The organism is Rhodococcus sovatensis, assembly GCF_037327425.1.
GTDB lineage: Bacteria > Actinomycetota > Actinomycetes > Mycobacteriales > Mycobacteriaceae > Rhodococcoides > Rhodococcoides sovatense.
Genome location: NZ_CP147846.1, coordinates 5,748,832 through 5,864,174, shown reverse-complemented (window position 1 = coordinate 5,864,174; position 115,343 = coordinate 5,748,832). Strand labels below are relative to the sequence as shown.

Here is a 115,343-nt window from a genome sequence, read left to right as displayed (position 1 = left end):
ATCGTTGTATGTCCAGTGCGTCGTGTGGCAGTGCTTCAGGTTTTTCAAGAACGGAAGAGTCGCATTCTCAATGCGGACTGGGCCGCCATCGCCGCCCTTTGTGAGACTCTGGCTCATTTCCCCGAACGGTGTCTTGAAGCTAACCGCGCCGTCGGTCTCCGATACCTCTATGGGTACGTACTTGACTCCGAAACTCTTCCCCACGAGAAGACCTCCGATACTTTTCAGAACAAGAGTGTCGAGCACCTTCCGCTGGGCATCTGTAGCATTGTCGCTCACATAAACTCCAGCTTCTGATCCATTTTGCATGAATTCGGCAAAAGTGGAGTACCCGATATCACCGTTGTAAACCACGGTAATTCCGGACATGTCAACGCCATTGACGGCGCCTTCTTCGAGACGGAAGACCATGTAGTATCTACATCCGCCCTCGACGCCTCTGCCGAAGTAGAGTGGGCAATGCCCTTCAGCGGCGCATGCCTCGTTGTATGTCCCCGTTACGGTCCATCCAGCATTTAGTTCTTGCATGGCAATTTCTTCCTTATCGTAGTAGCGAAGCGAGCTGTCACAGTCTTCAGCTCTCGGCGGTAGCGAGGCTAGTTGCAGCGGTGCCGTTGGTATGTGCCGTGCGATCATGATTGCGGGCGGACTGGCACAGATCCGCGTAATTCACGACGAGCTGATCGGATACCTCGATCTCAATTCTCACTCGACTTGATTTGATTGCACGTTCTTACTAAATGCCTGAGTTCGCCAATTACTTTTTGATCCGGGTCAGTATTCAACGCCCAGGGATTGTCAGACAGTGGCGATCTGTTCGTTGTTGAGGAAGGCCTTTCCTTGAATGTTGACGGGCCGCCGGAGTGTGTCCATCGTCGGGCAGTTTGCCTCGACGGTGTGGACGAGCGCTTCGATCGCCTTAGCATCTGCCTGGCTCTCGATACGGGTTTCGAAGGTGATCTGCTGATAGCCGGGCGGAATCCCTTCTTCTCCCATGAACCCGCGGAGGTCGAGATTTCCCTTGAGGTAGACGGTGACGGAATCCAGCTCAATCCCCATCATGCTCGCGGTGATTTGGTACAAGATTTCCTGGCAGGCGCCCAACGACACCAGTAGGTACTCCACCGGGCTGGGTCCGGCATCGTTGCCGCCGAGGCTCGCCGGCTCGTCGACAATGATCGCGGGATGCTTGCGCACGAATGCGGAGCATTGCAATCCTTTGTCCTGCATAACTTTTGCCTTGAAGGTCGCCATTGCGGCAGATGGATTCTCCTTGACGTGATCGACGGCCGCCTGAATTGATGTAGCGAGTGCAGCATTTGCGGTCATGTGCGTCCTGTTCGTGGATTGAATGAGCCTCTCCACCTTCGCTGTGTCAGAGCTTCTTCGAGTGCAGTAAGCACGAAAGGGAGGTGAAGGCCGGTTCCGGCAATTCGATGATGCCCCACAATGTTAGGCAGACCGGTCTGTCTGTGTCAACCATCACTTTTTGGTCTACTTGTGAGTGCAGTCACCACATGCACCGAGTGCCAATTACACCTTTGTCAGAGTCGTACGGCGATCGGCGATCGAATTGTGACTGCACCCGACCCCGTCTTGCTGTCGACGCATCCGGCAGAAACCAACGCCATGTGAATCTCGCTTGCCAGAAGGGCTGCACTCAACAGTTGGAGGCCGGACTCCTTTGCCAGCGAGTCCGCTGAAAGCTGAACTACGCGGCCCTCCGGATGAAAGGGCCACCTACCTCGCACTTGCCGATCGCATCGGAGCGATCGCTCTCCCTCTTCGCGCCGCCTTCGATTGCCACAACCGCAGGTCGGACGGCGGCACTCGACCTCGCCGTATTGCCTCTTGCGATCGCCTACGGTCGAAGATAATGTACGGACACGGAGTTCCGCAATGACCGTACATTTAACGTCGACGGAGAGGACTGGGCAGCTTCTTATGGCCTCGAGTACCGCACACCATGGAATCGTCATCTTGGGCGGCGGCAGCGCCGGGATCAGTGTCGCGTCCCGGCTACGCCGGAAGGGCATCGAGGATGTGTGCCTCGTCGACCCGGCCGTCACGCACTACTACCAACCGCTGTGGACCCTCGTAGGCGGCGGTCGCGCCAGCATGGACGAAAGTGGCCGGCCGCAGGCGTCGGTAGTGCCCAAGGGGGTGACGTGGGTTCGGAGCGCGGCTGAAGAAATCGATCCCGTGCAGAGACAGATCACCGTGGATGGCGGCACAACCATCGGCTACGGCCGGCTGGTGGTCTGTCCAGGAATCCAGACTGACTGGGACGCGATTCCTGGCGTTGCTGATGCGGTTTCAACACCGTTCGCTTCGAGTAACTACTCCCGCGAACTCGCTCCGAAGACCTGGGAACTAATTCGGAACTTTCGCTCTGGCACTGCAGTATTTACGATGCCGTCCGGGCCGATGAAATGCGCCGGCGCACCGCAGAAGATCGCCTACCTTGCAGCCGACTACTGGCGCAAGCAGGGACTACTCGACGACATCCGCATCGTACTCGTCCTTCCGACTCCGGCCATGTTCGGTATCGCAGCTTTTTCCGAAGAACTGGACCGCGTCGCGAAGGACTACGGAATCGAAGTTCGCCTGAGCAGCGAGCTTGCCGAAGTGGACCCTGACGGACGCGAGGTGTCCATCATAGACACCACTACCAAGACCACCGACACGATCAAGTACGACCTACTCCACGTCGTCGCGCCCCAATCCGCTCCCGATTTCATCAAGAAGTCTCCACTCGCTCTGACCGACAATCCTGCCGGATGGGTGGACGTCGACAAGCACACCCTTCAGCACAATCGTTTCCCCGACATCTTCGCTCTCGGTGACGCGGGGTCCACACCGAACTCCAAAACCGGTGCAGCTGTTCGTCAACAAGCACCCGTGGTCGTCGACAATCTCCTAGCGACAGTCAGCGGCCGGCCCCTCACTGCGGCGTACGACGGATACGGTTCATGCCCCCTGACCACATCTCGAAACAAGATGCTACTGGCCGAGTTTGACTACTCTGGCCAGCACAAGCCCTCTTTCCCCCTCATCGACACCACAAAATCACGCCGTGACATGTGGTATTTGAAGCGATACGGACTCCCTTTCCTGTACTGGAATCTGATGCTGAAAGGACGTGCTTGAACGTCGACCTGAGGGGCTTTTCGAGCAGGCCTCGACCTCGGCCGTGCGCAATCACGCCTGCGAGAAACCCCTGACCCGGCCGTTGGTAGAGGGATCGTTGTACCAACGTTCCAATCGCTGGCGCCGGTTGCGAGGAAAGCCCACTACTCCAGTGATACGACAGCAGCATCCAACCCGGCACTGATCAGAGCGTCAAGGCGGAGGAATACAGGATCGAGTCAACTGCGCTTCTTCGAAGCTCGACCAGCTGCATCGAGCAACGCCAGAGCCATGGAGCGTCCGCGATCGAAGGCTGCAGATTCCGGCCGAATGGAGGCTGCGACGAGGATGCCATCAAAGATTACACACAGCTGCTCGGCGAGCTCGTCCGAATCTTCGTACCCAGCGTGCTCGAGCATGGGCCCTAAGATACTGAGCACGTCCAACTTGTGGATTCGCGCCCAACGCTGCGGCGGAAGCTCTGATTTCGGCAATTCGATCTGAGCCACCACGAACAAACATCCACGGTAAGAAGCCTGCACCCAGAAGGTACAGAGCAGATCGAAGATGTGGGAAAGCTTCTCCTCTGGGGAATCGTCAGCATCCGCAATTACGTGCAGCCGGCTGATGATTTCATCATGCTGGCGCTTAAGATATGCGTCGATCAGATCGTTCTTACTCTTGAATGCCGAGTAAAAGGACGCCTTTGCGACGTCGGCGCGATCGATCAGTGATGTGATGCCGGTGTTATGAATACCCTCGGTAAGAAACAGCTCATCAGCCGCCGCAAGGATGCGCTCTCTCGCGCTTCCACGATGAGGCGAAGTTGATGCCGATAGCTCCGATACGCGCACTTAAGCCCCTGTCCCGAGACCAGCCAGAATGGTCTGTCCAGTTGAGATCCTAGTCCGCCCCCTGAACCTGGACAACTGCGGTGCATACCGCGCAACTTGACGAGACACGGGGAGGAGTTCTCGCCGGGGCACCCAGACTTCAGCACGGGAGCTCGAAGCACCACACGAGTCGAATTTCTCGGACAGTCTACCCTTGTGCAATTCGGCACACATGTAGCCGCCCAAACGGGCTTCGGGCGTTGGCCTTCGCTGCTCGCCCGCCGGTCACTTTCGGATAGCCGAAATTCGACTGCCGTCCGAGGCCGTGGACCGAGGCGAACGCTTCGGCCACACCGGCTCGCAGGTCATGGTCGTGAACAGCGACTTTCAAGTACGGGTTGCCGTTGGAGGGATAGCCTCATAGGCGCGCACAACTTCAGGGTGTCGAAGCCGTTGAACCGTCCGCCCGCCCGGCATGTGCGACTCTTTCCAACATCCGACAAACATGTTCAGCCATTGTCCTGTTCGATGTCCGTACATTACCCTTCTGAACTAGACCATCACAATGGCGATCAGGAGCGAGTGCGGGTGTCTAGGACGGGGACGAAAACGGTCGGCATCAAGAAGTTGCAGCGCGGTACGGGAGAAACCCTATGGCAGCAACTACAGGCGGACCTTCAACGCCGACTGCGAGAGGGAGAGTTCACAGATGCCTTTCCTGGCGAGTTGGACCTTCGTGATCAATACGGTGTCAGCCGCCACACGGTGCGCGCTGCGGTGCGTGCTCTCCGTGAGGAAGGCATCGTCGTCGCAAGTCGTGGCCGCTCAACTCGAATCAATACCGACGCCGAAATCACGCAACCCCTAGGCGCCCTGTACAGCTTGTTTGCGTCGGTTGAAGCCGCGAATCTGCGCCAACGTAGCATCGTTCGTCGACTCGACATACGTGCCGATGCGCACGTGGCGATCCGCCTCGGCCTCGAAGAGTCCGCTCCTTTGCTCTACCTAGAGCGACTGCGGTTGGCCGACGAGCAACCGCTCGCGCATGACTGCGCATGGTTACCGGCCTCGATTGCCAGCCCGCTGCTCGGTGCCGATTTTTCCCATACAGGTTTGTACGACGAACTTGCTTCGCGTTGCGATATCCGCCTCACCGGCGGGAGTGAGCAGATACGGGCCGTCGTACCAAATTCTGTACAACACAAACTTCTCGGAACGACACCGGATGTCGCAGCAATGAAAGTTGAGCGGATAGGAACCGCCAATGGAACACCGGTGGAGTGGCGCACCTCGCTCATCCGCGGAGATCGGTTCAGCGTCCTTGCCGATTTTACGGCACGATCTGGGTATTCTTTGAATCTTTCGGCCACGAACATGCCGTAACGCCGCAAACATTCGGGTCTCGCGGTTCGGTATTCGACAGCGTCACTCGACTGCAATGCAAGATGAGTTCGCAAAACCGGCGGAAGCCGTCTCTTGCCCACAGTTGGCGTCGCTCGGGCAATTTCGGGCGGCACGTGGTGCCTGTCCCCATTTCGACTAGAACACCCGCCGACTGCGGTCCCGCGAATCGCTGTTCGGTTCACCCGCCCTTCTGGCTGTACGTCACCAGCGAGGCAAGCAGCCCACCAACGAGAAACACAATCTTCCTACGGGCACTTGGTCATTTGTCAGCCGTACGTATCGTGGACCGGGCCGAGAACCGAGTAGCCGATCGCCAGCGGGCATCGTCGTCATCGAAGCAATCCGCCACCTGATCCGGACAGTGCCGATCAGCGTGCGGTCGAGTATCGCGATTCATCCTGTTCAGCGCGCGCCATGTTGACGCCGCCCGAACCTCATCCTAGCGTCGGTAAATGTCCGGTCATTGATTTTTTGGTTGTCCGTACATTATCCTAGGTTGGCCAACGCAATTCCGGACAAGTCGACGCCCACCACCGCCTCCCGTACGAATGGAACCTGAACGTGCAGCGCAGTATCGGTACAGCTCCCCATAGTTGCCCCCGCCTGTTCTCCAGGTGCGGATTCAGCGAGTCGCAGGGACAGTCCCGCGGCGAGATGTGAGGAGGGCCGGGTCGGCGCACTGGCGTGCAGCCGGAAGCCTGCCGCTCCGGGCCTACTCACCCGCAGCAGTAGCCCATCCCGATTTGCTCGTCCGCACCTTTCACCCCGACCTGACCAGGAGGTCTTATGGAATACATAACGAACAGCACTGGCGGCACTGTGGTGCACTCCCAGATCGACCCGACAGCGTCAACCGCCACCAAATCCGAGTGTCTGGCCGTGACGAAATGCTGATCTCGGCAATTGGTCTCGGCATCTTCATCGGAATCAGCCTCGGTGCCCTCGGCGGTGGCGGCTCCATCCTCACTGTGCCTGCACTTGTCTATGTCCTGAGTCAACCACTACAGATCGCTGTTACCGAAAGTCTCGTTATCGTCGGTATCACTTCCATCGTGGCCGCTATTTCCTATGCGCGGGCAGGCCGGGTGAAGTGGCGTACAGGCATCTCCCTCGGCGCCGTGGGCGGCGTAGCCGCCTGGGCCGGAACGGCCCTCGGTCGACTGGTCGACCCGAATGTCGCACTTGGCGCCTTCTCGATCCTGCTGTTGGTCGTCTCGATTTCGCTTGTTTGGAGAACGATGCCGTTCAAGTCGGCGACGAAGCGAACACAGAATCCAGCCGTGGGCGTCGCCACCAGGCTTCCCGCGTTCGCCGCGGTCGCTGCGGCGGCGCCGGCCCAAGCCACTACCACCCAGCTCGAGGCAAGCCCCAGCCCCCGTACCCAACGCTTCCTGACTGCCGCCAAGGTACTAATCGCGGGAATTACAATCGGTGTCCTTACCGGATTCTTTGGTGTCGGAGGCGGATTCGTCATCGTTCCGGTACTTGTGGTTGCTCTCGGCTACCCCATGCCGATCGCTGTGGGCACCTCCTTGTTGGTCATCACGCTGAATTCGGCAGTGGCACTCGCAGCTCGATCGAGCCAGGACGCGCTGGATTGGTCCGTAGTCCTACCAGTAACAGCCGCAGCTATCGTCGGCGCTCTCGTAGGTAAATGGCTGGCTGCCAAAACCTCCGAGAAGGCACTCACGCGGGCATTTGCCGTCCTTCTTGTCATGGTCGCGTTATACGTGGGCCTACGCAGTTCCGGTCTGCTGCCCGGGTAGTGAATATTTACGCGACCGGTCAACAACGACTATGCATCTCATCCCGACGTTCCAAAGAATTGGAGAAGCCCAGTGATTCTCGAGCAGTACTACCTTGAATGTCTTTCCCACGCCTCGTACCTCATAGGTGATGAACAGACAAAACGCGCGATCGTCGTCGATCCTCGACGTGATATCGCGGATTACATCGACGAAGCTGAACGCCGAGACCTACGCATCGAAGGAGTAATCAACACGCACTTTCACGCGGACTTCGTCTCTGGCCACCTCGAACTCGTGGCTGCAACCGGGGCATGGATCGGTTTCGGTGAAGCTGCGGACACTGACTATCCCATCCGCCGATTGCAGCACGGCGAACACATCTCGCTGGGAAGCGTCGATATTCAGATCTTGTCGACACCCGGGCACACCTGGGAATCGATCAGTCTCCTCCTCCGAGACAGTGCCGGCGCCGAACCAACAGCGGTTCTGACTGGTGACTCACTCTTCATAGGCGACGTGGGCCGACCTGACCTTGCAAACCTCGGGACCGGCACGAACACAGACCTCGCACGCGCTATGTACAAAACAATTCACCACACCCTGATGGCACTCCCGGATCACGTGCAAGTAATGCCTGCACACGGAGCAGGCTCTTCCTGTGGAAAGAACCTGTCCACCGACCTGGTCTCGACAATCGGCCAGCAACGGCTCACGAACCCGTCAGTACAGCCGATGGCAGAAGCGAACTTTGTCGACCTTGTCACCACCGGCCAGCCCGCAATCCCACAATACTTCTCCACTGACGCCGATCTCAACAAACGCAACCGTGCCGTCTACGACAGCTCACGGCAACCACGTGAACTCACCGCCGAAAAGATGGCCAAGTGTGTGCAGGATGGAACGAGGCTGATCGATACCCGTAGCCCCGAAGAATTTGCAGCCGCGCATCTACGGGGCGCCGTCAATGTGGGCCTCGAAGGACGTTTCGCGGAGACCTGCGGAACGGTCACCGATGTCGACGAACCGATCATTTTGGTTACGCGGCCCGGCGACGAGGCCAAAGCCGCGATGCGACTCGCGCGAATCGGTTACGACAAAGTGCAGGGATATTTCAATACCCTCACGACCGACAGCGGCACTCCCTTTCCTTCACCACTCATTGGACTGGTCGAACAGACCGAGCGGCTCACTGTTGCAGAACTTGCCGCAGCACTGCAAAATAGTCGAGTCACCCTCCTGGACGTAAGAAATCAAGGAGAACGCGACGACGGCTATATCGCAGGGTCGCTTCATATTCCGCTTGCCGAGCTCGCGAAACGTCACACCACGCTTCCGCAGGATCGACCCTTGGTCGTACATTGCCGAAGCGGCTGGCGCTCGAGCGTGGCCGCAAGCTTCCTCCGTGCGAGTGGGCACAAGGAGACAACTGACCTCCTCGGCGGTTACAACGCCTGGGAGGAAACCGAAACGCCCGTCTGTGACGGCGCTCGCTGAAAATCCCCATACCGCGCCGCTGCGTCCTCATCACTTACGCGCATGAGAACGCCGGTCTTCCTTCGATGCCTGATGATCCCTCTCATCAACTTCAGCACATTCGAAGAAGACCCGAGCTCTCAATGTCGTGGCGAGGAAGTAGAAATACCTGCCACTGCAGACCCCGATGGGCTCTGTCCTCGACGGCCATCGACACACCCTTACGTTCCTCGCTGCAATCAATCGAGTCGCATCGAATCGCTGGGTGTCAGCAACTTGGACAGGTCGGGTCCCTAGATCGTGTTTGCTGCACTAGGCATCGACATAGCGCAGTTCTACTCTCGCCTTCACCGGGTTCTCCACCGCTTCAACTGCCGAAATGCATTCCGCAGGTCGTGGCATTTGCGCGCCACAACTACGCCACTCACCAAGGCCCACCTTCATTCCTCCTTGGTCACCGCATGTGTCACGTGAACTGGCATCAACACGAAGGGCCCGACCTCCATGACTTCCACACATCCGAAATCGATAGCCGCTATGGATCAGGCTCGGATTCCAACCAAGAAGCCCGATATTCACACGACGGCGGGCAAGCTCGCTGACCTACGGGAACGTTTGGCGCAAGCCTCGATTCCGTCGGGTGAGGCTGCCGTGGACAAAGTGCATGCCAAGGGTAAGCTCACCGCTCGCGAGCGCATCACGGCATTGCTCGACGACGGGTCCTTCGTGGAAATGGACGCCCTGGCCCGTCACCGCAGCCAGAACTTCGGGATGGCAGAGAACCGCCCCTTCGGTGACGGTGTCGTCACCGGCTACGGCACCATCGACGGCCGCGATGTGTGCATCTTCTCCCAGGACGCCACCGTCTTCGGCGGCTCCCTCGGCGAAATCTACGGCGAGAAAATCGTCAAGGTCATGGACCTGGCCATCAAAACCGGCCGCCCCCTCGTCGGCATCAACGAAGGCGCCGGCGCCCGCATCCAGGAAGGCGTCGTCTCCCTCGGGTTGTACGGCGAAATCTTCCACCGCAACGTCCAAGCCTCCGGTGTCATCCCACAGATCTCCCTGATCATGGGACCCGCCGCAGGTGGACACGTCTACTCCCCAGCGTTGACCGACTTCGTCGTCATGGTCGACGGCACCTCGCAGATGTTCGTCACCGGCCCCGACGTCATCAAAACCGTCACCGGTGAAAACGTCACCATGGAAGAACTCGGCGGCGCCCACACCCACATGGAGAAATCCGGCGTCGCGCACTACGTCGCCTCCGGTGAACAGGACGCCCTCGACTACGTCCGCGACCTGCTGAGCTACCTACCCTCGAACAACCGTGCAGCCGCCCCGCGCACTGCTCCCTCGGATCCGATCGACGGCGCCATCGCCGACAATCTCACCGACGAGGACCTCGAACTCGACACCCTGATCCCGGATTCACCGAACACCCCGTACGACATGCACGAGGTCATCCGCCGCATCCTCGACGACGACGAATTCCTCGAAGTCCAACAAGGCCGCGCCCGCAACATCATCGTCGGCTTCGGCCGCGTCGACGGCCGCTCCGTCGGGATCGTCGCCAACCAGCCGACTCAGTTCGCGGGCACGTTGGACATCGACGCCTCCGAAAAAGCCGCCCGGTTCGTCCGGACCTGCGATGCCTTCAACGTCCCCATCATCACGTTGGTCGACGTGCCCGGGTTCCTGCCCGGTACCGACCAAGAATTTGGCGGCATCATCCGCCGCGGAGCGAAACTGCTCTACGCCTACGGCGAAGCGACGGTCGGCAAGATCACCGTCATCACCCGCAAGGCCTACGGCGGCGCCTACGACGTCATGGGATCCAAGCACATGGGCGCCGATGTGAACCTGGCCTGGCCGACCGCGCAGATCGCCGTCATGGGCGCCTCCGGCGCTGTCGGGTTCGTCTACCGCAAACAACTCCTCGAAGCCGCCAAGAACGGTGAAGACGTCGACGCGTTACGGTTGAAACTCCAGCAGGAATACGAAGACACCCTCGTGGGCCCCTACGTCGCGGCCGAACGGGGCTACCTCGACGCCGTCATCCCCCCGAGCCACACCCGCGGACAAATCGTCTCCGCACTACGCCTGCTCGAACGCAAACAAGTCACCCTGCCACCCAAGAAGCACGGAAACATCCCACTATGAGCGCCGAAGCGAATCATGACGCTGTGAGCGTGATTGGCATGCGATCCGATATCGCGGCACTCGACGAGGTGTTCGGCGACACGGCTGATGTCGTTGTCGACTCTGCTGCGTCAGTTCTGTTTCGGGGCAATCCATCCGACGTCGAGGTCGCTGCGATCGTGGCCGTGCTCACCGCCGCGGCGTCGGCACCCCCAAGCGTGCCCCACCCGCCGGTAGCGAGTCTCGGCGAGTGGGGCGCTCCAGCCGACCGACTTCACTACGGGCTCGGTTATGCCCCCACCGTATTCGTCAATGCCCGCTACAGCCGATAAGGATTTCGATGACTCTCGATGGTGTTGTGCAGAAGAAAATCTCGAAGGTGTTGGTCGCAAACCGCGGCGAGATCGCAGTCCGGGTGATCAGGGCAGCAGCAGACACGGGACTGAGAAGTGTCGCCGTCTACGCCGAACCTGACGCCGATGCACCGTTCGTACGCCTGGCCGACGAAGCATTCGCCCTCGGCGGTCAGACCTCGGCCGAGTCGTACCTGGTGATCGACAAAATCTTGGACGCCGCCGCCAAGTCCGGGGCAGATGCCATCCACCCCGGCTACGGCTTCCTCTCCGAAAACGCCGACTTCGCCCAAGCAGTCATCGACGCCAACCTGATCTGGATCGGACCGTCCCCACAGTCCATCCGCGACCTCGGCGACAAAGTCACCGCCCGCCACATCGCCGCGCGCGCCAAGGCACCGTCGGTGCCCGGCACCTCCGAGCCCGTCAAAGATGCCGACGAGATCCTCGCCTTCGCCGACGAGCACGGCCTCCCCATCGCCATCAAAGCTGCCTTCGGTGGCGGCGGACGCGGCATGAAAGTCGCCCGCACCCGCGAGGAAATCCCCGAACTGTTCGACTCGGCCACCCGCGAAGCGGTCTCCGCGTTCGGTCGCGGTGAATGCTTCGTCGAGCGCTACCTCGACAAGCCCCGCCACGTCGAAGCTCAGGTCATCGCCGATCAGCACGGCAACGTCGTCGTCGCAGGCACCCGCGACTGCTCGCTGCAGCGCCGCTTCCAGAAGCTCGTCGAGGAAGCACCTGCACCGTTCCTCACCGACGCCCAGCGCGCCGAGATCCACTCCTCCGCCAAAGCCATCTGCCGCGAAGCCGGCTACTACGGCGCCGGCACCGTGGAATACCTCGTCGGCCAAGACGGACTGGTCTCCTTCCTCGAGGTGAACACTCGCCTGCAGGTCGAGCACCCCGTCACCGAAGAGACCTCCGGCATCGACCTGGTGTTGCAGCAGTTCCGCATCGCGGGCGGCGAGGAACTGTCCATCACCGAAGACCCCGAACCGCGTGGGCATTCCTTCGAGTTCCGCATCAACGGTGAAGACGCCGGCCGCGGGTTCCTGCCCGCACCCGGACCGGTCACCACCTTCATCGCCCCCTCGGGTCCCGGTGTCCGCGTGGATTCCGGTGTCGAATCGGGTTCGGTGATCGGTGGCCAGTTCGACTCGATGCTCGCCAAGCTGATCGTCACCGGCGCCACCCGCGAGGAAGCTCTTGCCCGCTCGCGTCGCGCGCTGGCCGAGTTCACCGTCGAAGGCCTCGCGACGGTCATCCCGTTCCACGCTGCTGTGGTCTCCGATCCCGCGTTCATCGGCGACGGTGAGTCCTTCGATGTGCACACTCGGTGGATCGAAACCGAATGGGACAACCAGGTTCCCCCGTTCACCGCAGGCGAACCACTCGACGAGGACGAGGCCCTGCCGCGTCAGGCTGTGGTCGTCGAGGTCGGTGGCCGACGCGTCGAGGTCTCGCTGCCCGGTCAGTTCTCCCTCGGCGGCGGCGCAGCAACGGACGGTGCGATTCGTCGTAAGCCCAAGGCGCGCAAGCGCGGCGGCGCTGGTGCCGGAGCGGCCTCCGGTGACGCCGTCACCGCACCGATGCAGGGCACCGTCGTCAAAGTCGCTGTCGAAGAAGGCCAGGACGTCGCCGAAGGCGATCTGATCGCCGTCCTCGAAGCGATGAAGATGGAAAACCCCGTCAACGCCCACAAAGCAGGCACAGTCACCGGCCTGTCCGTTCAGCCAGGATCCGCCATCACCCAAGGCACTGTTCTCGCAGAACTCAAGTAAAGAAGCAGGCGAAACGGCAGTGACGACCGCAGCTGAGGAATACGCAGGGAATGTTTGCTCGTTCGATGCGGCAATTACGTTATTGAGAATGGCGGACGTCGTCCGCGCCAGACTGGAAGCCTCGCTTGACGGTATTGATCTCAGTTGGGCTAGATACGAACTACTGAACTGCCTCGCTCGCCGGGGGCCGATGACGTTCTCTGGTCTGGCGCACGCACTGGTTCGCCATCGGACCAGCATCGCCACAACCACTTCAATACTTGAGGATGCGGGGTTGGTTGCGCGTTTTGCCAACCCACAGAAGCCGCAGCAGTACCTAGTCAGATTGACCCGGAGCGGGCAGGATCTGCAAGGCAAGGCGTATCAGATGATCTCTCGGCGGATCATGTCGACCCAGGACCCTGAGGCCGTGTTCGAGGCGTTGCATGTCGTCGATCGGGGACTACTCGGCGTCGGGGTAGGTGCGGCACGCTCCCCGGCAAGTTCCCAATAACTGCGTCCGACGAAGACTTGGCGGCCGTCAGAGTGCATTCGCGTGCGCACCACGGTCGGCCGTGGCCACAAGAAGGGTTCGGTGGTTGTCTTCAATCTCTAGCTCGGTAGTGCCGGCCCGCTGTTGTGGCGAGCGAGAGTTGTGGAGAACACGCCAAAGTCCGCGACGACCGAGGCCCACCCACCGACCAGACAACCGATAACTCCGGCGATTCCGAGGTGCTGCTCGTGAGGGATGTCGAGTGTCCTACGCGGTTCGGTCGCCGCCCTTCCTCACAGCACGCATATCGAGATTCTTGGCTCGATCGACCAGATCGTCGAGCGCACCTGCAGGGAGCATTCCCGCCTGGTTGAACACCAACTCCCCCTCGCGAAAGACCATTACGGTCGGTATGGAGCGAACATTGGCTGCGACAGCGAGTCCTTGCTCCGCTTCGGTGTCCACTTTGGCGAACAGCACATCAGGGTGCTTGTCCGACGCAGCCTCGAAGGTGGGGGCGAACGCTCGGCAGGGCCCACACCATGAAGCCCAGAAATCAACGACGACAACGTCGTTGTCCGCTACGGTCTCGTGAAAATTCTGTTGGGTTAAATTGTGCGTAGCCATGCAAAATCCTCGAATGGTTGATGGTCATGACGCGTTGTCCGCGATGCCGTCGGAAACGTTCCGCCGAGATGGCGGCATGAAAGCTCGAAGCAGTCAGTGCTGACGCTTTGCCACCGATAGAGACAGTGCCCCATGAGCGGTGGCTCCCCCGGCGCGGACTGCAGCGGTGATGTAGGTGACCTCGGCGATCTCGTCCGCCGTTGCGCCCTGCGCGAGCGCACCGCGCGTATGAACGGAGATACAACCTGTGCATTGAGTTGTCAGACCCACGGCAACGGCAATGAGTTCTCGATACCTGCGCGGAATCCGTCCAGGTCCGGTGAAGACCGCCGAATTGAACTGGGCAAGAGCCGTACCCATTCCAGTGGCAAGATCGTCACCGAGCGGTGGGCGATCGTAGTCGTAACGCTCCACGAGCAGAAATCCTCCTTGCAGGAGCCATCGATCGAGGCTCGCATCGTTACCTCGCTGCCGGGGAGGCCCGGTGAGCAGTGACCGCGCATGAATTCGTGTTCAGAGCGCTCACTGCCCATCGGACGACGACCGAAGCCGTTAGCCAGCGGTTTTCGGTGTTCAGCTATTCGATGAACCAGTTGCAGCCCCGAAAGATCACAGTGCGTCCGCTGTCCTCGCCCGAACTTGGAGAAGGGGCCCACCGACGACTGTGGCGGGATATGACAGGTCCGGCTCTCTTCAGACCAGAGTGGTCACAACCTCGACGGGCCGAATCAGAGTGTCTCGAATGGGCGATCGCTGCTGCACGACATCGACAAGCTCTTCGATCTCTTCGCGAGTGGACTTCGGGGCCACAACGTCGACTTTGACTCGGATCTGCTTCGCACCGGGTGCTTCGTCCGGTGCCACTCCCAGGAACGACGCGAGGTCGAAATCGCCCTCCAATTCGAGCTTGTAGCTCTCGAGTTCGATACCACGCGATGCTGCATTGGCTGCGAGGGTGACCGTGTAGCACCCGGCCAGCGCCTGCAGAACGTATTCGGCCGGCGACACCGCGGTGTCGGTTCCCAGAAGCGAAGCGGGTTCGTCGCTGGACATCGAGAACTTGGCTGCGCGCGAGGTGTCAGCCTGTCCGCCCTGTACAAGGTTGCCGGTCTGCGCATCGACGCGAAAGCCGCCCTGCCATTCCCCGTTCACGGAGAACGTCACTTCACCGAGGTTGCGATCTCCCCGAACTGCATCGATCGTCTCCGTCATCGCGTCCAGGTCGACGCCGTTGACTACGTTTTTCGTTTCCATCTGAAATACCAACCTCTTCTTGTCAGGTCTACTCGATGCCACCGAGTCCGCGCCCATGAAATCGAGCAGTCTTGCCGGACATCCGGGGCGCGGCGACGGCGCTGCGGCCGTAGTTGCGAGTGAACTACCTCAGTTCCATTCTGTCAATGGTACGTTCCGATCTACGGAACTACCACCGCTGGATTCCGCTGCCGAATCACATCCCGCTGCCGTACCACATCCCGCTGCCGAACCTTCCCGCTGACACAGATCCACCCGCTCGGCAGCAGACAAACCGCCCCATACCCCGTGCGGCTCGGGGCAGGCCAGCGCGTGTTGCCGACACTCCTCGACGACCTCACACAGGGCGCACACAGCTTTGGCCTCCTCCTCGTGGTACCGCAGGGTGTGTCCGCGTAGCCCTCTCGGCGGGAAGAAGATAGACACAGGCATCGAGCGGCATCGAGCAAGCCGTTGCCACTCCCAATTCGACGAGAGGGGTGGCGGTAACTTCTGCTCGACGATTGGCGTTCGCAAGATTTTCTCCTCTTCCGGCTGTGCTGAACGCGCGAACTCACAATCAGGCGTTCGATCGAGCCGTAGCTCATGATTCGTCCGCACAAGCTCCGAACGAAGTACCCAAATAATGGAACCAAGATTCACTTGCCGGAACAAGAGGCTTGACGCACACGGATCTCGGCGGTTTGCTTCACCCAGGCCATGTGAGCCCCGGCACACACAACCCACAGAGTCTTTGCAATCACACGTCACAGACGATCGGCGTGCTGCCGCCAGGCCAAGCGCACCCACAACTGACAGGTGTATCCACGATGTCGAATCCGACAAAACAGCACGATGTCTTACGCAAAGTTGCCTTTCGGCTTCTCCCGATGCTGATGGTTCTGTACTTTCTCAATTATTTGGACAAGGTCAACGTCGGGTTCGCGGCCTTGGAAATGAATGCTGACATCGGTCTGAGTTCGGCCGCCTACGGCCTCGGAGCCGGACTGTTTTTCGTCGGGTACTTCTTTTTCGAAGTGCCCAGCAACCTGCTGCTCACCAAGTTCGGAGCGAGGATTTGGATCACCCGCATCGTGCTGACATGGGGCGTGATCGCCGCGTCGATGAGCCTGGTACAGGGTGAAACCAGCTTTTACATCCTTCGGTTCCTGCTCGGCGTCGCCGAAGCAGGATTCTTCCCCGGCATCGTGTACCTGCTGGGAGTGTGGTTTCCCCGGCAGCAGCGCGCACGGATACTCTCGTACGTCTACGCTGCCGCCCCTGTCTCCTTTCTGCTCGGGTCTCCGGTGTCGGCATTCTTGATGGACCAGGGACACGGTTTCGCCGGAATGCCCGGCTGGAGGTTCATGTTCGCAGCCGAAGGTCTGGTGACGGTCGTCGCGGGAATTGTGGCGTTCTTTGTACTCGTCGACCGCCCCACCAAGGCGAAGTGGCTCACGGCGCAAGAAGGCGAAGAACTCGAACGACGCGTAGCAGCCGAAGACGCCGCTGTCGACGCAACACACAACGCATCCAGTATTCGGAGTGCATTCACGGGACGCGTATTTCTCCTGAGCTTCGTTTACTTCGGTATCGCATACGGAATCTACGCAGTCGGATTCTTTCTACCGCAAGCAATCAAAGGATTTGAGGGCCAGTTCGGACTGACACTCAGCGGAATGCAGATCGGTCTGATGTCGGCGATCCCCTACGGATTCGCAACTGCAGCCATGCTGTACTGGAGCCGGCGATCAGATGCTCGAGGCGAGCGCATCTATCACGTCCTGATTCCAGCCTTGGTGGGTGGCGTCGCTCTCACCTTCTCGTTCGCACTGGGCTCACCGTTCGCAGTCATGGCAGGCATCACCGTCGCCGCCATCGGAATGTTCTGCTGTATTCCGGTGTTTTGGCAGATCCCCGCGTCGTTCCTTACCGGCGCAGCCGCAGCGGCTGGAATTGGCGTCATCAACTCCATCGGCAATCTGTCGGGCTTCTTCGCTCCTTACCTCGCCGGTTACCTCAGAGACGTCACCGGCAGCTATCAACCCGGAATGCTTGTCGCGGGCCTTTTCATGATCGCCTCAGGATTCCTCGTAGTGCTGGTGGCAGGTCCCCGATAGTCGGGCCACCGTGTTCTAGAGCCACGGTGTGATTGATTTCAGTCGATCTCGCAACCCTCGACCGGTTGGTGGTTGTGGGTGCATTGGGCAGCGTACTCGGACGGCGTGAGGTAGCCCAGTGATGAGTGCCGGTGTCGATGGTTGTGGTCGTCTTTGAAGTCCTCGATCACCACCCTCGCTTCGAGAAGGCTCGTCCAGTGATTGCGGTTCAGGCACTCCTTCCGTAGTCGGTTGTTGAACGATTCGATGTGTCCGTTGTTCCACGGCGTCCCCGGCGGGATGTAGGAGATACCGACACGGTCGCGACAGAACTGTTGCAGCACATGCGAAATGAACTCCGGACCGTTGTCCATTCTCAGGACCATCGGCGGTCCGTCCCACAGCGCGAACGTCTTGTCGAGCTCGTCGGTCAGTCGTTGCGCGGTGATCGAGCGCTCCACGATGTTCAACAGGGACTGCCGGGTGTGTTCGTCGATCATCGACGCGATCTTGATCGCTTTCCCATCCACCGTGGAGTCGAACTGAAAATCCATAGCCCACACCACTTTCGGCGCATCGGCTTCGATCTGCGGGCAGGAGCTGATGCCGGCGCGTTTGCGGGGATGATAGATCCGAACCTGCAGACCCTCCTCCTTCCAGAGCCGGTGCACCTTCTTCTTGTTCACCGACATGCCCTGGTCGTGCCTCAGATGCGCCCAGGCGCGACGGAAGCCGTGCAGTGGATGCGAGCCTGCGTATGTCCGCAGCGACGCCCTCAGGGCCGCGTCGGGATCCGCGGGTGTGTCGGCGATCGGTGTTCGTGCGTAGGTGGAGCGGGCAAGCCCAACAGCTTTGCACGCCAGACGTTTCGACAGACTCATGGTGTTGACGAGCATGTCGACGGCGCGGCGCTTGGCGGCTGGGCTCAGAATTTTCCCTTCGCTACCTCCCGCAGTGCGTCCTTCTCCAGCTCGGCCTCGGCGAGCAGGCGTTTGAGCTTGCCGTTCTGCTCGCGCAGCTCCTTGAGTTCCTTCGCGGCATCGGTGTCCATCCCGCCGTACTGACGCCGCCAGTTGTACAACGTCGCCGCCGACACCTCGAGCTCCGCCGCGATCTCCTCTTGCGTCTTGCCTGCAGCGGTCAGCTCATCGGCACGGCGCAGTTTGCGCACGATGTCCTCGGCAGAGTTGCGCTTCCGTCCAGCCATGTTCTCCATCGTCCTATCCGCCCACTTCAGGGGCAACAAGACTCTAAAACGAGATGGCCCCGTTCACCGGGGACACGCCACTGGTCAAACTCCAACTGGCGCGCAGCACCCGAAACGCCGACCAGGTAATAGAGGCTCCGACGCCGAGTCCTCGCACCAAGGCATAGACGGACGTGCCGTAACGCCATGTCGGACACGGTTCGGCGCAGGACCTCGAGTCACCTTCACTTACTGACAGCGCATCTTTCCCACGGCAGGAGCTTTACATGCACCGCGTTTATCAGCTGGGGAATCCGATACCCGACTCACTCGCTCCCGGCATCGAGGCACTGTTGAACGATGCGAACGCGCACCTGGAACAAGTGGCCGCGCACACGGAAGCTGATCTCATTCGAATATGTTCCGACGCAGTCGGTCTCATACCAATGGGGGCCGAACCGATCACCGAGCACGTGATGCGTTCACTCCCCAATCTGCGAGTGGTAGCACGAGGTGGCGTCGGTGTGGACACGGTCGACATCGCCGCCGCCACAGAGTTGGGAATACAGGTCACAAACGCTCCCGACACCAACTACCAGGACGTTGCCGTTCATACCTTGGCGATGATTATGCATCTGCTCCGGCGCATCGGTGAGTTCGACGACCGGGTGAGGCGCGGGCAGTGGACCCACCCTCGATACGCCTCGATATTGCAGCGCCCCCACGCAATGCAGTTGGGAATTATCGGTTTCGGGCGAAGCGGGCAGGAACTCGCTCGGCTCGCGAGTACCGTCGGCTTTCGCATCGCTACTCACGTGCGCCCTGGCCGCGAAGACGCAGCGGCGGCCGCGGGAGCAACACCGTTGAGTCTCGACGAACTGCTGTCCACCTCGGACATCGTGTCCTTGCACATCGGTCTCGATCAACACACCAAGGAGATCATCGACACCTCCGCTTTGGCCCGATTCAAAAAGGGTGCCGTTTTGGTCAACGTCTCACGCGGAGGTTTGATCGATGAAGCCGCACTGATCGCTGCCTTGAACGCAGGCCACCTGGCCGGAGCCGCGCTCGATGTGTTCGCTCACGAGCCACTGCCGACGGACGACCCACTTTTGGCGGCACCGAACACCGTACTGACCCCCCACATCGCCTATCTGTCAGCCCAGTCGTTACTCGATGCTACCGCTACCACCGTCTCCGACGTGGTACGTGTGCTGCAAGACCGAACACCGAAATACCCAGTGAATACACCGAATTCAAACTAGAAATTGGAAAGAAGGACGACGTGCCCAGCTCATCACACGGCAGTGAAATCGCAACGATCGAGACACTGTCATGCAACGCCGGTTGGCGGAACTACCACTTTCTCAAGATCACAACTACCGACGGCACGGTGGGATGGTCAGAGTACGACGAAGATTTCGGTCCTCGCGGAATGACAGAAGTGATCCAGCGATATGCGCCCATGTTCATCGGTGGTGATGTGATGAACCACGAGCAGGTCTACACACGCGTGGCCGCTACTGCTCGCCCGGCGCCGTACGGTATGACCGCAGAAGTTTTCGGTGCCCTCGAGAACGCAATGCTCGACGCCAAAGCACGCATACTGGGTGTCCCGGTTTACGACCTGCTCGGCGGGAAGCACCGGGACAGCATTCAGGTCTATTGGTCGCACTGCGCGAGCTGGCGGATCAGCCACCCGAACCACTACGGCTCGAAAGTTTCCGATCTCGCCGGCGTCACCGCAACCGGGCAGGAGGCGAGGGATCGCGGTTTTACGGCTGTGAAGACCAATATGTTCCAGTACGGGCCGAACGGCCCCAAATCATGGGGATCTGGATTCGGCAATCCTTACGAGCCTGGACTGAACGTCGACCGAACCCTGATTCGTGACGTCGTCAAACATGTGGATGCATTACGGAGCGGAGTCGGCGACGACATCGAGATACTGATCGACCTGAACTTCAACGCCCGTACCGAAGGCTACCTCAGGCTGATACGCGCCCTCGAAGAGTTCGATCTGCTCTGGGTGGAGTTGGATCTGTACAACCCGGATGCGCTGGCTCTGATCCGCCAGCACGCCACTATGCCGATTGCATCGTGCGAGACATTGTTCGGCGTCCGTCAATTCCTTCCGTACCTGACCAAACAATCCATCGACGTCGGAATCGTCGACGTGGTGTGGAACGGAGTTTGGCAATCGATGAAAATTGCCAACACCGCCGAAGCCTTCGACGTCAACGTCGCACCGCACAATTTTTACAGCCACCTGGCCACAGCCATGAGCGCCCACTTCGCCGCAGCAGTACCGAACCTGCGGATCATGGAACACGACGTCGACCGACTCACCTACGACGACGATCTGTTCACCGGCACTCCCACGGTCGAAAATGGTCGTATGACAGTCCCGTCAGGACCCGGGTGGGGAATCGAACCGATCGAAGAGGAGATCCGGCGCCGTCCCCCAGTTCTGCGCACGAACTATCTCGGTATCGAAAAATACAGATGCCCACCAACAGTCGCAGCGACGAAGCGGTGGATCGCTATGATGCGGGAGTGAGCGTAGACGGAGCATCGGACGGCATCGAGGACATCGGCGGCGGAATTCGCAGCGTCGAACGGGCAGCGACAGTCATTCAAGCAATCTCCGACGCGGGCGCATCTGGAGCGCGACTTGTCGACATCGTGGCCGCTACGAATCTGTCCAAGACAACCGCGCACCGCATAGTGAACACGCTTCTGAATGTTGGCTGGCTCGAACAGGAAGACGAGGGCGGCATCCTGTACCTTGGGGTGCCGTTCATCGGCTTCGGGATGACGGCCTCGGACCGTCACGGGTTGGTTGACCTGGCGCAACCTCACCTGACGAAAGTTGCGGAGCTCACCGGTGACACCGTCTTTCTGTCGGTTCGCGTGGGGAACCGTGCTCTGTGCATAGATCAAGCCATTGGCACCTTCCCCGTCCGCATCATGGATCCCGCGGTCGGAGACCGCAGACCACTCGGTTCGTGCGCGGGGAGCTTGGCGCTGCTGGCCTGGTCGGACGACGATGATGATGAATTCGGTCTCCTCACCCGTGGTGCGAACACCACCGACCGGGTGCCTGACGCCGCTACCCTGCAAGGCCTCATCGTCGACGCCAGAAATACGGGGTACGTACGCTTCCCTGGTCTCATCATTCCCGACACGGTAGGCATCGCGGTTCCCATCTTCGGAGCCAACCGAGACGTCGTGGCCGCGCTCAGCGTGTCGTCCATCGAGCCTCGAATGTCGGGACAGCGCCAAACACACATCGTGGAATGGCTGCTGCGCGAGGCGGACGCTTTGTCGCGATCGCTACTGTCGATGAACCCGCGATTTTCAAAGCAGGACGTCCGCCGTGTGCTCGGGCCGCGTGCTGGGTAGACCGTCGGTTGATTTCGCACCGCTTCGGCAGTTTCCGTCCACCTGCCTGCCGCGAAAATTCGCGTAGCCGATCATTCAGCCTCGATCCACCGCCTGAGGTGATGTGCTGTGGTCGATGACCAAAGTGGACAGTGCCCCATGGGTGGTATCAAGCAAGCGGACGCCCGGTGGTGTCTGCACCTGAAACCACCATCAGGCGGACGTTGTCGACAATTCTGGCCAAACACCATTCTTCCACGTCAGGACTCGGCGCAGTCAGATGTTGATTGATCAGACCATCGAGCGCCGCGAAGTAAAAGCGGGCAATTCGGATCGTGTCGACCTTCGGCACAATTCCGAAATGCGTGGCAGTGTCGTCGATCAACGCGGACGTGATTCGGTCGATCTCCAGTCGATGATCAGCCGTGATCTCTCGCATTTGGGGCGAGCGTAGGGCCACCATTTCGAGTTCACCGAGCAGCTGATGCTTGCGCGGCTGATCGAGCACCGTCTGCCACAGCCGTGCTGTCAATGTTGCGATGCTGTCCTCGAAGTCGGTGCCCGCAGGCACCTCCACTGCTCGAACGTAGCCAAGGAATTCGTCGGTCAATTGCACGATGACTGCCCGATACAGCTCTTCCTTGGACCCGAACACATAGTGCAGCGTTGCCTGGGGAACCCCCAATTCCTTCGCGATCGCGCGCGTGCTTCCCGCCGCTGGGCCACTACGCATCAAAAGTTCGATTGCTGCCCGTACGAGCTGCTCGCGTCGCTCAGCGGCGGGTACGTGTGCCATTCGCCCATTCTAGGTGGCCCTGGGCGGCAAACCTCATCGCGTGCTGAGGAAACCCTAAGACTTGTTCGACTGACATAGTCATGTGAACGGATAGGTGTTAGGTTCGTCACGAACGACAGCAACCTCGGCAGGGAGTTTCCATGAATCGCTTGCACACACCCGATCGCGTCCGCCACACTCCCTCACGGCCGATCCCGGAACGGACCGCACTCCCCTACGTCGGACACGCTCTCGGCGTACCCGGTGGCAACAAGACGTGTCAGGAAACGTGCCGATCGTCAGGTACCGGCAACCAAGCAAGCGGCACCCAGCCGAAACACGGAGGCGGCGTCACCGTCGGCTACCTTCAGCGCCTTGTTTATGTTCCACGGCTCCAACCTCGGAACGTCGGCGTCCGACGCCCGAGAGCTCGCTGCGGTGGGAGCAGCCAAAGGGTTCATGACGGCCCACCAAGTCGTCGACTCTCTCGAGTCCCTTCTCGGCGCATTGTCCTCTCGTCGCGACACTCCCGACACCACTCCAGCTCCTCCCACGCTGGTGACCACCGCAGGATGCGATCCCTTGCGCACTGACGGAACACACTATGTAGCTCGCCTCGTCGATGCCGACATCAAGGTGACTTACCTTCCGTTCCCACACCTGGTGCACGGCTGGCTAGAGCTGGCGGAGGCAAGTGCCAGTGCAGGCGAAGCCCAGAGGCTACTGATCGAAGCGGTTGGTACCCTTCGTGATTCGACAGTTCGACGGCCCGCGGTTGGGCGGCGATGAGCGACCCGACGGCGCGGCACTCGACGAGTGAGCAGTTCAGAACGGCAGCGACCGGGGGACAGAGTCGAGTCAGCGCGCGGTGGTCGGTTCTGTTCGGGCTGGCGTGGACCGGTGTGTGGATGGCACAGCTGGCACCGTTTCAATACCTTCTGCCGGTTCAGCTGACCGCAGCACTCGGTGAACCGGTGTCGGCGGACGGCACCGGCTGGCAAGCCAGTGTGGTCGACTTCGGTGTTGTCTCCGGCCTCGCCGCGGTGTGCATGGCCATCGGGCTTCCCTTGGCAGGTGCCCTCAGCGACCGGACATCCGGCCGGTTCGGTCGACGTCGGCCGTGGATCGCAATCGGGACCCTGGTGTTCGCGTGCGCGTTGGTCGGTCTCGGATTCCAGACATCAACCACAGGAATCGCGGTGTGGTGGTGCGCCGCGATGTTCGGGTTCTGTGCCGTCGCATCGGCCTTGACCGCCCTGATCAAAGACCGAGTACCACACGAGCAACGCGGAACCGTGGCAGGTGCGATGTCCATGGCACAGGCATTCGGCCTGATTGTGGGCCTCGGCTCGGTGGCCGTTCTGGCATTGACAGCGGACTCGGCGTATATCCTGCTCGCCGCGTTCTTGTGCGCGTGCGCGGCCCCGTTCTTTCTCTCGGCGGGAACCGAACCCGCGGCGGTATCCCGATCCACCACCGCCGCTCACCTCTCATTGTCACCGCTCGCGTTGCTCCGACTTCATGACTTTCGGTGGGCCCTGATCGGCCGGATCACCGTCAACTTCGGAAACTCACTGTGTACGTGCCTGCTCATCTACTTCCTGCAATACGACTTGAAGATCGCCGACCCCGGCTCGGCCCTTCTCCTCCTCACCGTCGCATACATCGCCAGTGTTCTCGCCGTGTCCATGGTCTGCGGCTGGTTGTCCGACCGCGTCGGTCGCCGCAAGCCGTTCATCGTCGGCTCCGCAGCTCTGCAATCCGTCGCGGCCGTACTTCTGATGGTGTCCGACAGCCTGTGGTCCACAGTCGTGGCGCTGGCAATTATTGGAGCCGGTTACGGCTGCTACATGGGAATCGATCAAGCGCTCGGTGCGGACGTGCTTCCCGACGCCGAAAACAGCGGCAAGGAACTCGGCGTCATGAACGTCGCGCTGATCGTCCCGCCCGCCATCTGCCCACTGCTAGGTGCCGGCCTGGTCGACTTGTTCGACGGAAGTTTCGTCGAATTGTTCGCCACGTCCGGAATTCTCACCTTCATCGGAGGGCTCGCGGTCCTGCGCATTCGCTCGGTGCGGTGACCACGGTATTCGGCGAGCATCGCTGTGCCGGGATCTTCGAATCGATGTACGGTGGCGGCCCACTCGTGGAGGCGGAGTTCATCGCCGAAAGTTCATTCACCTCGCGGCTTCGAGGCGGCGATGACTGCCTGAGCCATTCTGCTGCTCCAATCTCTCTTGGAATCCAGCATTGGGCCAAGATGGATGCCCGTCGAGGTGGCGCAATGAGCGACCATGGCATCCGAGTACTGCTGCGCAGTCACATGTAGCGTCCGCCGGTGACCTCGGAGACGGTGCCGGTCATGTACGACGACAGATCGGACGCGTAGAACAACGCCACCGAGGCAACCTCACGCGGGTCCCCCGCACGCTGCATCGGTATTTCCGACATCTTCTGATCCCACGCCTTCTGCGGCATGGCCTCGGTCATCGCCGTCTTGATCAGTCCCGGCTGAATGACGTTGACCCGAACACCGAGGTGCGCAACCTCTTTGGCCGCGGCCTTGGACAGTCCCACAATCCCGGCCTTGGCCGCGGAGTAGTTGCTTTGCCCTATGAAACCGACCTTTGCCGAGATCGACGAGAGGTTGATGATCGATCCCCCACCGTTCTCGCGCATGACGCCTGCAGCAATTCTCGTGCCGTTCCAGCACCCCTTCAGGTGCACGTCGATCACCTGATCGAACTGCTCCTCTGTCATTTTCCGCATCGTCGCGTCACGGGTGATCCCCGCATTGTTGACCATGATGTCGATCGACCCGAACGACGCTACGGCGGCGTCTACCAGGGCCTGTACATCGTCGGCCGAGGTGACATTGCAGCGAACGCCGACTGCGGCGGAGGGCAGGGCATCTGCAGCTTCCTTCGCCTTCGATTCGTCGAGATCACCGATGACGATATTTGCGCCGTTCTCCGCGAACATCGTGGCGATGGCCAGACCGATGCCCTGCGCGCCACCGGTGATGACGGCTGTACGTCCTGAAATCATGAGATGTCCTGTTCTCTGTTGGTGCCGACTCTCATCGGGCGAAGTCGGCATCGAAAGCTGAGTTCTGCACGGCAATTCCCTGGCTCAGCATGCGGTCCGCTTCGTCGGAGTCTTTACCGGATTCCATGAGCAACGCGCGGGTGTGCTGGCCTAGCGCGGGAACATCACCCATCGGCGCTTCGTGATCGGCGAACGTGGCCGGCGGTAGTAGCGCCTGCGCTGTGGCGTGTTCGGTACCAACCGTGCGCCACCGATCACGTTCGACGAGTTGAGGATGAGCAACGACCTGATCCATCTGCTTCACCTGTGCCGCAGGAATACCGGCCGACGCCAGTTTCGTGTCCAGGTCCACGGTCGTGAAAAGCGATGTGCGGGCGGCGACGACCGCGTCGCACTCCGAGCGGTTCTGCACGCGCAGAACATTTGTCGCAAAACGTAGGTCGTCCGCCAACTCAGGGACGCCCAGTACGTCCGAGACGAGCGTTCGCCAGCCACGGTCGTTCTGCACACCGATCAGGATTTGACCATCGAGCGTCGGATAAGCGTCATACGGCGCAATCGAACTGTGGCTGACTCCCATGCGCTGAGGCTGCGCACCGGTGTACATCTGCGTGTACATTGCGTGGCCCATCCACTCCACGGTCGAATCGAACATGGAGACATCGATGGTCGCGCCCTCGCCGGTTCGTCCGCGCCGCAGCAACGCCGCGAGAACCGATTGTGCACAATACATTCCGGTGGCGATGTCGGCGGTGGGTATTCCGGTCTTGGCTGGCTCGTCCGGAGTTCCGGTGATGGAAATCAAGCCCGATTCGGCCTGGATCAGCATGTCGTAGGACTTCCGGTCCTGCATAGGACCACCTCTGCCGAACCCGGACATGTTCACCACTACCAGTTGCGGGTTCGCAGTCCGCAATTCGCCGGCACCGAAGCCGAGACGCTCTGCCGCACCAGGGGCAAGGTTCTGCACGAACACGTCGGCTCGGTCGATGAGTCCCCGAACGATCTGGCGTCCCTGCACCGACTTGAGATCTACCGCAAGTGATTCCTTGCCCCGGTTGAGCCACACGAAGTGCGCTCCGGTGCCGTGGACCGCGTGGTCGTAACCCCGCGCCAGGTCCCCACCGTCGGTGCGTTCGACCTTGATGACACGAGCACCCAGATCGGCGAGATTTCGGGTGGCGAGCGGCGCTGCGACGGCCTGCTCTATCGCGACAACGGTGAAGCCTTCGAGTGGTGCGTTCACGAGTTGCGTTTCTGTTCGGCGCGGATCAGGCCGCCGCCGACGATCAACCGTTGGATCTCGCTGGTGCCCTCGTACAGCCGAAGAAGCCGCACATCACGGTAAATGCGCTCGACGGGGACCTCTCGCATGTATCCGGCACCGCCGTGGATCTGGACGGCCAGATCGGCGACTTTACCCACCATTTCGGTGCAGAACAGCTTCACCGCAGACGGGGCGATACGCCGATCGGTTTCCTGCACCCACGCCCGCGCGGCCTCACGAACCATCGCTCGCCCCGCCATGACACCGACCTGCTGATCGGCGATCATGGCCTGCACCAATTGGAAGTTGCCGATCGGTTCTCCTCCTTGAGTGGACGCCGCGGCGTAAGACACGGATTCGTCCAGCGCGCGCTGCGCCTGACCGACGGCAATGGCGGCAATATGTACCCGTCCGCGCGCCAACGACGTCATCGCCGCCTTGTACCCGATATCGATCATGGGTCGTTCCGCAGGCTCCACTCCTGCATCGCCGTTGCCACCGACCAACGCATCGGCCTCGATCCGCACGTCGGTGAACGTCACATCAGCGGTTCCGGAGCCCTGCTGGCCCATCTTCGCATCCTTGACGCCCACCTCGATTCCCGCGGTGTCGGCGGGAACCAGGAATACCGCGATACCGTTGCCGCTCTCCGGTTTCGGATCCAGCTTGGCGAAAACGACGAACATGTTCGCGATCGGAGCATTGGTGATGTATCGCTTACTCCCGTTGATGACCCACCCGGTGCCGTCCACCTTCGCAGTGGTCTTCAGGCCTGCCGGATTGGATCCGGCCCCGTCCTCGGTCAATGCGAAGGAGGCGACGATGTCGCCGGCTGCCATGCCCGGCAACCATTTCGCCTTCTGCTCCTCGGTACCGAAGCCCACGAGCACCTGCCCGGCGATCCCGTTGTTGGTGCCGAACATCGATCGCAGCGACAACGAGGTATAGCCCAGTTCCATCGCGAACTCGACGTCCTGAATCAGATTGAGACCGAGCCCGCCCCACTCCTGCGGAATGGCGTAGCCGAACAGTCCCATTTCGGCGGACTGTTTCCGCAGATCGTCGGGAATCGAATCGGTGTTCATGATCTCGAGTTCACGCGGCACGACACGCGACCGCACGAAGTGGGAGATCTGCTTCAGCATGTCCGCGAAGACGTCATCCGGTACATCGGGGTTCAGCGTATCCATGGGACAACTATCGGTTACCGCATTACCATCAGTCCAATACTTAATTGGTACTTCTGTTTTACCAATTTCGGCAACAAAGGAGCTCGAGTGGACGTCGAACAGCTTCGCGCGTTCCTCGCCGTGGCCGAAGAGCTCCACTTCGGACGTGCGGCTGCGCGTCTGCACGTCGCGCAGCCGCCGTTGAGTCGCACCATCAAGCAGCTCGAGAAGCATCTCGGTGCCACCCTGTTCGACCGCAACACCCGTTCGGTGAAATTGACTGCCAGCGGTAAGGCCTTGATAGATCCCGCCCGGGCGGTGCTCGAAGCGATGCGCACTGCTGAGAACGCGGTCGTATCGGCCGACGGTGGCGAGACCGGACTCGTGCGGATCGCGTTCGCGGGTGTGTCGACACACCGCATGGTCGCGAGACTGGCTCGGCTCGTTCGGTCACAGCACCCGGGTATCGAACTCGAACTCTCGAGCCAGAACTTCGCCCAGCCAGCCATGAAGAGACTTCTGAGCGGGGACACCGACATTGCGCTCGGTAGATGGGACGTCATTCCGTCCACCGTCGAGTCCCAGGTCGTGATGCCCGACCACCTCGTTGTCGCGTTCGCCGACACGCATCCTCTGGCCGATGCACGACACATCGGAATCGAACAGCTGGCACAGGAACACTTCGTGTCGTTGCCATTGCACGAAGGATCAGTACTCCCCGATCGACTACGCCGATTGGCCGACGCGCACGGTTTCGTCCCCGACGTCGTTCAGATCGCACCCGACACCCAGACCGCCCTCGCTCTGGTATCCGCAGAAGTGGGGTGCCACCTGACTCTTGCTTCAGTAGCGGACAATGTCACCGATCCGCACCTGATGTTCATACAGCTCCGCGATTCCGCTCCCGGCGTGAACATGCTCGCCGCGTGGCGGAAGGACAGCACAAACCCTGCGCTGCGGGCGGTGCTTCGCCAGGTCGTCGGCCTTCGGGAGCGCTACGGCACGGTCTCTGGACATCACGTCGAACCCGCCGGGCAAGACCCGATTCGGACCGAAATGCAGGTTCCGGTGTTGCCGATCGGAACAGCTACCAGCCGGGATATGGGATACCAGGACCAATCTCCACGGTTCAAGGCGTCCCAAATGCCGACGACAATTCCCGAGGGACCCTAATGGGCATTCACGGTGATCGGTCGGCGGAACCGTGTCTGGTGGGCAAGTCCACGTCGTCGTGCCCCACCCTGTCGGTCGATGACACTGGAACCGGCGTCTTGTCGCACGCCCGAGCGGTGACCCTGCTCCGCACAGCAGAAGCAACTGCACTGACCGCAGCTTTGTCGGATCAGCTTTCGCCGTAGCGTAACCGCTGGCGCAGTTCGATCCCCGCAAATCATCACCGACCTCCGTAGGCGCCGCAGGCAAAGCCTCCTACGTCAGCGGATCGGCCTCTCGGACGGACGGAACGCTCCGCTGCAACGGTGTACCGATTGCCAAGACAGTCGTTGCGGAAATCAGGCTCTCGACTCGCCACCTCTCGGCCTCGGGGTGCGGTGCGGCAAGGTGCTGCTGGGTCATTCCATCGAATCCTGCGAGAAAGAACTGCGCCACCAGGATCGGATCGTTGAGTAGCTCGACCCCGGCGCGGCCGGCTGTCGTCCTGATCAACGAGCCGGTGACATGGTCGACGACCATCCTGTGATCTTCTACGAGCGCCTTCAACGTCGGCGAGCGGAGCGCCAGGACCGACAGCTCGGTGAGCAACAGGTGCGCGTACGGGTCGTCGAGCAGAGACTGCCACAGTCGGTTGACCAGAACCGCCAAGCATTGTTCGAAATCCGGAAACTCGGGGACGTCGACGGCCTGCACGTAGGCCACGAGATCGTCGGTGAGTTTCATGATCACGGCACGGTACATCTCCTCTTTACTGCCGAAGACATAGTGGACCGTGGCCTGCGCGACACCCAGCTCGGCGGCAACCGCACGGGTACTCGCCGCATGCGCTCCTTCGCGTTTCATCAGAGCGATCGCAGCACTGACGAGCTGCGGTCTCCGTTCCTCGACGCTCACGTGTGCCATGGGCCGATCGTAGACGGACTCCAATGCCCGGGCTGCGCACCCGGCCGAAGCACCCTCCGAACGGGTGCCCGACCCGCTCGCGGTCCGCCGATACCGTCTCGACGACCGAATATTGAGAATTTGTTAAAAGATTGTCGATCGACCTTGTCGTTCGAACAACTCGATGTATGTTCAAGGTCACCCGCGAGGGTCGCATCCGATACGAGGAGTCCACATGGGAGCGCACCGCCCGATCCCGAACACCGTCCCAGTACCGCAACGTCGTCGCCTGCCGTACTTCGGGCATGCACTGTCTCTGCCCCGCGGTGCCGACGCGATGCTGCACCTGATGAAAGAGTCCCGCACCCTCGGACCCGTGTTCAATCTGTCCGTCTTCGGTAACGACATGATCTTGGTGTCCGATCCCGATATTGTCGCCGAACTCTCCAACACCGATCGATTCGTCAAATGCATACCTTCCGACCTACTTCGACTGCGCGACCTCGGCGGCGACGGCCTTTTCACGGCATTCAACGAAGAACCGAACTGGCAGCTGGCACACGACATCCTGATGCCTGCGTTCTCGCTCGACGCCATGCGCGGGTATCACTCCACGATGGTCGCGGCCGCTCGCAGCCTGCTGGCCAGCTGGGACCGGCACGCGATAGCGCAGTACTCGACCGACGTTCCGACAGACATGACTCGACTGACGTTCGACACGATCGGAATGTGTGGATTCGGCTACGACTTCGCCTCGTTCGACCGTCCGGAACCGCACCCCTTCATTGCGTCGATGATGCGTGCGTTGAATCATGCCCAGGCCACCAATGAGCTCCCGGACATCGTCAACCGCTTCACGAAGCGGAAGAATGCCCAGTATGCCGCCGACATCCGATTGATGACAGACCTGATCAAGGACATCGTCGAGCAACGACGGGTGGACGATCCGACTCGAACCGACGATCTTCTCGGTCGAATGCTGAACTCGGTCGATCCGCGGACCGGAACTATGTTGGACGACGATAACGTTCGCAATCAAGTCATGACCTTCTTGATCGCAGGTCACGAAACAACCGGCGGGGCACTCTCTTTCGCGCTGTACTACCTCGCCAAGAACCCCGCGGTGCTCTCGCGGGCACAGCAGGAAGTCGATCTACTGTGGGGAACCGGCGACGACATCGACCCGACCTACTCCGATGTCGGCAAACTGACGTACGTACGCCAGATTCTCAACGAGGCGCTTCGCCTGTGGCCCACCGCGCCCGGATACGCAGTACAACCACTCGAGGACACCGTAGTGGGCGGCAAGTACGCCCTGCACACCGATGAAGCAATGACGATCCTGACACCCGCCCTGCACCGAGTGCCCGCATGGGGTGACAACGTCGACTCGTTCGATCCTGAACGCTTCTCACCGGAGCAGGTCGCGCGGCGTCCGGTGCACGTCTACAAACCGTTCGGAAACGGTGAACGTGCATGTATCGGCAGACAGTTCGCACTGCACGAGGCAACGCTGGTGCTGGGCATGTTGATCCACCGATTCCGGCTCGACGATCGCACCAACTACCAACTGAAGATCGGCATGACGCTCACCATCAAGCCGGAAGGCTTCACCCTCGTTCCGATTCGCCGGCAGGCATCCGACCGACACCGGCCGGCCGCGGCCCCGGCCACCGCACCGGTGGCAGAAATCGAACCGCAGATTACCCGCCCACAACTCGATCACTACCGGACACTCGTCGTTGCACACGGCTCGAATCTGGGCACCTCGTCGCGGATCGCCAGTGAACTGACCACCACGGCAACCGAACTCGGCATGGACGTCACCCTGCATCCTCTCGACGAGATCGTCGATGCACTCGATCCGGGAACACTGCTGGTCGTCGTCGCATCGTCCTACAACGGTCGCCCCACCGACGATGCCACCCAGTTCGTCCAGTGGGTACAGGGACTCGACGACCGAGCCCTCGACGGTGTCGGATTCGCGGTTCTCGGTGTGGGTGACAGTAATTGGGCTGCCACCTACCAACATATCCCGACTCTCGTCGACGCCCGCCTCGCAGCGGCAGGGGCCACTCGCGTGCATCCACGCGGGCAAGCCGACGTGGCAGGAGAATTCACCGGTACCGTCGAGCGATGGGTGGGTGCATTGTGGGACACCATCGGAACCACGGCCACCGCTGCCCCGTCGGACGACGCCGAGCTCGCCCTGGAGGACGCCCTCGGCCAGACGCCTCCGGCACACTCTCCGCGACACGTCCGACTGGACACCATGACCGTTCTCGACTGCACCGAACTGGTCGACATGGATCACCACCTGGGACGATCGAAGAAGCACATTCGGCTCGCACTCCCCGAGGGGACGACCTATCGCACAGCTGACCACATAGCGATACTTCCCCGAAATCTCGATGCAAACGTCGAGCGAGTCGCGAAGAGATTCACGGTCGAGTTGGACAACCCAGTGCGACTGACCGGACGCGGTGGTGGTGCACACCTTCCTCGGAACCGTGTCACCTCGCTCCGAGAGATTCTGAAAGACACCGTGGAGCTACAGGATTCGGCATCGCTCGCTACCATCACCACCCTGGCCGATGCCTGCAGCTGCCCTCCCGAGAAAGCGGCCTTGCGTGCGCTCGCAGGTCTGGACGCCGAGGAGTTCGATAATCAGGTCGTTCGTACCGGAACGAGTGCACTCGATCTGCTGGAGCGATTCGAATCGATAGATCTGCCCCTCGAGGTGTTCCTCGGACTGTTGCCGGAGCTTCGCCCGAGGCGATACTCCATCTCGTCGTCGCCCTCCGTCAGCCCCGGTGTCGTCGATCTCATGGTGTCCGCGCTCGACGCACCGCATCGAGCGCCGGAGCGGGGATCGAACTATCGAGGCACGGCGTCGAATTGGCTGTCATCGCTCAGGGCTTCCGAGACCATCGCGGCGCGAGTGATTCCGTGCAGCGACGGGTTCCGCCTGACAGCCGATGCGCCCGCCATCGTGGTGTCCGCTGGAACCGGCCTGGCGCCCTTCCGCGGCGTGATCCAGGACCGACTTGCCGCGCGAAGCGCAGCTCCACTGCTCGCGTATTTCGGCTGTGACCATCCCGAGGTCGACTACCTGCACCGAGAGGAACTGGAGAAGGCGGAGGCGGAGGGCGTAGTGAGTATGCGTCCGACGTTCGCCATGGATCCGGTGGACGGACAGCGTTTCGTCCAGGACAGGATGATTGCCGAAGGTGCAGAAATTCTGGCAATGGTGGATGCCGGATGCCAGATTCGTGTCTGCGGTGATGGATCCCGGGTCGGCGTCGGAGTGGATCTTGCTCTAACGCAGATCTTCTCGGACCATGCTGGACTCGATACGCACCGAGCCCGCGAGCGCGTCGAGCTGCTCCGCGCAGACGGCCGCTACGTCTCGGACGTCTGGACCCAATAGATCGCCGGGATCTCACGCGCCCACCGCCTGCCCAATAACGACAACATCTACGAACGGACAACGCCCGTGATAGGACAATCTCGACCGAACGACGACGATCCCGTCGACCTCGACATGGTGATCATCGGAGCAGGCCTCTCCGGAATCGGTGCCGCCTGCCACATGACGATGGATCGCCCCGAACGCACCTACGTAATACTGGAGGCTCGCGCGGACCTCGGTGGAACCTGGGACCTGTTTCGCTACCCGGGGATTCGGTCAGATTCCGACATGTTCACCTTTGGCTACTCGTTCCGGCCATGGGCCGGACATCGGACGATCGCTGACGGATCGGACATCCTGGACTACCTTCGCGACACCGCTGCGGAATACGGGGTCGCGGAACGGATTCGATACGGTCACAAGGTGATCGGCGCGTCTTGGGACAGCAGCACGGCACGCTGGGACGTCACCGCGATACGCGCCGCCGATGGTGCCGTCGTGTATTTTCGGTGTCGGTGGCTCTCTGCGTGCGCCGGATACTACGACCACGACAACGGTCACCGCCCCTCGTTCGAGGGCGAGAACACATTCGACGGAACTATGGTCACACCTCAGTTCTGGCCGACAGACCTGGACTGGTCCGGCAAGAAGGTCGTGGTTATCGGAAGCGGTGCCACCGCGATCACCCTGGTGCCGAACCTCGCGCGGGACGCCGAACACGTCACCATGCTGCAGCGGACCCCGACGTACATCGTGTCCGTACCTGCCGTCGACCCGTTCAGCGAAAGGATCACCGCGCTACTCTCCCCGCAGCTGGGTCGCAAGATCCTGTTCTGGAAATACGTGGTCGGGAACGTTGTGTCTTACGAACTTTCGAAGAAGTTTCCGGCCATCTCCCGGTGGCTCATCCGACGTGACACCGTCAAACGCCTCGGCCCGGACTACCCCGTCGACGTGGACTTCGCACCCCCCTACGACCCGTGGGATCAACGAGTCTGTGTGGTACCCGACGGCGACCTGTTCGACTGCATCGAGAGCGGAAAGGCCGACATCGTCACCGATTCGGTCGGCTGCTTCGAGGCCACCGGTGTGCGGACCGAATCCGGCCGACTGATCGAAGCCGACATCGTCGTCAGCGCCACCGGCCTGACCATGCTCCCGATCGGTGGTATCGAGCTGACCGTCGACGGCGAGAAGGTCGACCTGCCCGACACCGTGGTGTTCAAGGGAATGATGCTCTCGGGTGTGCCGAACTTCAATCTGGTGATGGGATACACCAACAACTCGTGGACCTTGAAGGCCGATCTCGTCAGCGCACGCATCGCCGCCATGCTCGACCACCTGTCCGACCGCGACGTCGACTACGTGGTCCCCATCAAGCCCTCGGTTTCCATCGGAAGCGCGTTCGTGGACTTGAAGTCCGGATACGTGCAGAGAGCCGTCGAGGCATTCCCGCGTCAAGGCGATCGCACGCCATGGCGGCTCCACCAGAACTATCTCCGCGACCTCAAAATGTTCAGATCGGAACTGGACGAGGAGACGGAGCTGCTGTTCGGAAAGCGCATCACCTCCATATCCTCGCCACTCGCTTCGGTACCGGCCCCATCTACCCCACGAAAAGGACACTCTCATGCGTGAATTCGACTTCTCCGGCACCGCTGTGATTACCGGTGCAGCGAGTGGAATAGGCCGCGAGTTGGCGCGAGCACTCGCGGGGCGCGGGATGAACCTGGTTCTTCTGGACCGGGACTCGGCTGGCCTCGCGGACACGTCGTCGATCGTCAGCACCCAGTGCCCTCGAAGCACGGTCTCCCTGTTCACAGTCGACCTTTCCGATCGCGCGGCCACCCGTGAACTCGGAGACAAGCTGGCCGTCGAATTCACCGAACTTTCACTGCTGGTGAACAATGCCGGCGTCGCAATGACCGGCGCATTCGAGCAGATCAGCGAGGAAGAATTCGACTGGCTGATCGACATCAATCTGGGTGCACCCATTCTGCTTACCCGCGCGCTGCTGCCCCGCCTGCTGTCGAACCCCGGTTCGCACATCGTCAACGTCTCGAGCGTATTCGGACTTGTTGCGCCCGCCCAAAATATTCCCTACGCTACAAGCAAATTCGGCATCCGTGGGTTTACCGAAGGACTCCGAGCCGAGCTTGCCGGGACCGAAGTCGGTGTCACCTGCGTACATCCGGGCGGCATCAAGACCAACATTGCACGGCAGGCTCGAATTGGGTCGTTGATGACCACCGAGGAAGCAGCGGCGGCGCGGCGCGCCAGCCTGGAGTTCGAGAGCATCCTGACGATCAGCGCCGAGACTGCAGCCAGCACGATCATGGACGGGGTCGCGCGACGTCGCCCCCGCGTGCTGATCGGAGCGAGTGCCAAGATTCCCGATCTGGTGGCGCGAATCTTCCCCAGTAACTATCACAAGGTCATCGATGTTGTCGAAGCCGCGAGTTCGGCGTTCACCCGGATCACCACCACGCTGTCGAATACACGGCTCTCGAACAGCGAGACCCCCAGCGATGCCGCGGTCGGTGCACCGCGATGACCGAGACTCCTGAACCCGATCTCGCTGCCGTCTTCGAAGTGATTCGCGGGTCCGACGGCGGCAGCAGGGACCTATCGGCCATGCGCGCGGACTACGCCGACTACATCGACTATTTTCGGGACCCTGCACCGGATTTCGACGGGGTGATCACCGACGAAGTGCTCCCGGCGACATGCGAGGTCGCGGTTCGGCAGTATCTTCCGTCGGTCGAGTCCGACCCGGGCCTGGTTCTGGTCTACTTCCACGGAGGGGGCTGGGTCACCGGAAGCCCGGAGGGTACCGACCGATTCACTCGCGCAGTGGCATCCCAGCTGCGGCTGCATGTCGTGTCGGTGGACTATCGTCTTGCGCCCGAGCATCCTTTCCCCGCTGCACTTGACGATTGCCTGTCCGTGGTCGAATACCTGCAGAATCTGTCGCATCGGATTGTGGTTGCCGGTGACAGCGCCGGTGGAAACCTCGCTGCGGCGGTCTCCCAGGTCCGTGTGGACGCGGGATGCCCGGTCGACGCGCAAGCCCTCATCTATCCGGCACTGGCAGCTCCCGATCAAGACCGGCCGGGGCCCGGCCCCCTCGACGGCTACGGGCTCGACCTCAGCGAAATGCACTACTTCTGGAACTCGTATGCAGGCACGCATTCGGTCGACCGACGGCTTGCACCCTTGCTCTCCGAAGATCTGCGCAGTGCGCCGCCGACTCTCGTCACGACGGCGGGGTTCGACCCGCTCTGCAGCGAAGGTGAGAAGTATGCGCAACGTCTGATCGAGAGCGGAGTTCGCACGCACTACCTGCCATTTCCGCGCCTCACCCATGGATGGATCGACTTCGCGGACCGTATCCCGAGCGCGTATGAGGCCCGTGATGCGGTCATTGCCGAAATCGGCACGCTTGTGGCTGCAGTATCGATGCCGGTGGGATCGACGTAGACGAAAACGAGCTGACACGCTCGCCCGGCGCGGTCGAGACCTGCTATTGCTTGTTTGCCTTCGACGGGTCGATGCCCAGAACCCGCTCGATCGCAACCGAGTCGACGTCGTGCCGGGCACCGAGCCCCCAACTCACGAAGCTCGCGCCTTCGAGCAGACTCAGTATCTCGAAGGTGCGCTGTTCCACGTCGCCGATCGGAGGGATGTCCCCGTCGGCTATGCCTGTCACGATCGTCTTCTCGATCCAGCGGGCCTGCGTCTCGAGATACGTTGTCGTCAGTGCCTGCATCCGGCCGGGCAGCAGCGTCATTTCCGACGCCAACGCCCCGCACAGAGGCAGCTGACTCGAGGCCCTGGCCTGAGTGAAAGCCTCGGCAAAGGCCCCGAGCCGCGTCAGTGCGTCGGCACCGGCGGCATCGAACGCAGCAAGGTCGGCCTGCAACCGCTCGAGGTACGTCTCCACCACACAGACGCCGAGATCTTCTTTCGTCGGGAAGTGGTAATGGATGCTTGCCTTGCGTATCCCGACCTGCTTCTCCAAATCGGCGTAGCTGAACGCCGAGTAACCTCGCGACCTGATCAGCTGTTCGGTCGATTCGATGAGCGCATCACGGGTGTTCGAGACGGACATGCCACCATTCTTCCCTGATCGGTTCCGACCTGTGCATCGCGCCCAGTCGAAGCCGGACCTACTACGCCCGCTCGAAGACGAACCAATCAAACGATCTCTAGGCCGGCGTCGCCTGCGATGCCGCGGTCACAGCGACTGGAAAGCGTCGAGGGCCTTCGATGAATACACATACGCTGCACCGGCATTGAGTGATATCGCAGTTCCCAGTGCCGCAGCGACCTCCGCCTCGGTTGCCCCGGCCTTCTTCGCAGCCAAGGCATGCGCGGTGATACACCCGTCACATCGAGTGGTCACGGCCACGGCCAGCGAAATCAGCTCGTGCGTCTTGGCGTCGAGCACGTCACTCGCCCGCGTCGCCTCCTCGAACGCATGGAAAGCATGGGCCACCTCAGGTGCCGCTTTCTTGAAACCACCGGTGCTCTTGATCAGACCCTTGAGTCGGTCTTGCCATTCGTTCGTCATATCACGTCTCTTTTCTGGATTGGTATACTGACTGAGTCGAAAATGTCGAGCTGTATCGCGTGTCGCGATCTACTTCGCGAGCATCCGTCCGGCCATCATGCCGCCGTCGACATCCCAGACGGCACCGGTGACCCAGGAAGTCTTGTCGGACAACAAGAATACGATAGTGTTGGCGACATCCTCGGTGGTACCGTTCCGGCCGATCGGATGAAGACTATGAAATTCGGCCATTGCATCGTCGAGCTTGTCGCCGGGGATGAACCGCTCGAAAATTCTGGTCTCGACGATTGCCGGTGCCACTGCATTGACGCGAATCTTATCTTTTGCCAGTTCCATTGCCACATGCTTCGTCATGGCCTCGAGGCCGATCTTGGCCATGGAGTATGACGTTGCCTGGACGGTTTCGATGGCCTGCTTGGCAGCGGTAGCAGTGACGTTCACGATGGATCCGGGCTTGCCCTGCTCCACCAACGACTCGGCGATATGACGAGTGATGAAGAAGAAGGCCTTGTTGATACTCAGGAAGGCGTCGTAGTCCTTCTCGGTGTGCTCGAGAAACGACACCGGGTAGAAGATGCCTGCCGAGTTGACCAGCATGTCGATGTCACCGTGCTCATTCCGCAACGTTTCGATCAGCGTCCGCACACTCTCGGCAGAATGCAGATCAGCGGTCAGCGCAAACATCTTGCCTGCCGTTGCAACCCGCTCCAACTGCGCGCGCGCATCCTCGGCTTTGGTCGCCTGGCTCCCGACGATGACGACGCTCCCGCCCTGCTGCGCCACCATCAGAGCCGTCTCCAGGCCGATACCACTGGTTCCACCGACGACCAGCAACTTGCGATTCTCGAATTGACTCATTGCGCATCTCCCACTCGCGTATCTACCTACTAGATGGTTGGTAGCGTAGCGCGGAAGGATTCTCGGGTCAACCCCGGCCCTCCCGGTACCGCCCTCTCGCAGACCACGGGCCCGAATCCGAACTACCGGGGAGCGTGTCGGTGCGCCTCCGAACCCCAGCCCATAGAGTGCATCAACCGGTCCAAATAGGCATGCAGCGGTGCACTGTCGACATAGCCGACGTGGCGAGGTGCTGCATCGAAGCGAATCCCACCACTGAGGTCGGGACGGTCGGTGCGGATCAGGTCCGCCATCTTCCGCGCCTCGGCAGGACGCCTGACCTGATCGTCGAGGTAGCCGGCGACCATCTGCGCCATGGTGTCGAACAGTGGAAATGCGCTCGAATTCGTTTCCACGAAGCCGACTCCGAAGAGATTGTGGTGTACGCGGGAAAATGTGGACAGATACAGATCCGGATGCTGCTGGTTCCCGAAGTACTTCTGGGCGTAGTCGATGGTGTGGCGGTAGCCGGTCGCGCAGAGGATGAGATCGAACTCGGCCGACCTTCCATCGACGAACGACACGGTTCGGCCCGACGCCGAAGCGATCGCGGGATATGCCGTCAGGTCACCATGCTGAAGATGATGCACCACAGTGGAATTGACAGTCGGATGCACCTCGAAGATCTTATGGTCGGGCTTCTGCAGGCCGAGTCTGGTCAGATCGCCTTGAAGAAACCGCAGTAGAAGAGGAAACACTCTCTGCTGCAACCATATCGGTAGATGCGGACCGCTGGAGCCGAATACATCCGCCGGGACACCCAACACGTGCTTGGGAATGAACCAGTATCCCCGTCGCATACTGATGGCCGCCCCGTCACCGTGGTGTGCAGCGTCGGTCGCAATATCGCAACCGGACGCGCCCGCCCCGACCACCAGTACCCGCTTGCCGCGCAGCTCGGCAGGATCCCGGTACGTCATCGCATGCCGAACGTCACCCGTGAAGCGTCCGGGAATATCGGGCATATTGGCAGTCCACTGGGAGCCCGAGGAGCACACGACCGCGGAATACGACGCCGAAGTCGAGTCGTCGAACGCGGCAGTCCACGTCCCATCCGAAGCCTTCTCGATCGATTCGACGGATACCCCGAACCGAATTCGGTCGACCAGATCGTGACGCGCGGCGAAAGCCCGCAGATAGTCGAGAACCTGATCGTGCCGGGGATAGTCGGGCAGGGTATCGTCGAACGGAAAGTCGTTGTAAGCCGACAGGGTTCGACTCGAGTTGAAATGCGCCGAGCTGTACAGCGGCCCGTCGGTGCGCGCAATGTCCCACAACCCTCCGATATCGGCATACCTCTCGACATGGTCGTAACGCAACCCCCGCGCGCCCAACGCTCGGGCAGCGGCAAGACCCGCGGGGCCGGCCCCGATGACCAACACCGTGGCTCCTTTACTCGGAGTATCCGGAAGTTCGGCTGAAGCGAGCGACATGGCAGTTCCTTCTGCTGGCGAGGTGTTGTCACGGGTAGGTGTCCGGTATTGCCACGCTAACGACGAGGAACACGGGCAACCAGGACCTACCGGGACAGCTACCGGTCTTGCCCGGCCACAACGATGGCCGAGCGGGTGTAGCCTGCCGGGCATGTACCCGGACGCAGGTCCCGAAGACCGAAGCGGAATCAGTCGTAGCACCTCGGCCACGATTCCGCCGAGCATCCTGCGCTACCTTGCACTCGTACTCGAGCGACGCGGGTTCGATCTGCAACCTGCCCTCGACGCCGTCGGCCTGACCTCCTCGGTGCTCGACGCCGTGGACCTACGCACCTCCTATCGCCAGGGCAGCTCGGTGATCCACGACGCCATCGCTGCCACCGGCGATTCGGGGTTGGGCCTGTCCGTCGGCACTGCGCAGCAGGCCACGTCGTGGGGTGTGGTCGGACTGGCCCTGCTCACCAGTCAGACCCTCGAAGAGGCTGTGTCGGTTGGGGTTCGGTATCAAAACGCAACCGGTGCCATGGTCAGGTGGACCCAGCACGAGCATGGCCACGATCTGGCGCTGGAGGTGTCACTTCCCGATCCAGGAATCGCGCCCGACGTCGGCATCTTCCTCGTCGACGAAGGACTGTCCAGCGTGGTGTCGGTCGTGCGGAGCGCGATCGGTTCTCACTGCACACCGGCCAGTGTGTCCTTGAGATTCCCCCCACCTCCGCATTCTGCGGACTACGCCGCAGTGTTCGGCTGCTCGGTTACATTCGGGGCCCCGGTCAATCGGATCCTGTACTCGCGCAGTCGATCCCTTACGCCGATGCCCGGCCGCGACCGATGGACCTGCGCGGCGGCCCTGATGATGGTCGAGGCCGCATCGGCGTCTCGAACGGTTCAGCAGGATCTACTCGAAGGACTCGAAGTGTCCATCGGTCAGGCGCTTCCTTCGGTTCCCACCCTCGAACAGTGCGCACAGCGCCGCAACATGAGCTCACGGACACTTCGTCGGAGGCTGGCCGAGTGCGACACGACGTTCGAATCGCTGGTCGACGGAATCCGTCGCACCCGGGTCGAACAACTTCTCCAGCGCCGCGATACCACGACGTTTCGCGAGATTGCCAGGCAAGTGGGGTTTTCCGATGAGCGCACGCTGCGTCGAGCGATTGCGCGATGGTTCTCCGTGACCCCGTCCGAACTTCGAACCATAGTGCGTCGAACCTCGCCGACCTGAGCGGCGAGCACCGAAACGGTGTGGCCGCTGACGCCCCTCGCGCGGCCTGCTGATCCCTGCCGAATGCAGTGGGTCCACCGATAAACTTGACGAAGTTGACCCCTCGAACCGCATCCCCTCCCGATGCACCCTCAGCAGATCGTGAGCAGTGATGACCACAATGAATCGACATGCCGGAGCGACCCTACAGATAGTCGATCCTGCCGACGGATCATCGGTCGGCGAGGTTCCCGACGCCACCGCCGAGGACGTCGACGCGATCGTGCTCCGCGCACGAAAGGCATTCGACCGCGGAGCGTGGTCGCACCGAAGTCCACGCGATCGAGCCCGGGTGCTGATGCGTCTGGCCGACCTGATGGAACGCGACGGCGAAGAGTTGGCTCAGATGGAGTGCCGTGATGCAGGCAAACCGATCACCGAATGTCGGGAGAACGACGTGCCGTCGGCGATCGAGGCGGTGCGCTGGTTCGCTGAAGGCACGGACAAGTTCTACGGCGCGGTCTCGCCGTCGGGGCCGCACTCTATGGGATTGGCGATCGGCCAACCGATCGGTGTCGGTGCCGCCATACTTCCCTGGAACTATCCGCTCGCCATGGCGGCCTGGAAGTTTGCCCCTGCACTGGCAGCCGGAAACTCCTTGGTCGTCAAACCTGCTGAAGCAACACCGCATTCGATGTTGCACGTTGCACGGCTCGCGAGGGAGGCCGCGCTCCCCGATGACGTACTGACGGTAATCACCGGCACCGGCGCAGTCGCCGGTGATGCCTTGGCACGGCACCACGGCGTCGATGCACTCTCGTTCACTGGATCGACTGCAACCGGCAGGTCGATCCTCTGCGCTGCCGCACAGAGCAATTTCAAGCGAGTCACCCTGGAAATGGGCGGGAAGAATCCGCAGATAGTCATGCCCGATGCCCTGACGTTCGGCGACCGGTTGATAGACACCATGATCGAATCGGCCTTCTTGACCATGGGCGAGAATTGCACCGCGGGATCACGAATCCTATTGCACAGGAGTATCTCCGATGAGTTGACCGCACGATTCGTCGATGCGGCACAACGTATGACGATCGGCGATCCGTCACTGCCCACGACTCAGGTCGGACCACTCATCGATGCGATAGCGGCGCATCGAGTCGGCTCGATCGTGGACGAGGCGATCGAGGCAGGGGCCCGCCTGCTGACCGGTGGACGGTTCGTCCGAACGAATTCCGGTGGTCACTTCTACCCACCGACGGTGCTCGTCGACGTTCCCACCGACGCCCGAATTCTGCGGGAGGAAGTGTTCGGTCCGGTGGTGACCATCGAGACATTCGAGTCCGAATCCGACGCCATCGAGCGAGCCAACGACACCATCTACGGCCTGGCGGCATCGGTCTGGAGTCGCGACATCGATACGGCGATGCGACTCGCCCGCGGAATCGATGCCGGGGTCGTGTCGGTCAACGACTACAGCGAAGGCGACATCACCACACCTTTTCGCGGATGGAAGCAGTCCGGTTTCGGCGGTTCCGAAAAATCCTTCGCGGCAATGCGCCAATGGAGCCGCGAGAAGGTGATCTGGATTCACACCGAGTGACGGGTTTACGGTGCGCAGCCAGAGCCTGTACTGTCCCATTGACAACCGAAATAGCAGTCGCTATATATCCTGTGATCGGTGGCGCTCACTACTCGGCTCACTCCACGACGGGATTCTTCATGACCACGGTTCCCACCCTGACGAACCCCGACATGACAGCACGGATAGCGCGCGTCACCGCGCTCGCCCGGACGCCGGGCCATGTCAGTGGCACTGCACCCGATGCGGTCGACATCGAGGCATGGGGGCACGTAGGCGACCCGCTGGCCGAGGATCTGATTTCGGATATGCGTGAGCGCAAACTCATGGGAGGTGACCTGTTCCTCTCGGCTCGCTCGCAGGAGACGAGCGGTTTGCCCGCCGCGGTCGCCTTCTTCGCAGACGTCGAATCGGTCCCGGAATGGGCCGACTTCGACCTCATGAAATCAGGCGCACGGATGGGCAACCGCAATCCGTTGGGCATGCTCCTGGGGTTTCATGGCGGGCTGGCATTCACCTATATCGACCCGGCGACCGCGACGGTGATGGGTAGCACCGGACGCTCACCGACCCGGGTATGGTGTTCCGTCGTCGCTACTGGGAAACCGCGAGAGGATTCATCGGGGCTCTCGACGTCGACGGGATGCGTCCAGGCGGTGCAAGCTGGGAGCATTGGGTACGAATTCGCTTGATGCACACAATGATTCGACTCGGAATCGAGCGCGGTGGCCGCTGGGACTACACCGAGGGTGCCCCGATCAGCCAACTCGCGACCGCGTCCTGTGCCCACATCTTCGGCACGTACCGAGTCGAGATCATTCGCTCCGTCGGTGGTCTGGCAACCGCCGAAGAGGAGGCCAGCTTCAACCTGATGTGGCGCTGGATAACAAGGCTCGAAGGGGCGAACGCCGAACTGCTCGGCAACACCCCCGAGGAAGAGTTCAGGTTGGCCGAACGTATGCATCAGTACCTGTACGCGCCGGGCACGGACTCCCGCCAGATCACCCACGACATGATCGACGGACTCGCCGGGCTACGGGAACTGCGGATGCCTCGAAGAATTCATGCAGCCCTAGTTCGCCGGTTCCTCCGCGAGCAACACGTCGGGACGCTGCCGGGCAGAGATGTCGCAACCGACCTAGAGCGTGTCTCTTAAATTGGGTCCGTTTTCGTTTTCATCGCCGGGCGGTGGTTGTGGTTGCGGGAGTGCAGAACTGCCGCGCACAGGACAACGCCCCCGAGGAATGTCATGGCGTACTTGTCATATCGAGTGGCCACACCACGCCACTGTTTGAGCCGCCCGAAGCCACGCTCGACGGTGTTGCGGTGCTTGTACATCGTCGGATCGAAACCCGGTGGACGACCACCGGCGGACCCCTTGTCGGCCCGTCGCTGCTTCTGGTCGCTGCGCTCGGGAATGGTGTGTTTGATCTTGCGGCGACGCAGTTCGGTGCGGGTACTGGGATGGGTGTACGCCTTGTCGGCGAGCAATCGGTAGTCCTGGTCCCCACCGGCAGCTCGGTGGGCATCGAGCAACGGCACCAACTGTGGATTGTCCCCGGCTTGCCCACCGGTCAGCAGCATCGTCACCGGCGAGCACGTCAGGTCGGTCAGTGCATGGATCTTCGTGGTGAATCCTCCGCGAGATCGACCCAACGCGTGGTCAGCGGGTTCGTCGACGGATTTCTTGTAATTCGACAAGGCCCCCTGTGAGAGTGTCGGCTCGCGCACCGGCCGCATGCTGATGCGCCCGGACGCTGGTCGAGTCGATCGAGAGCACCGCCCCGATATCGCCGTCGAGTTCTTCCGGGTCGAGACCGAACACCTCGGCCACCGCGGCAAGCATCTCGTCGTAGGTGCCATCGAAGGACCATCGGTGGTGGCGTTTCCACACCGTCTGCCACGGACCGAAGTCCTCCGGCAGATCTCGCCACGGACACCCGGTACGGAATCGGTATGCGATGCCCTCCAGAATTCGCCGGTGCTCGGCGAACCGCCGCCCACGTTTTCCCACGTCGGTGGGTATCACTGGCTCGACGATCTCCCAGAACTCGTCACTGATCACTCCCACGCGCGTCATCGAAATATCATCGCTGACAGCACCTCTCAAATTTGGGAGACACGCTCTAGGCGTCGAACCGGATCGGCCAGCCGAGATCGCCGTCTCCGCCGCAGTTCTGGCGTTGAGAGCAACCAACGAACTGACCCGCATTCCCGCGGTACAACGACTGCTCGACGCTCGTACCCCGAAGCTCTTCGAGACCGTCGTAGCCCGCGGGCTCGACACGAACCGCAGCCGCACCGGTCCCCTGCACAAGCTCCGATCTCGTCTCGGAGTGGGCCGCAGCTGAGGTATCCGTCGGCTCCGGGGTCAACGCTCAGCGCGAGAGGCAGGCCGCCGCAATCTCTGTGTCGGTGACGATTGATGTCACCAGACGTGACGCCAGAACGGCGCGCGTCGAATCCGTCTTCTCTCGCCCTGCCGCGATCGCGATCACTGTCGGGATCGCACGCAGAGTGCTTTCGCCGATGCCGATTCTGCGATCGTCGATTACTTTGATTCGCTTGCCATTTCGGTCCACGAGTAGCGCGCACGTTTCCGCCGTCACACCATCGCGTCGCAGAGCAGCCGCCTCGTCCCCGACGAGGGAGTCGTACACTTGCGAAGCGCCCGGCTGCCAGCTGCCCACAGAGACAATCGCATGAGTGATCGATTCATGTTTCGCGAGCGTGAGCTCGATCTGACGATCACGGCTCAATGCGGTCGCCGTCCGCTCGTCAGGTGCCACGAGCGGTGCATACATCGACCAGCATTGCCCGCCGCCGATTTCGGCCATGCGACGGGCGAGTTCGGCAGAATTAGCGGTGATCGCACCGGCCGAGCCGGTCAACTGCACGATGTCGCACGAAGCAAGGGTGTTCAGGTGACCGGCTACGTGAGACAGCGTTCGTCCACAGTCGACGCCGAGTACGTGGTCGGCCGAAATTATCGAGGCCAGTAGGTCTGCGGTCGCCCTGGCCACGGCGTCCACACGGTCGGCCGTGTTCGGCGACTTCGACGACACCACGTAGGCGTGCTCGAGCCCATACTGGCGCTTGAGCGCGGCGGACAGTTCCACATCGATCGAATCCGGCGTGTGAACCGTGATTTCGACCATTCCGGTCGCCAGTGCGTCGTCGAGTAGCCTGGCGACCTTGAATCGCGAAACACCGAACTCGTCGGCGATCTGTACGCGGGTTCGTCCTTCGAGGTAGTACCGTCGAGCGACGAGAGCCTGCTGCAGAAGGTCGTTCGGCCCTGGCCTCACAGAATCTGCGCTCCCCCGCTGTTCGCTCACATGAGCATCATAGACGACAGACGAGCCAGACGAGCACGATGAGTCGATCTACTCCAGATTGGTGTGGCGTGCGCGCATGCGCTCGAAGGATGTCGGGTCGTCTTCGGTGAGCTCGAGAACCAGCGCGTCTAGCAGTAGCAAAGCGGCCTGCTCGAACAACGAACCGCCGAACTGGCGACTGCGATCGGCCGCTATCGCAACGACGATGTCGGCGACACCGGCAAGTTCACTGTCCGGCCGAGTGGTCAGCGCCAGAACGCGTGCACCGACGTCAGCGGCACGTTGGGCCAAGTGCACGGAAACCGGGGTCGCACCCGATGCCGACAGCATCATCAGAGAGTCCCCTGCCGCGATGGCCGGGGCGGTCACCTCGCCGGTCACGTGCACGTCGAAACCCACGTGCATCAGGCGCATCGCCGTCATACTTGCCACCAGACGAGACCGCCCCTGACCGGAGACGAACCACCTGCGTCCACGGTCGGCGAACGCCTCAGTGAGCGCGACGACCGCCTCGGGTTCGATGGATTTCAGCGTGTGGCTGATCTCGTCGCCCACCAGGCCGAGTGAATTCACAGTCGCTCTCCCTCTGTTCGGCACTTCGGGTTCGTGAACAGTCGACGGCCGATGACGACGTACTCGGTCCCCGCGGCCAGGATGCGTCCAAGGTTTTCCTCATCGACTCCACCGTCGACTCCGGTAGTGCAATTCTGTCGACTTCGCTCGAGTTTGGTCAGTTGCGTCAGGTCGGCCGAGTTTTTGGTGCCGGGTTCGATGAGCATCACCAGCACTCCGTCGACGTACTGGAGTTGCTGCCGATAGTCGTCGAACGGCGTCCCCGGTGACACGGCCAGCCATGGACGGGCACCCGCAGTCCGCACCCGCCACGCAGAGGATTCGACGTCGCCGATGCCCTCGAAAGGCAACGTGACGCGGGCGATGCCGGGCCGGCACACCACGTCCAGGGCATCGAGAGCACCGACGGATAGTAGGTGTACGTCGACCGGTCCGATTCCGTCGTCGACCATTCGGGTGATCAGGTCCAGGCTCACGCCCATGTCGGCGTCGGGAAACACGTCCGCGTGAATCCAGATCCCGCGGTCGCTCAACATCGCAGCGGCAGCAGCACGCTCGCGTTCGGGAACGGCGAACAGACTGCCCGCAAGCTCGGCACCATCGGTCACGGAAAACCGTTCGGCCAGAACGACATTGAACTCCAGAGCTCGACTGCCCCCTGGCCGTGGGAGTGCACTCACGTCGGACTCGGCCCGTTGGATCGAGCGAACGGCCCCGAAGTCGACGACCGGGACGTGACGTCGAGTCCATCCCAATCCGCGACGCGCATGTAACGCTCGAAAAGTTCCCGCCGGGTGTCCTCGCTATGGGCGGCCGGTTCCGCCACCACGTGGCTGCGCGGGGCCCAGGCACGTCGGACGTCGATGACGGCACCTCCTGTGGCCACCGCCGCGGCCTGGATTGCCGCACCACGCGCAGTAGCCTCATCCGCGTCGACCGGGTCTGCCACCGTTACTTCTCGCCCGGTCAGATCGGCGAGAATTTGGCGGTACGCGGGCGATCGTGACCCGCCGCCGGTGATGACGACGCGGCCGTCGGTGGCGACACCAGCCGAGTTCATGCTGTGTTGACCACGAACAAGACCCATGAGCACCCCCTCGAAGGCAGCCCGCGCGATGTCCTCACGAGTGGTGGCCGCGGTCAGTGCACCGAGTGTGGCGGTGGCATCGGGACGATTGGGCTTGCGCTCGCCGTCGAAGAATGCGGCGAGAACAGGCGCACGGCCGAATTCTGCGGCCAGTGCCATCGTCGAAGCCCCGGCGTGATCGACCCCGAGAATTCCTTGCGCCCAGTCGGTTACACGCGCGGCGTTGAGCGTCGAGACCAGGGGAAGGTAGCCCCCAGCCATGTCGGCGACGCCGTCGACCGTTCCGGTACGGTCGAACACGGGGTCGGGTGAGACCGTGTAGACGACGCCCGAGGTGCCGATGGAATAGACCACATCGCCGGGTTCGACGGCAAGTCCGAGAGCAGCGGCATGCTGATCTCCGCCGCCCGCTCCGACGAGAGCCTCCGGACGCACTCCCAGACGGCGTGCGGCAACCGTGGACGCGGTGCCTGCGGCGTCGTCCGGCCCGAGAACTCGCGGCACTGCGTTCGCCCACTCCGTGTTCGGGTCGATCAGCTGCAGATACTCGAGGAGATACCGGCCCCGCGCAGTGCTGTAATAGCCGGTTCCCGATGCCTCGGATCTGTCGGTGACGTGGGCACCCGTCAGCTCACGGGTGAGCCAGTCGTGAGGCAGGCAGATCCGTGCCAGGCGGTCGAACGCGGCGGGTTCCACCTCGCGCAGCCAGGCGATCTTGCTCAGGGTGAACGCTGCCGTCGGCAGCGACCCGACCGCCGCTATCCACGCCTGTTCACCGATCGACTCGCGTAAGTGATTCAGCTGAGGCGCCGAGGTGGTGTCGTTCCACAACTTCGCCGGCCGGATCACCGAATCGTCGTCCGCGAGCGCAACCAGACCGTGACACTGCGCTGCGACAGACAGTGCGGTGACGTCATCAGCAGCTATTCCTGCCGCCGTGACGGCAATGCCGAACGCTCTTTCGAATGCAGTCCACCAATCGACCGGCGACTGCTCGCTGCACGGCGCGAACGCCGGAGGATGCGGTGCCGAACCGCGCCCCAGCAGGGAGCCGTCGTCCAGGTCGCGAAGCTCCACTTTGCACGATTGCGTCGAACTGTCTACTCCAGCAACGACACCCATGTCTGGTCCTCTCGGTACTTCGATATCTCGAGCTAGCTCGTCGGAACGTCGCCAACTCGTCGGGCAGACGGACCGGTCAGTTGTCGACCAGACCCGCGTCGCGATACATGTCGACGAACTCGGACGCGTTGTCCTGCATGATCAGTGGATTCCCGATGGTGACGTCCAGGGTGTCCTTCTCGCAGCTGAGCAGTTCGTGCACAGATTTCATGTTGAGCTGCGCCAGTTCGATTGCGTTCTGCAGAGCAGTGGCGGTCATATCGCCGTTCGCGACGAGCATCGCCGCTTCGGGTGTTCCATCCACACCGAAAGACAGGATGTTCTCGAAAGCGGGCTTGCCCTTGACCGCCTCGAGTGCGCCGGTGGCCATGTTGTCGTTCATCGAGACGATGGCATCGATCTGGGGGTTGGACAGCGACCAGTCCTCCATCAGGCGAAGACCTTCGTCCTTGTTCCAGTTCGCGATGTTCTCTGCGACAACCGTGACGTCCGGCCGCTTGTCGAAGAACTCCGTCTGCCAGGCTTGGCGTCGCTGGATGCTGTGATAGTTGCCGCCCGGGCCGTCGAGCACGACGACTTTGGCTCCCTGCGGGATCTTTGTCAGCGCCTGCTGCGCTACGACGGCACCTTGGTCATAGGGGTTGGAGTCGACCGAGGACGCACCGTCGATGCCATCGACCTTCGGGTTCGTCGTGATGGTGACGATCCCACGTTCGGCCGATGCCTCGATGTACGGTCGTTGTGCCTCACCGTTGTTCGCCTGGACGATGATCGCGTCGTACTTGTTGGCGATCGCGTTTTCGATCATGCGGTTCTCGACTTCGTCGTCGGCTTGGCCGTCGAAGACGTCGAGCGAGATGTCCGGATACTTCTCGGCTTCGCCTTTCATCTCGTTGGCCAACCAGGCAGCAAACGAATCGACCTGTGCCCGAGCAACATACGCCACGCGGTAGCTGTCCTGAGGCTGACAGGGACCGGGAGGATCGGCAACCGGGTTGCCGATGGTGATCGAGCATCCCGACAGCCCTACAGCCGCAACGGCCGTGATGGCGGCAAGCCGGTGCTTACGCAAGAAATTCTTCATCGAGCTTCTTTCCACATCGCGGGTGAGGTCAGGGCCGGGTCGCTCGGGATGCCGCCGGCGGTATCGGTGTCTTCTGCGTCGAGGTGGGGTTCTGGGTGTGCTCGGTCGAATCGGGCGGTGTGAGTATCACGGTGGTCTTCTTGCCCCGCTTGCTGAACACGTCGTAGGCGACGGCGACCACGATGATCAGACCCATCACGATCTGCTGAATGTAAGACCCGACGCCGGTGAGGTTCATGATGTTGCTCAGGACGCCGACGATGAGGGCACCGGCGAGCGTGCCGAAGGTGGTGCCGACTCCGCCGGAGAAACTGGTGCCACCGATGATCGGGGCTGTGATGGCCTGCAACTCGTACCCGACTCCCGCATTGGGTAATCCAGCGTTGACTCGAGACATGAATATGACGCCGGCCAATCCGACGAGTACTCCGTTGAGGGCGAACGCCTTGTACTTGGCGCGGTCAACGGCGATGCCGGCTGCGCGCGCAGCTTCCTCGTTGCCACCGACCGCGTACACCGACCGCCCGAACCGGGTCTGGGTCATCAGATACCAGACCACGGCGGTGACCACGATCAGAAACAACGTCGGGATCGGTAGCCACCCGAGGGTCCCCTGGCCGAAGATGACGAACCGATCGAGCTCGAGGACGTTCTGTCCGGCGGTCAGCTGCAGGACGGCACCGCGCGCGACCATCATCATGCCGAGGGTGACGATGAACGCGGGTGTCTTCAGTGTCGCAACGAGAAAAGCGCTGACCATGTTGCAGGCGACACCGACGAGAATGCCCGCGATCAGCGCCAGCAGCAGGCTGCCGGATGACTTGTAGACCATGATCGACACCACGCCGGCAAACGCCATGACAGCCCCCGCGGACAGGTCGATCATCTTGCCGATGATCAGCACCATGGCGCCGTAGGCCAGAATCGTGATGACCGCGACCTGGCGAAGCACGTTCAATACGTTGTCGGTGCCGATGAAGTTGGGATTGAGCATGCTCGCGGCAACACACACCGCGACCAGGATGATGAAGATGGAGTAGCGACTTGCGTCGAATGCCTTCAGTTTGGCCAACATGGCTCAGGCCACCTCGTTTTCGTTCATGGCGTACTTCAGAATGGTTTCCTGGTCGTAGTGGCCCCGCGCGAGCTCGCCGGTCAATCGACCGGCGGACATGACGTAGATCCGGTCGCACATTCCGATCAGCTCCGGCAGCTCGGAAGAGATCATCAATATCGCGCAACCTCGCCGGGCAAGATCGTTCATGATCTTGTAGATCTCGAACTTCGCGCCGATGTCGATTCCACGGGTCGGCTCGTCGAGCAGCAGAATCTTCGGGTTTGCGATCATGCACCGGGCCAGCAGTACTTTCTGCTGGTTGCCGCCGCTGAGCGTGTCGATTCGGGTCTCCGTGCTCGGTGCCTTCACGTTCATCTTGTCGAAGTACTCACGAACCAATTCTTCTTCGGCTCGGCGATGCGTGCGTCCGCCGTGGACGACCTTCTTCATGGTCGCCAGAGTGGCGTTCTTCTTGATACTCAGCTGCGGAACGATGCCGACGAGCCGTCGATCCTCGGAGAGCATCGCAACACCGTGATCGATGGCCTTTTTCGGTGTGCTCAACGCGACCACGTCGCCATCGACCTCGACCGTTCCCGAATCGAGCGGATCGAGGCCGAAGATCGAGCGGATGACCTCGCTGCGTCCCGCCCCGATCAGTCCCGCGAGTCCGACGATCTCACCTGCTCTGATTTCGAGGTCGATACCGGTGAACATGTGCTGGCGCGAGAGACCGGTGGCCTTGAACATCGTCTTGCCGATCTGGACATGATCTTTCGGATACTGCTGGTGATCGAGGTCGCGTCCAACCATCTGTGCGATGACGCCGTGCAGGTCGATCGCCGAGGCTTCCTGAGTTTCGACGACGGCACCGTCCCGCAGCACGGTGATGTCGTCGGCGAGCTCGAACACCTCGTCCATCTTGTGGGAGATGTAGATGATCGACTTACCCTGTTCGCGCAGCGCACGGATCTTGCGGAACAACGACTCCACCTCGCGATGTGCGATGGCCGAAGTCGGTTCATCCATGATAAGGATTTCGGCGCTGTGGTACACCGCTCGCAGAATTTCGAGCATCTGGATCTCGGACACCGTCAAACTGCTCATGCGTCGATTCGGCGAGTAGGTCAGGCCCTCGTCGCGCAAGATGCGGGTGGTTTCCTTGCGTATGAACGACCAGTCCACTCGGCCGACCCGACGCGGCAGCCGCCCGAGGAAGAAGTTCTCGGCGATGGTGATGTCCGGAACGTAGTTGAGCTCCTGCGCGATCATCGCGATGCCGTGGGCGCGGGCCTCGATCGGACTCTTGATCTGTACCTTCTCGCCGCGGATGGAGATCGTTCCGGCGTCGGGCTGGTAGATCCCGTTGATGATCTTCATCAAGGTGGATTTTCCTGCTCCGTTCTCCCCGCACAAGGCATGCACGGTGCCGGGCCGAACATCGAAGGAGACACCGTCGAGCGCCTTCACCCCAGGGAATGACTTGGCGATGCCCGTCACCGACAGCAGCGACCCGGTCATGCCGGACCTCCCACCGCAGGATCGTCGACGCGTCGGATCGACGGCACCACGATGCGCTTGAGACCGCCGTCCCGCGCGGTCAGTGCCTGCTCGACCTGTTCGATGCCGTACACGTGCGTGACGAGCGAATCCAGATCGACCTGGCCGGAAAGCAGCAGAGACCGCGCGATCGGCCAGGTGTTGGTGTACCGGAAGGTCCCGGTGACGTTGATCTCGCGCATCGCGATGTCCGGCACAGACAACGGGATCGTGTCTGCGCTCCCGACCAACACAGCCGTACCTCCCGAACGAAGCGAGCGCAATCCGTTCGTGATGGCCTGCGTCGCGCCTGACGCATCGATGAAGACGTGCGCTGCGAGACTTTCGGTGGATTCGGAGGTGGGGTCGACGACGCGCGCTCCGTATTTTGTCGCGAGCTCACGACGACCGGCGTCGATATCGGCAACCACGACGTCGGCGGCACCGAACGCGAGGGCAACCTGAGCGCAGATGACACCGATCGGCCCGCCTCCCGCGATCAGCACGGTGTCACCGACCTTGATTCCGCCCTTCTGAGCGGCGGCGATTCCCACCGACAAGGGTTCCATCAACGCAGCAGCATGGTCGCTGATGGTGTCGGGGACGCTGTAGGCGAAGTCGTCCTGGATCACGACGTATTCGCAGAACGCACCGTCGATCGGCGGGGTGGCATAGAACTGCATTTTCGCGCAGAGGTTGTACGCCCCTTCGCGGCAGAATGCGCAGGTGCGGCAGGGGCGCTGCGGCTCGATCGCGACCCGCTCGCCCATCCTGGCCGGATCCACCTGCGATCCGATCGCAACGATCCGGCCACTCACCTCGTGCCCCAGCACCAACGGACCGTTTACGACGTAGTCGCCGATTCGACCGTGCTGATAGTAGTGCGTGTCCGACCCGCAGACACCGACGCTTGCGACCTCGACCAGCACTTCGTCAGGCGCGCAGCTGGATACGGGGCGTTCCTCGAGTGCGATGTCGCCCAGCGCACGCAGCACACTTGCCGTCATCGTCGACGGCACACCAGTCTTCGTTGTCATGATCCATCTCCGTGCTTGTGGTCCAGACCCGTCGAGATCCCGCTACCGTTCGCGTAATGAGGCTCACCGAGTCTCATTCGCGCTCACTTGTGACGCAGGACGCTCAAATGCATGTGAGGTGGATCATGCAGATGATCCGCTCACATGTCAAGCCTCGCGCTCGTCAGAGCGCGGTGTGCTCACAAGTTTCGCTATCTCGGTATCTCCAGCACGATGTCGGCTGGGACGCGGGGTCGATGATCGACTTGGTCCAAAGCGCGGCGCGCACGACGGTGACCACCGCCTGGGCCTTCTGTATTCCCTGCGAAGCCGATACGGGGTACGGCTCTGAGCATCTCGCAGAAGATCGACGCGCCCAGACCCTGAGATCCGGGCGAGACCGACTCGGAGAGTTACAGTGTGGCCGCGACATCGGACTGGCGGCCGAGGGCTATCCGCGTCAGCGCCGTCCTCTACGATCCGCGGTGCAAAGATCAGGAGAAGGGTGCCGGACGGTTCATCGCAGGATCGGCTCGGAGTTCGCAGCACCAGTTCGCGGTACCGAGAACCACTGCTCGGGCGTCAGGGTTGCGATGAGCCCGTCCTTCTTGATTCCGAGCACATAGTGGTCTGCCGCTTCGGTTCCGATGTATCTCGCGGCCATTCGGTGCGCATCATCGATCGACCGATTGCGGATTTCGACCGGCCTTCGGACATCAGATACGAATACGGGTGAGCATGTTGTGCACGAGCAACGTGGCGCAAGTGGCCGCACGGAGGACTGTGGCGCGATAGCTACTCCCGCCCAAAGTGAATCGAAGCGCCCCGTCGATGTGCTCGAACCACGTCGGTACCGTCACCGGACCTTTCGTTGTCCTGTTGATACTGAGAACACCCAGTCGGGGTATTTCGAGATATGCGTTTCGATCGCTTTCCGATATCGTGGTGGTGGGGATCAGACGGTCACCGAGAACTTGGTCAGTGCGCGGGTGGTTTCCCAGACTCCGATGAAGCCCTTGGGCACGAATACCATGTCACCAGCTGACACCGTGATCGCGTCACCGTCCGCCGGTGTGATCACCGCTTCGCCGTCGAGGATGTAGAAATGCTCGCCTGCGTTGGGTAGCTCGTACGGGAGCGGCGCGTCCGGTTCGTGTCTCCATGCCGTCGATTTGACGCCATCCTCGGCTACCGTCGTCAAAAAGACGTTGTCGCCCAGATGCTTTCCGTTGATCGTTCGCGGGATCCACGTGGACTCCGAGTCGAGCCGGATCGAACGCACGGGATGTGTTGTGTTCAAGAGATCCTCATCAATTGTTCGATTTTTCCGACCATACCCACGAGGTCGTTGCCGGACTGGAAGTCAAGGAATGTTCTTGCAGGTCAACTCGAATGGCGTCGAACGCAGTCGTGTAGAACCGCGTGTCGATACGTTTCCCGTTAATACCTCGGCGCAGGTACACGAGCGCTCCCCCGTCGCAGGCAACAGACGCCAGAGACTGAGACAGACTCGCCTCACAGCCGCAGGCGATGCGGTCGAATACATCCACGTGTTCGCATTCCACGTGGACAAAGTAGGCCGAGCGCGAGCCGTCGTCGATAGTCAAGGCAGTGTGCTCACTGCCGATGACTGCGTCACTATAGGTCCGCTCGGCGTACTTGGTTCCGGCGATACAACGCTTGCCGGATGCACTGGCCGACAGTCGGTTCGGTTGGGCACTGCCTCTGTAAAGCTGATGAAGGAACACGTCGTCGACTTCGACCAGGGCAACTGCCATCCGGCTGGCGAACTCGCAAGCTTCGGCCGGGGTACAGAGCGAACCGTCGTCGTTGACGAGGTCGGACAATAGGGCGACAGGCTGAAGGCCGGCCGATGTGCACAGGTCGACCCCGGCCTCGGCGAAGCCTGTGCGACCGAGAACGCCGCGAGGATCCGCGCGAACCGGAATGACGTGGCCGGGCCTAATGAGGCTCTGCGCTGTGGACGAGGGATCGGCAAGGACCCTCGCCGTACGGCTTCGATCGACTGCGCTGATTCCGGTACCGATTCCGGAGGCGGCGTCCACAGCTACGGTCGAGCCCAGGGTCTGCCAAATATGCGTCTCGACCATCGGCGGAAGGCCCAATTCATCGGCCCGCGAGGACGCCAGCGGCGCAAACAGCAGGCCCGAGGTGTGACCGATGATCCAGGACGTCCAATGCGGCGTCGCGAGTTCAGCTGCGAGCAGCACAACTGCAGCTCCGAGCCCGGCGTGCAGGCTCCGGTCGACAACGACGACCGGACGCCCTTCGCCGAGCTCCGCAGTTGCGCGGGCGACCAGCCCGAGTCCCGCGGAAGCGGGCCTGAAGTCGGCTATCACGAGATCGCCGTCAGACTGCGAAAAATGCTCCCGTGGAACACTAGTGGTGCACCCGACTCGGCCGCATGCTGGTGCACGCGAAGCAGCACGATCTCGTGGTCGCCGGCACGGATGACCCGATCGATCGAGCACACCAACCACGCCAGCGCATCGTCGAGCAGTACGGCTCCTGCTTCCGTGCTCGTCCAGGCCACGCCGGAGAATCTGTCGGCACTCGGGCCGGCCAGCTGGCGGCATTGTGCTCCCTGGTGCGAACTCAGCACCGACAATCCCAGCGCCGGTCGATCGGCCAACAACGGCCACGTGGTCGACGTGGACTGCACGGATACCATGACGATCGGCGGCGACACCGAGATCGAAGTGAAGGAACTGGCCGCCAGACCCACCGGAGCACCTCCCCTCATCGACGCGAGAGCGATGACGCCGGAAGGGAAGCACCCATAGGTGCCCCTCAGGGCGCGCGAGTCGGTGTCCCCGGTGATCGCGTCCAGTGATTCGGGAAGCGGCATGACGGCTCCGCCCTACTCTTCGCTCGACGAACCGGCTATGTCGACGAGAACCTTGATCTCTTCTCCTCGTCGAAGCGGCTCGAATCCACCTTCGACCGACTCGGCGAGCGGCACGTAGGTCACCCATGAATCGGTCGGGATCTTTCCTTCCTCCATCCACCGCATGACCGTCCGAAACACATCCTGGGTAGATCCGTTGTGCCCGACGATCGAAATCTCATTGAGGGCAATACCATTGGGGAGCAACTGGTACGGCTTCTCGAACAGGCCGATCATCACGATCTTTCCGCGCTTGCGCACGATCGCAAGGGCAGCATCGAACGCAGCTCCAGCGCCTGCACATTCGAGCACGACGTCGGCTCCTCGACCTCCACTGAGCTCCCGGACGATGGCCGGAAGATCCTCGGACGTCGGATCGATGACACGGGCGGACGTCAAGTTCGTCAGCGCTGCCCGGCGCGCTTCGGAGGGTTCGGATACGACGAAGTTGGTGATTCCCATGGCCTCGAGCGACAGGACGGCACCGATACCGATCGGGCCGCCTCCGGACACCACGACGACGCTGTCCGCTTTGAGCTGGGCACGTTCGACTGCCGTTGCCGCGACTGCAATCGGCTCGACCAATGCACCTTGGGCCAGCGACAGCCCATCCGGCAGTGGAATGATCAAATGATTCGGCACGACGCAGTATTCGCCCATTCCACCGATCGGAGACCCACAGCCGACAGTGGAGACCGATCGGTCCAGCACCTCGCACAGAACCGGGTGGCCATCGACACACTGGACGCAAGAACCGCAGCTGTCGATCGGATAGACGGACACACGATCTCCGACCGACACATCACTGACGTCAGAGCCCACCTCGGCCACGACGCCGGAGATCTCGTGCCCGATATTGCGAGGACGAGACCATCCACTCCGCGAGGCTGCGTAGTAGAAGTGCAGGTCACTGCCACAGATTCCGTTGTACGCCACCTTGATCTTCACATCCCCCTTGCCGACCTCTGCAACCTGCACATCCTCGAGTCGCAAATCCTGTTCACCGTGCAACTGAAGCGAAATCATTTGTCCTCCAACGAAAGATGGGCAACTCGGGGTCCGACCTCATTGATCAACAGGTCGAGAGAATGGCGGTAGGCGTCGGGATTGGACCGGTAGTCGAAGTCGAACGCGACCAGGGTGCCGAAGCCGCCGGACTGCTCGAACTCGCCGATGATCCGTTCGGCAACGGTTTCAGGAGATCCGACGAGCCATACGTCACGGGCGAGGAGTTCGGCCGTCACGTCTCCGGGTGCCACTCCAGGGGCCAACGATTCGCCGCCGCGCTGATAGACGTCGATCATCACCTTGTCGTAGAAGTGCCCCATGAAGCCTTCGGTGACCAAGCGGCGTGCTTCCTCGTCGGTGTCGGCGACGAATACCTCACGGCACACACGCCAATTCGCTCGATCCGGCCGGTGTCCCCCGGCCACGGACGCCTCCGAGTATCCGGTCCACTGCCCATTGAGATGACGTGCACTCTTGGCGAAGCTGAGCGGTATGTAGCCGTTCTTTCCTGCGAGCGCAAAGCTGGCCGACTTCGCGCTGCTTCCGGCAATGGCAATCGGAGGATGGGGGCTTCGGTATGGCCGCAGTACAGGTCCGGCTTGAGCCTCGTTGTACGCGGGAAGATCTACCGTCCAGAACTCACCTTCGTGGCGGAACGGTTCACCACGCCACACCTTGGTCATGATGTCGAGGCCTTCGACGAGCATTTCTGCATTCCGTCCGCCCGTGTTGAACAATTGCTGGTCCATCGGATACGCCCCGGCACCGACGCCTGCGATGTAGCGGCCTCCGGTCAGGTGGTCGAGTGCCATGATTCGATACGCCAGGGCAGCCGGGTTCGTGTAGGGAACGAGGTGCGCGCCTGCGGCGAGAGTGATGTTCTCGGTTTCCCGTGCTGCTGCGGCGATCATGAGCTCGGGTGCGGGCGAGTTCTGCCAGCCCGTCGTGTAATGCTCGGCGAACCAAATTTCGGAAAAGCCCAGTTCATCACCCCAGCGGGCAACTTGCAGACTCCACTCCATCACGTCCCGGAGGGGAGACGTCGGATCCGCATAGGGCGGACTGAAAATGCCGAATTTCATGTGAACTCTCTTTCGATGTCGTCGAACGACGATTGTCTGCGGATGAATGCCGAAGCGATTCAGAGTGCCAACGGAGCCGACTTGAAGGCTCCCGAACCCGTGGGAAGTTGTTGGGAGACACTGGGCGCGGACCCAAGCAGTGTCTTGGTGTAGGGAGACTGCGGGTTCGACAGAACGGTAGATACGGGTCCATGTTCGCACACGATTCCCTTGTCCAGCACGAGTACCTGATCGGCGATCGTGGACACGACCCCGAGATCATGTGTGATGAAGAGAAGACTCGTCCCAGTGGAACGCAATTCGGACATGAGGTCAAGGACCGCCGCCTGCACGGACACATCAAGCGCGGATGTGATCTCGTCACAGACCAGCACTTCCGGTCCTGCTGCCAGGGCGCGCGCGATTGCAACACGCTGCCGTTCCCCGCCCGACAGTTCAGCCGGATAGCGGTTCTTCACCCGCCGCGGCAGTCTGACCGAATCGAGAAGTCGCTCCACTTCGTTGTCGATGCCGGACCGAGAGACGCGCCGCAGCAGCCTTGCTGGTCGCCCGATCTGGTCGAAGACGGTTCGGCGTGGGTTGAGTGCATCAGCTGGATTCTGGAACACGAGCTGCACCTTGCGACGCTGCTCCGTCGTTCGCGCGCGGGCCAACGGTGGCAAAGTCTCCTCGCCCAGTGAAACGGAACCCGATGTCGGTGCAATCAAACCGGATACTGCCCGCGCAATCGAGGTCTTGCCGCTCCCGGACTCACCCACCAACGCAACGCATGAACCGTGGTTCAGAGTGAACTCGATATTCGTGGCGACAGTCACCGCGCGCGCGCCACTTCCGTAGGTGATCGACAGATCGGACACTGTCAGTACCGGCACCGTTGCGGCCCGCGCAGGTGGCGGTACGAACGGAACGAATTCCGCTGTGTCGGTCCTCTTCCACTCGAAACATCTCGTCGAATGCGCACTTCCGGTCTCGACCATCGGGGGCCGATGCTCGCTGCACTCGCCCGTCGAGACCGGGCACCGTGATACGAACGAACACCCGTCGGAATCCGCTTCGACACCGGGCGCAATACCGGGCATGGACTGCAGGGTCCTGGGCAGCAAATGGTCGGGCGTCGATGCAAGCAGGCCCAGAGTGTAGGGGTGTCGGGGCCGGGTCAGAACCTCGTGAACGGGTCCCTGTTCGACGACACGACCGTCGTACATCACCGCTACTCGATCGGCAATCTGCGCGACCACAGCCAAATCGTGCGTCACGTAGATCATGGACACGCCGAGTTCCATTCGGAGTCGACCGAGTTCAGCGAGGATCCTGGCCTGAGTGACCACATCGAGACCGGTCGTCGGTTCGTCGAGAACTACGACCGGAGGTTTACAGGCCAACGCGATGGCAATGCACACCCGTTGCTGTTGCCCGCCGGACAGCTGATGCGGGAGCCGCCGGCGGAACTGTTCGGTCGAGGGTAGACCGACCCGGTCGAAGTGCTCGGCCATGTCGCCATCGGAGGCAGCAGCACCCGTATGCGCCTTGATCACGTCCTGGATCGACTCTTGAATCGTCAGAGCAGGATTGAGTGCTCGACCCGGATCCTGAGGCACATACGAGATGGTGCGTCCTCGCAGGAATCGGAGTGACTCATCCATGGGACGGGCCGTACCGTCGATCAGCAACGAGCCGTCACTGATGTCAAGACCTGTTGCGCAGTGTCCGAGCAGCGATCGGGCCAATGTGGTCTTCCCCGAGCCGGATTCGCCGACAATTCCGAGGATTTCGCCGCGTGCAAGCTCCAGATCGACCCCCTTGACTATCGGCGGACCACCGCGCAGTCGAACCGTGACGTTCTCGGCTCGCAGGAGTGGCGCCGTGCTTCCTTCGGTCATGGTCGACATCAAGCTGCTCCACCTTTCGATCGGCCGAGTGATTTGACGTGAGCATCTGCGATCAGGTTGACCGAGATGACGAGAACACCCAACATGAGGGCCGGTGCAACAGTGGCCCAGATGTTGGACCCCATGATCAATCTGTTCTCGGCCACCATCAGACCCCAGTTCGCGGCCGGAGGTCGAGAACCGAGACCGAGGAAGTTCAGGCTGGCGGCCAGCACGATCGCGGTCGAGAACCTGATGCCGACGTCGGCCAGAACCGTCTGCACGATATTCGGGAATATCTCGCGATACATGATCGCCGTCGGACTCTCTCCTCGGACGACCGCAGCGTCGATGAAGCCGGATGTGGAGACCTCCTGTGTCGCCGATCTGACGATGCGAGTCACACCGGGAAAGAGAACGAGGGCAATCCCACCCGCGACTACGATCGGCGAAGAACCGCTGCCTGAGATCAGCACCAGAAGCAGGAGCAGTGGAGGGAACGCGATGAAGACATCGACGACTCGCATGATCATGGAATCGACGAACCGTCCATGATTCAAGCCTGCGATCATCCCCAACTGCACCCCCACGGCATAGGCGACGATGACGCTCACCGCCGCGAGAAGGATGACGGGCGCACCACCGTTGAGAAAGCGGCTCAGCACGTCTCGCCCGAGTTGGTCGAGTCCCAGAGGTGCCCCCGGCACTGGCGGGTTCCCTGGCACCCCGATCGGCTCGGCGATGTCGTACGGCGCGAATAGCGGACCGAACGCAGCAGTGGCCAGAACTGCGATGAACAGCAGCAAGCCGGTTGCGCCCTGCCGGGTTGTGACGAAGGAGGGTAGTTGTGGTCGATGGCGCGGTGCGATCGGCGCGGTGCCGCCGGGTATCGGTGCCGGTGTGGTCATTGTGCAAGTCCAGTCCGCAGTTTCGGAACGAGAAGCGTCACCAGAACGTCGGCGACGATATTGACGACGATGTAGCCGGCAGCCAGTACGACGGCAATCCCCGCTACCGCCGTGGTATCTCGGCTGGTCACTGCCTGCACCAACTGGGTGCCGATGCCCGGGTACGCATACAGGGCCTCGACCACTATCACCCCGGCGAACAGATACTGAATTGCCTGAGCGTAGGTCTGCACAGTGGTAGCGACAGCATTTCGTAAAGCGTACCGACGCAAAACCTTCGATTCCGGAAGGCCGTTGAGGCGCGCAATGACGACGTAGTCCTGCTTCAAGGTGGTCACCATGCCCGCCCGAACCTGGCGTGCCGCGAATGCGAGTGCGGCACCGATCAGAGTTACGACCGGAAGCACCAGGGTTGCTGGATCGCTCAGCGGGCTCGATCCGGGGGCGATCAGAGCCACCGGTGGAAACCATCCGAGATTGGTCGAAAAGACAAGAATCAGCATGGCACCCACGACGAACTCGGGGAGACAACCGAGTATCAATGTGACGTAGGACGTCAGCTGGTCGGCCGGCCTGCCCTCTCGGACCGCAGCGAAGACTCCGAGCAGCAGCGACAGAGGAACCAGTAGCAATGCCGACACACCGGCTAGGATCGCGGAATTGACCAACGGCGCACCGATCATCGCCGAAACACGTGCATCGGGTGCGTTCTGCGCGGCACCGACTGCGGACTCGCCGAGGTCTCCGCGGAGCACGCCGCCGACCCAATCCAGATACCGCGCCACCAGTGATTGATCGAGTCCGAGTCGTTGCTGCAGTGCGGCAACCGTTTCGGGTGTCGCACCACGGCCGAGAACCACCTCGGCGACATCACCGGGGAGAATATTGGTCGCCGCAAAGATCAAAATGCTGACCACGAATAGAGTTGCGACACCGTATATTCCGCGCCTGAGCAGGGTGGCTAGCACGGGGTTCCGCTGACGTACCGAATACCTCGGCCGGGGTGAGGCAACGACAGCAGGAGCGGTCGTGGTGATCATCGGATTCCTCCACTTGCATTGGGGGATGTGGTCGCCGAGAGTCTGTTCACTGCCCTGCCGTGCAGCAGCAGCATCAGTGCTGCCGTTTGCTCGATCTCCTCGGCGGCATCGGCTGCTTCCTCGAGCGTCGGTGCCGCGACGAGCGATCCGTGGTTGCGAAGAAGCAGCGATCGATACCCCGGTGCGGCCCTGCGCACGGCGACGGCAAGATCGTCGGAGCCCGGTGGGTGATAATCGACGAGTCGAAGCGTGGGCACCTTCATATCGAAGTAGGGAGTAATCCGGGGAAGTGGCTCCCGGTCGTCGATCCCCGAAAGGCAGGACACTGCAACAGCATGCAACGAATGAACGTGAACGATTGCGAAGCAGTCCTGATGCACCTGATACATAGCCTGATGCATGGCGAGTTCTTTGGAGGCCCTGCGGCCCGAGACGTGTTCGCCCTCATCGGCGGTGACCGTGGAGATGTCCTCCACGCGCATGCTTCCCAGCACGGCACCGGTCGGCGTGATACTGACCAGACCCTCGCCACGCACACTGAGATTTCCGGTTTTTCCCGGGGTGAGTCCGCGCGAGGTCAGGGCGGCACCGAGTTCGACGATGCCGCCGAGGCCCGCGACGCCTGTCACGCCGAACACACCATCTGCGAATCGAAAGCACTGCGGAAGAAATCGTCGGACCCGAAGTTGCCGGACTTGAACGCAATCCATACAGCCGGATCGAAAGCGTAGGTCCACGGTACACCGGTGCAAATCTCGTCTCCGACGACGACCGTCGAAATACCGAGTCCCACTGCGACGGCCCCTGATGTCTCGCCACCAGCGACAATGATGCGATCGGCACCCGCCTCGACGAGGCGTCGGGCAATCGCGGCAAGCCCCAGCTCCACTGCTTCGGCCTCCGCGCTGTCCAGCCGTTCCGTACCGCCCCCGTTGGACGTCACCAGTATCGGTCCGCGTTCCCATCGGTCGAGTGCCCAACTATGCACGCGTGCAGCAATATCAGATTGAGCCAGTTCGCGTGCGGACAGGCGCAACGTCGGTCCGTCGAACGCATCGATTTGTCGGGCCGTCGTGGCGGATGCGCTTCCGGCGATCGCCACGGCGAATCCGTCTGTGCGCGGTCCAGCGCGGAATTCAGACCGAGTCGTGTCTTCGTCTACAGTGCGTCGCGATCGAACGAGGGTGGAGCACAGGGCCGCGGCCATCGGTGCGCCGCCGCCGACCAGAACTCGGGGCGCGACGCCCCCAGCCGTCGCCACACGGGTCAAGGCATCGATATCGGCGTTGTCCAACGTATCGCACAGAACGTGAGCGGTGGTCTCGATGGAGGAGATGAGTGCCACCGCCTCGGTCTCGGAACGAATGTCGATGTACCGCAGTTTCATTGCAGCGGTCCCAGTTTGCGGCGACAACAATCGAACCAGGTCGGAGTCGAGCATCGGATTGAGAGGATGGTGTCGCATCGAGGACTCGCCCAGCAGCAGGTCGTCGACGAACAGATACCCATGGCACACGGTTCGCCCGTTGTCCGGATAACCGGGAACGTGCAGAAAGATGTCGGTCCCAGTACGAGACATCAATGCGTCGGCCACCGCTCCGATGTTTCCACGCGGGGTCGAGTCGAAGGTGCTGCAGTACTTGAAGTACACGATGTCGATCTCGAGCGCTGCGAACACGTCCGCCGTGGATTCCACCGCTGCTACAGCCACAATCGCATCAACACTACGAGTCTTGAGAGCGGCGATCACCACATCGATGCCGGCCAGACTGGACAACGATGCAGACGTCGGAACCCCGAAAGTCACTGCGACCTCGAGTCCGCGACGACGCATCGCGCTCGCCGCGTCACTCGCTCCGGTGAGGTCGTCTGCTATTACTCCGATCATCGCCGCTACTCGACCCATCCGTCACAGAGACGGTAGTTGTTGAAGCTGGTCGCCGAGCCGGCAGACAACCCGCGCACGTTATTGGCCGCCGCGTCGACATACGGCATATTGGCCCAGCCGATGTACCCGCCCTCGTCATGCTGAACCTGCTGTACTTCCTTCCACAGTTCTGCTGCCAGACCGGCGTCCGAGGCGCTGATGGCCTGATCCAGCAAGGACTCGTATTTGTCACCGCCGGGTTGCTGTGCCCAGTGGGTGTCCTGGAAGGGTGCATTCTTCGACAGAAACAGGCGATAGCTGGCGGTCAGCGAGGTCGCGATGGGGCCGGAGAAATTCTGCCGGAAATAACCGGTGTACACGCCACCGGCAGCTGTGAAGTACGTGTCACTGCTGGTCACGTCAGCTTGAACATCGACGCCCGCCGCCTGTGCCTGCTGGGCGAACAGCGTTGCCGCCGGGTCCCACGGCCCGCCACCGCTGAACGTCTGAAGGCTGAAGGCCTGACCATCGGCCCCGGCTTGCTGGAGCAAGGACTTGGCACGATCGGGATCGTATTCCGAGGTGATATCACCGGCGAAGAACTCGCTGCCCACCGAGATAAGATCGTTTCCGGGCGTACCGAATCCGGACAGTGCACCGTCGATCAATGCCTGCCTGTTGCACAGAAGCTTCATTGCCTGCCGGACCCTGACATCGGCAAACGGACCTTCGTCGACACGCATGGAGATCAGTGCGACATTTGCCGCCAGCTCGGATTGGATCACCTGGAATCGATTGCTGGTGGCCTGCTGGCGTGCGGAGACGGGGTCGACCGACGACGCCAGGTTGATCTGACCGGCTTCGAGTGCATTCACGACCGCCGTCGGGTCGGAGAAGCCGCTCTGCACTACTAGTCTGTCGACGTATGGCTTTCCCTCCTCCCAGTAGTCGCGGTTGGCATCGAAGACGCTCTCTCGGCCAGGAGTGAAGGAGACGTAGCGGAAGGGACCCGTTCCGATCGGCTGTGCAGCAACCGATTCCGGCGTCGATCCTGCGGGCAGCACCGCAAAGTTGACGTAGGCGAACAACGACGGAAGCTGCCCGACTGCCCGCGTCAACGGGATCTGCACAGTGTTGGTATCGAGCGCCCGCACGTTCGGCAGATCGATCAATCCTGTCAAGAACGCTGCGCCGAGGTTCTTCGAAGGATCGGTCCACAGAGACTGGATGTTGTAGACGACATCCGACGCCTCGAACGGTTTTCCGTTGTGCCACAGAACGTCCTTGCGCAGTTCCAACGTCCACACAGTGGAGTCGGCATTCGCCGTGGCATTCAGGGCCAAGCCCGGTTGCAGAGGCGTCACCTTCGTGGCCGGGTAGAACAACAAGTTGTACAGGCTGTACGAACGCAGATAATCGACACTGACTGCAGCATTGCCGCCGTAGAGGGTCTCTGCGCTTCCCGAACCGCCCATCCCGACAGTGAAGGTTCCACCACGCTTCGGAGTGCCTCCCTGCAGTGCCGAAGGAAGCGTGGAGACTGCACCGAGGGGCTGGCCGCTTCCTCCGCTGGAGCATGCTGCGAGCACCGCTCCTGCGCCGAGGGCCGCCACCCCACCCAGGAAGCGCCTGCGGTCGAGCGTGAATGAGCTGAGGTCGAAAGACCTCGCCGACGACGGGGATGAAGAAGACAGGGATGGATCAGTGCGGAACATCGGGCCCACCTTGTTGTTGGACAATTGATCGTGTCGACAATCTAACGTGCATTGTGTCATCCGGCAACCGTTTTTTCGTATTCCGCTGCGATGTAACGTCATTGAAACGACGCAAGATCTGTGGGGGTCGCGCCAGTCGACGGGCACTACGGATCTACCCCGGGATCTTCCCGATTTGCGAACAGTTGGACGATCACACAATCACGCGGGAGTCGGTTAAACTCGAAAGTCAGAATTGGTACGGATTAACAAAAGGGAGATCGTACTGTGGCGCTCCGGACAGTTTCGACGGTGGAAGCTCTTGCGATCGCGCTGAGAAACCAAATTCTCGATGGACGCCTGTCGGCCGGCGACGTCCTCCGCGAGAATGCACTGTGTGCCGAGTTCGGGGTGAGCAGGCATTCCATGCGGGTGGCGCTCGCGTCGCTCGGTCACGAGGGTCTGGTCCGGCACGAGGCCAACCGGGGGGTATTCGTTCGAGGCCTGACCGCGGACGAGATTGAGGACTGCTTCCGTATGCGGCGACTTCTCGAATTGGATGCCGCGCAGGCGATTTGCGGAGACCATGCCGCCCTCACACCGGCTCGCGCTATCGCCGGGCAGATGACGGCGCTCAGCACTGGCTCAGTGTGGACCGAATTGCGCGATCTCGATCTCGCGTTCCACACCGCCCTCGTGGACGCCCTCGGCAGCGGCCACATGTCACGTGCCTACCGAGCGATGCTCAGTGAGCTGCAACTGTGTTTCCTTATCGAAGGATTCAAAGATCTCGACCACGAACGTGTCGCCAAAGAGCACATGACGATGCTCGAGGCGCTCGAAAGCGGCAACCTCGCTCATTCCCAGCGACTACTTCACGAGCACTTGGTCTTGTCCGAGCGAGACGCAGTCACCGCCCTGACCAGGTCGGCTCAGCCACAGCCCACCGTGCGCTGACCCGTCGCCGGTCGGCGACATCGCCCCGTTCGGGCCTGACTTGTTGACTTCGAGGAGAGGTGGTGGTCCAATTGTCCAACAACTGGCCGATTGGTCGAAATGAATTCCCTTCTAGCGCACTCGAGGTGTGCTCTACCCCGTAGGAGTAGTCCGTGACGGAACTGTCTGCTGGAATCGTGTCCACGCAGGAACCGGAGGACGCGGGGACAACTCCTGATGCCCCGCCTACGTCCGTTCTCTACCGTGAACTGCTCCAGAACTACAAGAACATCGTTGCGTCGGAGGGCGTCTACCTGACCGACTCCACCGGTCGGCGGTACATCGATGCCGTCGGTGGCACGGCCGTGAACATCATCGGCCACGGGGTATCGGAAATCTCCGCTCGAGTTGCCGACAACTGGGACAGCACGAGCTTCGTCTATTCGGCCTTCATGACAAACCCGTGGCAGGAAGAACTGGCGCGCAAACTGGCGTCGATCACGCCAATCGAAGACGGTCGAGTGTTCTTCACTTCGGGTGGTTCGGAGGCCAACGAGTCGGCAGTCAAGCTTGCCCGCCAGTACCACCTCGATTGCGGGCGCGCATCGAAGTGGAAGGTGATCAGTAGAACAGCCAGCTATCACGGAAACACACTCGCGATGCTGGCATTGTCCGGCCGCCCGACGTGGTCGGCTCGCTACTCGCCGTACCTCGACAGCAGCCCCAAGATTGCTGCGGCATACTGCTACCGGTGCCCGTTCTCGCTTTCTCACCCCCAGTGCGGTATTCGATGCGCTGAGGACCTCGAACGGGTGATACTCCAAGAAGGACCCGACACGGTATCCGCATTCCTGGTCGAGCCGATTTCGGGTTCGTCTCTCGCCGGTGCCGTCCCGGTCGAGGGCTACTACGAGCGCATCCAGGAAATCTGCCGCAAATACGATGTGCTGTTCATCGCCGATGAGGTTCTCACCGGATATGGCCGAACCGGAAGAACATTTGCGATCGAGCACTGGGACGTGACCCCGGACATCGTCACGGTGGGCAAGGGTTTGGGATCGGGATACACCCCGATCGCCGCGTGTGTTGCAAGCGGCGCCATCGTCGACAAGATTCGTTCTGTGTCAGGCCAATTCGTACACGGTTTCACGTACGGCGGTATGCCGATGGCATGTGCGATCGGTGTCCAGGTCTTCGACTATATACAGGAACATAGTCTGTTCGAGCTGGCGTCGACGCGCGGGGACTATCTCAGGGCACGCCTCGAAGAACTCGCGCCTACCATCCCTGCCATTGGCGACATTCGCGGGCTCGGGTTGCTGCAAGGAGTGGAGATAGTTGGCAATCCGAAGACGCGCCAACCATTTTCGCCGGACCGAAAGATCGCCAGCCGGATTGTTCGGGAGGCGGAAGCGAGAGGAGTGCTGTTCCGCGAGGGGACTCCCGGCGCCAACGCGGGCAAGGACGGAGACCAGATCCAGATCTCGCCCCCGTTCGTCATCTCCCCCAACGAGATCGATGAAATGGTCTCCGTTCTCGGCGATTCCATCCGAACCGTTCTCGCCGAAGAAGCCGAAGCCCTGACATGAATTCGACAATGAATTCGACAATGGGCGAGCCGATGCCGGGCTACGCCACTACCGATCCGACGACGTGCACACGCATTCTCGAGTTCCGTCTCCACTCGGATGGCGAAGTGGATTCGCGAGTGCGAAAGGCGCAGGCGGCATACCGACGGTCGACCGAGTCCGATGTTACGGAGCGGGCGGCGAGTCTGATCAGAACTGCGCGACTTTATCGGAAGAACGCGGAAAGACTGGCCGCGCTGTCGGTTCTGGAGATCGGAAAACCTGTCAGTCAGGCCATGGCCGAGGTGGAGTTGGCTGCGTCGATCTACGAATACTACGGAACCGCAGGTCCCGCAATGCTGGCCGACGAGCCGGTGACGGCGGAGGAGGGTCGCGCGATCATCAGGACCGCGCCGATCGGAGTTGTTCTCGGCGTGATGCCGTGGAACCTGCCGTACTATCAGGCTGCACGGTTCGTTGCACCGAATCTCCTGTTGGGCAACAGTGTTCTACTCAAACATGCGGAATGCTGTCCACAACAAGCCCTCGAGATCGCGATACTTCTGCGTGATGCAGGCCTTCCATCGGGGAGATTCACCAACCTCTTTCTCTCCCATCGTCAAGTTGCAGATCTGGTGGCTGACCCACTTGTTCGTGGTGTCTCCCTCACCGGTTCCGAACGCGCAGGCGTCGCTATCGGGGAGTTGGCGGGCAAGCATGTCAAGAAGGCCGTTCTCGAACTGGGCGGCTCCGACCCGTTCATCGTCCTACCGAGTGCAGATCTGACACTCGCCGTCGATGTGGGCACTGCAGGGCGCTTCGGCAACGCCGGTCAAACATGTACCTCAGCAAAGCGAATCATCGTGCACGAGGATATCTGGGATGAATTCTTGCTTTCCTTCGTGGATAAAGCCGCATCATGGACGACCGGGGATCCGGCCGACCCGAGGACACGGCTCGGCCCGATGGCATCGCGATCGGCCCGGAACGCTCTCGAGGACCAAGTGGGCGACGCAATCGGCAAGGGGGCCACTGTTCATCTCGGAGGCGTCGTGCCCGACGGCCCGGGATCGTTCTATCCGGCCACTGTGATGTCCGATGTCACCGCGGGTATGCGTGCCTACCGCGAGGAACTGTTCGGGCCGGTGGCTGTGCTGTACCGAGCGCGCTCCACCGAACACGCGATCGAGATCGCGAACGACACCCCCTACGGGTTGGGCGGAGCCGTATTCACCACTGACGAACACGAGGCAGCTTTCGTTGCGGACAAACTCGACGTTGGGATGGTGGGTATCAACAAGATGATAAAATCCGCGCCTGCGCTTCCCTTCGGTGGAGTGAAGAACTCCGGTATCGGACGAGAACTCGGCCGGTTCGGAGTCGACGAATTCTCGAACAAGAAACTCATCCACAACGCATCCCATGCGACAGATCGGATCGGTAGCGCCCACACATGACGATCATCAGTGCAGCGGCAGTATTCAACCCATCCGACTCGGCGCTCCGAATGACCGAGCTGACAGTGCGCGCCCCACGACGCGGGGAGGTGCTGGTTCGCATCAAATCTGCCTGCGTCTGTCACTCCGATCTGCACATGATCGACGGTGACTGGGAGAAAGATTCGAAACGATACGTCGGCGGCCACGAGGCAGCGGGTGTGATCGAACAACTCGGTGATGGAACCACCGGCGTACAGACCGGTGATCACGTCGTTCTGTCCTGGTTCGCAGCGTGCGGCACGTGTCGAAAATGCGCAGCCGGGAAGCCCTGGCTGTGTTCGGATGCGTCCGCCGGCGCACACCAGCTGCCCGACGGCACCACCGCCACGACCGATGTGGACGGAGAACCCACGTGGCCCGTGCTCGGTCTCGGTGCGTTCTCGCAGTTCGTGGTCGTGCCGATGTCGGCGGTCGTAGTGGTGCCGAGGACGTTACCGTTCGAGGTGGCTGCGCTCATCGGGTGCGCCGTCACGACCGGCATCGGTGCCGTCATACACACCGCCGAGGTCGAGTTCGGCAGTGCTGCAGTCGTTATCGGATGTGGAGGCGTAGGCCAGTCCGTGATCATGGGCCTGTCGATGATCGGCGCGGATCCGATCATCGCCGTCGACCTCGACCCCGACCGACGTGTGATGGCCGAGGCACTGGGAGCAACTCTGACTCTCGACGGAGCCGATCCCGAACTGAGGACAAAGATTTTCGAGGCCACAGACGGCGGAGCCGACTACGTCTTCGAGGCGGTCGGGTTGGAGTCGACGATCCAATCCTCACCGGATCTACTGACCTCGGGTGGAGCCGTCGTACTGGTCGGGATGACACCCGCCGGCGTGACCGCACGAATCGATCCTCTTGACCTCACCGATCGGAGCAAGCGGATCATCGGGTGCCACTACGGGTCGGGCAATCCTGCAGTCGACTTCCCGCTGATGGCCCGAATGTACGCGAGCGGGAAACTACCGCTCGATCGACTCATCGGGAGTGTTCGGCCGTTATCGGAGATCAACGAGGCGTTGGCCGATCTGAAGAATGCAACCGGCCTGCGCACCGTACTCGTACCCTGATCGAAATCCTGGCAACCAAAATCGAGAGGTCGAGATGCCTGACTATGCAGTTGTGAATCCGCGGACGGGCGAGAATCTCGCGGACTATCCGATCGCCACGTCCGACGAAGTGGACAAAGCGGTGGCGCGCGCATCGGCCGCGTATGGGCGGTGGGGACGCGTCAGCAGTGTGGCAGAACGAACCGAAATGCTACGTCATGTCGCGCGATTGCATCGCGAACGTCGAGAATTTTTGGCGGACACCATGCATCGCGAAATGGGAAAACCGATCGCCGAAGCATTGGACGAGGTCGACTACTGCGCCGCGATCTACGACTTCTACGCAGACAACGCTGAACGGTTCTTGGCGGACGAGCAGATCGAGCTGCCGGAGGGCGAAGGGTCGGCCCTGATTCGCCGCACTTCCGTCGGTCCTCTTCTCGGCATAATGCCGTGGAACTTCCCGTGCTATCAAATTGCACGGTTCGCAGCCCCCAACCTGGCGGCAGGAAACACCGTACTCATCAAGCCTGCGCCCCAATGCCCCGAGTCCGCTGTGGCCCTCGAGCAATTGGCCAGGGACGCAGGCTTTCCCGACGGGGCGTACGTCAACGTATTCGCGTCGAACGAACAGGTCGAGACCATCATCGCCGATGCTCGGGTGCAGGGCGTGTCGCTGACCGGGTCCGAACGGGCAGGCGCAGCAGTGGCGGAGATTGCCGGACGCAATCTCAAGAAGGTGGTACTCGAACTCGGCGGTTCCGACCCATTCATCCTCCTCAGCACCGATGACCTCGCTGCCTCAGTGCAGGCTGCGGTTGGTGCACGCGCATACAACACCGGACAGGTATGTAACGCAGGTAAGCGGTTCATCGTCATCGAGGCGCTGTACAACGACTTCGTCGCAGCGTTCACAGCCGAACTTGCTTCGGTGTCGATGTCGAACCCGCTGTCGTCGAAAGGTGCCGCCGACAACCTTGCCGATCAAGTGCGACGGGCGGTCGACGGCGGTGCGGTCGTCCAGTCCGCAGGCGAGCCGAACGGTGCCTTCTACCCGGCATCGGTGCTCACCTCGGTGGAGTCGGGGAACGAAATCTATCGCGAAGAATTGTTCGGGCCCGTGGCCATGGTCTTCACGGTCACGTCCGAACAGGAGGCGATCGCGCTCGCTAACGACACCCCATTCGGTCTCGGATCTTATGTCTTCACAACCGATCCGGAGCAAGCGCAGCGCGTCGCCGACCAACTCGACGTCGGGATGGTTTTCATCAACGGAGTCGGTTCCGATGGGGTCGAGATGCCGTTCGGCGGAGTGAAACGGTCAGGATTCGGGCGCGAGCTCGGGAAATATGGAATCGAGGAATTCCTGAACAAGAAACTCATCAGAACTGTTCGCTGATCTCGCATAATTCCCACCATCCGAGAAGTCGTATCTATGCCAGTCGAGCTGTTCCCGCAAGCTCTCGGGCCAACAGCGTCTCGGGCGGAATCGATGCTTCTGCGGAAGGCTTCGGAGTGATCTGCACGTGGCGGTTCGATGTTCCACACAGAGCCAAAAGGTCGACCGGACGACAGCGCGGCGGTCACGGCGTACGCAGGTGACACGGTAGCCGTGCCCCATGGCTTCGTCGGTAGTTGGCAAACATGGAACGAAAAATCAATTCGCTGTCTTGGTCTGAACGCCTCGACATGCACCATCGAAAGGGACAGCTGTGAATACTGATCAATCGGATGTAATCGTGGTCGGTGCGGGGGCACTGGGCGCCTCGACCGCTCTTCATCTGGTCAAAGCAGGCGTCGAGAACGTCGTCCTGGTGGATAAGGACGGGCCCGGATCCGGCACGTCGAAGGCCGGAGCGGGGTTCGTAGGGCCACTCGCCGCTGGCTGGGATGCCGGATGGGGGCGATCCGAGCTCGACGTCGAGTATTTCAGCATCGATTTCTATTCCGACCTCGCCACCCGACATGACATCGATTTCCGGCACAGCGGCCACCTATACATCGCACGAGACGCAGACGCGTGGAAGCACGTCGCAAAGTTCCACGACACCGACACCGTCCCGGACAGTCAGCTGGTCGAACCCGACGAAATACGAGCCGTGACCAAGGGGTTTCTGGATGGCAGCTCGTTTCACCGCGCAGTATTCCAACCGAGCGCTGTACAGCTGTCCGCGGGAAAAGCTGCGCGGGCGATCGCAGCCGAATTCGCGACCCTCGGCGGCCGGGTGGAGTCACGACGACCGGTGACCGGATTGATCAAAATTGGCAATGCCGTCACCGGCGTGGAAACCGAGCACGGACCGCTGTACGCGGACAAAGTCGTTGTCGCGGGTGGGTCATGGAGCAATACCATTCTCGGGGGCGATTACTTCCTCCCCCAGGTTCCGCTCGTTCTCTCCCGCATGATTACCGAACCTCTGAACGTGCCCGCAAATTTCCCCGCCCTGAATTTCGCCGGCTACAGCGACGACGGCAGTGGCCTTTTGTGGGTACGCGAAGACTGTGGACGCCTCAATTGGGGAATGTCATACCCGGACTATCCTCGGGACGATCTGGTCGACAACCCGATTCCGGACCGCTTCGACGATATTCGCTTGGACGGGATCTTCCAGGTGCGGCGAGCCTCCCAGAGCCTGACACATCTCATGCCTGGGTTGGCAACTGACAAGTTCTGGGTGGCACACGGTGCACCATGTCTGACACCGGATCGACGCGCGCTGATCGGTCCGATCGACGAGCGGCCGGGCTTGTACGTAGTGGGCGGATGCAACGGAGTTGGGATTCAACATGGGCCAGGGTGGGGCAAGGTCGCAGCGGAGATAGTGACTGGCGCTACTCCCTTCGTCGATGCGCGCCCGTGGAACGCCAACAGGTTCGGCGGACTGTACTCGACAAACCGAGATGTTTTTCTTGCGCTGTCGGCCCGATCCGGGCCGATGACCCACGTATAAGCGAGTCCGCTTCTCATCGCCGTATGGCCATGTCCGTCGTTCACGCCGGCACGGGTCGCACGCCGGAGAGGTCAGCACTGCCAGCCGGGCTGCGTTGGCGCAGAAATGCCCCGACGGCAGGTGAGCGAGGGCGGCGTTTTCAGGTCTGCATGGACTTGTTCGACGATCGCGTGGCGACGACGGGTCCGGTTGGCGGCGACGATGTCGATCTCGGCAGGGTCGGTGGTGGTGATGCACTCAGGTCAAGGCATATGCGAAGCGTGGTTTCGCTCGTAAGCTCTGCACCCCTCGCAACGAATCCATGTAAACGTGTTCGATTCCGTTGCCGCAGGGCCACCCGACGTCTACGAGTGAGACAGCGCGTGGCGCTGAGCCTTTACGCATTCGCGGAAACGACTGCGTTTCGCTGACGCGCCAGTTCCAGACCGTCGGTCCAGGATCCCCCTTCAGCGATGAGAGCGCGATACCTCATGACATCGGCACGACGATTCAGGCAAAGAGCCCCGACAAGACGTTCACCATCCCTGAACAGGGCAACGAACTTGTCCGTCGAGGTGTCCCCTGCGACGACGGTGGGTTCTCCCACGGCAAGGCCGGCTAGCTGAATTCGATGTCCATACCAGTCGGACCAGAAATAGGGGATGTGCCGGTACGGTGTAGCGTGGGCAGGGTCCAACAAGTTTCGCATCGCGTGGGCACCTTGGTCAGCCGCATTGGTCCAATGCTCGACACGCAGGTGCATTTTGAAATCCTGGCTGTACCAGCGTGATACGTCCCCCGCAGCCCACACCGAATCTGCGGCGCGCATGGTCGCGTCGCAGAGAATACCGTTTTCGATATCGAGTCCGGAGTCCGCGAGCCAATCGGTTGCGGGGATCGCGCCGATTCCGACAACCACCAGGTCTGCAGGTATGGACCGGCCGTCTGCGAGTAGAACACCCTCGACGGTGTCGTTGCCTACAACAGCATCGACTGCTACCCCGCAAATTAGCTCAGTTCCATGTCGCGCGTGCACAGCGCTCAACCACTGACCGGCCGTGCGCCCGACTGCGCGGGCCAGAGGTACGGGAAGAGCTTCGATCATAGTGACCTGGCTCCCTCTCTTTCGGACTGCCGAAGCCACCTCCGAGCCAATGAACCCGGCACCGATGACCACAACTCGCGCTCCCCGGTCCATCGCGGCTCTGACCCGCTGGGCGTCATCAACGGTACGCAGTGTCGACACGCCATTAAGATTCGGCGGAGTGGACAGCGCTCGTGCGCTGGCACCCGTTGCAATCAAGGCGGCATCGTAGTCGAGGGTCGACTCATCGATCCGAAGTTTCCGGTGTGTGAGATCGATTCCTGTGGCCGCTTTACCGAGTAAGAGCTGCACATCAAGCCTTTTCGCCATATCTTCTGCGCCGCTGAAGTAGGGAATTGCTGACGCTTTGTCTGCGTCGAGGAAGTCCTTGGACAGCGGAGGACGGTCATAGGGCACATGCGCTTCGGCACCAACGAGGGTGAGTCGACCGGCGAAGCCGAGACGTCGTGCAGCCTCCAGTGCGCGCGCGCCGGCAAGCGAGCCACCGATCACGACAATGTGGTTCGGGGTCATGGTCATCCTTATCCTGGAGATTCAGTAGGGCGACCGGCCGCGCACCGGTCATGTCGATGACGCCGCAGGCACGCAAAACCTAACCGCCACCACAAATAAGCTGCACAGTCCGCGAATTGCCTCGCCGGGGACAACATTGGTGATCCAATGTCTGAAGAGCCCTGACTCCTTCAGCAACTTCTCACCTCGTGGCCACGCCGAGTCCGGCACGTACTCGACTCGCTACTCGAGAAGTAGTGCGGCAACCGGACATCCGAGCGCGGCAGCCTGAACAGAGGGTATGTCCCCGTCCGAAACGTCGTCCCGCAGAACCGTCAAGTCACCGTCATCGTCCAGAGAGAAGAAAGCGGGTGCAGCCACCTCGCATATGCCGTGACCTTCGCAGCGTTCACGGTCGAGTTCGATCTTCATCGGGTTCCCGCCTTCGTCAACAGCACCGGCAACATCTGTGGTCGTCGCACCAGTGCGCCGTCGCATTTGATCCATTTCGCGTCAGGTTCGAGTGTCATATTGGGATACTTATCCAGTAAAGCGTTAACAGCTACCCATGCCTCGATGCGCGCCAAGGGCGCACCGATGCACGCGTGAATGCCTCGGCCGAAAGCTAAATGCCCGGATGCGTTCGGACGATCGGCGCGATATGTCATGGAATCCTCACCCCATCGCTCCTCGTCATGGTTTGCAGATTGAATGTTCAGATAGACCTTCTTGTCCGGTTCGATGGGACAAGAACCGACAGACACCGACTGAACCACGGTTCGAACCATGAATTGGGCGGGCGAATCGAAGCGCAGCGACTCCTCGATAGCGTTGGTCAGCTTTGAGCGGTCATCGAGAACGCTCTCCCATTGCTCACGATGGTTCAGGAGACGAAACAAGCAATTGACGATCAGGGCACGCGTCGTGTCCGTTGCTGCGCCCAGTAGCTGCAGCAAGTGAGCAATAAGTTCCGGCGTCGACATCTCCCTCTCGTTCGGCGCGGCGAAGCATAGGTTGTCGAGAACGTCGTCGTGCCGTTCGTGAGGTCTCGCTCGACGGTCATCGATCAGTTGGGCCAAGTAGCTCGTCAACGCACCGAACTCGGGTAGCTCGTGAGCCGGTTCCGGCAACGTCGCCACGATTACATCCGCCCATTTCTCGACTTCGTTCCATCTCGGTTCTGGGATACCGATCACGGCGTACAAAACTCGAGTGGGTACGTACTGCACAAAACTGTCGTACAGGTCGATAGATCCCGACTCGGGAAGCGCTGCTATGCATTCCTCCACGATTGCCTCGACCTGCGATCTCATCTTGCGAAGCCGCGGCGGGGCCATGTCCTTGAGCAGGCGGGCGCGAAGCGCAGTGTGTATCGGCGGGTCCGCAGTGGTGATCATGGCGAATGGAAGCTGTACATCATCTGCTCCCACCGAAAAATTGCCGCGGCTCGAAAAATTAGTTGTATCGCCGAAGACTTGACGTACCGCCTGGTCGGAATGGGCGGCATACAAAACGTCGCTAACCTGACCGACGGGGCATTCTGCTCGGGATATTTTCATTCGCGCATCAGGATTCGCGATATGCGCCGGGTCCAAGGGGTTGAAATATTGACTGGTTTCATTTGCGGTGGCCACGGTGATGGTCCCTTTCGAAAGGTCGGACGAGAATTTACCGAGCGCCGGGAATCGTCGACGCGGCGAGCGAAAGCCGTGAATGTTCGAGATGCTTCGCTCTCCGATGTCGGTGCTGCAATCAGACCGGCTGTGTACTGTGTGCGTCGTCACACAATGCTGCCAGCCGAGTCCGTCCGGATCGATGGCCCGTGGGACCACAAACTTCATGTCGAGCTAGTTCACCGAACCACCGACGTGGTCGAGAATCGCCCACCGCAATCCACCGCTGGACAATGATCGACCATGGCCGTAGCGGTCGTCGGCATGTCGAGAACAACGTCACCGACACCGAGCGCGAGTAGCCACAGCGCCTGTTGGTGGCCGAGACGGTCGGCGTTTCGATGGTCAAGCGTCGTTCCGGGCATGCTGAATCCGCGGAACCCTGAGCGCGTGAAAACCCGCCTCACCGCTCCGCGACGACAACGCCGATTCAGGGAAGTGGCGGACCGGGAGGACCTGTGTCAACCGACGAACTCCGCGCAAGGAGAATTGCGATTGCACTCCGACGAGAACCGAATACGGACACAATCGCTAGATGACGTGGTGGCAGGAGCTCGAACCCAATGACATTCTGGTGCCGACGGATCAACCCAGACCACCGCTGTCGGTCGATGCGTCTCTGCTGCCCCATATCGGGTCCGACGGCCTGCGATGGACGCACGCTCTGGCAACAGAGTTGGCGCGTGAATACGTAGACGGTGGCGTTCCCGAGCTGAGCCGAAGTGCCGACTTCACCCGTGGACTCCAAATGAGTACAGAAGCCAACGTTCTCGGTCTGTTGCGGGCGCTCATTTCGGGAGGCGACCACATCGAAACCGCGCAGGAGGCGCTGGCATTCATCGACGAAGCCGCGAGGCGAAGGGTACCGATGATCGCGATGCTGCGCGGCCATCAAATCGGGGTACAACATTGGTTGAGGTGGTGCGCACCGGCGATAGCGCGCCACACCGACAACGCTGAGCAACGTGCGGCCGCACTGGAACAGGCAGTGTCGGTCGGAGTGCGCTTCGTCGACCGCATCTCGGAACAGATGATCGACGAGTACGAAAGGGAATTGCAACGGCGAGCCACCAGCGGCGCTGAGCGGCGATCGGCGATGGTTGCCGCCATTCTCGCCGAGAACATTGTCGACACCGCCGAGGCATCGCGGATTTTGTCGTACCCATTGCGCGGGAACCACATGGCGATTTCGCTGCGCGGCCGCGCAAATACTTCCGTCCAGGTGGACGAGCTCGAGGACACGGTGCAGACTTTCGCCGCTGCGGTCGGAGCACGCTCAGTTCTGACCTCCGCGACAGGTTTGACCACTATGGACGCATGGCTTGCCGAACCTGACACGACACGGCCACCACCGGCTACTGTCGGTGACTGCGTCGATCTCGGTGTCGGAACCGTTTCATCCGGCATGCCTGGTTTTGTTCTGTCGGTTCGCCAAGCCCACAGAGCCATGGAAGTATTGCAGGCAGTCGCTCCCCAAGAATCCGGCAGGGTGATTTATTTCGATCGAGTACGCCTGGCCTCGTTGATGATCGACGATCTCGAGTCGACACGCTCGTTCATTCGCGACACCCTCGGACCTCTGGCCGGACCGAGTGAGCGCGCGAGCGAACTACGAGGAACACTGCAAGCATTCTTCGACGCCGACAAAAGCTACGTCGCCGTCGCGCGCTCGACACACCTCCACAAAAACACGGTGGTCCAGCGTATTGCGAAAGCCTCCGAATTTGCGGGCCGTAACGTGTCGGCAGGCATCGACGTCTATGTCGCGCTGACTTTGATAGACCTACTCGGACCCGAATGACGCTGCGTAGTGCGCTCGGCACCATAAATTCTGACCACCGAGTGACGTCTGCCGGACTCTGCCGAACGTCAAATTGCGCGGCCTGGATTCAGAATATCTTTCGGATCAAGAGCTTTCTTGATCCGTGCCATGATGTCTCTCTCGACTGTGCCGACCATAGCCTCGAGATGTGGCAACTTGAGAACGCCGATCCCGTGCTCGCCACTGATGGAGCCCCCGAGGTCGAGACAAGCAAGAACCATGTCGTCGAAAGCACATCGAGCACGGCGGGTTTCATCGGGACTGTTGTCGTCGAAAATTATGGTGGGGTGGAGATTGCCGTCCGCCGCATGACCGAACGTTCCGATGAGAACCTCATGAGAACGTGCTGTTCGTTCGATGGCTGTGAGCATCGCCGGTAGTTTGTCGACCGGCACAGCCAGGTCGTCCAACAGCGTGCCGCCCAGTCGTTCGAGTGCCGGCAGCACCATGCGTCGAGCGTGCATGAATTCATCACCTTCCACCCGGTCATCGGTGGCATAGACCTCGGTGGCACCGGCTGCGTTGCACGCCTGTGCACACAGTTCGGCCTCGTTCGCAGCGTCACGTCCATCACACTGCACCAGCAGTAGGGCTCCCGCGTGTGTATCGAGTCCCATGTGTGTCAATTCGTCGACCGCCGAAATCGTTGTGCGATCCATGATTTCAACCAAACATGGATCCGACTCCCGAGTGATCTCGAGTACCGCCGCGATCGCCTCGCTCGGCTCGGCAAAGCTCGCCACGACGGTCGATGCAGCATTGGGTTGTACTCGTAGGCGCACCGTTGCCTCGACGATGACACCCAGTGTTCCTTCGGATCCGACGAGCAACTGCGTCAGATTCAGGCCTGCGACGTTCTTCCGGGTATTGGCTCCGGTATGGATGATGCGCCCATCGGCCATCACTGCCTTGATCCGGGCTACATGGTCGCCAGTCACGCCGTACTTCGCGCAGCACGAACCACCGGCGTTGGTCGCCACGTTGCCTCCAATGGTGGAAATGGCTCGGCTACCGGGATCCGGCACGTACCAAAGGCCAACCTTCGACGCAGCGGCTGCCAGCGCGCCATTGAGAACCCCGGATTGCACTGTGGCAGTCCGTGAATGGGGGTCAATGTCCAAGATCCTATTCATAGCCTCTAGACTGAGAACGATGCAGCCATCCAGTGCGTTGGCGGCACCCGCCAGCCCTGTCCCGGCTCCACGTGCGACCACGGGAATTCCCTGCGCATACGCAGAGGTCATGGTGGTGACGACGTCTTGGACCGAACGGGCCCGGACGAGAGCTGCCGGCTGTCCCGCCGCCGTGAGGCGAGATTGGTCGCGGTGAAATGCCGACATCACGTCGCGATCGTACGTAACAGCGTCACCAAGGTTGGCGGACAACGTGTCACGCAGCATTGCTGATTCGGGTGTCATTGCCGCTTTCTGTCAGGTCTTGGTTCACGGTGGTCGGCACCCCAAGAGTCGAGTGCGGCATTGTCAGAGGCATCTCGATCCGGTGGCTGCTCTCAGTGAAGTGGTCAGCTCATGGTCGGGTTCTGCGCACCGGCTCGGACGAGGCAGCGCTTGCGCGATGTGCGCTGCGCATTGCGCACAGTTCATCGTCCCGCGGATCTATGACAACCGAAGCGTCAAATGCGGGATCACCGAATATTCTTACCGCCCTGCCTATTCCGACCTTCTCCCATCCAGGGTTTCCTGTAGTCGCGAACCGCACCCATGCCATGTGCATGTCATCCGCAAGCGCCTGCGGCGGATTTTCGCCTACCAACGGGGGCGCGTGCGCAAGGGTGTCGAATACGAATGGCAACTCCAGTGCATGGCACGCTCGCAAGTCCTGTACCGCGGTCCGCCAAGAAAACTCGTATTGCCATGCTCGGCCACCGTTGCTGCATGCAACTTCATCGACCAGATCGGACGTACCGGCACGAAAGGCATGGTCCGTCAGGAGTGCACACAGTACATCACCCGCGGATTCGGTGGGTCGGTTGCCAGTGAACAGGTTCGTGGTCGACCGAGGAATTCCGAAGCGGGCGGCCAGAACGGGCAGCTCATCGGTTGACACTGTCTTGGAAAACCCGCTCGGCACCATGAAGAATCGGAATTCGTCACGTGTCGTTCCCGCCAGCAGCTCGACCCCGTCACCTGCGCCTGCTGCGATCGCCTCGATGGGCAAAGCCGTGAGAACTTCCCCGTCGATTGTCGGAAACATACTCATGACGCCGAACCCTCGCTGAATGACAGTGGCTCCCCAACGGGCGGGGTCCGGGTCTCGAACAAGGGCTGTGCCCAGGGTGTCTTGCGCTGTTTGAAGTCGTTGCTGCGAGACCTCGGCGAAGTCCGCGGGCGTGCTGCCGATTCCCAACATCGACGCCAGCTCTCGCGTGACGAACCGCGCGTCTGTGAGTTCGGCAGCCGAGATCGCGTTCGCGCTTTGAATTATTGCCCGACGAAACAAACCACGGGCAGAGGGCGATCCGAGTAGACAGGCGATGCTCATGCCCCCTGCAGACTCGCCGAACACGGTGACCTGCTCGGGATCCCCACCGAAAGCCGCGATATTGTCGCGCACCCATTCGAGCGCGGCAATTTGGTCGCGCAGTCCCCGGTTTTCGGGCAGGCCGGCGACACTGAGGAACCCCAGAGCGCCGACCCTGTAATTGATTCCCACCACGACCACGCCGTCGCGAGCGAACGCCGCCCCATCGAATACCGGCATTCGGTGGCTCCCGCGGACGAATGCCCCTCCGTGAATCCACACCATCACCGGGAGCCGCGCTTGACCTGGTTCCGACGTCCAAACGGACAAGTTCAGGGCATCTTCACCTACGACCATGACGCTGTCCAGAAGTGCAGACGCTGCGGGGGGGTACGGCCCCTGGGGGACAGTTGGGCCGTGCTCAGTTGCCGGCCGCACACCGTCCCAGGGACTCACCGCCGAGGGTTCCTCGAATCGCGTTGGGCCGCGGAGTGGGCCCGCGAACGGGATCCCGAGGAAGGCGTGAACCGCGACCCCGCCGAGGACAACCACCCGGCCGCGCACCAGTCCGGCCTGGGTCATCACATCAACACCGGAATTCGAATTCGACGTTCGTGACTTATCAAGCACGACACAGCGAATCGTCCGAAAGCTCTTCGAGGGTCATTCTCATCCTTGTTTCGGAACATGGTCAACGTGGCGAATCGGAACTGCACCAGAGCGCCGTACGAGGTCAGATCATGTGATCGCATGCAGGTCTACGGCGTCCAACTCGCCTACAGAGTTGCTGTCTTACACCGCATCGACAACCGAATCTGCAGTTGTCGATGCGATGTCGAAACCAGCGTTCGAGTCAGGCGGGAGCGGGCGAGAGGAGCACCTCGGCCACGTGAGCAGTGTCCAGGTATTCGCGAACGACACCGATTCGTCCGTTGTTGAGACCGAAGTAGACGCAGTACTCGTTTCGGTACGCTGCACCGGTCGAAGCAGATGTTCCGGTTCCCACGTACTCCGCTATCACTACGTCGCCGACAGCCGTGATGTGTCGAATATCGAAGGCAAGCGAACCCGCTTGAAACAGTGCGGCAGCGCCCGCTAGGAATCCATCGACGAACGCCGATTTTCCATCGTAATTTCCGGAAATCGCGAGGGTGCCAGGCACCTTCCACCGAATGTCATCCGTGACGAGATCGCTGATGGTGGGTACGTTCAGCGTTTCGAGGGCGGTCAAGAAACGGCGCACAACCATCTCGTTTTCGTGTGTCGATTCGATCGTCATCGTCACACGTCCAGCGGAATCTCGGGGAGGAACTCGGTCCCGTACAGCCGGTTGGTCTCCTCGACGAATGCGGCCACAGCGACCGGGTCGGTGTGGTCGAGCTGCAGGTTCTGCGATGCGCCGAAGAACCCGGTCAGGGACGATCCAGGGGTGAGGACGATAATGGCTTTGCACGGTACGTCACTGGTGATGTGGAAACTGTGCGGATGTTTTTGTGGTCCCCAGACGAATTCTCCGGGATTGGTCACCAAAGCGTGACGCTCGCCCGAGTCGTCGATCACGGTCAGGGTCAATTGGCCCTCGAGAACGTGGAATCCTTCGTCCTCAGTGTGATGGGTGTGAAACCAAGACCGCTGTCCAGCGGGAAACGTCACTTCGGTATAGATGAGCTGGCCCGTCGTGCGATCCCCCAGTGCGTGCACCGTGATGGTGGCACCCGGGCAGTGCGGAGCGCCGTCGAACACGCTGCCGCCCATCAAGATCGTTGCGTTGGAGGGGTCCGAGACATAGGCACCACCTGGCGCCTCCTCTCGAACAGGAGTGACAGCAAGGGCTAGAACTGACATGGGCGGATCCTCTTCCTCGAGTTCTTGTCGGCGACTGTGGTCGTCGTCACAAACAAGAATGGCAGCGCCAATCGAGCCGAACGAGGTGTTAAAAGTCCACAAAATCGGATTGAATGTAGTCCCCGAGGCCACCGAATTCCCCACCCGTGCGGCACCGCCAACGAGGGCGGGTCTCCCGCGGTGGTCATGGTCTGCGACATCCTCTGGGACGAAATCGGAGACTTCGGCTTAGCGATGCCCAATCAAACGGTGCACCGCAAGATCCGCGAGCTGAAACTCCGCCTCGTGCCGTACAGGAACATTGAATTGCCACAACATCAGCTTCGATGTCGGACCACCGGGCAGCGGCCCCGCCACCGCCACCGCGTCGCCGATTCCCCCTTTCGGTCTTTAGCTGAGGAAGTGCCGGGACCACGAGGCTGAACAGCTCACAACGCGAAAGTAAACTTTCAATGTTACCGTCACGGCAGGTTGATGTGGCCGGAATCGAAACGTTTGGGACGGTGTTTATGTCAACGGTAAGAATCGCGATGTGTGTGCTCGCAGGTGTTGGATCCTGCGCGATCGTCGTCGCGCTACTTCTGCCCACCCTCGTGTACGACGATCTGGCGGTGACTCCCCTCGACATCGCCGCTAACACTGTGGCCACCACGGCAGACGGTGCAGGCGGTGACGTCCTCGACTCGAGGACGATTGCCGGACCTGGCCCCCTGTCGATCGCGACAGACGTTCCCATCGTCTTTCAGCGCTACATCACCGTCGAGGATCCCTCTGATGCAGACCGCGTCACCTTCCAGGCCGGAGCCACGGTGCGACGCGCCGACCGCGACGGAGACGCAAGCCTGCTGACCGCCACGGTGGATCGAGTGACGAGCGACCGGCGCACGGGCCTGCCCGTCGAGCCCGCCGGATCCTTGCAGACCACCGTCGATTCGCCTGCTAGTCCTCTGCCGCGCACAGGGTTACAGCATCGCTTCCCCTTCGATGCGCAGCCGACCACGTACACGGTCTACGACGCGACGGCGTGGACCAGCTTCGATGCGAACTTCATCGAGGAGATCACCATGGAGGGTCTGCCGATCTACCACTTCCGATCGATCGTGACCGAAGCCGACCTCTCGATTACGACGCAATCGCCGATCAACTCGGTGACCCTCCCGGCATCGAAATGGGGAGTGGGCGACGGTGACGAGCCGATCACGATGAAGCAGTGGTACTCCAACGTTCGCGACATCTACGTCGAGCCCACGAGCGGAAGCCTCGTGTGGGGCACAGAAACTCCGTATCAGTACTTCGCGAGAGATCCGAAGGTCCCCGAGGTGACGATCTTCAAGGCGTCACTCGCCCTGGACGAGACGGGGCGCTTGCAGCAGTTGGCCTCGGCACGCGACGCGGCGAACAAGTTGGCCTGGTTGACTTCTCGTGGACCCATCCTGGGATACGCGGTCGGCGGAGTCTGCTTCGTCGGTGCGATTGCGGCCGGAGTGATCGGGTCTCGTCGCGCGCGTTCGCCGGAGCCCGCCCGGCGACACGCACACGACGCGGAGCACGCGTCGGTATGACGCTGGCCGACACGGTTACAGCTGCTTGCTGTCAGGACTCTCTCTGCTTGCTACTGGTGCGCAGTCACTCGAGTACAGGCGATCTCAGACCTCCAAGCTGACCGTTGTCGACGTGGCGCTCGCCCGGTCGGGTCTTGACACTGCAACCGTCGTGTCGTTTACACTACTGGCTGCTCAACATTTGTTGAGCACTATCCTGCAGATCGGATTCCACAGTGCGGTTACGACGTTTGATCGATGCCGACTCGACAGATCGTGTCGCCGTGTATGCGCCGGAGTCACGGTTGTGGGTCGATCTCGATGCCGCTGTCACGACATTGGGTACCGACGACACATTGCGTCCGCTCACCCGCACGATGCTCGGCTTTCTCGATGCCGGCGAACGTGCGCGCGACGCCGCGACCGTCGTGGTACATCGTGCGGTGGCCGAAGGCGTGGCGGTGATCGACCGACCGGCAGCGACACTTCCAGTCGTTCCGGCGTCGCTTCGCTGCTTCCTCGGCTGGGAAGCACACTGGGATCGCGCTGCGCACAACCTGGTTCGCCGCAACCTCCCCAAAGCCGTCCCTTTCATTCGTGGATACGAAGCGGTTACTGGCACAACGTTTCCGGCGCTCCGTCCAGGCCCCGGATTCAAGGATCACCCGGTCTACTACACGGGCAACCACCTCACGATTGTCGCCGACGGCACTCCGGTCGAGTGGCCTTCGTACAGCCGCGCACTGGATTTCGAGCTCGAATTCGGGGCCGTCGTCACTCGGCCCGTTCGCGACGCATCCGAGCGAGAGGCCACGGCCGCCATCGGCGGATACGTGGTGTTCGACGACATCAGCGCGCGCGACACCCAATGGGAGGAGCAGCGCCGCACGCCTTTCGGCCCAGTGGTCAAGACCAAGACATTCGCAAGCTCTATGGGAGCAGACATCGTCACCGCAGACGAGATCGAGCCCCGCCTGGAGTCGTTGACGGCCACCGTCACGGTGAACGACGAGCTGTGGTCGACGACCGGCACCGCAGGCATGCGGTATTCGGTCGGCGAATCTCTCGCCTATGCCTGCCGCGACGAAAACATTTATCCCGGTGAGCTTTTGACATCCGGCACGCTCCCGCGCGGTTGCGGATTGGAACTCGAACGCTGGATTGCGCCGGGCGATCGCGTTGAACTGACCATCGAATGCATCGGTTCGTTGGTCAATACCATTGGAACTCGCTGAGCTCGCTGTCGACTCAGCGGCGCTCGCTCTCCGACTCGTCGGTGAAGGCACTGGAACATCTCCAGGAATGATCGGTAGCCGGATCCACCGCTTGCAGCGCTAGAGCTGGCTTGCGGAGCGTTCGCCCGACGCGAAACACTCCATTTTCAGACAGTTTTCGTGACCGCTTCGCTCGGCCAATACCCGGGGATTGTAGATAATTCACACTGTAATCTCACCAGTCACCAGTCACCAGTCGGCTATGTCTGCTGAGTGGCATGTGTGTACAGCCAACGTCAGCATGATTGCGCCGGAGTACTCGGCTAGCGCGGGCGAAGCGATCGAACGGCTCGATGCGCTGTCAGCAAGATCGAACCGCCGCCTCGGAGTACCAACGCTCGAACACCTCGGGGTGCGCGCGGACTCGCGCCTTCCAGAGGTTCTCCCCATAGGTCGCAAAGATCAGATTGGCTGGATCCTGCGCGACGCCGCGTGACTGAACAGCCAACTCGGGACTCAGCTCGAATGTCGGCATTGGCATATCCAAGGCCGGTCCGAAAAAATACGGAATCGACAGCCGCTCGCGGAAGTCGGCGGACTTGACAACCCGATGACGGGTCGCCCGTAGGAACCCGCCTGTCGCCACCTCCAAAAGTTCGCCGATATTCACCACGAATGCACCTTCCACCGGCGGAGCGTCGATCCACGACCCAGCGAGATCTTCGACCTGCAAGCCCGACGTACCCGGCTCGAGCAACAGCAACGTCAGGACACCGGGGTCCTTGTGCGCTCCGACTCCCTGACCATCATCACCAGACTGGGCCTGCCGGGGTGGATACTTGATCAGCTTCAACAGAGCCTCGGGTGCCGTCGCAAAGGCTCGATCAACCGCTGCCAAGTCACCACCGAGCGCCAACGCCCACTTGCGCATGAGGGCCAGACCGATGGCGAACATCTTGGATTGGAACTCCATGACTGTCGGCTTGAACTCCGGTAGGTCGGCCGGCCACTGATTGGGGCCTTGCAGACGCATCGCTCCTTCAGCTCCGGCGATCGCCTCCCGCTCAGGACCGATGTCTATCTGCTCGCGCCAATCGATGTGACCATTGGTGAGTTCCCCGCCGACCGAGTTGTAGCCACGGAAGTGCGGGCTCTCCATCATTGCGACAGCCCGCTTACGCTCATCCGGAAGATCGAAGAACTTACGGGCGACGGATCGAATATCGGAGACGAGCTCGGGAGGAACACCGTGGCCTGTCAAGTAGAAGAACCCCACGTCATGCGTCACGTCACGCAACACCTCGAGACCGGCCTCGGTCTCCAACTCACTCATGTCGATGATCGGCAGCATCAGTCGATCGTACTCGAAGCGCGGGCAGGCACCCCAGACTTGCAGGTGCCTGCCCGCGCATCATTCCCATTGGTCCGGATCTTCGCGCGACGACGAGCTCGTACGTCGGCTGGAACGGGAACCAACCGGCATATTCGAGCCCACCTGGTTTTGTCACCTCGCCATCGTTGTAATCAATGGCCAATGTCAGTTTCAGAAGACGGCTGCATTTTTCAGAAGACGTGTGCACACGTCACAGAGCTCATGACAGGCCACGCGATGGTCAGGGAAGCTTATTGCGGTTTACCAGAGATACCGGGAATCGATGCTTCGGCCAGCCCGCAGTAGGCAGCCCCTCGACGACGGCACGGGGCGAGGTGGCCGGGCGTGGAACTACTCAGTCGCAGACCAACCGAGCCCGGCTATGTCTTCGACCCGAAGATCACACCCGGACTGGAACAGATCAGGCCACCACAACCGCACGAAGAAAGATCGAAGCTAGGCAGCTCACCTGAATGAAATTTGCTCGATTCGACAACGCACCTCAGGCCGCAGGACCGAGCACCAGCGATCGACGTCGGTCCTCATCAGTAGTTCAAAAAGAAATCGAGACGGCACTTCGCCCGTTCCGGCCAACATGTCACCGGAACGGGCGAAGATCAAGGCGAACAGGTCAGGTGCGTATGCAATTTGCTGGGCAGGACCGAGCAAGGCGGGCACCAGTTTCGGCGGTTATAGGTGACGGCCGACGATGTCGTCGCGCCCCAGATCGCATCCGCTCTCCGTCATTGTCCCGCCGCCGATACCGAAGCGACACGACCGCTGAACGCCACTTTCATTTGATCCAGCTGGTGTGTGACCAGCGAACAGGCAGGGTCACCAAGATCATTGGCCACCGAAAAGTGGTCGTTTCCCTCCGGAACGATCAGTTCCACCGGATATCCAAGATCAGACCACACTTCCTTCATAGCTTTTGATTGCCTGTGGTACTCGGTGGATTCGTCGACCGCGACAATCAATGAGAGGGGAACCGATGTTGGGTAAGTCTGGTGGACCGGACTGTTGCGGACGGCCTCCTCAGAATCCATGCGAAGCTTTTCGTTGACAAACGAGAGCTGAATCGGTTCGAGGTCGAAAATTCCTCCGATAGCGCACACGCCCTTGACCAGATCCTGTGGCAGATCTGAGCCCCAGGATGTCCAATCGGTCGCGAGCAGCATTGTCGCGAGATGGCCACCGGCGGAGTGTCCGGTCACGTAGATGCGGTTGGGATCAGCGCCGATCGCCTGGGCATTGCGATAGAGCCACGCCAATGCGGATCGCGTTTGCCTGACGATCGTGTCCATATCGTAGTCCGGCGCCAAGCCATAGTTCAGCACGGCGGTGGTAATACCGTTCGGTCGCATGGCATCTGCCACGTAGCTGTAATTGCTCTTGTCGAGGGAGTACCAGTAGCCGCCATGGATGAAGACATATAGTGGCGTGCCCGTCTCCTCTGACGGAAAAACGTCAAGCCGTTCGATTGGATCCTCACCGTAGGCGATGTCAAGAGTATTGGGCAGGGACGCTCTTGTGTTCTCGCTCTGCTGGGTCCATTTGGCGAAGTGGTCAGTAAATTCAGGCCAGCGCTTTCGGTTGTTGTACTCGTCATCGAGTTCCGACTGACTGTACTGGCGGTAAACTTTTGCAGATATCACTTGTTGGTCCTCCAGGAGAAAGAAGTTGAGTAACAAGTCGGTGACCGCTCTGGGGTGCTCGAAGATCGGCCAGTGGCCGCACTGAGGAAGGATCATGAAAACGGAATCCGGAATCGAATCGGCCAACAGCCGCGCTGAACTTGGTGGTGCAGTCTTGTCCTCGTCGCCTGTGAGCACCATCGTGCGACATTTGATGTGGTCGAGCGGGGCGGCCGTAGCCGCGGCGGCAGACTCGCAGGTCTGCGCGTAGCCCTCCGGATCCTGCCGCATCAGTGATTCCCGAACGAATGCGATCGTCTGTGGCTGGTTGATCTTTGTATCCGCCGACGTTCCCGCTTGGGAGAGAACATCGGCGATGTCGACCATTCCTGCAGCGCGCACATTCGCGGCTCGTGCATGAAGTGCCTCACGCGCGGCAGGAGTCGGTTCACCGATCGGCCCGAGAAGCACAAGGCTATCGACACGGTCCGGGTGCAATGCGGCCAACTGCTGGGCGATAATCGAACCATAAGACCAACCCACCACGTGCGCCTTATCGGTACCGTGCTCATCGAGAAGAGCGGTCATGTCCGAGACGTGTGCCGCCACAGATACTTCCCCTGCGGTGACGCTTCTGCCTGAGCCTCGCAAATCGGGACGAATCACGGTGAAGCTTCGGCTGAGTGTACTCACGAGCGGCTCAAAAGAGTTCGACGTGGCGCCCAGACCGTGAATCATGAGTATCGATGGGCCGGTCCCAACGATTTCTACCGCAATGCCATCAGGCATTCGAGCTTCCTCCTGACGTCGCCAAGGTCGATGCGGTGATCAGTGATGTCGCCTCGCGGACGCGCTCTGGAAACGCACCAAGGTTCGGGCCACTGGCTGTGATCGAGCGGGCACCTCGGTCGGCGGTCTCAGGGTTGAAGTAGTGCATGTTCAGCTTGACGATGTCCCCGCCCTTGACAACTAGGACGACGTTGTCATGATCTTGCAGAATCCGGACATCTTCGAGAGGATCGCCGTCAACGATAATGAAATCCGCGAGCCAACCTTCGCGGAGCAGTCCGAGTTGGTCGATAGCCATCAACTCGCCGCCCCATTTTGTCGCTGCCATCAAGACCTCGGCGGGGCTCATGCCCAGCATCTCGACGAAATGTTCGAAGTCGCGAGCGTTGGTGCCGATCGGGTTCCAAGCGAAACCGTAGTCTCCACCGGGCATGAAGCGGATGCCGCGCTTTCTGATCTCCCCGTACACCTTAGGGAAGTTGTCCAACATCTCGAACTGGTGCATGACGGTAGCCGTTTGCTGATCGATACCCCAAGGTGCTGCTTCGTACGCGGTGGTGTATGTGACGCCGATAGCCGGTGCAAGAAAGATGTGGTCCTTTTGTTCCTCGAGTAGATCGAAGGTTTCACCCTCGACGTAGTCGCAGTGATAGATCGACCGGAATCCATGACGCAGCGCGAGCCGAACCGAGTCGTCGGAGCGCGCATGACAGGCTAGAAAAACGCCGTTGTCATGCGCGATCTTCACGCCGCCGGCAATCTCGTAGTCGTCGTACGTCGTGAGCTTGCCATCACCGATCTTTTGGAAGTCGTCACTGGACAGGTTCATCTTGATGGTGTCGACACCTTCGCGAATCGCAGTTCGTACCGCTGCCCGCACAGCATCTGCGCCGTCGGCGATCGTGTTCATCAGATCGCCATCCTTGTGCATCTTCCGGACGTCGCCGAGCCCGCCCGTCGTTGTGATCTCAGGACACGCACTCCGCATGCGCGGTCCCACGAATTGCCCCGAAACGATGGCTTGCTTGACAACGACTTCTGTTCGCATACGTGCCGATCCGGCCGAGTACAACGAGGTGAAACCTGCGTCGAGCATCAACTGCGTGTTCTTCAACGTCAACAACAGTGTCTCTTCCGGCGGAAGATCACCTTGCTCCGCGACAGTGGCAAGATTGTTATAGGTCATGTGTGCGTGGGGTTCGACGAGACCGGGCATGAGGAGCCCTCCGCGTCCGTCGATGACCTGGACATCTCCGTCGGGAATGATCGACCCTCGGCCTTTTTCAACGCGCGCGATACGGTCTCCATCTATTAGGATTTCACCGGGAAACGACGGCGAACCTGTGCCGTCGAAGATATTGACGTTGGTTAGTAGAGTGCGCTGCATTGTTCTTACCTCTCACTTGTTCATTCACTGTTTCGGTCTTGCCTCGAGCGCTGCGTTCAAGGCCGACGGCATACGCCCCACTCAGATGGATGGCCGCCTTGCTGGTTTCTCGCAGTCGACTGCAGCCTTCCAGCGAGGCGACGTCATCCGGACTCCCCGAAAATGAGCCCGGCTCGACAACCGGGCGTCATCACGCCCACCGGCAACCGGACCCAGGTGCGCGCACGTGCGCAGGCACTTGACGTCGAGGACGCGACGCGAATCGTTATGGGCAGACGGGGAAGGCGACCTCCCGACAGGCACCTCGACTCCGCCAGGTCTTCGGGCGGGCTGGTCGTACGGATCAACATTGCAATCATGAACTCTCTCGAACGGGTGGTCGGAGTCGAACCGCGGTTCCCTGTGATTGATAACACACCGTGTGCTGGCGGACTGCAATAGCGCAATGCGTATGGTCTTCATCCGCATTTCGTATTGGTCGCATCGTGGATCGTTTCTGCTGCTGCTAGCGGGTCCCCGTTCGACGGACCACCGCGTTCTGACCACGGTCGGCTCCCGTTTCGCGTGCTGACCTGAGAAGTTCGAGTGTCGTTTCACTCCGATCGGCCAATGATGTGACCGATGCCCGTCGGCCGAAGCTCGGGACTGCGGTCGAGGTGAAGATTCCTTCGAATTCGCCATGACCAGCGATCACCATGTCGCCGTCTCAGACAACCGCGACTAGATCTTGCGAACGTGGGTTGCGATCCAAGTATTTACTGGCCAAGCAACCTCAACTTCATCGCGCGGTTCAAACAGACACCGGCATGCTCCGATGCGGAACTATCTAGATTTCAGCTTGATCGACTCGACCTCGGCGAACAACCAACGAAGGCGTGCGATTCGGGCGCTGCTACCGGGTTGGCTCCAGGCCATCGATCACTGTCGTGCCTTCTGGCGTTGGCGAATTTACAACCATCGAGTGCATTGCAAGTACGGCCGGCGATGTGTACATGCGATCAGTCCAGTAAACTCCAACGTCTCGTACGAGGCCTTCGCCTGCGACGTCGAGAATGCGCACTCCCTCCGTGTCCGGGGCAACGAGTGCCAGGGCGTTCACGAACCCGACGCCCAGCCCTGCCCGGGCCAGCGACACTACCGTCGTCGGCTGATCCGACCAGAACGCGACCGAAAAGTCGATACTGCGAGTCGAAAGAAGTTGTTGCGCTTCTCCACCCGTTCCAGCTCCGGACAAGATCAACGAGTAGCCGCTCAAGGCGGTCACCGGCAGCGGGCTGAGCTCGCCTGCCAACGGGTGGTCTGGGGCGACGACGACCTTCATCCTTTCTCGCCAGAGAGGCATATGGTGAATACCGGGTACGGTCGGCTTCGGTTCCAAAGGCCGAATAGCCAGGTCCACTGATCCGTCGGACAAAGCACTGTCGATACCCAGAACGGCTTGCTCGACGAGACGGACCTCAACATGGGGGAAAGAAATACAGAACGTGCGCAGTACCTCGGGTACAAAGTTGGCCCCGGCACTTGCATAGGTTCCCAGAACAACTTTACCCTCGACCTGTCCAGCAAGATCGACGACGTCGGCTCGCGCTGCGGTGATTTCGTCAAGAATTTTTCGAGCACGCAGAAAAAGCTTCTCTCCCGTAGTCGTCAAGACTACCGGCCGCTGGCTTCGATCGAAAAGTACCGTGCCAAGCTCGCTTTCCAAGCCTGCGATGTGGGCACTGACCCGGGATTGCGATCGAAAAAGAGTTTGTGCCGCGGCTCCGAAACCACCGCGCTCGGCCACTGCCACGAATGTTTCGAGCCAGTCCAGTTGCACGCGGATCCTCCGTCACCCGAATTATAAGCCGTTCGCGATCAACCGAGCCGACCAGAGGTTGGGAGGATCACGAACACAACGTGGCCGTCGGGCACCACGATACCTCTGGTCGGTCCCGAACGGTCAGGTAGGTTGCACCATCTGAATGCTGGGGGTTATCGCGGCCGCTCCGGCATACTCGATATTGTCAGCCCCGAGTTCTGCTTCCAACCGCAGTAAGCGATTCCATTTTGCAGTTCGTTCGGAACGCATCGTAGAACCAACTTTGATCTGACCGGTACGCCATCCGACCGCAAAGTCGGCCAGCCAATTGTCTTCCGTTTCACCAGATCGTGCAGACAGTACAGTGGCGTACCCAGCTCGTTGAGCAAGCTTCACAACATCGAGAGCGTCGGTCAGAGTCCCGATTTGATTGGGTTTGACGAGGACCGCGTTTGCAACACTTTCGTCGATACCCCGTTGCAGACGTTTGATATGAGTTGTGAAGAGATCGTCTCCCAGAATTTGCACGCCTTGTAGCCGCTTGGTTGCTTCAGCCCAGCCATCCCAGTCATCTTCTCCAAGTGCGTCCTCCAAGGAGACAATAGGGTAATGGCGACACCAATCATGAAGCTCGTCGATAAACTCCTCAGGCCCGAGATGGCGTTCGTCAGCCGCTAGGTGATATCTGCCGTCGGTGGCCAACAATTGAGTGGCCGCAATGTCGATAGCAATGCCGACGTCGCTGCCGGGACGCAGACCCGCGCGTTCAATACCCTTGACAAGCAGATCGAGCGCCGAGCGGTTGGACGGCAGTGTGGCAGACAGACCACCTTCGTCTGCCACAAGAGAAGTTGGCCAACCTTGACTGGAAAGCTCCTCGGCTGTACCAGCACGAACCCGTGCTGCCCATTCGATAGCCTCAGAAAATCGTCGTGCGCCGACAGGTACGGCCAGGAAGTCCTGCACGTCGATCGAGCGCCCCGCATGCGCGCCACCAGAGATGATGTTGACCATGGGAAGTGGCAGGAGCGGTTCCCCAAGAGCCTCTGATTGGTACAGCGGAAGGCCCCTCGAGTTCGCAGACGCGAGGGCCGTAGCTATGGATATCGCGAGAACCGCATTTGCGCCGAGTTTCGAAAGGTCCGACGTCCCATCTTCGGCACGCATCGCGGAGTCGACAGCGTGTTGATCGTCGGCCGACAATCCCCGGACCGCCTCAAAAAGTACGGTGTTGACGTTTGCAACAGCCTTGCCGACGCCGCGACCTTCGTAACGGTGGTCCCCGTCGCGCAATTCCTTTGCCTCGTGTCGCCCTGTTGACGCTCCCGCAGGCACAGTCGCTTCGCCGCAGGAGCCATCACTGAGAGTCACCTGACAGGCAACAGTGGGCGTCCCTCTCGAGTCGAGCGCTTCCCAGGCCAGGACAGATTTGATCTTCGGAACAGTCATTTCGTCATCTCCCATAGTTGAGCGATCGTCGTCCCTGGCTTCTGAAGAAGAAGCCGACCGATTTGTCTGATCTTGTGTTGACCGTTTCGGTCGAGGTAGCCCACGGGGCTCTTTCCGTCGACACGAGCAAGGAGCATGCAGCCAATCTGACGCACAAGGTGACTCTGATCGCTAGAGATCTCGATGTGAGATTGCCAGCTCTTCACGAACGCGCGCGCGCAGTCGAACAGAGCCGAGCTCATCTTCGGCTGGTGGACCGACTTGATCAGCAGGTGCGCCAACAATGATGCAGCGTCGAAGTCCTCGTCACCGACATGGGCCACTTCCCAATCCAACACCCACAACCGGCGCTCGCAGATCGGTGCGGTTGGAGGTTCGACCAAAATATTCTTCGGCGTGAAATCTCCGTGTACCAAACATGTTTGGCGGGACAGCATGACTTCAATGGTCTGCCGAATCGCCTCTGAAAGGTCAGCGTGGCGTGCCAATACTGTTTCGTGAAACGGTTGCACACGAAGCTGGTGAAAAGAATCGCGGTCCAAGAAGGCTTCGACAAGGGACGGTGTCGCAGTCGTGTTGAACTGCCAAATCCCGAGGCTGTGACCCAATTCCCGCGCAACCCTGGTGTCTGCGACCCCGGATATCAACTCGGTACGCCATTCATACCAATCGCGGGGTGAGCGCTCGATGACCAGGAATTCATCATCGAGGTCGAGAACCCGCGGAGTCACTGCTGGCAACATGGTTCCGGCCAGCTGTAGAGCGCGACCTTCGACCTGCAGTCGCTTCGGGTCAGCGTTCCACAACTCCTCGACGCGCAAAGTCGACAGCGCGCGTTTCACAACAACATCGATCCCTGGCCCAGAGACCGCAATGACGTCGTTGGAGACGCCGCCCGCCAGTGAAGTCAGTTCGAGACCGGTCCCGACAGGCACTAGACCCCGCGCAGCCAGATGCTCGCTGACATCGTGGGAGAGTTGTTCTGGGACTGTGCCCGTGACGATCATCGCAGTGCGCATTCCGTCGATCTCGCGTTAGCGACTACCTTTGGTTCCATGCGATGGCGCACGTTGCCATCGAGGTTATCCACAGCCGCGTAGTCGATGCCAGCGGTAGTGAGACTCGGCCACATGTGATTGTCACAGCGATCTTGTCGAATCATGAGAACTCCTTCGAGCTTTGAGAGAAAGTGCTGGTTACCGCAGGTGTGAGCCGCATGCTCTACGGCTGACTCCTGCGTTGGCCCGGAGCAACCTCTTCGATGTCTGAAACTAGAGGGACCGCTGACGCGTTGGCCAATACGCAATACGGATGGGTGCCATTCGTACGCCGCTATTGTGATTCACTTCATTCTGATGTGTGCTCAGTCACACGACAACAGGTCGCCCCGATCGACCACAGTGGAGGAAAGGACCCTCATGACAGTCATGGTCTGTAGAACCTGCCCCCGCGACACCGCCGAAAGTGGGGTGTATGCGACTACGGTCGCTGAGATTTTCAGTGCTCGGCCCGACTCGAATCAAGTTCTTTACGTCAAGTGCCTCGGGACGTGTAAGCAACTCGGTTCATGCAAGGACGGCGGCGTGGTGGCACTCGACTGTGCCGGAATGTCCCGAGTCCGCTTCTCCGGTGTGACACCCGAGGACGCTGCAGCACTCCGACAAGCCCACGCAAGTTACGAACATTCAGCCACCGGCCATCCTTCCGAATGGGAGGTGCCGGCGAACCTGGTAGCCGCGATCACCGCTGTGACTCCCAAGCGGAGAGCACGACTCGATACCTAAAGGACGCCACGCGTGCCATCAACTTGCCCCGGACATAATTTGTTATCCGCGAGCGAGGTGGTCTTCCTGAACGTTCCGCTGACGGATGAAACCCACCACATGATCAGCACGCACGAACTGCGCATCTCGCACCCCGGCGCTGTCCCAATCAAATTTGGCAGTGGCGGGTCTGGTCGATACGGCAGCGTTGGTCGAGTCACTCGATTTCGGTCATCTCTGCGGCTCAGGGTTCGAGGTCATCGTAGGAGAACTCGCATTACCTGAGGAACAGTTGAGTCACGACTCCGTGATCGTCGCTCCGACGATGCTCGCTCGGAACTGCGGTGCAGCGCCCCAGAAGGAGTCGTGCGTGTGCTCGAAGAGCAGCCTGCCGAACACCAGTGCAACCACCCAAATCCTCGTTCGCATTGGTGAGCCGATGAGACAACGAAGACGAGGATCTCCGGCAAAGTTGAGGGCGGGAGCGATCGCTCGGCCAGCCGGTCATCGAATTCCCAGCCGATCAGATAGGCAAGTGCATTGTCGAGAAGAATACGTGGAATACGCATGGCTCGGCCCTCCGCAGGTGTCGGGGTATGTATGTCAGCACTGCTGGCGGTCACGACCGGATGCTCCGGCAGCTTGTCAAGCCAGGGGCCGGCAGAGGTGGACTCCGCCACGCCCAACATTTTGATGGTGCTCTTGGACGACCTCGGTTACAGCGACATAGGCGCATACGGGGGCTCAATATCGACCCCCACCATCGACTCTCTCGCTGGCGAGGGCATGCAGTTCACCAACTACCACGCAAATCCAGTGTGCGCGCCGACCCGAGCGACGCTGATGACGGGACAAGATCCGCACCGGGTTGGTCTCGGTTCGATGGACGGCCTGATCGCACCGGGAGTCGCAAGCGGGTCACCCGGTTATAAGGGTTCGCTGGAAGGCACTTACATCGGGATCGCGGAATTGCTGTCAGCTGCGGACTACAACACCTACCAAGTTGGCAAATGGCATCTCGGCATGGGACACGGGCAGACGCCGCAGGACCTCGGATTCGACCAGAATTTCACCATGTATCAGGGAGGCGGCTCTCACTACGCAGACGCGCTGCGTCTGGTTCCGGGGCGGCAGGAACCGATAGACACCTTGAATTACGAACGCAACAGCGAACCCGTCACCGAGCTTCCGGCCGATTTCTACTCCACCGACGCCTACACCGACGAGATGCTGCAACTGATCCGAAACGGATCGAGCTCCGACAAGCCCTATTTCGGCTATCTCGCGTACACCGCTCCACACGACCCGCTGCACGAACCAGACGCCGCCCTCATTCAAAAATATCTGGACATCTTTATAGACAACAACAACCTCGAGACGCTTCGCGCCGAACGCATCGAGAATATGGTTGACCTTGGGCTCATAGTTGCCGACGTCGCCACCCGCTGGCCAGCGCAGACACCAGACTGGGACACCCTCACCGCACCACAGAAGCGTGACCTCGCATACCGACTCGCGGTGTACGCAGCGATGGTCGAGCACGTCGACACGCAGCTTGGCCGGATCATCGACGAACTGAAGACGACCGGCGAATACGACAACACACTTATTGTCGTGGCAAGCGACAACGGTGCCGCGGGACTCTCAGAGGACGTCTACACCCAATCACCTGGTGCACGCGAATGGCTCGACGAACACTATCCACTAGTAGATGACCTCGACTCCTACGGCAAACCTGGATCAATGCCCACTTTGTCGCTAGCCAACGCACAGGTTTCCTCTGGCCCGTTTTTTCACACGAAGTCCACCGTATTTGAAGGCGGAACCCGTAGCCCCTTGATCGTCAAGACACCGGATCGCGGCCAAGACGGCGATCGACCTCGGATCGTCGACACTCTCGTGTCGGTCGGGGACCTGTATCCCACCTTTGCCGACTACGCAGGTGCCGCGATCGTCGATGAGCACGTGCTCGTCGGCGACAGCGCCAAACCGCTACTCGACGGTACCTCGGATGCCATCGGAGACGAACTACTCGGCTTGGACATGTTCGGCGAGCGTGCCTTTCGTGACGGGAACTCCAAGTTGGTATTTGCCGCGCCGGGAAACGGTGGCACCGGGACGTACGCACTCTACGATCTTGTAGTCGACCCTGGTGAGACCACCGATCTTGCCGCCAGCAATCCCCAGGAAGTACAACGATTGGCTGCACTATGGGACCAGTACGCACTCGAAAACAACGTCATCCCATCGAGTTTCGTGGATGTGAACGCTTCCGGCGACAGCTCGGCACCTGTGTACTTCAAGACGGACTGGGCGAACTAGCTTCACGACCATACGGATCGAAGGAGAACCATGAGTACCTGTTGCGTACCTTCGGTCCGCCGGCCTGGCAACAGCGACCGGAAAGCAGACGCCCTCGCGTCCGAACATGCATCCGTGCAAACTGTTCGACGATCTGAGAACTCAGTCAGGCCGCATCCGTTCGTACCTATCCCGCCAGGCAAATTTCGCATGGGAGATGCATTCGACGAGGGGTACTCCGCTGATGGTGAAACCCCGGTCCACGACGTTCTACTCCCAGGGTTCAGGATGAGCGCCACCACCGTGACAAACCGACAGTTTGCGGTATTTGTGAAAGAAACGGGATACGTCAGCACGGCAGAACAGTTCGGTGTTTCCGCGGTCTTTCACCTCGTATTCGATGGTGCCCACGCTGACGTACTCCATCGGGTCGACGCCACCCCGTGGTGGCTCGCAGTCAAAGGTGCCGATTGGAAGCATCCGAACGGATCGAACTCGGGCATCTCCGAACGACAGAACCACCCCGTGGTACACGTCTCGTGGAATGATGCCCGCGCGTATTGCGATTGGGCAGGTACCCGCTTGCCTACCGAGTCGGAATGGGAGTACGCCGCACGCGGTGGTCTCGAATCTCAGCGCTACCCGTGGGGCAATGCTCTTACACCCCGCGGACGCTGGCGATGCAATATTTGGCAGGGAGTGTTCCCGAATGACAACACCGTCGAAGACGGCCACCTCACAACTGCGCCGGTCAAAAGCTACCGCCCGAATGGATACAGCTTGATGCAGACGGCTGGCAACGTCTGGGAATGGTGCAACGACTGGTTCTCCGCCAACTACTACCAGCAGTCCCCCGTTGCCGATCCCCAAGGTCCGGCGACGGGCACCCAACGCGTCATGCGCGGTGGGTCATATCTCTGCCACAACTCCTACTGCAACCGCTACCGAGTTGCAGCGCGATCTTCCAACTCACCCGACGCAACGATGGGCAATGGCGGATTTCGTGTCGTCTGCGACCTTGCAAACACACCTGATGAGGCCAACCAAAAGGGACAGGAGATTGCATGAGCAATCCAGGTCCGGTGTCGGAGACCGCTAGATTTCTGGTCCACCAATCTATTCGACCCCAAAACCACAGCTGTAGTTCGCTTCCGGCCCCCGCTTGCGGCCTGTGTGCTCTGGTCAAGGCGGCCAGCGCGTGATCATTTTGGGTGTGAAGACAAAACCAACTGAGCGCTGGCCGCAGAACACAGGATAGACCCGAATCGATGGTGGGACGAGTAGGGCACGCTGATCGACCGCATCGCACCGGAAATTCTCCCGCTACGAACCCGTGGGGCATGCGAGCGCCGTCAAGCCGGCCGGTGTGCTCATCGTCGACGAGACCGGGGATCTTGACCCGGCTGCGAAACACCAGGCAATCGCCCAATGATGCCACTACAACCGCAGGTCAGAGCTACCCCAGAACGAACTGCTGCTGTAGTAGCTATGAGTAGCGGCATCAAACCCGCGGATATCGATGCTAACGTTAAACCGCCAGCGGGAGGTCGAGGTGCCATGGTCACTGCGAAGGATGTTGCCGAACGGCTACAAGTTTCGATATCCACAGTTGGGCGTGCTCTGGCCGATGACAATCGGATCAGCGTCGACACTCGCCAACGCGTGCGAGAAGCTGCGGCCGATATGGGCTATGCAGGCAATAGTGCGGCCCGAATCGTACGTGGGCAGTCCAGCAATTTAGTCGGACTGATTGTTCCGGATATCCGAAATAGCTTCTACGCCAATGTTGCACACCAATTGTCAGTAACATTGAGTCAGTACGGCTACCACCTGATGCTCGCAGAATCAGGAGACGATCGCAGCACCGAATTGAGGCATGTTCGCGACCTTGTCGCGGGCAAGGCCGCTGCTTTGATAGCGGTACCGAGCGGCTCCCCCCACCCGGAGCTGGTCAAACTACTCGAGTCGATTCCACACGTTCAGCTCTTGCGCAAGCAGCAAGGCTGGGGTGAACAGTGCTTCGGGATAGGCGACAACGAGGCATTGCGCGAGGCAACGGCCCACTTGGCGCAGCTCGGCCACACTCGCGTAGCGTACATCGGTGGCCCACTGTCGCTTTCGACTGGATCCGAGCGCCTTCGGGGCTACCGAAGTGTGGTCCGCGACCACCAGATGGCCGACGAACCCGAATTGCAAAACTTGATTCCGCCGGCGTCGCCCGACGGCGCAGCGAAAGTCGTGAGAGAGCTACTCGCATCGAAGCAGCCACCTACCGGACTCGTACTCGGTTCGGTACAGCTCACGATCGGCGTTCTCGATGCACTGACATCCGACACCACCGCCGTTCCGCATCGACTCTCGATTGTCGGTTTCGGTGACGAGCCTGGATTTTCATGGTGGGGACCAGGATTGACCACAATGACTCTGCCCGTAGCCGCGGCTGCCTCTAGCTGCGCCTTGTGGGTCGTGGACCGTTTGCGCGCGCCAACCGACAACTCGGCGGCCTACACAGCACTGATGTCCGGACGCCTGCAGATCCGGGGCAGCACAGCGCGTCTCGACTAGCCGAAGCAGAGGCCATCGATCCATATGCTATGAAAACCCGATGCCGAGTGCTATCGTTAGCATCGCCGTCGCGCTCCCCGCTCACACGGTGCGCCCAACGATTGGAACTACATGCCAAACCCCCGTCGACAAGTGGCCATTCTGACCGACCGAGCATGGCCCGACGATACGATCGAACGGAAAATTCTCGAGGACGCGGGCATTACTGTGATTGCCGCCGGAGCAGGACCCAACCCCGTCGAGGAGATCGACCGGCTGGTTTCCGACACTCAGCCTGACGCAATCCTGACCTGCTGGGACAGAATTTCCGACGTAGCGATCAGCAGCGCAAAAAATCTGCGCGTCATAACGCGTTTGGGCATAGGGCTCGACAACATCGCAGTGTCGACGGCTACCTCACACGGCGTTGTAGTGACCAACGTTCCGGACTACTGCACGGAAGAAGTGTCGGACCATGCGGTCGCATTGGCGCTCGCATGGACTCGCGGAGTCGCACATGCCGATCGGGAAATCAGGGCGGGCAGGTGGAATCCTTCGAGGTTTCAGCTTCGCCGACTGTCCACGCTCACCTGCGGCATCATAGGATTCGGCAAGATTGGCCGTCGAACTGCGGCGAAACTCCTAGGCTTCGGAGCCGAAGTGCTCATTCATTCTCGTACTCCCCCAGTCGGTGCCTCGTCCGTCACCAACGTGACAATGAACGAACTTCTGTCCTCGAGTGACATTGTTTTCCTACACGTTCCGCTGACAGACGCGACTCAACACCTGATCAGCGCGGACGAACTGCGCATCATGCGACCCGGTGCCGTGCTGATCAATGTAAGCCGTGGGGGGCTTGTCGATACGGCTGCATTGCTCGAGTCGCTCAATGCCGGGCACCTCGGCGGTGCGTGCCTTGACGTACTCGAAGGGGAACCCATAGTACCTGCAGAATTACTGGCCCATGACTCCGTCATCATCACTCCACACATAGCCTTCACTTCCGACGTCGCTCTATCGGAGCTGCGGCGCGGTGCCGCGGAAGAGGTCGTGCGAGTGCTTGCCGGGAAGCCTGCCGAACACCCGTGCAATAGCCCCACTCCCCGGTCGAACACCTGAGTCGAAACGGTTGTCGTAAACATTTCGCGGCAGGCACCGGCGGTGTAACACGCGACCTCGATCGTCTCATCGAGACTATCTGACGGCACGACTACATCTGATCACTGAACATCATCTGAAAGCAGGAATATCACGTGCGAATTGCAAATGTGGATGGGCGACCAACAATTCTGACGGGCGTCGATCGTGGCATTGACGTGGAGTCCGCATCCAATGGTAAATATGGCGGAGACTGGCGGAACCTCTACGAAAATTGGGGCCCATTCCGAGAATGGGCGGAAGGGGTAGACACCAACGATGAGGTTCGGTTCACCCGATCTCAGCTCGGTTCTCCCTCTCCCCAGCCGAGACAGATTGTTGCAACGGGCCTCAACTACAGCACTCACGTCGCCGAGGCCGGCTACACACAATCCGAGATTCTGCCACCGACCTTCACCAAGTTCCCGTCCTCACTTGCCGGACCGGATGTCGAGGTCGCGGTTCCCTCTGACGGAAAGGTCGATTGGGAGGTTGAACTCGTGCTGATTATCGGGAAAACGGCACATAAAGTTGAAGTCGATGACGCGTGGCAACACATCGCGGGTGTCACGATAGGACAGGACATCACGGATCGAGGAATGCAGTTCGACGGCCCACACGTGCAGTGGTGCCTACCCAAATCGTTCCCCAATTTTTCGCCGGTCGGGCCGTGGCTCGTGACAGCAGACGAACTGCGGGACCGGAACGACTTGGGATTGAAATGCGCGATCAATGGCGAGATCGTGCAGGATGCGCGCACTTCAGGAATGATCTTTGCCGTCGACCGCCTTCTGTCCACAATTTCCGAGACCCTCACTCTTTATCCAGGCGACATTATGTTCACCGGAACCCCGGAAGGAGTGGGAATGGCAAAGAACCCGCAGCGATGGCTTCAGCCCGGTGAAGTTCTGACCAGCGCTATCGAAGGTCTCGGCGAGATGAGACAGCTCTTCGTGGAGTCGTCGAACAGCTGATCGCCAACCAATCCGGCTATCGCCGAGCAACCGATCAACAAGGAGCGCCGTGAGTTTTACGAGTCCATTTCCTGATGTCGTCATCCCGAACGTCAGCGTCTTTGAGTTCCTCTTCGGCAACATCGACGCCGCCGCACAGTCATTGCCGGCACTGACCGACAGCACCACAGGAGAATCAGTAACCTACGGGGCATTGTTGGCCGGCATCGAATGCATTGCCGGAGCACTCGCTTCCCGAGGGTGCGCCGTCGGCGACGTGGTAGGACTTCATTCACCGAACACACCTGCGTTCGCCACCGTGTTCCATGGAGTCTTGCGCGCGGGTGGAGTAGCCACCACGATCAATACGCTGTATACAGAATCCGATATAGCCGGACAATTGCGCGATTCGGATGCCAAATTTCTGTTTACCTGCGCCGCGCTCTTGCCGAAAGCAGAAGCAGCAGCTGATCAGGCGGCTATACCACGAGAGCGGATTTTTGTGCTGGACGAGGTAGAGGGGTTCTCGACCTTGCAGGACCTTCTTGATGAAAGACAAGCATCGCCGGAAGTCCAGTTCGACCCCAGTCGGCAACTCGCCGTGCTTCCGTACTCGTCCGGCACTACTGGGAAATCGAAAGGTGTGATGCTCACCCATCGAAATCTCGTTGCCAACATGTGCCAGATCAGTGGGCCGATAGGCATTGGCCCTGAAGACAAGATCCTTGCGGTACTTCCTTTTTTCCACATCTACGGGATGACGGTCTTACTGAATTCAGCGCTCCATCAAAGGGCTTCGCTCGTAACGATGCAAAAGTTCGATCTCGAGCAGTTTCTGCAAACTATCTCATCCTTTCGATGTACTTACGCGTTCATCGCTCCACCAGTGGCCATAGCGTTGGCAAAGCACCCGCTTGTCGACAAATTCGATCTCACGTCGCTGCACTCGGTTTTCTCAGGTGCGGCACCGTTGAATCGCGAACTCGGCGAGGCTGTCGCCCGTCGACTGGGCTGCAGCGTCCGCCAGGGATACGGCATGTCAGAAATGAGTCCGGTGAGCCACCTCATACCGTTCGATCGCGGCGACATACCGCTGAACGCCGTGGGTGTGACCGTTGCGAACATGAGATGCAAACTCGTGGACGCAAGCACGGCGGTCGAGATCGAACAACCAATCAATGGAACGAGCGCACCAGGAGAACTGTGGTGCGCAGGACCGAATGTCATGGTGGGGTATCTCAACAACCAGAGCGCAACTGCGGAAACCATTGACGCAGAAGGCTACCTGCATACCGGTGACATAGCCACTGTCGATGCGGACGGTATCGTCACCGTGGTCGATCGACTGAAGGAACTGATCAAATACAAGGGCTACCAGGTACCACCAGCCGAGTTGGAAGCAGTGCTGCTGACGCATCCGGGTATAGCCGATGCGGCTGTCATCGGCGTAGCAGACGGCAACGGCGAGGAGGTGCCGAAAGCATTCGTCGTCGAGCAACCAGGCGCGGATCTCGAGAAGGCTGAGATCCTTGCCTTCGTCGCCGAACGGGTCTCGCCGCACAAAAAGGTTCGCGCAGTAGAGATCATCGGGCAGATACCAAAGTCTGCCGCAGGAAAGATCCTTCGACGCGAGCTGCGCGCGATTGATTCTCTGTAGAGTCTCGAGTGGATACAACAGAGTCAGTGTTCTGAGCCGTTGGCCCACACTGTATGAGTCGGTCAGCGAAGCTGGCCCCGGAGGCCTCGACCTGCTGGAGGGACATGGGTTGCCTGGTGTGAAATTACACTGGTTCAGTTGCTCGGCCCGGTCAGGTGTGAGGTCATGGCAGCTACTGTGGGGCGCGCTCGCGGTTGTAGAACGCGACCCACTACGCCGTGGCCAACGCCAGTTCCGCAGCGCCGGGGTAACGAGGGCCGTTGTCGACGAGCTCGTTTCTTGTAGTCGGCGTTCACGGATTCGGCCAGGGCATCGTCGTAACTTTGACCGTTCCGATCGATGCCCTCTTGCGGCGAACCGTGCCCGAATGCGATCGCCGTGTACTGACCAGCGTCGCTGTGGTGTACGAGATTACTCCAATTTCTACGCCAGAACGCTTTCGGGAATCGATAGCGTTCGCGATTGCTGTATCGACAAGGGCGGTTGTCATCTCCGATGCGACCTTCCATCCGACGGTTTTCCGGGATTCCATCACGCTCGGGCCACATTTCAGTAGAATGTGGACACCCACTGTGTCTGTGAAGGAGCAACTCTGTCCATCGAGCCGGCGAACATATCGGTTACCTCGTTCGTCGGGCGTCGTCAGCAAATCGATGACATCGAGCGCCTACTCCGGCGGTCGAGACTGGTGACTGTGCTCGGGTGCGGCGGGATGGGCAAGTCCCGCATAGCCAAAGAGGTTGCGCGTTCGGAAGCGAATCACGCTTCGGTACGTTGGGTGGATTTGACCTCGTTGTCTCCCACCAGTTCGATAGCCGAAGTGGTCTCCATCGCTCTCGGCGTGGACGTCGCGCGTGCGCAATCGAGGTCACACACCGTTCTGGACGCTTCAGGGCCGCAATCCATTCTCATGGTGCTCGACAACTGCGAACACCTGACAGTTCCGGTCGGCAACTTCATCATCGAGATGCTCGCACATGCGCCGGCGGTTCGAGTATTGGCTACGTCGCGAGAACCGCTGGCAATCGAGGGTGAGACAACCTATTCGATTCCGCCGCTGACGCTTCCGACATCGGGGGGACCCGAGTCGGAGTTCGCCGAATCCGAGGCGGTTGCCCTGTTCGTCGACCGAGCTCAAGCGGTAGTTCCCGATTTCGAGCTTACTGAGTCCAACGCGCACTTCGTGGTGGAACTGTGTAGGGCACTGGATGGAATGCCGTTGGCGCTCGAACTCGCGGCCGCCCGGTTGCGTACACTCTCGCCCCGACAGGTCATCGACAAAATCGGCGACCGCTTCACACTCCTGACCGGAGGAAATCGAACAGCGACGCCTCGACAGCAGACTCTTCGAGCAGTCGTCGACTGGAGTTACGATCTGTGCACCGACTCTGAACGTGAACTGTGGGCGCTGCTATCGGTCTTTCCTGGCAGTTTCGAGCTCGATGCCGCAGAGTCCGTAGGTTCCTCAGGATCGCTCTGCGCACACGACGTGCTTGATGTGCTGGGCAGTTTGGTGGCGAAATCGCTTGTTGTGGTGGATCGTTCAAGCGCGTGCTGGAGATACTCTCAATTGATGACGCTGCGAGAGTACGGGCGTGAGATGGCAACCGCCCTCGGTCTCGTGGATGCATCGAATCGAGCCCACCGCGATCACTACCTCGAGCGGTGCGAGTCCGGCCTACGAAAAGCACACGATAGGGTGCCGTCGAACGGTGATCACATCGCATGGTGCCGTGTTGAACACGGAAACCTGACCGCAGCGTTGCACTGGTCCACACAGCACGTCGGAGAAACCGGTGGCGCCGTCAGGATCGCAGTAGGGCTGCTGTACCACTGGATCTCGGGCGGCGTGTTGCAGGACGCCAGAAGATGTCTCGACGAACTATTGCTGACCATGTCCACGCCGACCCGACAATGTGGCGATGTCCTGTGGGTCACGGCGTGGACCGCTCTCGTCCAGGGTGACCTCACCTACGCACGGAAATTGCTGCGTCGATGTGAGGCAGTGTCGCAGACTCTCGGCGATTCGGTCCTGCTTGCCCATCACGATCACGTGGCCGCTCTCGCCGCGCTGTTCGGCGGTGACACGCACAGGTCTGTCGAACTGTACCGACGCGCGATCGCAACGTATCGATCAGCCGAATTGCCTGAAAGGCTCAATGCGACCTTTCAATTGGCCATCGCACTGATTTACGCAGGCCAACCGGAGGAGACGCTCGAGCTCTGCCGAACCATCGTCGAGAATGCCGACACCGAATACGGCAAGTGGAACACCGCCTTCGCGCTGTGGGTGTCCGGTCTCGCGCACCTTCACTTGGGTCGGCCAGCACGCGCTTTCGTTGCCGCTAGGGAGGCGGTCACTGTTCAACTCGGTTTTCAGGATCGCATCTGTTGTGCCCTGTCGATCGAGGTACTTGCATGGTCAGCGGAGGCACAGAACGATCACGCCGAATCGGCTGCCCTTTTCGGTGCGGCCGACCATGTGTGGAACGAGTTGGGGACGACGGTCGGCGCATTCGGGCCCGGTCTGGCGAAAGACAGCCGATCGTCACGGGCCCAGGCTAAAGCCGCACTCGGGGATCGACGTTTCGATGAGCTGTCGGGCCTGACTCCTCGCGAGTCGATCGGTGCAGTGTTGACGTTCGCGCTCGAGAATCACGCCGACTCCGCTACAACGCAAGCCGTAGCGGCAAAGCCTTTGACCATACGTGAGACGGAAGTCGCCGTGTTGGTGGCTACCGGACTGCGCAATCGCCAGATCGCCGAGGAACTCGTGGTGTCGCCACGAACCGTCGACGGACACATCGAGCGCATTCTCAGGAAGCTGGACATGAAGTCACGCGCCCAGCTCGGTGCGTGGGTTCAGAAGAACGTGTTGTGAGGCACCCGAACCCACGCCGAGCACTCAGTCGATCACCGATGACTGCACGAGGTCGGCATACCTTTGATGCCGCTCCCAACTGTACGAATCCTCGAGGAGGCCGGCTGACAGGAACACGTAAGTGAGCTGTCGCGCCGGATCGACCCAGAAACAGTTGGACCCTGCGCCGAGGCCGCCGAACGTTTCGGGCGACGACAACAGCCCGAACGCGTGCGGCGTGATTCCGCTGCCGCGAACGTAGAACCCCGGCCCGAGATCAGCCCGGATCGCCGGCCAACCACGCATATTCTGGGCGTAGTCCCACAGGCTGTTCGTCAGATCTCCCGTCGCGATCGTTCGCGCGAATCGGAGTACGGCGGGGCTCAGTATGCGAACACCGTCGAGTTGGCCTCCCTGGCGGCATGCTTCGGCGAATCGAAACCAGTCGTATGCCGTTGTGTACGCACTACCGGACGGCACCTCGAAGCCCGGTACAGCTGCCTTCTTTCCAACCCCCTCCAGTATGTGCGGATCGAGGAGCGCGGGGCCGTGGTCCTTGACCACGACAGGAACGGCTCGGTCCACTTGGTCTTCGCGGAGCCCGAACCCCAGTGACGTATCCGTCATACCGAGCGGCTCCATGAGGTCCTGCTTCAAAATCCCACCGAAGGAACGGTGCCCACCGTCGAGCCGCCGCACCATTTCGGCCAGTACGGCATGACCGACTACCGCGGCATACGCGATCGAAGTGCCTGGGACTGCCTGGGGCACCATCGCGCACACCACTGCGACCACAGCTTCGAGGTCTCCCACGAGTTCCGGCGGAATCCCTGGCGCCCCGAGTGGCAGCCCAGCTTTGTGCAGCAGCAGATCACCGACGGTTGTCGCGCCTTTACCGTTGGCTGCGTACTCCGGGATGACCTCCCGCACCTGTGTCGTGAAGCTGATCTCGCCACGGTCGATTCGTTGCAGGACTGCCGCTGCGACCATCTGCTTGAAAATCGACATCGTGACGAAAACGGAATCTTGCTGCATCGGTTTGCTCGCCGCCCGGTCTGCGAAGCCGATCGCTTCGTGCAGAACGATCTCGCCATCCCGTGCCACGAGGATGACGGCACCGTCTATTCGGTCACTTCGCACGTCTGCTTCGATGGCTGCGGGGAGAAGTGCAAGACGATCGGCGTCGATGCCGAGTGAATGGTTGGTTGTCATGACTCCACAATGAACCAGGTGAACGCATCGCACAGGCGTAGAAATACCCCACTTTCAGTCGCTTACCCCCGATGTCCGTTGACACAGGGGTAAGCGAGAGGCGATCTCTGCATTGATTTCGAGTTGCTCGAGCTCTCTTGTCAAGGCCCCACCCAACGACGAGGCTCGTCTACGCACAGTTTTCGACCGTCTCGCCGTGCAGGGACCTGTGCCAGGCGTGGTCGACCAACCCAACACGATCGGTGCTCTACCGGTTAGAGCCGCACGCTCCTGCGGTCGCCGCTACCTCGACTCCGAATGCGCACCGGCCAGCTGACGGATGCGTGACCGCGAACGGTACCACCCGACTACCAGCATCGGAACGATCACTACGACCGATGCGAGCACCCAACGGCCTGTGGACGAAAAGCCCATGGATACCAACACGAACGCGAGAAAGGCCAATGTTGCGTAGGCCGTGAGCGGAGCTCCGAACAACCGGAACGCCGGCCGTGTCGTACGTCCCTGCATAGCCCACCTGCGAAGCTTGATCTGGCACAAGACGATCGTTGCCCATGCAGCAATGATTCCCAACGCCGCCACCTCGAGAGCAATCTCGAACGCCTGACTCGGAAACAGCGCGTTGATGACAACACCGACCAGGGCAATCGCGCCGGTCAACATGATTCCGCCGTACGGTACACCCTTTGCGCTGAGCGCGAGCCCGAACCTCGGACCCGATCCGTTGGCGGACATCGATCGCAAAAGCCTTCCAGTGGTGTACATCCCGGCGTTCAAGCTCGACAACGCCGCAGTGAGGACCACGAAATTCATCACCGAGGACGCGATGGCCCCTGTTTGCGAGGACCCCAGATGAGCAAAGAAGGTCACGAAGGGCGATTCGCCCGCCTTGTACGCAGTGAACGGGAGCAGGAGGGAGAGTAGAACGATGGAACCCACATAGAACAGAGCAATGCGAACGATCACCGTCCTGATCGCACGCGGAATCACCTTTCGTGGTTCGTCGACCTCGCCGGCAGCCGTACCCAGCAGCTCGATCGATGCGTATGCAAAAATCACTCCGCTGATAGCGAGCATCGGCGCAATCGAACCCATCGGGAAAAGGCCGCCGTTGTCGGCGATGACGCTCACTCCGGTGGGGCCGAGGTCGGTCTCAGTCCGCAGGACCAGTACTACGATACCGACCGCGAGAAACATCACCAGTGCGGCGACTTTCACAATGGTGAACCAGAACTCGAGCTCACCGAACACCCTGACGGACAACAGATTGAGACCGACTACGCCAACGAGTGCGATCAGCGCGAGTAACCACTGTGGAGTCGACTGCAGCACAGTCGAGTAGGGCGACCAGAACTTCAGGTACAACGCGATCGCGGTGACATCGATGATTGCCGTCATCGCCCACGTCATGAAGTACAGCCATCCCGTTGCGAATGCCATCTTCTCGCCGTAGAACTCGCGGGCGTAGGAGACGAACGATCCGGATGACGGCCGGTACATGATCAGCTCTCCGAGTGCCCGCAGGATCAAGAATGCGAACAACCCGCACACGGCGTAGACGAGGGCGAGCGCCGGACCGGACCCAGCAAGCCGACCGCCAGCACCCAAGAACAGGCCCGTTCCGATCGCACCGCCGATCGCGATCATCTGCACCTGGCGCGGCCGAAGTTGTTTGTTGTAGCCCATATCCCCGAGGTCGACGGGCGAAGCGGCGGACGAAACGCCCAGATTTTCGGACGATCCTCTACTGGGGGTTGTGGTCATATCGGTCCTCAATTATGGGGGCATCCGTCGTCGAGACGGCGCGGCATGGTGGCGCACCAATTCGGTACGTCGCTCGGCAGAGCAAGGGACATCACGACTTGCTTCAACCATCGGTTGAATCATCAGTGATCGACACCACAAAATCAATACCCAATCGAGATTGGCTGCATTTCGGCTGTTCAGAAGCGCGCGTTTAGCCGATTGCGGATGTACTCGATCAGCCCACAGTAAACATACTGTTGATTTTGTACGGAATTTCGGTAGCCTTTACACAGAAATTTGAGGCGATCTCACAAGGTCGTGCTCCTACGAAAGGACTCTCGTGACCACACACACGCTCCCGCTGTATCGAAGCGCCGTCCTCGCAGGCGATCTGCTGTTTGTCTCAGGTCAGTTGCCGGTTCACGACGGGTCCCTCATCCATCCGGGCCGAGTTGGTTCCGAGGTCACGGTCGATGATGCCCGCGAGGCCGCGCGCCTGGCCACGCATAATTGCCTCCGTGTCGCACGCGACTTCGACGGTGGTGCTCGCGAGGTCCAGTCCGTCGTCAAACTGAGCGGCTACGTCTGTGTGTCAACGGGTTTCAGTGATGCGCCCACAGTGATCGATGCAGCGTCCCAGGTCGTAAACGACGAGATCGGAGGGGCCGACGGTCATGCTCGTCTGGCCATCGGTGTCGCATCGCTTCCCCGCAACGCGTGCGTGGAAGTGGAGATGGTCGTGCGCCTCGCACCGTCCGAAACCCCCGCGGCAGTAGGCTCCTAACATGTCTGACAGCGCTGGCAATCCGTTCGCCGAGGTCACCCTGGAACAACTGCGCCGGCGAACGAGCATCAAGTGGCGGACGCACCCCGACGACGTCCTGCCCCTGTGGGTTGCCGAGATGGACATCGCGCAGGCACCTGCAGTTGTCGATGCGCTCACCGAGGCAATCAGCCTCGGCGACACCGGCTATGCCGCTGGCACCCGATACGCGGAGGCGCTGCACGGTTTCGCGCAACGCCACTGGGGTTGGGACGGCGTTGCCGTCGAGCGGTCCGCAGTCGTTCCCGACGTCATGCTGGGCATCGTCGAAGTTCTCCGTTTGGTCACCGCCCCGGGCGATTCGGTCATCGTCAACAACCCTGTATACCCCCCGTTCTACGCATTCGTGGGCCACGACTCGCGGTCGATCCTCGAGGCACCGTTGAACGCCGATCTTCGCATCGACCTGGAAGCTCTGGAGGCAGCGTTCGAGACAGCTGTCGGGCGAGGCCGAAATGCCGCGTACCTGTTGTGCAACCCGCACAATCCGACCGGCACGGTGCACACGCGGGAGGAACTGACGGCTGTGGCGCAACTCGCGCGCAAGCACGGGGTCAGGGTGATTGCCGACGAGATTCACGCCCCCGTCGTGTTGAACGGTGCCGACTTCGTCCCGTATCTCAGTGTCGATGGGACCGAGAACGCCTTCTCGCTGATGTCGGCAACCAAAGGCTGGAATCTCGCAGGCCTCAAGGCAGCCTTGGTTATCGCCGGCACCGAAGCGGAAGCCGATCTTCGGCGGATGCCGGAGGAAGTGGGTCACGGTCCTTCACATTTGGGTGTCATCGCGCACTCTGCAGCATTCGAGGACACGAGCGACTGGCTCGACTTGATGCTCAACGGATTGACAGATAATCGCAGACTGCTCGGGGAGCTACTCGCTCACCATCTTCCCAGCGTGCGCTACACCAAACCGGAAGGCACCTATCTTGCGTGGATCGACTGTCGGCCGTTGGGATTCGAGGGCGGGAACACGTTCCGCGAACCAGGTGTGGTGACCGAACTCGACGGCCCTGCCGCATTGTTCCTCGACCGGGCCCGAGTGGCGTTGAGCTCGGGGCACGTCTTCGGAACCGGCGGGGCAGGGCACGTCCGACTGAACTTCGCCTGCTCCCCCGATACACTCCGCACCGCTGTCCAGCGAATGGGCGAAGCAGCGAAGGCCTGACTCCGCGGGCTCGAAGTCAGGCGCAGTTGCCGTGTCCCACTCGGCAGCCGACGCCGTCGACTGTGCGAAGGAACTACGTACCAGCCGACCCGGACAGATCGATCGGCCTACGTGCTGTCCTCAGGTCCATCACTCACTTCGTTGAGGTAGTTGTAGATCGTGAACCTCGTGACACCCAGAGCCGCGGCGGCGGTTTCCGCTGCTTGCTTGATCATGAAAAATCCACGTCGGTTCAACTCGGCCACCACATCCACCTTGTGTTCTTTGCGCATTCTGGCGACAGGAATGCCGACAGCGGTGATGGCCGCATCGATGAGTCGGTCGCTCAAATCCTCGACGCTGTGCGGAAAGTACTCACTTCCGTTGCCCGATAACGGCATCGCTATCGACTGTTGATTCGCCGACGATGGTTGTGTTTGGGACAAGATTTCGTGCCCGAGGACGAACCTGTCCATCGAAGCACGCATGGTTGTCCAGGCCGACACATCCGTGTTCAGACAAAGTGCTGCGGCGGCTCGACCGTCCTTGTCCGTGTAGATGATGGTCGTGCTCTGCAATATCCGACCGTCTGGCAGATTCGAGCGGTATCCGATTTCGTGGCTCAGATCCCCTGCCGCAACCCGCTCCAGCAACTTGTCGGTGGGCGGGTCACCGATTCCGCGACCCGTGACTACGCCGGCGATGGCCCGTACCGTATTCGGAATGCGCTGCAGATCGTGCAACACAACTTCCGTCGGTTGCGGAACAGCTGCTTGGAGAGGCGATACCAGAAACTCGAGGACGCAGTTGATGGACTCTGCATCCATCCCCTGCAGCCTTTTGGGTACCGGCGCACCGTCGATTATCGATCGGGCACCCATGCACAGCCCCCTCTTCGCGAAGTCGCAGCCTGTCAAATTTGTGTGATCCGACTTTAACACTTTGTTCAACCGAGGCGGTACGTCAGCCGGGTGGGCACCCGAAACAGTGGATACACTCCCTGCGGCCAGATATGTCGCGGCCTATACAGCCGACATCTGAGATCGATGGCGGGTTGGAAAAAAGCTGCCGCCTCGCCCTGTGCAGTCGAGATGCGCTATCGGTTGTTCACCTTCGAAGGGTCGAGGCCCAGAATGCGTCCGATGGCGAATACGTCGACATCTCGCCGGGTACCCTGTCCCCAACTCACGAAGTTCGCGCCTGCGAATGCGCATAGGCGTTCCAAAGCCTCGGTGCCGGAACCGTCGATGGCCGTGAGCTGGCCCTCCAACTCAGCAAGATACGTTTCGACGACGCGACCCCGAGGTCCTCCTTAGTCGGAAAGTGGTAGTGAATACTTGCTTTCCGTATTCCTATGCGCTTTTCCAAGTCGGCGTAGCTGAAGGCCGAGTATTATCCCCTCGACCGGATCAGCTGTTCGGTCGTCGCGATGAGCGAGTCACGAGTACTCGGAGTACTCCTCTTTCGAGATCGGCTTCGCCCAGTCGCGCCGACGAGCAGACGTAACCTAGCGAACGATATCGAGAGTCGGGATCATCCGAATCGGCTTGGCGAAGTTCGCGTAGTTGGGCGAAATCGCCATTACCGCCTGGTGGATCTGCTCGAGCTGCTCATCGGTGCCGTCGGCATCGACCGTCACCGTGTATCGAACCTCGTCGTACCCGGGATTGACCGATTGGTCCAACCCGAGGAAGCCACGGAGGTCCAGCTCGCCCGAGGTGTCGATTTTCAGTGAGCGGAGGGTGACCCCCATCTTCGCCGCGACGACGGAGTACCCCACCGCCAAACAGGCATTGAGAGCCGCCATCAACAGTTCCTGCGGGTTCGGTGCCGTATTGGTTCCGAGCAACTCGTTCGGCTCGTCGGCCTCGATGGTGAAGTCTCGCTCGTGCGTTTCACCGCGAAGGTCGTACGACTTCACAGTGGCGACAGTACGAGTCTGTCCCTTCCACTCGGTACTGACGAAGAACCTCGCGCCCGCGTTGTCCGGGGTCTTGTCGACCGCGTCAGAAAACTGCTTGAAAGCCGCGACGTCGATCCCGTTGGTCGCGCTCACAACGACTGGAAAGCGTCGAGGGCCTTCGATGAATATACATAGGCTGCACCGGCATTGAGCGAAATTGCGGTTCCGAGTGCCGCAGCGACCTCGGCT

101 protein-coding genes and 5 pseudogenes (2 of these 106 only partly in view) are annotated in these 115,343 nt (G+C 60.8%); 46 read left to right on the top strand and 60 right to left on the bottom strand.

Translation table 11 applies throughout. The annotated features are described in order from the left end of the window. Together WDS16_RS27415 and WDS16_RS27410 are read right to left on the bottom strand one after the other, a co-directional pair. Window positions 1-636: the 5' portion of a DUF1326 domain-containing protein gene (locus WDS16_RS27415; RefSeq protein WP_338889334.1), read on the bottom strand. It extends 66 nt beyond the left edge of the window; 636 of the gene's 702 nt are visible here — the first part of the coding sequence; its start codon is at window positions 634-636; the stop codon falls past the left edge of the window. 162 nt (window positions 637-798) lie between these two features. After that, window positions 799-1,329, bottom strand: a complete 531-nt coding sequence (locus WDS16_RS27410) for an OsmC family protein (RefSeq protein WP_338889333.1) — start codon at window positions 1,327-1,329, stop codon at window positions 799-801. 615 nt (window positions 1,330-1,944) lie between these two features. Here WDS16_RS27410 and WDS16_RS27405 point away from each other — a divergent pair. Further along, complete coding sequence (locus tag WDS16_RS27405) at window positions 1,945-3,150, top strand: FAD/NAD(P)-binding oxidoreductase (protein WP_338893624.1); 1,206 nt, start codon at window positions 1,945-1,947, stop codon at window positions 3,148-3,150. A 218-nt stretch (window positions 3,151-3,368) separates the two neighbouring features. On the opposite strand, the gene WDS16_RS27400 is transcribed toward WDS16_RS27405, so the two are convergent. Beyond that, window positions 3,369-3,983, bottom strand: coding sequence for a TetR/AcrR family transcriptional regulator (locus tag WDS16_RS27400; protein WP_338889331.1), 615 nt, complete (start codon window positions 3,981-3,983; stop codon window positions 3,369-3,371). 507 nt (window positions 3,984-4,490) lie between these two features. Here WDS16_RS27400 and WDS16_RS27395 point away from each other — a divergent pair. The 7 genes from WDS16_RS27395 (at window position 4,491) to WDS16_RS27365 (ending at window position 13,359) form a co-directional block, all read left to right on the top strand. Beyond that, window positions 4,491-5,345, top strand: a complete 855-nt coding sequence (locus tag WDS16_RS27395; RefSeq protein ID WP_338889330.1) for a GntR family transcriptional regulator — start codon at window positions 4,491-4,493, stop codon at window positions 5,343-5,345. An 890-nt stretch (window positions 5,346-6,235) separates the two neighbouring features. Continuing rightward, the gene (locus tag WDS16_RS27390) at window positions 6,236-7,132 is read left to right on the top strand and encodes a sulfite exporter TauE/SafE family protein (protein ID WP_338889328.1); all 897 of its coding nucleotides are present in this window, start codon (window positions 6,236-6,238) and stop codon (window positions 7,130-7,132) included. Window positions 7,133-7,204: 72 nt separating this feature from the next. Then, on the top strand, window positions 7,205-8,608 hold the full coding sequence (locus WDS16_RS27385; protein WP_338889327.1) for a rhodanese-like domain-containing protein: 1,404 nt from the start codon (window positions 7,205-7,207) through the stop codon (window positions 8,606-8,608). A gap of 516 nt (window positions 8,609-9,124) precedes the next feature. Further along, window positions 9,125-10,750 (top strand): acyl-CoA carboxylase subunit beta, encoded by a 1,626-nt coding sequence (locus WDS16_RS27380; protein WP_422395871.1) that lies wholly within the window; start codon window positions 9,125-9,127, stop codon window positions 10,748-10,750. 23 nt (window positions 10,751-10,773) lie between these two features. Then, the gene (locus tag WDS16_RS27375) at window positions 10,774-11,061 is read left to right on the top strand and encodes an acyl-CoA carboxylase subunit epsilon (protein WP_338889323.1); all 288 of its coding nucleotides are present in this window, start codon (window positions 10,774-10,776) and stop codon (window positions 11,059-11,061) included. Between the two features lie 8 nt (window positions 11,062-11,069). Next, window positions 11,070-12,866 carry an acetyl/propionyl/methylcrotonyl-CoA carboxylase subunit alpha gene (locus tag WDS16_RS27370; RefSeq protein WP_338889321.1) on the top strand — a complete coding sequence of 599 codons (1,797 nt, stop codon included), beginning with the start codon at window positions 11,070-11,072 and terminating at the stop codon, window positions 12,864-12,866. Between the two features lie 19 nt (window positions 12,867-12,885). After that, window positions 12,886-13,359 carry a MarR family transcriptional regulator gene (locus WDS16_RS27365; protein WP_338889320.1) on the top strand — a complete coding sequence of 158 codons (474 nt, stop codon included), beginning with the start codon at window positions 12,886-12,888 and terminating at the stop codon, window positions 13,357-13,359. 246 nt (window positions 13,360-13,605) lie between these two features. On the opposite strand, the gene trxA is transcribed toward WDS16_RS27365, so the two are convergent. The 4 genes from trxA to WDS16_RS27345 form a co-directional block, all read right to left on the bottom strand. Then, a complete protein-coding gene (trxA, locus tag WDS16_RS27360) occupies window positions 13,606-13,965 on the bottom strand; it encodes a thioredoxin (RefSeq protein ID WP_338889317.1) in 360 nt (119 codons plus the stop codon). 93 nt (window positions 13,966-14,058) lie between these two features. Further along, on the bottom strand, window positions 14,059-14,379 hold the full coding sequence (locus tag WDS16_RS27355) for a carboxymuconolactone decarboxylase family protein (protein ID WP_338889315.1): 321 nt from the start codon (window positions 14,377-14,379) through the stop codon (window positions 14,059-14,061). Window positions 14,380-14,658: 279 nt separating this feature from the next. Beyond that, window positions 14,659-15,219 (bottom strand): OsmC family protein, encoded by a 561-nt coding sequence (locus tag WDS16_RS27350; protein ID WP_338889314.1) that lies wholly within the window; start codon window positions 15,217-15,219, stop codon window positions 14,659-14,661. Window positions 15,220-15,348: 129 nt separating this feature from the next. Next, complete coding sequence (locus WDS16_RS27345) at window positions 15,349-15,819, bottom strand: WhiB family transcriptional regulator (protein ID WP_338889313.1); 471 nt, start codon at window positions 15,817-15,819, stop codon at window positions 15,349-15,351. A gap of 209 nt (window positions 15,820-16,028) precedes the next feature. Here WDS16_RS27345 and WDS16_RS27340 point away from each other — a divergent pair, with 209 nt between their 5' ends. Further along, window positions 16,029-17,318: an MFS transporter gene (locus WDS16_RS27340; RefSeq protein ID WP_338889310.1), complete on the top strand. Its 1,290-nt coding sequence runs from the start codon at window positions 16,029-16,031 to the stop codon at window positions 17,316-17,318. Between the two features lie 38 nt (window positions 17,319-17,356). Here WDS16_RS27340 and WDS16_RS27335 read toward each other — a convergent pair. After that, window positions 17,357-18,504 (bottom strand): IS3 family transposase gene (locus WDS16_RS27335; protein WP_422395690.1). Its coding sequence is split into 2 segments (ribosomal slippage): window positions 17,357-18,237 and window positions 18,237-18,504, totalling 1,149 coding nucleotides; the frame shifts between segments, so codons are not numbered across the junction. Between the two features lie 266 nt (window positions 18,505-18,770). On the opposite strand from WDS16_RS27335, the gene WDS16_RS27330 reads away from it, so the two are divergent. Genes WDS16_RS27330 through WDS16_RS27320 form a run of 3 tightly spaced genes read left to right on the top strand, consistent with a single transcriptional unit; the run spans window position 18,771 to window position 21,888 of the window. Beyond that, on the top strand, window positions 18,771-19,748 hold the full coding sequence (locus WDS16_RS27330; RefSeq protein WP_338889309.1) for a C-terminal binding protein: 978 nt from the start codon (window positions 18,771-18,773) through the stop codon (window positions 19,746-19,748). A 20-nt stretch (window positions 19,749-19,768) separates the two neighbouring features. Further along, window positions 19,769-21,043, top strand: a complete 1,275-nt coding sequence (locus WDS16_RS27325; RefSeq protein ID WP_338889308.1) for a mandelate racemase/muconate lactonizing enzyme family protein — start codon at window positions 19,769-19,771, stop codon at window positions 21,041-21,043. Next, window positions 21,040-21,888, top strand: coding sequence for an IclR family transcriptional regulator (locus WDS16_RS27320; RefSeq protein WP_338889307.1), 849 nt, complete (start codon window positions 21,040-21,042; stop codon window positions 21,886-21,888). The genes WDS16_RS27325 and WDS16_RS27320 overlap by 4 nt, the downstream gene beginning before the upstream one ends. A gap of 148 nt (window positions 21,889-22,036) precedes the next feature. On the opposite strand, the gene WDS16_RS27315 is transcribed toward WDS16_RS27320, so the two are convergent. After that, entirely contained in the window at window positions 22,037-22,663 is a 627-nt protein-coding gene (locus WDS16_RS27315; RefSeq protein ID WP_338889306.1) for a TetR/AcrR family transcriptional regulator, read from the bottom strand. Window positions 22,664-22,906: 243 nt separating this feature from the next. Between WDS16_RS27315 and WDS16_RS27310 the strand changes: the two genes are divergently transcribed. Beyond that, window positions 22,907-23,431: an alpha/beta hydrolase fold domain-containing protein gene (locus WDS16_RS27310; protein WP_338889305.1), complete on the top strand. Its 525-nt coding sequence runs from the start codon at window positions 22,907-22,909 to the stop codon at window positions 23,429-23,431. Beyond that, window positions 23,428-24,723 (top strand): MFS transporter, encoded by a 1,296-nt coding sequence (locus WDS16_RS27305; protein ID WP_338889303.1) that lies wholly within the window; start codon window positions 23,428-23,430, stop codon window positions 24,721-24,723. Before WDS16_RS27310 ends, WDS16_RS27305 begins: the two co-directional genes overlap by 4 nt. A gap of 238 nt (window positions 24,724-24,961) precedes the next feature. On the opposite strand, the gene fabG is transcribed toward WDS16_RS27305, so the two are convergent. The 3 genes from fabG to WDS16_RS27290 are packed head-to-tail and all read right to left on the bottom strand — an operon-like array spanning window position 24,962 to window position 28,147. After that, window positions 24,962-25,690: a 3-oxoacyl-ACP reductase FabG gene (gene fabG / locus WDS16_RS27300; protein WP_338889300.1), complete on the bottom strand. Its 729-nt coding sequence runs from the start codon at window positions 25,688-25,690 to the stop codon at window positions 24,962-24,964. Between the two features lie 31 nt (window positions 25,691-25,721). After that, window positions 25,722-26,936, bottom strand: coding sequence for a CaiB/BaiF CoA-transferase family protein (locus WDS16_RS27295; protein ID WP_338889298.1), 1,215 nt, complete (start codon window positions 26,934-26,936; stop codon window positions 25,722-25,724). After that, window positions 26,933-28,147 carry an acyl-CoA dehydrogenase family protein gene (locus WDS16_RS27290; protein ID WP_338889296.1) on the bottom strand — a complete coding sequence of 405 codons (1,215 nt, stop codon included), beginning with the start codon at window positions 28,145-28,147 and terminating at the stop codon, window positions 26,933-26,935. Before WDS16_RS27290 ends, WDS16_RS27295 begins: the two co-directional genes overlap by 4 nt. Before the next feature lie 87 nt (window positions 28,148-28,234). Between WDS16_RS27290 and WDS16_RS27285 the strand changes: the two genes are divergently transcribed. After that, on the top strand, window positions 28,235-29,299 hold the full coding sequence (locus WDS16_RS27285; RefSeq protein ID WP_338889293.1) for a LysR family transcriptional regulator: 1,065 nt from the start codon (window positions 28,235-28,237) through the stop codon (window positions 29,297-29,299). Beyond that, window positions 29,299-29,481, top strand: a pseudogene (locus WDS16_RS28275) (hypothetical protein); the annotation flags it as partial. The gene WDS16_RS27285 and the pseudogene WDS16_RS28275, both read left to right, overlap by 1 nt. Before the next feature lie 73 nt (window positions 29,482-29,554). On the opposite strand, the gene WDS16_RS27280 reads toward WDS16_RS28275, so the two are convergent. Next, window positions 29,555-30,202 (bottom strand): TetR/AcrR family transcriptional regulator, encoded by a 648-nt coding sequence (locus WDS16_RS27280; protein WP_338889291.1) that lies wholly within the window; start codon window positions 30,200-30,202, stop codon window positions 29,555-29,557. Window positions 30,203-30,416: 214 nt separating this feature from the next. On the opposite strand from WDS16_RS27280, the gene WDS16_RS27275 reads away from it, so the two are divergent. From WDS16_RS27275 to WDS16_RS27260, 4 genes are all read left to right on the top strand, one after another. Further along, a complete protein-coding gene (locus WDS16_RS27275) occupies window positions 30,417-33,611 on the top strand; it encodes a cytochrome P450 (protein WP_338889289.1) in 3,195 nt (1,064 codons plus the stop codon). Between the two features lie 66 nt (window positions 33,612-33,677). Then, window positions 33,678-35,231: an NAD(P)/FAD-dependent oxidoreductase gene (locus WDS16_RS27270; protein ID WP_338889286.1), complete on the top strand. Its 1,554-nt coding sequence runs from the start codon at window positions 33,678-33,680 to the stop codon at window positions 35,229-35,231. Continuing rightward, entirely contained in the window at window positions 35,224-36,147 is a 924-nt protein-coding gene (locus WDS16_RS27265) for an SDR family oxidoreductase (RefSeq protein ID WP_338889284.1), read from the top strand. The genes WDS16_RS27270 and WDS16_RS27265 overlap by 8 nt, the downstream gene beginning before the upstream one ends. Continuing rightward, window positions 36,144-37,073, top strand: a complete 930-nt coding sequence (locus WDS16_RS27260) for an alpha/beta hydrolase (protein ID WP_338889281.1) — start codon at window positions 36,144-36,146, stop codon at window positions 37,071-37,073. Before WDS16_RS27265 ends, WDS16_RS27260 begins: the two co-directional genes overlap by 4 nt. 43 nt (window positions 37,074-37,116) lie before the next feature. Here WDS16_RS27260 and WDS16_RS27255 read toward each other — a convergent pair whose 3' ends face one another. From WDS16_RS27255 to WDS16_RS27240, 4 genes are all read right to left on the bottom strand, one after another. Then, a complete protein-coding gene (locus tag WDS16_RS27255; protein ID WP_338889279.1) occupies window positions 37,117-37,704 on the bottom strand; it encodes a TetR/AcrR family transcriptional regulator in 588 nt (195 codons plus the stop codon). Window positions 37,705-37,830: 126 nt separating this feature from the next. Further along, the gene (locus tag WDS16_RS27250) at window positions 37,831-38,166 is read right to left on the bottom strand and encodes a carboxymuconolactone decarboxylase family protein (RefSeq protein WP_338889276.1); all 336 of its coding nucleotides are present in this window, start codon (window positions 38,164-38,166) and stop codon (window positions 37,831-37,833) included. 69 nt (window positions 38,167-38,235) lie between these two features. Beyond that, the gene (locus WDS16_RS27245) at window positions 38,236-39,024 is read right to left on the bottom strand and encodes an SDR family oxidoreductase (protein ID WP_338889274.1); all 789 of its coding nucleotides are present in this window, start codon (window positions 39,022-39,024) and stop codon (window positions 38,236-38,238) included. A gap of 122 nt (window positions 39,025-39,146) precedes the next feature. After that, window positions 39,147-40,496: a flavin-containing monooxygenase gene (locus WDS16_RS27240; protein WP_338889273.1), complete on the bottom strand. Its 1,350-nt coding sequence runs from the start codon at window positions 40,494-40,496 to the stop codon at window positions 39,147-39,149. Between the two features lie 151 nt (window positions 40,497-40,647). On the opposite strand from WDS16_RS27240, the gene WDS16_RS27235 reads away from it, so the two are divergent. From WDS16_RS27235 to WDS16_RS27220, 4 genes are all read left to right on the top strand, one after another. Beyond that, window positions 40,648-41,721, top strand: a complete 1,074-nt coding sequence (locus WDS16_RS27235) for an AraC family transcriptional regulator (RefSeq protein ID WP_338889271.1) — start codon at window positions 40,648-40,650, stop codon at window positions 41,719-41,721. Window positions 41,722-41,872: 151 nt separating this feature from the next. Further along, window positions 41,873-43,300, top strand: coding sequence for an aldehyde dehydrogenase family protein (locus tag WDS16_RS27230; RefSeq protein WP_338889270.1), 1,428 nt, complete (start codon window positions 41,873-41,875; stop codon window positions 43,298-43,300). Window positions 43,301-43,419: 119 nt separating this feature from the next. After that, window positions 43,420-43,971: a hypothetical protein gene (locus tag WDS16_RS27225; RefSeq protein WP_338889269.1), complete on the top strand. Its 552-nt coding sequence runs from the start codon at window positions 43,420-43,422 to the stop codon at window positions 43,969-43,971. Continuing rightward, on the top strand, window positions 43,971-44,435 hold the full coding sequence (locus WDS16_RS27220; protein ID WP_422395728.1) for a hypothetical protein: 465 nt from the start codon (window positions 43,971-43,973) through the stop codon (window positions 44,433-44,435). The genes WDS16_RS27225 and WDS16_RS27220 overlap by 1 nt, the downstream gene beginning before the upstream one ends. On the opposite strand, the pseudogene WDS16_RS27215 reads toward WDS16_RS27220, so the two are convergent. After that, a pseudogene (locus WDS16_RS27215) lies at window positions 44,432-45,359 on the bottom strand (IS5 family transposase). The gene WDS16_RS27220 and the pseudogene WDS16_RS27215 sit on opposite strands and share 4 nt — an antisense overlap. 103 nt (window positions 45,360-45,462) lie before the next feature. Here WDS16_RS27215 and WDS16_RS27210 point away from each other — a divergent pair. After that, the gene (locus tag WDS16_RS27210; RefSeq protein ID WP_338889266.1) at window positions 45,463-45,630 is read left to right on the top strand and encodes a hypothetical protein; all 168 of its coding nucleotides are present in this window, start codon (window positions 45,463-45,465) and stop codon (window positions 45,628-45,630) included. A gap of 27 nt (window positions 45,631-45,657) precedes the next feature. On the opposite strand, the gene WDS16_RS27205 is transcribed toward WDS16_RS27210, so the two are convergent. The 20 genes from WDS16_RS27205 to WDS16_RS27110 form a co-directional block, all read right to left on the bottom strand. Beyond that, window positions 45,658-46,617 carry a sugar-binding transcriptional regulator gene (locus tag WDS16_RS27205; RefSeq protein WP_338889264.1) on the bottom strand — a complete coding sequence of 320 codons (960 nt, stop codon included), beginning with the start codon at window positions 46,615-46,617 and terminating at the stop codon, window positions 45,658-45,660. A 48-nt stretch (window positions 46,618-46,665) separates the two neighbouring features. Beyond that, on the bottom strand, window positions 46,666-47,190 hold the full coding sequence (gene hxlB, locus WDS16_RS27200) for a 6-phospho-3-hexuloisomerase (RefSeq protein WP_338889262.1): 525 nt from the start codon (window positions 47,188-47,190) through the stop codon (window positions 46,666-46,668). Next, window positions 47,187-47,870: a hypothetical protein gene (locus tag WDS16_RS27195; RefSeq protein WP_338889260.1), complete on the bottom strand. Its 684-nt coding sequence runs from the start codon at window positions 47,868-47,870 to the stop codon at window positions 47,187-47,189. The genes hxlB and WDS16_RS27195 overlap by 4 nt, the downstream gene beginning before the upstream one ends. Beyond that, window positions 47,867-49,399 (bottom strand): xylulokinase, encoded by a 1,533-nt coding sequence (locus tag WDS16_RS27190; RefSeq protein ID WP_338889258.1) that lies wholly within the window; start codon window positions 49,397-49,399, stop codon window positions 47,867-47,869. The genes WDS16_RS27195 and WDS16_RS27190 overlap by 4 nt, the downstream gene beginning before the upstream one ends. 76 nt (window positions 49,400-49,475) lie before the next feature. Next, window positions 49,476-50,483: a sugar ABC transporter substrate-binding protein gene (locus tag WDS16_RS27185; RefSeq protein ID WP_338889256.1), complete on the bottom strand. Its 1,008-nt coding sequence runs from the start codon at window positions 50,481-50,483 to the stop codon at window positions 49,476-49,478. Between the two features lie 28 nt (window positions 50,484-50,511). Then, window positions 50,512-51,558 carry an ABC transporter permease gene (locus WDS16_RS27180; protein WP_338889254.1) on the bottom strand — a complete coding sequence of 349 codons (1,047 nt, stop codon included), beginning with the start codon at window positions 51,556-51,558 and terminating at the stop codon, window positions 50,512-50,514. Window positions 51,559-51,561: 3 nt separating this feature from the next. Then, window positions 51,562-53,061: a sugar ABC transporter ATP-binding protein gene (locus WDS16_RS27175; RefSeq protein ID WP_338889252.1), complete on the bottom strand. Its 1,500-nt coding sequence runs from the start codon at window positions 53,059-53,061 to the stop codon at window positions 51,562-51,564. After that, entirely contained in the window at window positions 53,058-54,116 is a 1,059-nt protein-coding gene (locus WDS16_RS27170; RefSeq protein ID WP_338889250.1) for an NAD(P)-dependent alcohol dehydrogenase, read from the bottom strand. The genes WDS16_RS27175 and WDS16_RS27170 overlap by 4 nt, the downstream gene beginning before the upstream one ends. A 496-nt stretch (window positions 54,117-54,612) precedes the next feature. Then, window positions 54,613-54,759: a hypothetical protein gene (locus WDS16_RS27165; protein WP_338889249.1), complete on the bottom strand. Its 147-nt coding sequence runs from the start codon at window positions 54,757-54,759 to the stop codon at window positions 54,613-54,615. Window positions 54,760-55,050: 291 nt separating this feature from the next. Further along, window positions 55,051-55,395, bottom strand: a complete 345-nt coding sequence (locus WDS16_RS27160) for a cupin domain-containing protein (protein ID WP_338889247.1) — start codon at window positions 55,393-55,395, stop codon at window positions 55,051-55,053. Between the two features lie 10 nt (window positions 55,396-55,405). After that, on the bottom strand, window positions 55,406-56,455 hold the full coding sequence (locus tag WDS16_RS27155; protein WP_338889245.1) for a 3,4-dihydroxy-2-butanone-4-phosphate synthase: 1,050 nt from the start codon (window positions 56,453-56,455) through the stop codon (window positions 55,406-55,408). Continuing rightward, a complete protein-coding gene (locus WDS16_RS27150) occupies window positions 56,452-56,964 on the bottom strand; it encodes a flavin reductase family protein (protein WP_338889243.1) in 513 nt (170 codons plus the stop codon). Before WDS16_RS27150 ends, WDS16_RS27155 begins: the two co-directional genes overlap by 4 nt. 12 nt (window positions 56,965-56,976) lie before the next feature. After that, window positions 56,977-58,029, bottom strand: a complete 1,053-nt coding sequence (locus WDS16_RS27145; RefSeq protein ID WP_338889241.1) for an alcohol dehydrogenase catalytic domain-containing protein — start codon at window positions 58,027-58,029, stop codon at window positions 56,977-56,979. Continuing rightward, entirely contained in the window at window positions 58,026-59,093 is a 1,068-nt protein-coding gene (locus WDS16_RS27140) for an LLM class flavin-dependent oxidoreductase (RefSeq protein ID WP_338889239.1), read from the bottom strand. The genes WDS16_RS27145 and WDS16_RS27140 overlap by 4 nt, the downstream gene beginning before the upstream one ends. Before the next feature lie 59 nt (window positions 59,094-59,152). Beyond that, entirely contained in the window at window positions 59,153-60,982 is a 1,830-nt protein-coding gene (locus WDS16_RS27135) for an ABC transporter ATP-binding protein (protein WP_338889237.1), read from the bottom strand. Beyond that, window positions 60,982-61,869 carry an ABC transporter permease gene (locus WDS16_RS27130; protein WP_338889236.1) on the bottom strand — a complete coding sequence of 296 codons (888 nt, stop codon included), beginning with the start codon at window positions 61,867-61,869 and terminating at the stop codon, window positions 60,982-60,984. Before WDS16_RS27130 ends, WDS16_RS27135 begins: the two co-directional genes overlap by 1 nt. Next, window positions 61,866-62,909, bottom strand: coding sequence for an ABC transporter permease (locus WDS16_RS27125; protein WP_338889235.1), 1,044 nt, complete (start codon window positions 62,907-62,909; stop codon window positions 61,866-61,868). The genes WDS16_RS27130 and WDS16_RS27125 overlap by 4 nt, the downstream gene beginning before the upstream one ends. Continuing rightward, window positions 62,906-63,538, bottom strand: coding sequence for a class II aldolase/adducin family protein (locus tag WDS16_RS27120; protein WP_338889234.1), 633 nt, complete (start codon window positions 63,536-63,538; stop codon window positions 62,906-62,908). The genes WDS16_RS27125 and WDS16_RS27120 overlap by 4 nt, the downstream gene beginning before the upstream one ends. After that, entirely contained in the window at window positions 63,535-64,797 is a 1,263-nt protein-coding gene (locus WDS16_RS27115) for a four-carbon acid sugar kinase family protein (protein ID WP_338889233.1), read from the bottom strand. Before WDS16_RS27115 ends, WDS16_RS27120 begins: the two co-directional genes overlap by 4 nt. A 5-nt stretch (window positions 64,798-64,802) precedes the next feature. Next, complete coding sequence (locus tag WDS16_RS27110; RefSeq protein WP_338889232.1) at window positions 64,803-66,491, bottom strand: ABC transporter substrate-binding protein; 1,689 nt, start codon at window positions 66,489-66,491, stop codon at window positions 64,803-64,805. A 291-nt stretch (window positions 66,492-66,782) separates the two neighbouring features. Between WDS16_RS27110 and WDS16_RS27105 the strand changes: the two genes are divergently transcribed. The 6 genes from WDS16_RS27105 (at window position 66,783) to WDS16_RS27080 (ending at window position 74,464) form a co-directional block, all read left to right on the top strand. Continuing rightward, window positions 66,783-67,427, top strand: coding sequence for a GntR family transcriptional regulator (locus WDS16_RS27105; RefSeq protein WP_338889231.1), 645 nt, complete (start codon window positions 66,783-66,785; stop codon window positions 67,425-67,427). A gap of 152 nt (window positions 67,428-67,579) precedes the next feature. Further along, complete coding sequence (locus WDS16_RS27100; protein WP_338889230.1) at window positions 67,580-68,995, top strand: aspartate aminotransferase family protein; 1,416 nt, start codon at window positions 67,580-67,582, stop codon at window positions 68,993-68,995. 8 nt (window positions 68,996-69,003) lie between these two features. Further along, the gene (locus WDS16_RS27095) at window positions 69,004-70,431 is read left to right on the top strand and encodes an NAD-dependent succinate-semialdehyde dehydrogenase (RefSeq protein WP_338889229.1); all 1,428 of its coding nucleotides are present in this window, start codon (window positions 69,004-69,006) and stop codon (window positions 70,429-70,431) included. Next, window positions 70,428-71,534 (top strand): zinc-binding dehydrogenase, encoded by a 1,107-nt coding sequence (locus WDS16_RS27090; protein WP_338889227.1) that lies wholly within the window; start codon window positions 70,428-70,430, stop codon window positions 71,532-71,534. The genes WDS16_RS27095 and WDS16_RS27090 overlap by 4 nt, the downstream gene beginning before the upstream one ends. Window positions 71,535-71,568: 34 nt before the next feature. Continuing rightward, window positions 71,569-72,912: an NAD-dependent succinate-semialdehyde dehydrogenase gene (locus tag WDS16_RS27085; protein WP_338889225.1), complete on the top strand. Its 1,344-nt coding sequence runs from the start codon at window positions 71,569-71,571 to the stop codon at window positions 72,910-72,912. Window positions 72,913-73,225: 313 nt separating this feature from the next. After that, on the top strand, window positions 73,226-74,464 hold the full coding sequence (locus WDS16_RS27080) for an FAD-binding oxidoreductase (RefSeq protein WP_338889223.1): 1,239 nt from the start codon (window positions 73,226-73,228) through the stop codon (window positions 74,462-74,464). A gap of 81 nt (window positions 74,465-74,545) precedes the next feature. On the opposite strand, the pseudogene WDS16_RS27075 reads toward WDS16_RS27080, so the two are convergent. The 5 genes and pseudogenes from WDS16_RS27075 to WDS16_RS27055 all read right to left on the bottom strand — a co-directional run. Then, a pseudogene (locus WDS16_RS27075) lies at window positions 74,546-74,694 on the bottom strand (IS1380 family transposase); the annotation flags it as partial. A gap of 146 nt (window positions 74,695-74,840) precedes the next feature. Further along, window positions 74,841-76,061, bottom strand: a complete 1,221-nt coding sequence (locus WDS16_RS27070) for an NAD(P)/FAD-dependent oxidoreductase (protein ID WP_338889221.1) — start codon at window positions 76,059-76,061, stop codon at window positions 74,841-74,843. 222 nt (window positions 76,062-76,283) lie between these two features. Next, entirely contained in the window at window positions 76,284-76,472 is a 189-nt protein-coding gene (locus WDS16_RS27065) for a ferredoxin (RefSeq protein ID WP_338889220.1), read from the bottom strand. Next, complete coding sequence (locus WDS16_RS27060) at window positions 76,469-77,470, bottom strand: cytochrome P450 (RefSeq protein ID WP_338889218.1); 1,002 nt, start codon at window positions 77,468-77,470, stop codon at window positions 76,469-76,471. The genes WDS16_RS27065 and WDS16_RS27060 overlap by 4 nt, the downstream gene beginning before the upstream one ends. Before the next feature lie 422 nt (window positions 77,471-77,892). Next, the gene (locus WDS16_RS27055; RefSeq protein ID WP_338889216.1) at window positions 77,893-78,078 is read right to left on the bottom strand and encodes a hypothetical protein; all 186 of its coding nucleotides are present in this window, start codon (window positions 78,076-78,078) and stop codon (window positions 77,893-77,895) included. Between the two features lie 170 nt (window positions 78,079-78,248). Between WDS16_RS27055 and WDS16_RS27050 the strand changes: the two genes are divergently transcribed. Next, a complete protein-coding gene (locus tag WDS16_RS27050) occupies window positions 78,249-79,514 on the top strand; it encodes a PucR family transcriptional regulator (RefSeq protein WP_338889214.1) in 1,266 nt (421 codons plus the stop codon). 68 nt (window positions 79,515-79,582) lie between these two features. Here WDS16_RS27050 and WDS16_RS27045 read toward each other — a convergent pair whose 3' ends face one another. From WDS16_RS27045 to WDS16_RS27030, 4 genes are all read right to left on the bottom strand, one after another. Next, window positions 79,583-80,953: an FAD-binding oxidoreductase gene (locus tag WDS16_RS27045; protein ID WP_338889212.1), complete on the bottom strand. Its 1,371-nt coding sequence runs from the start codon at window positions 80,951-80,953 to the stop codon at window positions 79,583-79,585. A gap of 109 nt (window positions 80,954-81,062) precedes the next feature. After that, on the bottom strand, window positions 81,063-82,598 hold the full coding sequence (locus tag WDS16_RS27040) for a carboxylesterase/lipase family protein (RefSeq protein WP_338889211.1): 1,536 nt from the start codon (window positions 82,596-82,598) through the stop codon (window positions 81,063-81,065). Between the two features lie 271 nt (window positions 82,599-82,869). After that, window positions 82,870-83,295 carry a nuclear transport factor 2 family protein gene (locus WDS16_RS27035; RefSeq protein ID WP_338889210.1) on the bottom strand — a complete coding sequence of 142 codons (426 nt, stop codon included), beginning with the start codon at window positions 83,293-83,295 and terminating at the stop codon, window positions 82,870-82,872. A 2-nt stretch (window positions 83,296-83,297) separates the two neighbouring features. Further along, on the bottom strand, window positions 83,298-83,861 hold the full coding sequence (locus WDS16_RS27030) for a cupin domain-containing protein (RefSeq protein WP_338889209.1): 564 nt from the start codon (window positions 83,859-83,861) through the stop codon (window positions 83,298-83,300). Window positions 83,862-84,370: 509 nt separating this feature from the next. Between WDS16_RS27030 and WDS16_RS27025 the strand changes: the two genes are divergently transcribed. Beyond that, window positions 84,371-85,423 (top strand): DUF3068 domain-containing protein, encoded by a 1,053-nt coding sequence (locus WDS16_RS27025; protein ID WP_338889208.1) that lies wholly within the window; start codon window positions 84,371-84,373, stop codon window positions 85,421-85,423. A 230-nt stretch (window positions 85,424-85,653) separates the two neighbouring features. Then, the gene (locus tag WDS16_RS27020) at window positions 85,654-86,637 is read left to right on the top strand and encodes a fumarylacetoacetate hydrolase family protein (protein WP_338889207.1); all 984 of its coding nucleotides are present in this window, start codon (window positions 85,654-85,656) and stop codon (window positions 86,635-86,637) included. 340 nt (window positions 86,638-86,977) lie between these two features. On the opposite strand, the gene WDS16_RS27015 is transcribed toward WDS16_RS27020, so the two are convergent. The 6 genes from WDS16_RS27015 to WDS16_RS26990 all read right to left on the bottom strand — a co-directional run bounded on the left by WDS16_RS27015 (window position 86,978) and on the right by WDS16_RS26990 (window position 96,055). Continuing rightward, the gene (locus tag WDS16_RS27015) at window positions 86,978-87,967 is read right to left on the bottom strand and encodes an isopenicillin N synthase family dioxygenase (protein WP_338889206.1); all 990 of its coding nucleotides are present in this window, start codon (window positions 87,965-87,967) and stop codon (window positions 86,978-86,980) included. Between the two features lie 764 nt (window positions 87,968-88,731). Then, on the bottom strand, window positions 88,732-90,411 hold the full coding sequence (locus tag WDS16_RS27010; protein WP_338889204.1) for an alpha/beta fold hydrolase: 1,680 nt from the start codon (window positions 90,409-90,411) through the stop codon (window positions 88,732-88,734). After that, complete coding sequence (locus WDS16_RS27005) at window positions 90,404-91,798, bottom strand: amidohydrolase family protein (RefSeq protein ID WP_338889203.1); 1,395 nt, start codon at window positions 91,796-91,798, stop codon at window positions 90,404-90,406. Before WDS16_RS27005 ends, WDS16_RS27010 begins: the two co-directional genes overlap by 8 nt. 892 nt (window positions 91,799-92,690) lie before the next feature. Then, entirely contained in the window at window positions 92,691-93,617 is a 927-nt protein-coding gene (locus tag WDS16_RS27000; RefSeq protein WP_338889201.1) for a LysR family transcriptional regulator, read from the bottom strand. Between the two features lie 123 nt (window positions 93,618-93,740). After that, window positions 93,741-95,048 (bottom strand): phosphopyruvate hydratase, encoded by a 1,308-nt coding sequence (gene eno / locus WDS16_RS26995; protein WP_338889200.1) that lies wholly within the window; start codon window positions 95,046-95,048, stop codon window positions 93,741-93,743. After that, a complete protein-coding gene (locus WDS16_RS26990; protein ID WP_338889199.1) occupies window positions 95,045-96,055 on the bottom strand; it encodes an aminoglycoside phosphotransferase family protein in 1,011 nt (336 codons plus the stop codon). Before WDS16_RS26990 ends, eno begins: the two co-directional genes overlap by 4 nt. Window positions 96,056-96,631: 576 nt before the next feature. Here WDS16_RS26990 and WDS16_RS26985 point away from each other — a divergent pair. The 8 genes from WDS16_RS26985 to WDS16_RS26955 all read left to right on the top strand — a co-directional run bounded on the left by WDS16_RS26985 (window position 96,632) and on the right by WDS16_RS26955 (window position 105,403). After that, window positions 96,632-96,832: a hypothetical protein gene (locus WDS16_RS26985; RefSeq protein ID WP_338889197.1), complete on the top strand. Its 201-nt coding sequence runs from the start codon at window positions 96,632-96,634 to the stop codon at window positions 96,830-96,832. Between the two features lie 12 nt (window positions 96,833-96,844). Then, window positions 96,845-97,096 carry an NAD(P)-dependent oxidoreductase gene (locus WDS16_RS28270; RefSeq protein WP_422395727.1) on the top strand — a complete coding sequence of 84 codons (252 nt, stop codon included), beginning with the start codon at window positions 96,845-96,847 and terminating at the stop codon, window positions 97,094-97,096. A 315-nt stretch (window positions 97,097-97,411) separates the two neighbouring features. Further along, the gene (locus WDS16_RS26980) at window positions 97,412-99,133 is read left to right on the top strand and encodes a sulfatase-like hydrolase/transferase (protein WP_338889195.1); all 1,722 of its coding nucleotides are present in this window, start codon (window positions 97,412-97,414) and stop codon (window positions 99,131-99,133) included. Window positions 99,134-99,322: 189 nt separating this feature from the next. After that, window positions 99,323-100,180: a formylglycine-generating enzyme family protein gene (locus WDS16_RS26975; protein ID WP_422395726.1), complete on the top strand. Its 858-nt coding sequence runs from the start codon at window positions 99,323-99,325 to the stop codon at window positions 100,178-100,180. A 489-nt stretch (window positions 100,181-100,669) separates the two neighbouring features. After that, window positions 100,670-101,677, top strand: coding sequence for a LacI family DNA-binding transcriptional regulator (locus WDS16_RS26970; RefSeq protein WP_338889192.1), 1,008 nt, complete (start codon window positions 100,670-100,672; stop codon window positions 101,675-101,677). A gap of 132 nt (window positions 101,678-101,809) precedes the next feature. Next, complete coding sequence (locus WDS16_RS26965) at window positions 101,810-102,775, top strand: C-terminal binding protein (protein ID WP_338889190.1); 966 nt, start codon at window positions 101,810-101,812, stop codon at window positions 102,773-102,775. Between the two features lie 134 nt (window positions 102,776-102,909). After that, window positions 102,910-103,767, top strand: coding sequence for a fumarylacetoacetate hydrolase family protein (locus tag WDS16_RS26960; protein WP_338889189.1), 858 nt, complete (start codon window positions 102,910-102,912; stop codon window positions 103,765-103,767). 49 nt (window positions 103,768-103,816) lie between these two features. Next, a complete protein-coding gene (locus WDS16_RS26955; protein WP_338889187.1) occupies window positions 103,817-105,403 on the top strand; it encodes an AMP-binding protein in 1,587 nt (528 codons plus the stop codon). Between the two features lie 211 nt (window positions 105,404-105,614). Here WDS16_RS26955 and WDS16_RS26950 read toward each other — a convergent pair. Then, window positions 105,615-105,929 (bottom strand): annotated as a pseudogene (locus WDS16_RS26950) (IS3 family transposase); the annotation flags it as partial. Between the two features lie 186 nt (window positions 105,930-106,115). Here WDS16_RS26950 and WDS16_RS26945 point away from each other — a divergent pair. Next, window positions 106,116-108,284: an ATP-binding protein gene (locus tag WDS16_RS26945; RefSeq protein WP_422395725.1), complete on the top strand. Its 2,169-nt coding sequence runs from the start codon at window positions 106,116-106,118 to the stop codon at window positions 108,282-108,284. 24 nt (window positions 108,285-108,308) lie between these two features. Here the strand turns inward: WDS16_RS26945 and WDS16_RS26940 are convergent, their stop codons facing one another. Continuing rightward, entirely contained in the window at window positions 108,309-109,475 is a 1,167-nt protein-coding gene (locus WDS16_RS26940) for a serine hydrolase domain-containing protein (protein WP_338889183.1), read from the bottom strand. A 142-nt stretch (window positions 109,476-109,617) separates the two neighbouring features. On the opposite strand from WDS16_RS26940, the pseudogene WDS16_RS26935 reads away from it, so the two are divergent. Then, window positions 109,618-109,749: pseudogene (locus tag WDS16_RS26935) on the top strand (IS110 family transposase); the annotation flags it as partial. Window positions 109,750-109,757: 8 nt separating this feature from the next. On the opposite strand, the gene WDS16_RS26930 reads toward WDS16_RS26935, so the two are convergent. After that, the gene (locus WDS16_RS26930; RefSeq protein ID WP_338889182.1) at window positions 109,758-111,239 is read right to left on the bottom strand and encodes an amino acid permease; all 1,482 of its coding nucleotides are present in this window, start codon (window positions 111,237-111,239) and stop codon (window positions 109,758-109,760) included. A 322-nt stretch (window positions 111,240-111,561) separates the two neighbouring features. Here WDS16_RS26930 and WDS16_RS26925 point away from each other — a divergent pair, with 322 nt between their 5' ends. Beyond that, window positions 111,562-112,005 carry a RidA family protein gene (locus WDS16_RS26925; protein ID WP_338889181.1) on the top strand — a complete coding sequence of 148 codons (444 nt, stop codon included), beginning with the start codon at window positions 111,562-111,564 and terminating at the stop codon, window positions 112,003-112,005. Window position 112,006: 1 nt separating this feature from the next. Next, on the top strand, window positions 112,007-113,212 hold the full coding sequence (locus WDS16_RS26920) for a MalY/PatB family protein (RefSeq protein WP_338889180.1): 1,206 nt from the start codon (window positions 112,007-112,009) through the stop codon (window positions 113,210-113,212). Window positions 113,213-113,319: 107 nt separating this feature from the next. Here the strand turns inward: WDS16_RS26920 and WDS16_RS26915 are convergent, their stop codons facing one another. From WDS16_RS26915 to WDS16_RS26900, 4 genes are all read right to left on the bottom strand, one after another. Beyond that, window positions 113,320-114,072 carry a helix-turn-helix transcriptional regulator gene (locus WDS16_RS26915; RefSeq protein ID WP_338889178.1) on the bottom strand — a complete coding sequence of 251 codons (753 nt, stop codon included), beginning with the start codon at window positions 114,070-114,072 and terminating at the stop codon, window positions 113,320-113,322. 215 nt (window positions 114,073-114,287) lie between these two features. After that, window positions 114,288-114,461: a hypothetical protein gene (locus tag WDS16_RS26910; protein WP_338893643.1), complete on the bottom strand. Its 174-nt coding sequence runs from the start codon at window positions 114,459-114,461 to the stop codon at window positions 114,288-114,290. A gap of 237 nt (window positions 114,462-114,698) precedes the next feature. Further along, window positions 114,699-115,247, bottom strand: coding sequence for an OsmC family protein (locus tag WDS16_RS26905; protein WP_338889176.1), 549 nt, complete (start codon window positions 115,245-115,247; stop codon window positions 114,699-114,701). Beyond that, window positions 115,244-115,343: the 3' end of a carboxymuconolactone decarboxylase family protein gene (locus tag WDS16_RS26900; RefSeq protein WP_338889175.1), read on the bottom strand. Its footprint extends 236 nt past the window's final position; 100 of the gene's 336 nt are visible here — the last part of the coding sequence; the start codon falls outside the window, past its right edge; the stop codon is at window positions 115,244-115,246. The genes WDS16_RS26905 and WDS16_RS26900 overlap by 4 nt, the downstream gene beginning before the upstream one ends.

Bases quoted from the DNA above. Each gene is read 5' to 3' on its own strand.
- WDS16_RS27410 (WP_338889333.1), bottom strand. From the start codon at position 1,329: ATGACCGCAAATGCTGCACTCGCTACATCAATTCAGGCGGCCGTCGAT.
- WDS16_RS27405 (WP_338893624.1), top strand. From the start codon at position 1,945: ATGGCCTCGAGTACCGCACACCATGGAATCGTCATCTTGGGCGGCGGC.
- WDS16_RS27395 (WP_338889330.1), top strand. From the start codon at position 4,491: ATGTCCGTACATTACCCTTCTGAACTAGACCATCACAATGGCGATCAG.
- WDS16_RS27380 (WP_422395871.1), top strand. From the start codon at position 9,125: ATGGATCAGGCTCGGATTCCAACCAAGAAGCCCGATATTCACACGACG.
- WDS16_RS27370 (WP_338889321.1), top strand. From the start codon at position 11,070: ATGACTCTCGATGGTGTTGTGCAGAAGAAAATCTCGAAGGTGTTGGTC.
- trxA (WP_338889317.1), bottom strand. From the start codon at position 13,965: ATGGCTACGCACAATTTAACCCAACAGAATTTTCACGAGACCGTAGCG.
- WDS16_RS27350 (WP_338889314.1), bottom strand. From the start codon at position 15,219: ATGGAAACGAAAAACGTAGTCAACGGCGTCGACCTGGACGCGATGACG.
- WDS16_RS27340 (WP_338889310.1), top strand. From the start codon at position 16,029: ATGTCGAATCCGACAAAACAGCACGATGTCTTACGCAAAGTTGCCTTT.
- WDS16_RS27330 (WP_338889309.1), top strand. From the start codon at position 18,771: ATGCACCGCGTTTATCAGCTGGGGAATCCGATACCCGACTCACTCGCT.
- WDS16_RS27315 (WP_338889306.1), bottom strand. From the start codon at position 22,663: ATGGCACACGTACCCGCCGCTGAGCGACGCGAGCAGCTCGTACGGGCA.
- WDS16_RS27305 (WP_338889303.1), top strand. From the start codon at position 23,428: ATGAGCGACCCGACGGCGCGGCACTCGACGAGTGAGCAGTTCAGAACG.
- fabG (WP_338889300.1), bottom strand. From the start codon at position 25,690: ATGATTTCAGGACGTACAGCCGTCATCACCGGTGGCGCGCAGGGCATC.
- WDS16_RS27290 (WP_338889296.1), bottom strand. From the start codon at position 28,147: ATGGATACGCTGAACCCCGATGTACCGGATGACGTCTTCGCGGACATG.
- WDS16_RS27280 (WP_338889291.1), bottom strand. From the start codon at position 30,202: ATGGCACACGTGAGCGTCGAGGAACGGAGACCGCAGCTCGTCAGTGCT.
- WDS16_RS27275 (WP_338889289.1), top strand. From the start codon at position 30,417: ATGGGAGCGCACCGCCCGATCCCGAACACCGTCCCAGTACCGCAACGT.
- WDS16_RS27265 (WP_338889284.1), top strand. From the start codon at position 35,224: ATGCGTGAATTCGACTTCTCCGGCACCGCTGTGATTACCGGTGCAGCG.
- WDS16_RS27260 (WP_338889281.1), top strand. From the start codon at position 36,144: ATGACCGAGACTCCTGAACCCGATCTCGCTGCCGTCTTCGAAGTGATT.
- WDS16_RS27255 (WP_338889279.1), bottom strand. From the start codon at position 37,704: ATGTCCGTCTCGAACACCCGTGATGCGCTCATCGAATCGACCGAACAG.
- WDS16_RS27250 (WP_338889276.1), bottom strand. From the start codon at position 38,166: ATGACGAACGAATGGCAAGACCGACTCAAGGGTCTGATCAAGAGCACC.
- WDS16_RS27245 (WP_338889274.1), bottom strand. From the start codon at position 39,024: ATGAGTCAATTCGAGAATCGCAAGTTGCTGGTCGTCGGTGGAACCAGT.
- WDS16_RS27240 (WP_338889273.1), bottom strand. From the start codon at position 40,496: ATGTCGCTCGCTTCAGCCGAACTTCCGGATACTCCGAGTAAAGGAGCC.
- WDS16_RS27235 (WP_338889271.1), top strand. From the start codon at position 40,648: ATGTACCCGGACGCAGGTCCCGAAGACCGAAGCGGAATCAGTCGTAGC.
- WDS16_RS27230 (WP_338889270.1), top strand. From the start codon at position 41,873: ATGACCACAATGAATCGACATGCCGGAGCGACCCTACAGATAGTCGAT.
- WDS16_RS27225 (WP_338889269.1), top strand. From the start codon at position 43,420: ATGACCACGGTTCCCACCCTGACGAACCCCGACATGACAGCACGGATA.
- WDS16_RS27220 (WP_422395728.1), top strand. From the start codon at position 43,971: ATGCACACAATGATTCGACTCGGAATCGAGCGCGGTGGCCGCTGGGAC.
- WDS16_RS27190 (WP_338889258.1), bottom strand. From the start codon at position 49,399: ATGGGTGTCGTTGCTGGAGTAGACAGTTCGACGCAATCGTGCAAAGTG.
- WDS16_RS27185 (WP_338889256.1), bottom strand. From the start codon at position 50,483: ATGAAGAATTTCTTGCGTAAGCACCGGCTTGCCGCCATCACGGCCGTT.
- WDS16_RS27180 (WP_338889254.1), bottom strand. From the start codon at position 51,558: ATGTTGGCCAAACTGAAGGCATTCGACGCAAGTCGCTACTCCATCTTC.
- WDS16_RS27175 (WP_338889252.1), bottom strand. From the start codon at position 53,061: ATGACCGGGTCGCTGCTGTCGGTGACGGGCATCGCCAAGTCATTCCCT.
- WDS16_RS27170 (WP_338889250.1), bottom strand. From the start codon at position 54,116: ATGACAACGAAGACTGGTGTGCCGTCGACGATGACGGCAAGTGTGCTG.
- WDS16_RS27165 (WP_338889249.1), bottom strand. From the start codon at position 54,759: ATGGCCGCGAGATACATCGGAACCGAAGCGGCAGACCACTATGTGCTC.
- WDS16_RS27150 (WP_338889243.1), bottom strand. From the start codon at position 56,964: ATGCCGCTTCCCGAATCACTGGACGCGATCACCGGGGACACCGACTCG.
- WDS16_RS27145 (WP_338889241.1), bottom strand. From the start codon at position 58,029: ATGATTTCGCTTCAGTTGCACGGTGAACAGGATTTGCGACTCGAGGAT.
- WDS16_RS27140 (WP_338889239.1), bottom strand. From the start codon at position 59,093: ATGAAATTCGGCATTTTCAGTCCGCCCTATGCGGATCCGACGTCTCCC.
- WDS16_RS27135 (WP_338889237.1), bottom strand. From the start codon at position 60,982: ATGTCGACCATGACCGAAGGAAGCACGGCGCCACTCCTGCGAGCCGAG.
- WDS16_RS27130 (WP_338889236.1), bottom strand. From the start codon at position 61,869: ATGACCACACCGGCACCGATACCCGGCGGCACCGCGCCGATCGCACCG.
- WDS16_RS27125 (WP_338889235.1), bottom strand. From the start codon at position 62,909: ATGATCACCACGACCGCTCCTGCTGTCGTTGCCTCACCCCGGCCGAGG.
- WDS16_RS27115 (WP_338889233.1), bottom strand. From the start codon at position 64,797: ATGATCGGAGTAATAGCAGACGACCTCACCGGAGCGAGTGACGCGGCG.
- WDS16_RS27110 (WP_338889232.1), bottom strand. From the start codon at position 66,491: ATGTTCCGCACTGATCCATCCCTGTCTTCTTCATCCCCGTCGTCGGCG.
- WDS16_RS27095 (WP_338889229.1), top strand. From the start codon at position 69,004: ATGAATTCGACAATGGGCGAGCCGATGCCGGGCTACGCCACTACCGAT.
- WDS16_RS27090 (WP_338889227.1), top strand. From the start codon at position 70,428: ATGACGATCATCAGTGCAGCGGCAGTATTCAACCCATCCGACTCGGCG.
- WDS16_RS27085 (WP_338889225.1), top strand. From the start codon at position 71,569: ATGCCTGACTATGCAGTTGTGAATCCGCGGACGGGCGAGAATCTCGCG.
- WDS16_RS27070 (WP_338889221.1), bottom strand. From the start codon at position 76,061: ATGACCCCGAACCACATTGTCGTGATCGGTGGCTCGCTTGCCGGCGCG.
- WDS16_RS27065 (WP_338889220.1), bottom strand. From the start codon at position 76,472: ATGAAGATCGAACTCGACCGTGAACGCTGCGAAGGTCACGGCATATGC.
- WDS16_RS27055 (WP_338889216.1), bottom strand. From the start codon at position 78,078: ATGCCCGGAACGACGCTTGACCATCGAAACGCCGACCGTCTCGGCCAC.
- WDS16_RS27050 (WP_338889214.1), top strand. From the start codon at position 78,249: ATGACGTGGTGGCAGGAGCTCGAACCCAATGACATTCTGGTGCCGACG.
- WDS16_RS27045 (WP_338889212.1), bottom strand. From the start codon at position 80,953: ATGACACCCGAATCAGCAATGCTGCGTGACACGTTGTCCGCCAACCTT.
- WDS16_RS27040 (WP_338889211.1), bottom strand. From the start codon at position 82,598: ATGACCCAGGCCGGACTGGTGCGCGGCCGGGTGGTTGTCCTCGGCGGG.
- WDS16_RS27035 (WP_338889210.1), bottom strand. From the start codon at position 83,295: ATGACGATCGAATCGACACACGAAAACGAGATGGTTGTGCGCCGTTTC.
- WDS16_RS27030 (WP_338889209.1), bottom strand. From the start codon at position 83,861: ATGTCAGTTCTAGCCCTTGCTGTCACTCCTGTTCGAGAGGAGGCGCCA.
- WDS16_RS27025 (WP_338889208.1), top strand. From the start codon at position 84,371: ATGTCAACGGTAAGAATCGCGATGTGTGTGCTCGCAGGTGTTGGATCC.
- WDS16_RS27015 (WP_338889206.1), bottom strand. From the start codon at position 87,967: ATGCTGCCGATCATCGACATGAGTGAGTTGGAGACCGAGGCCGGTCTC.
- WDS16_RS27010 (WP_338889204.1), bottom strand. From the start codon at position 90,411: ATGCCTGATGGCATTGCGGTAGAAATCGTTGGGACCGGCCCATCGATA.
- WDS16_RS27005 (WP_338889203.1), bottom strand. From the start codon at position 91,798: ATGCAGCGCACTCTACTAACCAACGTCAATATCTTCGACGGCACAGGT.
- eno (WP_338889200.1), bottom strand. From the start codon at position 95,048: ATGACTGTTCCGAAGATCAAATCTGTCCTGGCCTGGGAAGCGCTCGAC.
- WDS16_RS26990 (WP_338889199.1), bottom strand. From the start codon at position 96,055: ATGATCGTCACGGGCACAGTCCCAGAACAACTCTCCCACGATGTCAGC.
- WDS16_RS26980 (WP_338889195.1), top strand. From the start codon at position 97,412: ATGTCAGCACTGCTGGCGGTCACGACCGGATGCTCCGGCAGCTTGTCA.
- WDS16_RS26975 (WP_422395726.1), top strand. From the start codon at position 99,323: ATGGGAGATGCATTCGACGAGGGGTACTCCGCTGATGGTGAAACCCCG.
- WDS16_RS26970 (WP_338889192.1), top strand. From the start codon at position 100,670: ATGGTCACTGCGAAGGATGTTGCCGAACGGCTACAAGTTTCGATATCC.
- WDS16_RS26945 (WP_422395725.1), top strand. From the start codon at position 106,116: ATGGGCAAGTCCCGCATAGCCAAAGAGGTTGCGCGTTCGGAAGCGAAT.
- WDS16_RS26940 (WP_338889183.1), bottom strand. From the start codon at position 109,475: ATGACAACCAACCATTCACTCGGCATCGACGCCGATCGTCTTGCACTT.
- WDS16_RS26930 (WP_338889182.1), bottom strand. From the start codon at position 111,239: ATGACCACAACCCCCAGTAGAGGATCGTCCGAAAATCTGGGCGTTTCG.
- WDS16_RS26920 (WP_338889180.1), top strand. From the start codon at position 112,007: ATGTCTGACAGCGCTGGCAATCCGTTCGCCGAGGTCACCCTGGAACAA.
- WDS16_RS26915 (WP_338889178.1), bottom strand. From the start codon at position 114,072: ATGGGTGCCCGATCGATAATCGACGGTGCGCCGGTACCCAAAAGGCTG.